Consider the following 115,343-nt stretch of genomic DNA (forward strand, 5'->3'; position numbering starts at 1 on the left):
GCATTGAGCCATCAGTGGGCAGCAAAGGCGACTCCTATGACAACGCCCTGGCCGAGACGATCAACGGCCTCTACAAGGCCGAGCTGATCCATCGCCGGGCGCCGTGGAAGACCAAGGAGTCGGTGGAGTTCGCGACGCTCGAATGGGTGGCCTGGTTCAACCACCATCGCCTGCTCGAACCCATCGGCTACATCCCGCCTGCAGAAGCTGAGGCAAACTATTACCGGCAACTCGCCAGTCAGTCCGCCAAGACGGCGGCATGACTTAAACCAACTGGCCTCCATGGAAGCCGGGGCGATTCATTGAGCGTCGCGAGGCATACCAAGAGTTTCTTATCGAAGCTCAGGATAAGTTGATGATCCAAGTTAACAAGGTCATGGCACTAGCCCGAGGCGACGTTCAGCTTGACGGCGATTTTTCGCGACTGGAGAAGCAGAGCCACGAAATGTCCGCACGGGCGCGTGCAGCCATTGTCAGCATGCGCACAGAGTACGAAGAACAAATGGAGCTTGCTCGGCTCATCTAGCAATCGAGGATGGAGGGGACATATGAGTGCCTGGGACTTTCCCTACGAGATGAACGAGCGCGTCTACAGCGCGGAAGACATAGCAGACGCGGCTGCCTGAAGCGCCTGCGCGCTCGCAAGCACGGCGCTTACCCCGCGTGAGAGGAGCCAAGCTCCGTATGCAATTGCTCGAAAATCTGATCGGCCCCCCATGCCTGCGCGGCCGTGAACGCGATCTGCCGCTGCTGCAAGGTGGAAAGAGGCTCGCTCGGCTTATAGGCTAGATCGTGCTCCGCCTCGCTCCAGGCGTGCTGAAAGAGCGTCTTTACCTGCAGCTCGAAGAACTCAGGCATCTTTGCACGGTCCGCGTCGTCGTCGATCACGTCTTCAGGCATCGCCAAGATGAAGTGCCTGCCGACGTAGCCAAATTGGTTCACGGCGTCGGGCACCAAATCCTTGCCCTCGATGCGGCGAAAGTAGCGGTCGACCGCCGCGCTCACAGCGTCCACATCTTGCTTGTAAAAGACGATCGCCCTCGCGCCAACGAGATCCTGAATCTGTTCGAAGGGGTGCTCGTATTTCAGCGCGCCGTCGTCCTTGCGCTTCATCGCTTTACCCAGAAATCGATCAGGGCTCTTCGCGCGGGCGGACACCCGGTCGATGCGCGGGATGCCGGTCAGCGTTTCCTGAATGTGCGCTTGCAACTTGCTCGCGAGCGGCGCCAGGATGGTCCCGTGACGCGCGCTGTATTCGGAAAGCAACTCGTCTTTCGTCATTTCGTGCTCTTAAGCTTTTCATCGACGATGTGCCCAGCAGCGACAAAGACAGCTTTGTCCTTGTGGTGTTCGGTTTTGAAGCACTCGTCGAACTTCTCAGCCGGCGCGGTCATCATGGCGCCCGTGTCCAACTCCACTTGCTTGTATGCCAAGTGGCGCGAAAACTCCGTGACGTCGAAGCGAAACTTCTCGTGGACCAGCCGCGGCGGATCGACCTTGGCGATGATGGCTTGCTTCGCAGCGTCGGACATGTGGAAGCTGTCGCAGAACTCCGAGATCGTCATGGACTTCTTCGAAATGTTGGCGGCCAATTGCACCGCCGACGTGAGCTGCGTTTTGATCGCGATGTCGGTCGTCGCCTGAAGGGCTCCCTTGATCGCTTTCGCCAACCGCTTCGTCCCCTGCGCCGCGGTAGTGGAGAACTCGGAGCGCAGAAAATCGACGATCCAGTAATCGGCGACAGCTTTGCTACCGTGGTTTACCTGCTTGTCGACGACGTGTCCCTTCCAGAGCTGGGTTGGCGTGCCGTCCCAAAGATACGTTGCCGCCTTATAGGAATAGGCGCTTTTCATGAAGACCTGCTCGACGAAGCTGACGGTAAGCCTCTCGCTCTTCTTCTCGGCCACGATGCCTTCGTCCGCCGGAAAGCGGGAGATCACTACGCGCGTATCGCTCTCGCCGTCCTTGCCGATGCAGATGAACAACAATCCCATCCCGGATACTCCCCCCGTCGAAGCCTGCAACCGTTTCGCCAGTGGGGTAGAGGCGGACACCGACGGCTTCTGCAGCAACGCGAGCAGCTCGGTTCTCACGGCGTTTTCCTGATTCTCGCCGTCGGAGACGAACATGACAGGCACATTGCAGTCTTTGCCCGCGTTGTCGTAAATGTCGGTGAGCATCTTGCAAAGCTTTCCGTTATCCAGCGGGATCTGCGTCCCACTGACGACCGCTACTTCCGGCTGATTCTTTTTCGGATAGGTCAGGAAACTAAAAATCTTCTCCACTGGCATTCGTCGTCTCCGAAGTTTTGGTTCGAGCCGATGATGGGACTTTGACACCAAGATAGTGTCCACGTATTCACCGTGAGTTGTGGTGGACACGAGGCGCTTATGAGGCTAAGGGCCGATCAGGTTGGGGCGCCCCGCCACTTCCAGTGGTGACAGACTTTCGAGCTGAACGGCTGCTTGGCGCCAGTCGGCGTGAGTACGTCTGCGGGCGGTATAGGTCGGCAATTGCTGCGAAGCGGGTTCAGGCTCGAAACGCCAGATCTCAAATCGAGCGTTGCTATTGAGATAGCTTAGATTTTTTCGGGGCTCGTCAGTGGCAGTGGGAGCCCCCATTCTTGTTGTCGCGATGACAGCCATTTTTGTCAGTACCTCCTGAGTGCGCGAGTACTCCACAGCTCAAGCAAAGCGCGGCGATCAGTATTGCAACCTTCTTCATGACATCTCCTCGTTCCAATGAGCGCTGGAGTGTGTACCCCCGCTTCTGTGATCGGGCAGGGGTTTACGAGCGTTCTCCCATGAACATGGGATGAAAGCGGGGCATCGAGCATCGAATGTGACGATGATCGGTGGCTGAGGCCGTTGAATTGAAAGTCTGATTCAGGCGGCGTAGCCGCCATTAGGTAGCAACGGCTTTAGTTCAAATGTTCCCAGGCGTATTCAAACCCTCCTGAGTGGCACTAGCCACCAACACCCCGTTCAAGTCGCGCACCGCCGCAATGGACGACTCCTCCCCCGCTCCGCACCTCGAAGCAAAGCCGCCCATCCGCACTGAACGGACGATGAACCTAGATCGCATGGTTCCGGCTCGCCACATGCGGCCGCTCCCCATCGCGGTCCCGCTGCGCGCACACGAATGCCCATGGCCGCAAAGTTGAGCCACAAGTCCGACAGGTACGCGAACGCAGCCGCGTGCAGCGCGGCGACAGCGGCAAAGAACCGCAGGGCTCCAATGCCGTTCCTCACCCCAAAACATCCTTCCCCTGCTCGTTGAACTCCGTCTGGCTGAGGGCCGTGCCGATCTCCCGCGGCAGCGCGTCGCGCACCGAGAACACGCCGAGAATCTTCGTTCCCGACACCAGCGGCAGATGGCGAAAGCCCCGTTCGAGCATCAACACCACGGCGTCGGACACCCGCATGTCGGGTGGCACGCAGATCGGGTTGGGCGTCATCACCTCGCGCACCACCGTGCGATCGGCGTCGAGCCCGCGGGCCAGCACCCGGGTCATCAGGTCGCGCTCGGTCAGGATGCCCAGCAGGGTGTCGGGCAGCTCCATGACGAGCACGCTGCCGCAGTTGGCACGCGTCATCACGCAGGCGGCATCGCGCACGCTGGCCTGCGGGCCCAGGCTGACGACATGCGTGCGCGAGATGGACTGAAAAACAGTGCGCTCGGCCATGGTGCGACCTCCGGAAGTGGCGTGATGGTGCGCCCGGCCGCCGCTCAGCGCAAGGAGGCGTTGAGCCGCTCCAGCGCCTGGGCGCCGGGGCAGAGCTGGGCCGGGCCCAGCGCGTTGAGCGGCCGGTCGCTGGTGTTGAGCGCCGTGTGCAGGTCGGTGGCCAGCGGGTCGACGTAGAGCAGGCCCGTCACCACCTCGCCCATCTCGTGGTGCCGCTGCATGTAGGCCATGGCGGCGTAGCGGTCGCCGGGGTTGTAGTCGGGGTGCAGGCTGCGCAGGCGCAGCAGCGTGCCGTCGTGCTGGCGCACGTCCAGCACTTCGCCCGGCCCCATGTCGACGGTGATTTCTTCCCGCCCGCTGATGAAGTCGATGCGGCTCACCGCCTCGTTGTGCTCGCGCACGTAGTCGTAGCTCTTGGTGCTGCCAGGGTGGTTGTTGAAGGCAACGCAGGGGCTGAGCACGTCGATGAAGGCAGACCCGCCGTGGCTGATGGCCCCCTTGATCAGCGGCACCAGCTGCGCCTTGTTGCCCGAGAAGCCCCGCCCCACGTAGCTGGCGCCCAGCTGCAGCGCCATGGCCACCAGGTCCACCGGGTTGTCGGTGTTGACGACGCCCTTCTTGCTCTTGGAGCCCTGGTCGGCGGTGGCCGAGAACTGGCCCTTGGTCAGCCCATAGACCCCGTTGTTCTCCACGATGTAGGCCATGCGCACGCCGCGCCGCATGGCGTGGGCGAACTGGCCCAGGCCGATGGAGGCCGAGTCGCCGTCGCCCGACACGCCCAGGTACAGCAGGTCGCGGTTGGCGAGGTTGGCGCCGGTCAGCACGCTGGGCATGCGGCCGTGCACGGTGTTGAAGCCGTGCGACGCGCCCAGAAAATAGTCGGGCGTCTTGGAACTGCAGCCGATGCCCGAGAGCTTGGCCACGCGGTGCGGCTCGATGTCCAGCTCCCAGCAGGCCTCGATGATGGCGGCGGAAATGGAGTCGTGGCCGCAACCGGCGCACAGCGTGGAGATCTTGCCCTCGTAGTCGCGCCGCGTGTAGCCGACCTTGTTGGTGGCCAGCGTCGGGTGGCGCAGGCGTGGCTTGGCAAGGTAGGTCATGCGGATTCCTTCCATTCCTTCGTGGGGGTGACGCGGGACGCGTGCGCCTGTGCCTGCGTCTGCTGCAGGTGCGTGCCGATCGCCTCGACGATGAAACGCGCCGTGATGGGCGTGCCGTCGAAATGCAGCACCCGCACCAGCCGGGCCGGGTCGGCGTCCAGCTCGTTGACCAGCAGGCTGCGCATCTGCGCGTCGCGGTTCTGCTCGACCACGAACACCTGCCTGTGCTGCGCCAGGAACTGCACCACGCTCTGGGGGAAGGGAAAGGCGCGCAGCCGCAGCGCGTTCAGGTGGATGCCCTGCGCCTCCAGCGCGTCCAGCGCCTCGTGCATCGACGGGCTGGTCGAACCGAAATAGATCACGCCCAGCTCGGTGGCTTGCGCGGCCGGCCGCGGCACCGGCTGCGGCACCAGCGTGGCCGCGGTCGCAAACTTCTTCAGCAGCCGCTCCATGTTGTAGATGTAGTCGGGCCCGCGCTCCGAATACCGAGCGTAGGCGTCGCGCGTGGTGCCGCGCGTGAAGTAGCTGCCCTTGGTCGGGTGCGTGCCCGGCAGCGTGCGCCAGGGAATGCCGTCGCCGTCCACGTCCTTGTAGCGGCCGAAGTCGCGGCCCGCCTCCAGCTCTTCGGCGGTCATGACCTTGCCGCGGTCGTAGGCCTTGGCGTCGTCCCAGGCAAAGGGCTCGCACAGGCGCTGGTTCATGCCGATGTCCAGGTCGGTCATCAGGAACACGGGCGTCTGCAGCCGGTCGGCCAGGTCCAGCGCGGAGGCCGCGTGCTCGAAGCACTCGTGCGGGTCTTCGGGAAACAGCAGCACGTGCTTGGTGTCGCCATGCGACGCATACGCGCACGAAAGAATGTCGGCCTGCTGCGTGCGCGTGGGCATGCCGGTGGAAGGGCCGCCGCGCTGCACGTTGATGAGCGTGACGGGAATCTCCGCAAAGTAGGCCAGGCCGATGAACTCGGTCATCAGCGAAATGCCCGGCCCCGAGGTGGGCGTGAAGGCGCGCGCGCCGTTCCAGCCGGCGCCCACCACCATGCCGATGGAGGCGAGCTCGTCTTCGGCCTGCACGATGGCAAAGCGGTGCTGGCCGGTGGCCGGATCGACGCGGAACTTGGTGCAGTATTTCTGGAAGGCCTCGGCCACCGAAGACGACGGCGTGATCGGATACCAGGCCGCCACGGTGGCGCCGCCGTACACGCAGCCCAGTGCCGCGGCGCTGTTGCCGTCCACGAAGATGCGGTTGCCCACCCGGTCGGCACGCCGCACCTTCAGGCCCACGGGTTCGCGCAGGTTTTCCCTGGCGAAGTCGCAGCCCAGGTGCAGCGCCTGCACGTTGGAGGCCAGCAGCTTCTCCTTGCCCTTGTACTGCTCGCCGAACAGCTTTTCCACCACCTCGGGCTCGATGCCGAGCAGGATGGCCAGCGCGCCCACGTACACGATGTTCTTGAACAGCTGGCGCTGGCGCGGGTCTTGATAAACGGCGTTGCAGATCTCGGTGAGCGGCATGCCGATCACGCGGATGTCGCTGCGGAACTTCGACGGCGGCAGCGGGCGCGTGCTGTCGTAGAAAAGATAGCCGCCGGGCTCCAGTTCGGCCACGTCGGCGTCCCAGGTCTGGGGGTTCATCGCCACCATCATGTCGGTGCCGCCGCGCCGCCCCAGGTGGCCCTCTTCGGTCACGCGCACCTCGTACCAGGTCGGCAGGCCCTGGATGTTGCTCGGGAAGATGTTGCGCGGGCTCACCGGCACGCCCATGCGCAGGATGGCCTTGGCGAACAGCTCGTTGGCCGAGGCCGAACCCGAGCCGTTGACGTTGGCGAACTTGATGACGAAGTCGTTGATGCCTTCGATCTGTGGAATGGCGCTCATGCCGCCACCCCCTGCCCTGCGGGCGTCATCTTCAGCAGGAACTTCTGCATGTCCCAGGCGCCCGTGGGGCAGCGCTCGGCGCACAGGCCGCAGTGCAGGCAGACGTCTTCGTCCTTGACCATCACGCGGCCCGTCTTGAGCCCGCCGGACACGTACAGGTCTTGCGCCAAGTTGAGCGCCGGCGCCTTCAGCCGTGGCCGCAGCTCGGCTTCGTCCGCGTTGTCGATGAAGCTGATGCAGTCCATCGGGCAGATGTCCACGCAGGCATCGCATTCGATGCAAGCGGGCTCGGTGAACACGGTCTGCACATCGCAGTTCAGGCAGCGCTCGGCCTCCTTGAAGGCGGTGGCTGCGTCGAAGCCCAGCTCCACCTCCACGCGAATGTTCGCCAGCGCCGTCTCGGCCTTGGCCCAGGGCACCTTGTAGCGCAGGTCGTTGGAGGTGTCGTTGTCGTAGCTCCACTCGTGGATGCCCATCTTCTGCGACACCAGGTTGGTCATGGGCGCGGGGCGCACGTACACCGGCTCGGCGCGCAGCAGCTTGTCGATCGACACCGCGGCCTCGTGGCCGTGGGCCACGGCGGTGATGATGTTCTTGGGGCCGAAGGCCGCGTCGCCGCCGAAGAACACGTGGGGCACCGTCGACTGGAAGGTGTTCTTGTCGAGCGTCGGCAGGCCCGACTTGTCGAAGCCAACGCCGCAGTCGCGCTCGATCCAGGGGAACGCGTTTTCCTGTCCCACGGCGACCAGCACTTCGTCGCATTCGAAGTAGGCGTCGGGCTCGCCTGTTGGCACCAGCGTGCGGCGGCCCCGGTCGTCGTATTCGGCACGGACGATCTCGAAGCGCATGCCCAGCAACTTGCCTTCCTCGTGCACGAAGGCCTTGGGCACGTGGAAGTCGATGATCGGAATGCCTTCGTGCTGGGCGTCTTCCTTTTCCCAGGGCGAAGCCTTCATTTCGTCGAAGCCGCTGCGCACGACGACCTTCACGTCGGTGCCGCCCAGGCGGCGCGCCGAGCGGCAGCAGTCCATGGCCGTGTTGCCGCCGCCCAGCACGATCACGCGCAGCCCGATGCTGCTGACGTGGCCGAACGAAACCGAGTTGAGCCAGTCGATGCCGATGTGGATGCTCGCCGCTGCTTCCTGGCGGCCGGGCACGTCGAGGTCGCGGCCGCGCGGCGCGCCGCAGCCGACGAAGATCGCGTCCCAGCCCTGCGCCATCAAGGCTTTCATCGAGCCGATGCGCTCGCCGCCGCGGAACTCGACGCCCAGGTCGAGGATGTAGCCCGTCTCTTCGTCGATCACCGACTCCGGCAGGCGAAAGCGCGGGATCTGCGTGCGGATGAAGCCGCCGGCCTTGGCCTCGGCGTCGAACACCGTCACCTCGTAGCCCAGCGGTGCCAGGTCGCGCGCGACGGTGAGCGAGGCCGGGCCGGCGCCGACACAGGCAATGCGCTTGCCGTTCTTCGGCGCGGGCTTGGGCATGCGCGCGCGCACGTCGTCCTTCATGTCGGCGGCCACGCGCTTGAGCCGGCAGATCGCCACCGGTTCGGGGGCCTGGGCGTTGCTTTCCTCCACGCGCCCGCGCCTGCAGGCAGGCTCGCAGGGCCGGTCGCAGGTGCGCCCCAGGATGCCGGGAAAGACGTTGGACACCCAATTGATCATGTAGGCGTCGCCATAGCGGCGCTGCGCGATCATGCGGATGTATTCGGGGACGGGCGTGTGCGCCGGACAGGCGTACTGGCAATCGACCACCTTGTGAAAGTAGGCCGGGTTGGCTATGTCGGTTCGCTGCAAAGCGTTGTCTCCTGACGGTCGCCCGGGAGCCCGAAGGGGCCGGCGCGCGGCTCTGCGGCGAGTATGCGCCGCACTGGCGGCTCGCAAGACTTGGTGGAATCCCGCAGAAACACGAGCCCTCGGGAGCCGAGCTTGCGCACGCTCCGTGCGCAACGCGACCACCCGGCACTGCACCGTCGGCCGACTGCTGGCAGCGCCTATGCTTGGCGGTCAAGAACAAGGCCCCTCCCCGGCCACTGGTGCAAGACAAACCTCCCATGCAATCGACCGGAACCCTGCGCGGCATCGCTGCGATGCTGTTGGCCTGCGCCTTCTTTGCGTGCATGGACGCGCTGCTCAAGAACCTGGCCGGGCACTACCCGCCGGTGCAGGTGATGGCGCTGCGCGGCCTCACCGCGCTGCCCCTGGTGTGCCTGTACATCGCATGGCGGCGCGAGGCCGGCGGCGTCTTCAACCGCCGGCTGCGTTGGCGGCTGCACCTGCTGCGCACCGTGCTGAACATGGCGATGCTCGTGCTCTTCGTGCATGGCCTGAAGACTCTCGGCCTGGCCGAGGCCTACACGCTCACCTTCATCGCCCCGCTGTTGATGGTGCTCATCGCGGTGCCGATGCTGGGCGAGTCGGTGCAGCCCCGGCACTGGATCGCCATCGGGCTGGGCTTCATCGGCGTGGTGATCGCACTGCGGCCCGAGCAGGGCGCCTTTCTCTCGATGGGTGCGCTGGCGGTGCTGGTCGCTGCGGTCTTCTATGCGCTGTCGAACATGCTGGGCCGGCTCATCAGCCGCACGGAACCCAGCGCCGCATTGGTCTTCTGGACGACCGCCGGCATGGCGGTGGGAGGCACCTTGCTGGCGGTGCCGCAATGGGTGCCCATTCAGCCCCAGCACATGTGGGTGCTCGCGGGCCTGGCCATCAGCGGCTTCCTGGGCCAGATGGCCATCGCCGAAGCCTTCCGGCACGGCCAGGCCGCTGCCATCGCTCCGTTCGAATACAGCGCCCTTGCGTGGGGGTTGATGCTCGACTGGTGGATATGGAAGGCCGCGCCCGATGCATGGACGCTGGGCGGCGGAGCACTGATCGTTGCAAGCGGACTCTGGCTGGCGCGAAGCGAGGCGCCGAGGTCTGCAGTAAAGAAGCGGCAAGCCGTCTGAGCTTGCCGAGCTGTCCGATCTTCGCCATGTCCCTCGGACGCATGCGAAGGCCACCGCCGGCGTCGCTGTCTCTGCCCATTCAGCTCCATTCTTCGCCCGACATGCCCAGGGGCTCCAGCTGGCTCGCTCGCGCGAACTCGTCGAGTGGCTGCCGCATGTGTCGCGAATCGGCTCCTGTGGACACCATCCACTTCTCCAGGACATAATTGTGGACAGCGTTCACAACAAGGATGGAAGGCCAGCCCCATGAGCAAAGTATTCGTCAACATCGGACTCAGCCTCGATGGCTACATGGCCCCCGAAGGGATGACCATGGACGACCCCGGCTACAAGAACTGGGGCGCCAAGTGGGGGGCAATGATGGGTTGGCTGGTCAAGCTGCAGCACTTTCGCGAGAACGTCCTCAAGCTCGGACCCGGGGGAGAAACCGGCCCGGTCAATGACCTGGTTCGCAGCACCTTCGAGCGCATCGGCGCCAACATCATGGGCAAGCGGATGTTCGACCAGGGCGAGGTCGCCTGGCCCGACGACGCGCCGTTTCACACGCCGGTCTACGTGCTGACCCATGAAAAGCGCGAGCCCTGGGTGCGCCCCGGCGGCACGACCTTCCACTTCATCAATGACGGGCCGGAACGTGCCCTGGCGCTCGCGCGGGAATCCGCCGGCGGGCGTGACATTCGCATCGCCGGCGGCGCGGACGTGATCCAGCAGTACCTGAAACTCGGTGCCATCGACGAATTGGAGATCGCCCTGGCGCCGGTGTTGTTCGGCAGCGGGCGGCGCCTGTTCGAGAACCTGGGCGAGCTTGGGACGCAGTTTCGAATCGACAGCGTTCTGGCGGGTCCAGCCGCCACGCACCTGCGCTATTGCAACGCACGAGCGTGACAGACAAGCAAGACAGTGTGACGCCACGCCGATAGACGGACGCGCGAGCGCGCAAAACCACGAGTCCCGACCGTGCCTCAGCCGGGAGCGTCGTTCTTGTCACCGTGCCCCTTCTGCGGTAAGTTTTGCCCGGCTCGAGGGTCGTCGAACAACGCGTTCGCATCGAATCGGCGGGCGCATTTCGATACAGGCACGCAACCGACGACCGGCGCCGACACTGCGACGACGTGCACGATCAATCACGCCGCCGGGCCGCGCAATCGGAATGGATTTCGGGTCGCACAGCCAAATCAACAACATCAGGGAGGATCCAGAATGACGCTCGTCTATTCGTCTTTCAACGACCACTTGGGCACGCTGCCGCCCGAGCTTTCGCGACACGGCATGGCGTTGCGCGCGCAAGTGCAGCAGCGCATCGGCACCTTGCCGGATTCCGGCCTGTCCGCCTTCCTCTTCCTGCCCGACCAGACCGACCACCCCGACCACGAAGACGCACCGCAGGTTTTCGCGCAGGCCGTCGAGCAGATGTACCTGCCCAAGCCCCACGTGGGCGACGAGATTCCGCTTCTGTTTCTCGGCTATCACGCGATGAATCGGCTCAGCGGCAAGCGAGCGTCGCAGGGGTTTCTGCTGACCGACCAGGCGATGTACGTGCAGGACGATTTCACGGTGCTGCTGGCGGCGCCAATGGCGCAAAGCCACGTGCTGCCCGGGCGCATCGGCGAAGTGCCCTCGTTCGTATCGACGCTGCTCGAACGCTACAAGTCCTGGAAGGACTGGGCCGGCGTGTCGGGCTTGCCCGAGCCGATGCTGCTCGAGCGATGCGGCGCGCTGCTGGCGCCGGTCGTGAGCGCAACCATCGAATACCACGCGCAACATGCCAGCCAGCGGCAGGCACCGCAGCGCACATGGAAGTTGTCCGAACTGGTGGCCGACCACGGCGCGGCCGATACGCTGCTCGACCCGCTCAACCCCAAGCTGTCGAAAAAGCTCGGCAAGGTGGCCGGCAAGTTCCAGGTTCCGGCCAATGAAACGCTGCAGTTTGCGCTGGTGGATTTCCCGCTGTTCGGCGGTCCTTACGGCCTTGCACTGACCACGCAGGCCTTGTACGGCAAGGACCTGATGGAAGCGCCGGTGCGCATCGCGTTGCAGAGCGTGGATGCCAGCGCGCTGCAAATCACGGAAAAGGGCGACGAGCTGCTGACCGGCTCGAACGAGCCCGTCGCGCTGCCCGCGCACATGGAGGCAGCGCTTCGGGAGCCCTTTCTCGCGTTTCTCAAGCAGGAAATCGTGAGCCTCCAGTCGCAAGCCTGAGCGGCGCGCGCGCCTCGCTCAGGCCCCTGAGCCGGCCACGATCGCGATGCCGCGAATCTGGCCTGCCGTCGGCGCGCCTTCGGCCGACGCCGGCTTCGCATAGCGCGACGGCGCAAAGCGGTGCAGCAACTCGGCTTCGCGAACGCGCGCCGACGCGAGGTTGTCCAACTTCACATGCCCGAAGCCGCGCACCGACATCGGCAGCACGGCCACGCGCGCCGCGGTCGACTGGTTGTCGGCGGTGAGCTCGGTGCACATGTCCTGCAGCAGGCCGTCGAAGTGCGCGATCAGCTCGCGCTCGATGCGGCGCTCTTCGGTGTAGCCGAACAGGTCGAAGGCGGTGCCGCGCAGCCGCTTGCCGTGCGCCAGCCACTTCATGGCCGGCAGCATCCAGGCGCCAAGGCGCACCTTGACCGGCGCCTGCCCGTTCGCCGGGCGCGCGAGCAGCGGCGGTGCCATGTGGAACTCGAGCTTCAGATCGCCTTCGAACTGGTCTTTCAGCTTCTGCAGGAAGGCGCCGTCGGTGTAGAGCCGCGCCACTTCGTACTCGTCCTTGTAGCTCATGAGCTTGAGCAGGCTGCGCGCCGCATTGCGCGTGAAAGGCAGGCTGGTGTCGCCGCCCGGCAGCGCGGACTCGGCCTGCTGCAGCGCGCGAATGCGCGTCTCGAAGCGGGCCGCCCACGCGGCGTTCTGGTAGCCGGTGAGATGGCGGCGCGCATCGGCCAGCAGCGCCTCCAGCGGGCGCTCGTCGGCCTGCTGCGCTTGCGCATTCGTCGGCGCCGCGCGCAACTGGTCGAGCGCGGCGGGGTCGCCCGCCGCGAGCCGACCCAGCGAGAAGGCCGACTGGTTGGCCGCCACGGCCACGCCGTTGAGTTCGATCGCATGCATCAGCGCCTCCAGGCTCAGCGGCACCAGGCCGCGCTGCCATGCGTAGCCGGTCGCCACGATGTTGGCGGCCAGCGTGTCGCCCAGGAACTCTTCGGCCAGGCTCTGCGCGTCGAAGGTCTCGACCTGTTCCTCGCCCGCGACGAAGCGCATCTTCTCCAGCAGCAGGTCGACGTGCAGATCGGCGTCGGGGTTGCGCAGCGACTCGGCCACCGGGATCTCGTGGATGTTCGCAAGCACGCGCGTGCGCCCGTGCCGCACGGTCTGCAGCGCATCGGCCGATGCGCCCACCACCACGTCGCACGCCAGGATGGCGTCGGCCTGCTGGGTGTCGATGCGCACCTGGTTGAGCCGCTCGGGCGCGTCCGCCAGGCGCACGAAGCTCAGCACCGAGCCGCCCTTCTGCGCGAAGCCCATGAAGTCGAGCACGCTGGCGGACTTGCCTTCGAGGTGCGCGGCCATGGCGATGACCGCGCCCACGGTCACCACGCCGGTGCCGCCCACGCCGGTCACGAGCAGGTCGTACGGCGCGCTCCATGCGTGCGGCGCGGGGTGCGGCAGCGCGGCCACGCGGTGCAGGAAGGCATCGCGCCCCGCGGCCAGCGCGCCGCTCTTGCGGCGCAGCTTGCCGCCGGTGACGCCCACGAAGCTGGGGCAGAAGCCCTTGGCGCAGGAGTAGTCCTTGTTGCAGCTGGTCTGGTCGATCTTGCGCTTGCGGCCCATCGGCGTTTCCTGCGGCAGCACGGCCACGCAGTTGCTCTGCACGGTGCAGTCGCCGCAGCCTTCGCACACGGCCTCGTTGATGAACAGGCGCTTGGGCGGCTCGGCCAGCTCGCCCTTCTTGCGGCGGCGGCGCTTCTCGGCGGCGCAGGTCTGCTCGTAGATGAGCACGGTCACGCCGGGCATCTCGCGCAGGCGGCGCTGCACCTCGTCGAGCGCGGCGCGGTCGTGGAACTCGGTGCCCGCCGGAAAGCGGTTCCTGATGGCGTCGTAGTTGCCGATGGCATCGCTCACGACCACCACCTTGGTGACGCCTTCGGACTCGACCTGCCGCGCGATGGCGTCCACGCTGATGACGCCGTCGACCGGCTGCCCGCCGGTCATGGCGACCGCGTCGTTGAACAGGATCTTGTAGGTGAGCGTGGCCTTGGCGGCCACGGCCTGGCGGATCGCGAGATAGCCCGAGTGGTAGTAGGTGCCGTCGCCCAGGTTCTGGAAGACGTGCGGCGTCTTGGTGAACATGGCGTGCGAGATCCAGTCGACGCCCTCCCCGCCCATCTGTATGAGCCCCGCCGTGCTGCGGTCCATCCAGTTGGCCATGAAGTGGCAGCCGATGCCCGCGCGCGCGGTGGAGCCTTCGGGCACCTTGGTGCTGGTGTTGTGCGGGCAGCCGGCGCAGAAGTACGGCAGGCGCTTGACCGCGTCGCTCGCGTTGCCCAGCAGCTCGGGCGGCGTGAAGTCGCGCACATGCTGCAGGTGGTCGCCCAGGTCGTGGTTGTCGGGGAAGTGCACGGCCAGCCAGTGCGCCACCAGCTCGATGAGGCGCGAAGGGCGCAGCTCACCCAGGGCCGACACCAGCGGCAGGCCCGCGCGGTCGTGCTTGCCCACGAGCACGGGGCGCGCACCGGCAGGCGCGTTGTAGAAGATGTCGCGCAGCTGCGTCTCGACCACGGCACCCTTTTCTTCCACGACGAGGATCTCGTCGAGCCCCTGCGCAAAGGCCTTCAGGCGCGTCTGCTCCAGCGGAAAGCTCAGGCCCACCTTGTACAGCCGCACGCCGGCGCGCGCGAGCTGCTCGGGCGAGAGCTCGAGCCGGCGCAGCACCTCCATCAGGTCGTGGTGCGCCTTGCCGCAGGTGACGATGCCCACCTTGGCATGCGGGCTCACGATGACGTGGCGGTCGATGCTGTTGCGCTGGGTGAAGGCGGCCACGGCCGCGAGCTTGTCTTCGAGGCGCGACTCGATGCGCAGCGAAGGCAGGTCGGGCCAGCGGTAGTGCAGGCCGTCGGGCGGCGGACGGTGGCCGGTGGCGGCGCGCACGGCGTCGGCGTCTTCCCAGGCGGCGACGCGCGCGTTGACCGCGTCGAGGTCCACCGTGCCTGCGCTCTCGACAATTTCGGACAGCGCCGCCATGCCGACCCAGGCGCCCGAGTAGCGCGACAGCTCGTAGCCGTACAGGCCGAACTCCAGGTACTCGGCCACGCTGGCGGGCTGCATCACCGGCATGCGCCAGGCCATGAAGGCGTGGTCGCTCTGGTGCGGCATCGACGACGACACGCAGCCGTGGTCGTCGCCCGCCACCACCAGCACGCCGCCGTGCGGCGACGAGCCGTAGGCGTTGCCGTGCTTGAGTGCGTCGCCCGCGCGGTCCACGCCCGGGCCCTTGCCGTACCACATGGCGTACACGCCCTCGACGGTGCGCTCGGGGTCGGACTCGACGCGCTGCGTGCCCAGCACCTGCGTGGCGGCCAGCTCTTCGTTGACGGCAGGCACGAAGCGGATGCCGGTCTGCTTGAAGCGCTCGCCGGCCTTCCAGATGGCCTGGTCGACCATGCCCAGCGGCGAGCCGCGGTAGCCGCTGACGAAGCCCTGCGTGTGCAGGCCGCGCGCCGCGTCGCGCCGGCCCTGCATCGCCAGGATGCGGATCAGCGCCTGGGTGCCGGTGAGGAAGACCGAGCCGGCGTCGGCCCAGAGGTTGTCGGAGAGCTGGTAGTCGGGCCGTCTGAGTGCGGTTGCGGTGTGTGGGGCGTTCATGCCCGGAATTGTTCTGCCGCACCCGGAGGAAGTGTTTCTTCAATACACTGGCGCAGACCCTTGTTTGAAGAATAATCCTCTCGAAAATCGCCATGAACGTTGGTTCTGTTTCTCTTGACGAGCATTGCCTCAAGATTCTTTCTGCGCTGCAGCACGACGGGCGGCAGACGGTGCAGCAGATCTCCGAGGCCGTCGGGCTGTCGCCCACGCCCTGCTGGAAGCGCATCAAGGACATGGAAGCGGCCGGCGTGATCCGCGGCTACACGGCCCTGGTCGACCCCGAACTGGTGGGCCTGCATGTGTCGGCCGTGGCCGAGGTGAACCTCGACCGGCACAGCGAGGCGCTGGTGCAGCGCTTCGAGGAAGTGGTGGCCGCGAGCCCGCAGATCATCCGCTGCGTGTCGGCCACCGGGCCGGCGGACTACATCCTCCACGTGACCGTGCCGGACATGAAGCACTACGAGCGCTTCTTGCACGAGGTGCTGTTCAGCCTGCCAGGCGTGACGCATGTGCGTTCGAGCATCGTGCTGCGGGAGATCAAGTCCGAGACGGCGCTGCCGCTGGCGCACCTGCTGGGCACGGCGCCCCGGGCAGCGGGCGCGCGGCGCGGTTGAGCCCGATGCAGCAGGTCCCTCCAGCGGGCAAGCCAACGTCCGCGAGGTCGCAGGGCATGGAGATCGGCCGGTAGGTCCGGCGTAGGAGACCCGCTCACAGCGACACGCGTGCATGGACCACCACGGCCGTACAGGCTTCGCCTCACCGTCGGCACCAGGGACACACAGAGAATTTCAGGGAAAAAAAATGGCTGTCATCACATTCCTCGTCGAGGACAACAAGACGATTCGCGACCAGCTCATCCCCACGCTCGAGGACCTGACCAGAGCCCGTGTGCTGGGAACCGCAGAGACCGAGGCACAGGCCATTCATTGGCTGAAGTCGCACGACGGCGACTGGGACGTGGCTGTCGTCGATCTCTTTCTGAAGGAGGGTTCCGGGCTGGGGGTCTTGCGCGGCTGCGAGCAGCGCGCGCCGCACCAGCTCGTGGTGATCCTGTCGAACTACGCGACGCGCGAGATGCGGGCGCAGTGCCTGGCGCTGGGTGCCGACGCCGTGTTCGACAAGTCGACCGAGCTGGACAACTTTCTTCACTTCGTGCAGCGCATTCCGGGTCAGGCGGACCGCAGCTGAGAGGGCCGTGCCTTGACATTTGCCCGCGCAGTCCCGATCTTCGTGGCTGCAGGCGCATGCCGTCGCGTGCCTGTCCGCCCCCGTGACCCTGAACCCGTTCCACCCCGCCGTCGCCCAGTGGTTCCTTGGAGCCTTTCCCGGCCCCACGTCCGCTCAGGTCGCGGCGTGGCCGGCGATTCGCGCCGGACGCGACACGCTGGTCGCGGCGCCCACCGGCTCCGGCAAGACGCTCACCGCTTTCCTGGCCGCGCTGGACGACCTGGTGCGCCGGGGGCTGGCGGCGGGCGGGCTGCCGGATGAAACCGCCGTCGTCTACGTCTCGCCGCTGAAGGCGCTGTCCAACGACATCCGCCTGAACCTCGACGCGCCGCTCGCGGGCATTCGCGCCGCGCTGGCGGCGCTCGGCCTGCCCGACGTCGACATTCGCACCGCCGTGCGCACCGGCGACACGCCGCAGCGCGAGCGCCAGCAGAGCCTGCGCCGGCCGCCGCACATCCTGGTGACCACGCCGGAGTCGCTCTATGTGCTGCTGGGTTCGGCGTCGGGCCGCAAGATGCTCTCGAACGTGCGCAGCGTGATCGTCGACGAGATCCACGCCATTGCCGCGAGCAAGCGCGGCAGCCACCTTGCGCTGTCGCTGGAACGGTTGCAGGCGCTGTGCGTGGCGCACACAGGCGCGCGGCCGGTGCGCATCGGCCTGTCGGCCACGCAGAAGCCGATCGACGAGGTGGCGCGCTTCCTGGTCGGCGCCGGTGCGCTGCACGCCGACGGCACGGCCAACTGCGCCGTGGTCGACATCGGCTATGCCAAGCAGCGGGACCTGGCGCTCGAGCTGCCGCCGACGCCGCTGGAAGCCGTGATGTCGGGCGACCAGTGGACGCAGGTGTACGCCCGCGTGGCCGAGCTGGTGTGGCTGCACAAGACCACGCTGGTGTTCGTCAACACGCGCCGCATGGCCGAACGCGCGGCGCGGCACCTGGGCGACATCCTCGGCAAGGAGGCCGTGGCCGCGCACCACGGCAGCCTGTCGAAAGAGACGCGCCTGGACGCCGAGCAGCGCCTCAAGCGCGGCGAGCTGAAGGTGCTGGTGGCGACCGCGTCGCTGGAGCTGGGCCTGGACATCGGCGACGTCGACCTGGTGTGCCAGCTCGGCTCGCCGCGCGCCATCGCCACCTTCCTGCAACGTGCGGGGCGCTCGGGCCACGCGGTGGGCGGCGTGCCGAAGGCGCGGCTGTTCCCGCAGTCGCGCGACGAGTTGGTCGAATGCGCCGCCCTGCTCGACTGCATCCGCCGCGGCGAGCTCGACGCGCTGCGCGTGCTGCCGGCGCCGCTGGACGTGCTGGCGCAGCAGATCGTGGCCGAGACCGCCTGCCGCGAATGGCAGGAGGACGATCTCTTCGCGCTGGTGCGCCGCGCGTGGCCCTATGCGACCCTCACGCACGAGCGCTTCATGGACGTGGTGCGCATGGTGTCCGAAGGCTTCACCACGCGGCAGGGGCAGCGCGCGGGCTACGTGCACCGCGACGCGGTGAACCGCCTGCTGCGCGAGCGCAAGGGCGCGCGCATGACCGCGCTCACCTCGGGCGGCACCATTCCGGAGACCGGCGACTACACGGTCATGCTGGAGCCGCAGGCCGACAAGATCGGCACGGTCAACGAGGACTTCGCGGTCGAGAGCCTGGCGGGCGACGTGTTCCAGCTCGGCAACACCAGCTACCGCATCCTGAAGATCGAGCCGGGCCGCGTGCGGGTGGAAGACGCGCACGGCGCGGCGCCCAACATTCCGTTCTGGCTCGGCGAGGCGCCGGGGCGCAGCGACGAGTTGTCGTTCGGCGTGTCGCGGCTGCGCGAAGAAGTGGCGCAGGCGCTGGAAGAGGGCGGACAAGGCGGCCGCGACGGCGCGATGGCACTGCTGACGCAGACCCTCGGCCTGGACGACGAAGCCGCGCGCCAGATCGTGGCGCACCTCGCGCACGCGCTCGACGTGCTCGGCGCGCTGCCGACACAGCGCACGCTCGTCATGGAGCGTTTCTTCGACGCCTCGGGCGGCATGCAGCTGGTGATTCACTCGCCCTTCGGCAGCCGGCTCAACCGCGCGTGGGGGCTGGCGCTGCGCAAGCGCTTTTGCCGCACCTTCAACTTCGAGCTGCAGGCCGCGGCGACCGAAGACGCGATCGTGCTGTCGCTGTCCACCAGCCACAGCTTCGCGCTCGACGAGGTGGCGCGCTACCTGCACTCGGCCTCGGCGCTGCACGTGCTGGTGCAGGCGCTACTCGACGCACCGCTGTTCGGCGTGCGCTGGCGCTGGAACGCGACCACGGCGCTCGCGCTGCCGCGCTTCAGCGGCGGGCGCAAGGTGGCGCCGCAGCTGCAGCGCATGCGCTCCGAAGACCTGCTCGCGGCCGTGTTCCCCGACCAGGTGGCGTGCGCGGAGAACCTCGTGGGCGAGCGCGAGGTGCCCGAGCATCCGCTGGTGGCGCAGACCCTGGACGACTGCCTGCACGACGCGATGGACGCCGAGGGCTGGCTCGCGCTGCTGCGCCGCATGGAGTCGGGCGAGGTGCGCGTGCTGGCGCGCGAACTGCCCGCGCCCTCGCCGCTTGCCATGGAAGCGCTGAACGCGCGCCCCTACGCCTTCCTGGACGACGCGCCGCTGGAAGAACGTCGCACACAGGCCGTGCAGAACCGCCGCTACACCGACCCCGAAAGCGCCGACGACGTCGGCCAGCTCGACGCGGACGCCATCGCCAGTGTGCGCGAAGAGGCCTGGCCGCAACCGCGCAACGCCGACGAGATGCACGAGGCGCTGGGCATGCTCGGCGCGTTGAGCGACGACGAGGTGGCGCACGAAGTGGCGCGAGGTGCCGGCTGGAAGCAATGGCTCGCCGCGCTCGCGAAAGCCGGCCGCGCGACGCGCCTGCTGCGCGAAGGCAAGGGACGCGGTGCGCGCGGCCTGTGGGTGACGGCCGAGCGCCTGCGCCTGCTGCAGGCCGTCGCGCCCGATGCACCCATGCAACCCGCCATCGAAGCGCCCGCCGACGCCGAGCAGCCGGCCGACCGCGACACCGCGCTGCGCGAGTTGCTGCGTTCGCGCCTTGGCGGCCTCGGGCCGGTCACCGTGGCGCAACTGGCCGCGCCGCTGTGCCTGCCGAGCGCCGACGTCGAAGGCGCGCTGCTTGCGCTGCAGGCCGAAGGCAGCGTGCTGCAAGGCCGCTTCACGCCGGGCACGGCAAGCGTCGAATGGTGCGAGCGCCACCTGCTCGCGCGCATCCACCGCTACACGCTCAAGCGCCTGCGCCGCGAGATCGAGCCCGTGGAACCGCGCGATTTCGTGCGCTTTCTCTTCGAATGGCAGCGCATTGGTGCGGCCTCCCGCGTGAGCGGGCCGGAAGCGCTGTCGGGCATCCTGTCGCAGCTCGAAGGCTACGAGGCGCCCGCGCCGCTGTGGGAGGCCGAGCTGCTGCCCGCGCGCGTGAGCGACTACGCCGGCGCGTGGCTCGACGACCTGTGCACGGCCGGACGCGTGCTGTGGACGCGGCTGCGCCCGAGCACCGCGGAAGGCCGCAAGGGAGCAGGCAGCCTGTCGTTGCGCGCCACGCCGGTCGTGCTGTTGCCGCGCCGCAGCGCGGCGCTGTGGACCAGCCTGGCGCCGGCCCCCGTCGACGACGAAACGCTCGGCTCGCGCGCCATGCGCGTGGCCGCGCACCTGGCGCAGCACGGTGCCTGCTTCTTCGACGAGATCGCGTCGGGCACGCGGCTGCTGCCGGTGGAAATCGAGGAGGCGCTGACCGAACTGGTCGCCAAAGGCCGCGCGCGCTGCGACAGCTATGCCGGCCTGCGCGCCTTGCTGGTGCCGGCATCGAAGCGGGCCTCGGCCGACACACGGCGGCGCCGCCGCACGCCGCTGTTCGGCATCGAGGATGCGGGGCGCTGGACCCTGGTGCGGCCGCCCGCCGCGGCCGAGACGATGACGGCAAGCTCCGCGGAGGCGATGGAGCAGGTCGTGCACGTGCTGCTGCGCCGCTACGGTGTGATCTGCTGGCGCCTGCTCGAACGCGAGGCCGCATGGCTGCCGCCCTGGCGCGACCTGGTGCGCGTGTGCCGGCGGCTGGAGGCACGCGGCGAGATTCGCGGTGGCCGTTTCATCGCCGGGGTGTCGGGCGAGCAGTTCGCGCTGCCCGAAGCGGTCGCTTCGATGCGGCAGGTGCGCAGGCAGCCCGGCGACGGCGCGCTGATTGCGCTCGCGGCCAGCGACCCCGCCAACCTGCTGGGCAGCATCGTCCACGGGCCCAAGGTGCCGCGCGTCGCAGGTTCGCGCGTGCTGTACCGCGACGGTGTGCCGATCGCGACCAGCGTGGCCGGGGAGATCGCCTGGCTGGTGACGCTGGACGCGGCGCAGGCGCTGGCCGCACGCCGCGCGCTGTCGCTCGCACCGGCGCTGAGCCTTGTCGACCTCGCCGTGCAGCAGCAGGCCTGAGCGCCGCGCCACGGGTTCGAGCAACGCGCTGCACAAAACGAGAACCTCTGACTACGTGTTCGGGGGGTGCGGTCACCCGAATTGGGTATTGCGGAATATTGACGTTTGTTTACATTCATCCGCACCGTTTCGGGGCCGGCCGGCGCGGCGAAAACAACGATGCCGGGCACAGGGGGATCGAATGCCACTCTTTTGCTTGATGAGGCTCCAGCACGCCCGTTTTCCGCTTCGCGTGGAGAAGCCGGAAGACGTCCGGCGCATTTCCGTCCTGGCGGCCACGGGCCTGGTCGAGGCCGAATTCAACGTGCCGCCGGCAGTCAAGGGGGCCTATGTGGTGCCGCGGATCGTCGTGGTGAAGTGCATCACCGACGACGGCCTGCAGGAGCTCGAACGCTTTGTCGGCGAGCGCGTCGGCACCCGGGGTGCCAGGCATTCGGACGATCGCGGCAACTGAGGCCGACGTCCGCCCAAGCCGGCGGCACCCGCCGCCGGACAGGTCGGCGCGGCTTTCCGACATCACTTCCGCGGCGTTGAGCGCTGCGGGTCGCGTTCGCGCGTCCCGCGCAGGTGATCCTGTGTAATGATGAAATTCGTGGCTTATTTCCTTGTCTTTTTGATGTTCTTCGCGTCGCTGTGCAACGCGCAGACGGCGCCCGTTCAGCGCCTGCGCATCGTCGGCGGCCTGGGCGGGGTCACGCAGTACACGGGGCACGAGGAACAGTTCTGGACCCGCGACCTGGCCGCGCTGTCAGGCGGCCGCTACACCGCGAGCATCGTGCCCTTCGACCGCGCGGGCGTGCCGGGCCAGGAAATGCTCAACCTGATGCAGCTGGGCGTCGTGCCCTTCGGCACCGCGTTGATGAGCCAGATGTCAACGCAGTTTCCGGAATTGGGCGCACCCGACATGGCCGGCCTGAACCCCGACATTCCGACGCTGCGCCGGGTCGTGCGCGCGTTCCGCCCCTACCTGACCGAGACCTTGCGCGAGCGCTACAACGTGGAACTGCTGGCGGTCTACATCTATCCGGCGCAGGAAGTGTTCTGCAGCAAGCCGATGCGGCAGCTGGCCGACCTTGCGGGAAGGCGCACGCGCGTCTCGAGCGCGACGCAGGCCGACTTCGTCTCAGCGCTCGGCGGCACGCCGGTGTACACCGAGTTCGCCCAGATCATCGCGAACATGAAGTCGGGCAACACCGACTGCGCCATCACCGGCACCATGTCGGGGTACACGCTGGGACTGCACGAACTGACCAGCACCCTCTACACCACCCCCCTGAGCTGGGGCGTGGCGGTCTTCGCGGCCAACCGCGAAAGCCTCGCCGCGCTGCCGCCCGACCTGCAGGCCCTGCTGCGCAAGGAGCTGCCGCGCCTGGAGGCCGCGGTGTGGGCCCAGTCGGAACGCGAAACCGGCGAGGGCATCGCCTGCAACACGGGCGCGGCGGGCTGCAGCAAGCCCGTCAAGGGCCGCATGGTGGCCGTGGCGCCGTCGCCGCAGGACGAAGCCCGGCGCCAGGAAATCTTCGCGACCCGCGTGCTGCCGGGCTGGGTGCAACGCTGCGGGCCCGTGTGCGCCAAGGTCTGGAACGAGACGCTGGGACCGGTGGTCGGCCTGCGCGCCTCCGTCGCGCAGTGAGCTTCCGGCCCGCAGTGAGCTCCCACCCCTCAGTGAAGCAGCACTTTCCCCGCCGCGTGACCGCCATCGTCTATGGCGTGGCGATTCTCTTCCTCGCCATGGTGGCGACCGTGGCCAGCGTCGTCGTCTGGGAGGCGCGCCAGAAGACGCTGAGCGACCACGAGAGCCAGGCGGTGCGCTTCGTCGCCGGCTCGGAAGCAGCTCTCAATCGCGCGCTGCTGAGCGTCGACATGCTGCTGGCCGGCGCGAACGAATTGCTGCGCGACTCGACCGCCGGCAGTGCCGGCGTCAACGCGGGCCGCTTCGAAGCGCACCGGCTGCTCGACAACGTCGTGAGGCAGAACCTGCTGGTGCGCCATGTCGCGTTCGTCGATGCCGGCGGCACGGTGATCGCCTCGTCCGACCGGCGCGGCGCCCAGCTGCCGCTGGCGCTGCCCGCCGGCTTCGTGCGCAGCGTGCTGGCGAACCCGGTGTCCACGCTGGCGATCAGCGCGCCGGCCTCCAGCCTCGTCACCTCGCAGAACGTGCTGTTCTTCGCACGCGCCGTGACGCTGGCCGACGGCGCGCGGATGGTGGGCGTGGCCGAGGTGCAGCTGTCGCTGCTGGCCACGATCATGACGCAGGGCGCGGGCATCCGCGGCCTGGAGGTCACGCTGGAGCGCGACGCCGGCCCGCTGCTGGCGAGCCTGCCGCCGCGCGACGACCTCACGGGCAAGCAGATCGAGCCCGCCCTTCACGAGCAGACCAGCGACGGCAAGCCTTCGCGCATGGCGGCGCGCCTGAGCGGGCTGCCGGCCATCGTGGTGGCGCGCCCGACGCTGCATCGCAACATGCTGATCGTCGCGAGCATTCCGTTGACGGCGGCCCTGCGGGACTGGCGCCGCGAGCGCGACCTGATCGCCTGGACCACCGCTGGCATCGCGCTGATGATCCTGGCGGTGGCGCGCTTCACGCACGTCCAGCTGCGCCGCCAATGGCGCGCCAGCAACGAGCTGGTCCGCTCCAAGGCCACGCTGGACCAGGCGCTGGAGTCGATGATCGACGGCTTCATCCTGCTGGACGCCGAGAACCGCGTGCTGAGCTGGAACCGCAGCTTCGTCGCGATGTTTCCCTGGACCGCGCCGATGATCGCGCCGCAGCTGCCCTTTCGCCGCATCATGGACGAGACCGCCAGGCACGTGGTGCACGACCGCGGCGCGGCCGACTGGACGGCCCTGAACATGCCGCAGATGAACCAGGTGCACTCCGAGCAGGAGGCCCTGCTGCAGAGCGGCCAGGTGATCCGCGCCACGCGCAGCCGCACGCCCGACGGGGGCACCGTCTGCGTGTACCAGGACATCACCGAGAAGCGCCGCCACACGGCCGCCATCATCGAGAGCAAGGCGCAGTTGCAGGCCACGCTCGACGCGCTGCCCGACCTGCTGCTGGAAGTGGGCCTGGACGGCCGCTGCCACGGCTACCACGCGCCGCGCGGTCCGCTGCCGGTCACCGACGTCGAAGACCCGGTCGGGCGCATGCTGCCGGAGCTGCTGCCCGCCGAGGCGGTGGCGGAGGTCATGAGTGCCCTGCGCGAGGCCGATGCCACGGGCTATTCCGCAGGCCGCCAGTTCGAGCGGCGCGGTGCGCGCGACAGCGCCTGGTTCGAGATTTCGGTCTCGCGCAAATCGGTGGGCGACGAGGTCGACACCCGCTTCATCGTGATTTTGCGCAACATCACCGAGAGCAAGCTCGCGGCGCACGAGATCGAGCACCTGGCCTTCTACGACACGCTGACCGGCCTGCCCAACCGGCGGCTGCTGCTCGACCGCCTGAAGCAGGCCATCGGCACGGCCGGCTCGCCCGCGCGGCGCTCGCGCCTGTGCGCACTGCTGTTCCTCGACCTCGACAATTTCAAGACCCTGAACGACGCGCTCGGGCACGACATCGGCGACGTGATGCTCAAGCAGGTGGCGCAGCGGCTCAAGGACTGCCTGCGCGAGGGCGACATCGTGGCGCGCCTGGGCGGCGACGAGTTCGTCGTGATGCTGGAAGACCTGAGCGCGCAGGCCGTGGTCGCCACCTCGCAGACCGAGACGATGGGCGAGGCCATCCTGGCGCGGCTCAACCAGCCCTACCAGCTCGGCTCGCAGCAGCATCACAGCACCTGCAGCATCGGTGCGGTGCTGTTCGAAGCGAAGCACGCATCGATGGAAGAGGTGCTCAAGCAGGCCGACATCGCGATGTACTACGCCAAGACCAGCGGCGGCAACGCGCTGCGCTTCTTCGAGGCAGGCATGCAGACCAGCATCACCGCGCGCGCCGCGCTGGAAAACGAGCTGCACACGGCCATCGCGTCGCGCCAGTTCGTGCTGCATTACCAGAGCCAGGTCACGAGCGACAACCATGTGACCGGCGCGGAGGTGCTGGTGCGCTGGCAGCATCCGTTGCGCGGCTTGCTGATGCCGCGGGAATTCATCGACGTGGCGGAAGACACCGGGCTCATCATTCCGCTGGGCCTCTGGGTGCTGGAGACTGCCTGCAGGCAGCTGACGGCCTGGGCCGCCGACCCCGGCCGGGCCCACCTGCAGCTGTCGGTGAACGTGAGCGCGCGGCAGTTCCGCGAAGACGACTTCGTCGACCAGGTCCGCGCGGTGCTGCAACGCACCGGCGCCGACCCCGCCAGGCTCAAGCTGGAACTCACCGAGAGCCTGCTGCACGACAAGGTGATCGACACCATCGAGAAGATGGACACGCTGGCCGCGCTGGGCCTGCAGTTCTCGATGGACGACTTCGGCACCGGCTACTCGTCGCTGTCTTACATGACCCAGTTGCCGCTCAGCCAGGTCAAGGTCGACAAGTTCTTCGTGCACAGCATCGGGTTGAATCCGAAGGTCGAGCTGATCATCCAGACCATCATCGGCATGGCGCGCAACCTGGAGCTGGAGATCGTGGCCGAGGGCGTGGAGACGCAGGCGCAGCGCGACTTCCTGGAGCGCCACGGCTGCCTGCTGTGCCAGGGCTACCTGTTCGGCATGCCCCAGGCACTGGAAGCCTACGAGCACGCGCTCGACGGCGGCACGGCTACCGCCTGATCTGCGGCGCGGGCACGCCCTCGATCATCACGTTCAGGCAGGCCGGCATTCCGCTGGCGAGCGCACGATCGGCCGCCGCCGGCAGCGAGGCCGCATGCGTCACGCACTCCCCGTGCGCGCCGAAGGCCTGCGCGACCATGTCGTAGCGCGTGGGAAGCAGCTCGCAGCCGATCAGGCGCTGCGGGCCGTAGTCGCGCAGCTGGATCTGGTACTCCGCATTCCAGCGCGCGTCGTTGCCGACCACCGCGAGGAAGGCCAGGCCGTAGCGAACCGCGGTGTCGAACTCGGCGATGTGGAAACCGACGGTGCCGTCGCCCATCACCGCGACGACCGGCGCCCCGGGACGGGCGCAGCGCGCGGCCAGTGCATAGGGCAGTCCGGCGCCGATCGCGCCGGCGACGCCGTTGATGACACGGTGCGGCGCCCGCAGGCATGCCGTGGCCCACTGGCCGATTTCGCCGCCGTCGCACACGAGCACCGACTCGGGATGGCTGTCGAGCAGGGCCTGCAGGGGCCGCAGCATCTGCACCGGATGCAGGCGTTCCGGCGATTGCGCGCAGGCGCTGTCCCACGCCGCGGGCCGGTAGCACACCGCGTCGCGCACTTCGCCCCGCCAGGGAGAAGCGGCCACACCATGCGCCGCCTGCGTCAGCGCGCGCAGCGCCGACGCCGCATCGGCCTGCGCGGTGATCTGCAACCGGTCGCCCACGGCACGGCGGCTGCGCGCGATCTCGTCCGGGTCGGCATCGACCTGGTGCACTTGCGTCGCAGCGGGAAAGGCCGCGCCGAACCTGAGCGTGAAGTCGAGCCGCTTGCCCACGAGCAGCAGGCAGTCCACGCGCGGCAACAGTTCGGCGAATGCGCCGAGGCTCGCATCGGCGATGCCGCGCGGGCTCTCCATGCCGATCACCGGGATGCCCGTCGCATGTTCCAGCGCCTCGGTCAGCACGCGACCGGCACGCGTCATGCAGGACGGCCCCACGAGGATCATCGGTTGCGTGGCCTGCGCAAGGCGCTGGATCAACTGCGCCGCGAGGGCCGGATCGAGCGGCATCGGGTCGGGCGAAAACGCACCCAACTCGAACACGCCGGCAGCGGCCGCACCTTCCAGCACGTCGGTCGGCAGGCTCAGGTGCACCGGTCCCGGCCGGCCGGACCGGGCGAGGCGGATGGCCCTGGCGACATCGGCGGCCACGTCTTCAGCACGGGCGCATGTCCAGGCGGCCTTGCAGACAGGTGCGGCCATCTCCGCCTGGCGCATTTCCTGGAACGCACCTTGTCCGAGCTGATCGTTCGGCGCGTGGCCGGACAGCAGCACCACGGGCGCCTCGGCCATTTGCGCGGTGTACAGCGCTGCCACTGCATTCGCATGGCCCGGCCCGCCGGTGACGAGGGCGATGCCCACCTCCCCCGTGATGCGCGACCACGCATCGGCCATGTGCACCGCACTGGCCTCGTGGCGCGTGTGGACGAGCTCGATGCCGGAACCGAAGGCGGCGTCGAACACCGACATGATGTGGTTGCCCGACAGCGTGAAGACGCGCTTCACGCCCGCTGTTCGCAAGGACTGGATCAGCGCGTCGGCGCCTCGGGAGCCGGAGTTTCTTGGCATGGCTTGTGGGGGGTGGAATGTCCGACGATTTTGCCGCCGGATCCGCACGGCCCCCGCTCGCGGGCCAGTGCACCACTCGGGCACATCGCCTACCCCGGCTTGCGGGAGCGGATGACCGAGGCGACATGGCGCCGGTCGAAAAGTGCGGGTTCCACAACAACGCACAACAAGGAGCAGCAATGGCCCAATACGGAGTCAGCGGCGTCGGCAGCGTCAACCCGGCGGTCGCCACCATCGAAGGAAACGGCAGCCACAGCGGCGTGTCGTGGGGCGCTATCTTTGCCGGCGCCGCAGGCGCCGCATCGCTGTCGCTCATCCTCTTGCTGCTCGGCACCGGCCTGGGCATGTCGAGCATCAGCCCCTGGGCCAGCCAGGGCGCGAGCGCGACCGCCGTCGGGGTGGCGGCCATCCTGTGGCTCACGTTCACGCAGATCGCCGCATCGGGCATGGGCGGCTACCTGGCCGGCCGGCTTCGCACCAAGTGGGCAGGCGTCCACACCGACGAGGTCTACTTTCGCGACACGGCCCACGGCTTCCTCGCCTGGGCGGTCGCGACGCTGCTGACGGCCGCGCTGCTGAGCTCGGTCGTGGGTTCGATCCTGGGTGCGGGCGCGCAAGCGGGCGCGACGGTGGTCGGCGGCGCGGCCACAGCAGCCACCGCAGCAGGGGGCGCGGCGGCGTCGCAAGGCGCCTCCGACGCGAGTGCGGGCCCCATGAACTACTTCATCGATTCGCTGTTCCGTCGCGATGCCGGCAGCACTGCACCGGCCTCCACCGACGCAGGCGCCGCGCCCGCGGCCCTGAGCACGACGCCGGACCGCAGCGCGGCCTCGACGAACACCGAGGTCAGCCGCATCTTCCTGAACAGCATCCGCACCGGGGCGCTGCCGCCGGAGGACGCGAAGTACGTGGGCCAGGTGGTCGCGCAGCGCACCGGCCTCAGCCAGCAGGACGCGGAGAAGCGCGTGAACGACACGTATGCGAAGGCGCAGGCGGCCCTCAAGGATGCGCAGGCCAAGGCGAAGGAAGCCGCCGATGCTGCGCGCAAGGCGTCGGCCTACGGTTCGCTCTGGCTGGTGATTTCGATGCTCATCGGCGCCTTCGTCGCGAGCTTCGCGGCAACCTACGGTGGCCGCCGCCGCGACCTTTGAACCCCATCGACCTCAAGGAGAATTTCCATGCGCTCGCTGCTCTTGCTGTTCCTCGGCGTTCCGATTCCCATCATCATTCTGATCGCGCTGTTCTTCCACTGACCGCTGCCCTCTCCCCGGCCCCCGGCACGCTGCGTTTCCCGCCGACCCCATGACCGCGGCGACCTGGGATCTCCTGATCGGCGCGCTGCTGATCCTGATGGCGCTGTCCGGCACGCTGCTCAAGACCTTGCCCATCAGCGCCGCGGCGCTCTACATGGGCCTGGGCTTCATTGCAGGCCCTGGCGGCTTCAACCTGGTGAAGCTGGGCATCAAGGCCGACGCGGGGCTCATCGAAACCATCGCCGAGGTTGCGGTGCTGGTGTCGCTCTTCGCCGTGGGGCTGCGCCTGCGTATCCGCATGCAGGTGTCGAGCTGGGTCCAGCCGGTGCTGCTCGCCACGGCGGGGATGGTCATCACCATCGCGCTGATGACGCTGGCGGGTCTTGCATTGCACCTCACGCTGGCCAGCGCCCTGCTGCTCGCGGCCATCCTCGCGCCGACCGATCCGGTGCTGGCCTCCGACGTGCAGGTGCGGCACGAAAACGACCAGGACGACCTGCGCTTCGGGCTCACGGCCGAAGGCGGCCTGAACGACGGCGCGGCCTTTCCGTTCGTGATGCTGGCGCTCGGCCTGGCAGGCGCGCACGAGCTGGGCACGGGCGGGCTGCGCTGGCTGGGGCTGGATGTGGTGTGGCCCGTGGTGGGCGGCCTTGCGCTGGGCTGGACATGCGGGGCGGCATTCACGCGGCTCGTGCTCTTCCTGCAGAACGAGAAGAAGCAGGCGATGGGCATGGAGAGCTTTCTTGCGCTGGGGCTCATCGCGCTGACCTACGGCATTGCGCTGCATGCTTCGGTGTATGGCTTTCTAGCGGTATTCGTCGCGGGGCTGAGCATGCGCAATGTGGAGCGCGCCGTCGAAGACAAGGCCGACGAAGCGCGCACCGGCGCAGCACCACCTGAGGCCAAGGTGGCCGCAGTCGAACAGGCAAAAACCGCCGGTGCCATGACCAGCGACGTTCTCGCGTTCGCCAAGGAACTCGAGAAGTTCGTGGAACTGGCGGCCATGCTGGTCATCGGATGCCTGCTGCGCACCGAGATGCTGACGTTCAGGAACCTGTTGATTGCGGGCGTCCTCATCGCCGTCGCCCGTCCGGTCGCGGTGTACATCTCGACGCTGGGCGGGCCATGGAGCGCGTCGCAGCGCCGGCTCGGTGCGTGGTTCGGCATTCGCGGCGTGGGCTCCGTCTACTACCTGGCCTACGCATCGACGCACGGCGCGCCGTCGTCCGAGATCGGCGCGGTCGGGGGCGCCGTGCTGGTCACGGTGGCGCTGTCGGTGGTCGTGCATGGCGTCTCGGCCACGCCGCTCATGAACCTCTACCAGGCGGCCAGCAAGCGGCGACGCTGACCGCACCGGTGCCTCATGCGCGTCGCCGCGCCCGCTTGCGGTGTTGTCGCGCCACCCAGGCGCTTGCCACGCTGACGGCCGCCAGGCCGATCACCTGCCGCGTGAGCGTGGCCGTGGCCTTGCGCGTGCGTTGCGCCACCAGCTGTTGCGCGGCTTCGATGCGCGCGATGCCCTGCGCGTCGGGCGGCTGCACGGTGCCGTCGGTCCCCGCATCGGCCTGCCGTGCCGCGTCGCGCGTGGCGGCCTGCGCCTTGGCCGCGGCGACGGAGCCGTGCGCGGTGGCATACACCTTGGTGAACTCGGCACCGAGCAGGAAGATCTGCGCCGCGTAGTACACCCAGGCCAGCAGCACGACCAGCGAGCCGGCCGCGGCGAAGGATTCGTTCACGCCGCTCTTGCCGAGGTACAGGCCGATCAGCACCTTGCCGACCTCGAAGAGAACGGCCGTGACGGCCGCGCCGATCCAGACGTCGCGCCACGCGATGGGCGCGCTCGGCATGAACTTGAAGATCATGGCGAACAGCAAGGTGAGGATGCCCAGCGACACCAGCACGTTGAGCGACTGCAGCAGCAGCTCCCACCCGGGAAACAGGCCCGTGCTCCAAGCCCCGAGCGCCGCCAGGCCGGCGCTGACGATGAGCGAGACCATCAGCAGGAACGCCAGGCCCAGGATCAGGCCGAACGACAGCACCCGCGCGCGCAGGATGCCCCACAGGCCCTTGGGCTTGGCGCGCTCGGGCACGTGCCAGATGCGGTCGAGCGCGCTTTGCAGTTCGGCAAAGACGGTGGTCGCGCCCACGATCAGCACGACGATGCTGATGCCGCCCGCAATGAGCCCGCGCGAGGGTTCGCTCGCGCTCTTGATCAGGCCCTGCACCGCCAGGGCGCCCTCCTGCCCGATCAGGCCCGACAGCTGCCCGGCGATCTGCCCGCGCACGGCTTCCGCGCCGAACAGCGCGCCCGCCACCGCGATGACGATCACGAGCAACGGCGCCAGAGAGAACATGGTGTAGTACGAGATCGCGGCGCCCATGCTGGGAGCGAAGTCGTCGATCCAGGCCATGGCCGCATCCCGGCACAGGCGGTACAGCTGCATGAACTTGGGCTTGAGGGCGGCGGTGGTCAAGGTGTGCTCCGTAAGCGTCGGCCGGACTCGGCAACACGTTGCATGAAGACTCGCCGCTTCCACGGCAACGCGAAGTAGGAAATTCGCGCATCCGTGGGGCAGGTTCAGGCCGGGTTGCCCGCCCGCGCGGGCGGGCGGCGCGCGCCGTCCTTGCCCGCGGTGACGATGCGTGCGCTCTCGACAAAGCCCTGGATCAACCGCAGCCGCGCCGACGCGCGCAGCCACAGGATGCCGAAGCGCCGCGACTCCGACGGCATCGGCAACCGGATCTTCACGACCTTCTGGCCGTCCAGCAACGGCGACGCGATGTCGGGCACCAGCGAGACGCCCAGGCCGCGGTCGACCATCATCGCGATGGCCAGCAGCGAGCTGAGTTCGAAGCGCTCCTGGGGCACGATGCCCGCGGCGCGCAGGTAGCGGTCGGCCTGCTTGCCGCCGCCCAGGCTGCGGTCGTAGCGGATCAGCGGCGAGGTGCGCAGCAGTTCATGCGGATCGCGCCGCGCGAGGCGGCTGGGCGCGAGCAGCACCAGCGGCTCTTCGCGCAGCAGCGACCAGTCGAAGGTCTTGGCGAGCGCGAACGACGGATACAGGCACACGGCGGCGTCGAACTCGCCCTGCTGCACGCCCTTGTAGAGCGTGGCGGTGGTGCCCGACTGCAGGAACACCTTGGCGCCCGGATGCGTCTTGACGAAGCGCGCGAGGATGTCGGGCAGCAGGCTGTGAATGGCCGTGTTGATGGTGCCGATGACCAGTTCGCCGCCGGCCGCCCCGCTGCCCAGCAACGCCTTGATGTCGCTCACCTCGCGCAGCAGCGCGCGGGCACGGTGCACCAGCTGGTGGCCCGCCTCGGTGGGCTGCACCGTGCGGCCGGCGCGCGCGAGCAGCGGCGCGTTGAGTTCGCGCTCGAGCGCGCGGATCTGCTGGGCGACGGCACCGGGTGTCAGGTCGAGCCGGCGCGCGGCCTCGGACATCGAGCCCGACTCCACCACCAGGAGAAAGCTGTGCAGGTAGGCGGTTTCCATGAAGATAGATTTTCTGCGATCTGATCGCAGGAAGCATCGGTTTTTCTTGCGTCATGAACTGCGGACACTGCGGCCATGAGAAGCAAACTCTTCGTGCCCGGCACCCGCCCCGAGCTGTTCGCCAAGGCACTCGCCAGTGCGGCGGACGCCATCTGCCTCGACCTGGAGGACGCGGTGTCCGAACCGCGCAAGGACGAAGCGCGCGAGACCGTGCGCCAGTTGCTGGCCCGCGGCCACGTCGCTTCGTCGCGAAAGACATTGATCGTTCGCGTCAACGCCATGGACACGCCGCACTTCGAGCGCGACGTGGCGGCGGCGGCGCAGCCCGGCGTGCACCTGATCAACCTGCCCAAGCCGCAAAGCCCGGCGCACGTGCGCACGGCCGTCGAAGCCATCGAGCGCGCGGAGCGGGCCCACGGCGTGCAGGCGCCCATTGGGCTGCTGCTGAACATCGAGACGCCCTCTGCGCTGCGCACGGCCTCGGCGCTGGCGCTGGCGCACCCGCGCGTGGCGGGGCTGCAGCTGGGGCTGGGCGACCTGTTCGAGCCGCTGGGCATCGCGCGGCGCGAACCGTCCGCGATCCGCCAGGCGATGTTCGCGGTGCGCATCGCAGCCGGCGAAGCGGGGGTGTATGCCTATGACGGCGCGTTCGCCAACATCGGCGACGCCGAGGGATACCGTGCGGAGGCGATGCTGGCACGCGACCTCGGCTTTCTGGGCAAGACCTGCATCCACCCGAGCCAGGTGGCGATCGCGAACGACGTGTTCCGCCCCACCGACGAGGAGATCGCACACGCCTGCAAGGTGGTCGAGGCGGCGCGCGAGGCCGATGCCCGCGGTGTCGGTGCCTATGTAGTGGACGGGCAAATGATCGACATCCCGTTCGTGATCCGCGCACGCGCGATCGTCGAGAGTGCGCGCACCCTGGGGTTGCTTCCGGGCTGAGCCTGCGGCCGCCACCCCAATGAATTCATAAAAAACCGGAGACAAAAAATGAAGATTCGCTCGCCCTTTCGTCCGCTGGCAGCCGCCGTGCTCGCCGCCGGCGGCCTCCTGTCGGCCGGCGCCTTCGCGCAGGCAACGTACCCCACCAAGAGCATCACGATCGTGGTGCCCTACCCGGCCGGCGGCTCGAACGACACCTTCGCGCGCCAGGTCGCCAAGGAACTCGGCGACGAACTCAAGCAACCCGTGATCATCGACAACCGCCCCGGCGCGAGCGGCAACACCGGCACCGGGCAGGTGGCGCGGGCCGCGCCCGACGGCTACACGCTGGTGGCGGTGTCCTCCAGCATGACGACCAACGCGGCCGTGCAGTCGAAGCTGCCCTTCGACCCCGTGAAGGGCCTCGCGCCGGTGGCCATGTTCGCCAAGGGACCGTTCATCGTCGCGGTGAACAACGAGTTTCCTGCGAAGACGCCGGCCGAGCTCATTGCCGCCATCAAGGCGAAGCCGGGCCAGTACAACTATGCGTCGTCGGGCTCGGGCAGCGTGAACCAGTTCGGCACCGAACTGCTCAAGGCCAAGGTGGGCGACCTGCAGATCGCGCACATCCCGTACAAGGGCATGGGCCCGGCCGTGACCGACCTGATCGGCAACCAGACGCAGCTGCTGATTTCGAGCGGGCCCTCGCTGCTGCCGATGGTGCGCGCGGGCAAGCTGCGCGCCGTGGGCATCACCAGCCTGAAGCCGAGCCCGGTCGCGCCCGAGCTCACGCCGATGTCCGTGGCGGTGCCCGGCTACGAATTCGAACTCTGGTGGGGCCTGCTGGCGCCGGCGGGCACGCCGCCCGAGGTGGTGAGCACGCTCAACCGCGCCGTCAACCAGATCCTGGCCAGGCCGGCCATCGCGGCCAACTTCCTGCGCGAAGGCGCGATCGCCACGCCGCTTTCACCGGCGCAGTTCGCCACCGTGATCGCCGAGGACGTGGAACGCTGGAAGAAGCTGGCCAGGCAACAGAACATCACCGCCGATTGAGGAAAGACCCATGAGCATTCCCGCGTCCGAGCACAGCGCAGACACCGCGCGCCTTCCCGAGCGCAAGGGCCCGAGCGGGCCGTTGAGCGGCCTGCGCGTGCTCGACCTGAGCGCCTACATCGCGGGCCCGTACGGCTGCTCGCTGCTGGCCGACCAGGGCGCGGAAGTCATCAAGATCGAGCCGCCCACCGGCGACAACCTGCGCAAGTACCCGTCGACGCTGGAGGCCGAGAGCCGCGCGTTCATCGGCGTGAACCGCAGCAAGCTCGGCGTGGTGCTCGACCTGAAGGACGCGAGCGACCTGGCGGCGCTGATGGCGCTGGTGCGCACGGCCGACGTGCTGGTGCACAACTTCCGCCCCAGCGTGCCGCCGCGGCTGGGCATTGCGTACGAGCAGCTGAAGGCGCTGAACCCGCGCCTGATCTACTGCGCCGTGACCGGCTACGGGGAGACCGGCCCGCTGCGCGAGAAGGCGGGCTACGACCAGGTGCTGCAGAGCATGACCGGCATGTGCGCGCTGCAGGGCAAGCGCGGCGAGCCGCCCGAGATCATCTACGGCTCGGTGGTCGACTATTACGCGGCCGCGCTGGTGGCCGCGGGCGTGGCGTCGGCGCTGTACGAGCGCGAGAAGAGCGGCGAGGGCCAGTACGTGGGCGTGTCGCTGCTGCGCTCCGCGCTCGCGATGCAGTCGGCCCGCATGGTGTGGGCCGAGGGCGAGCCGAAGGACGTGGGGCGCGACATGCGCTCGGGCGGCATCACGGGCCTTCACCCGACCCGCGAGGGCCACCTCTACATCTCGGCCAACACGCCGCATTTCTGGCAGGCGCTGTGCGCCAAGGTCGGGCTGCCGGAGCTGGCCCGCGACGAGCGCTACGACTCGGTGCGCAAGCGTGCACTGCACTTCGCGCAGATCGTTCCCGTGCTGCGCGAAGCGCTGGCGCAACGCACGGCGCTCGAGTGGGAGGAACTGTTCGGCGAAGAGGTACCCTGTGCGGCGGCCCGCACCGTGGAGGACATGTTCGACAACCCGCAAGTGCTGGCCGAGGAGATGGTGGCGAACTTCGCGCACCCCACGCTGGGCGCCTACCGCGGCTTCACCCGGCCGGTGCAGTTCGGGCGCACGCCGGGGCCCGAGCCCTTCGCCGCGCCCACGCTGGGTCAGCACACGCGCGGTGTGCTGGCGTCGCGAGGCAGCGCGCACCGCTCGGACGACTGAGCGATGCGCAACGACCTGGCCGTGCCGCACAGCAGCGGCACGCACGGCCCCGCCCATACCGCGCCGGACGGCGCGTGCGACGCGCACATGCATGTGTACGACCGCCGCTTCGCGGTGCACGGGCCGCCCGACGCCATGCTCGACCACGCCACCGCCGACCCGGCAGGCTGAGCTTCGCCTCGGCGGGCGGCGGTACCGTTTCGCACCTGGCGGGCGAGGCGCTGAGCGAGCAGGCACAGATCAACCTGATGCACGTGCCGTACAAGGGCGGGGCGCCGGCGCTGACCGACACGCCAACGCTTGTGGAGTCGGGCCTTCCGGGCTACGACGTGGTCGAGTGGAACGGCGTGTTCCTGCCGAAGGGCGCGCCGCCGGAAATCGTGCAGAAGCTGGGCAAGGCGGTGCAGGCGGCGGTGAACGACCCGGCCATCAGGCAGAAGCGGCTGCAGTTCGGGCTGGAGCCGGCCGGCACGACGCCCGAGGCGTTCTCGAAATTCGTGCAGGACGAGAGCCGCCGCGTGAGCGCGCTGGTGAAGGCGCGCAACATCCGCGTCGACTGAGCTACGGTGCGGGTCTGGCCTGGGCCTGGAGCATGGCGCCCATCTTCTCGTGGATGAGGTTCACGGCCTTCAGCGGCCGCAGCATCACCTTGAACTCCGTGATCCTGCCGGCATCGTTCCAGTGGATCATGTCGACGCCGTTGACGGTGATGCCATCGAGTTCGACCACGAACTCGAGCACGGCGTCGCGCTCTGCCTTGAGTTCCCGCACGTAGCGAAAGCTCTCGTTGAAGAACACCTGGAACGCCGCGGCCAGGTACTTCTGCGTGATGGCCTTGCCCACCTGCGGCTTGTGCACCACCGGTGAATGGAAGACCGCCTCGTCGTCGAGCAGGGCATCGAGCCCCGCCGCGTCGTGGCTGTCGACGAGCCGGTGCCAGGTTGCAAGTGTGTCGATGGGCATGGGCGGGTGTCCTTGTGGGGTGGAGCGAGGGAACCGGCGCGCAGTCTATCGAAGGCCGCCGCAGCGGCTGTCGCCTTTGCGCGTGTTAACCGGCAGGCGTGGACAGAAACGAAGCTCGAAAGAAATGAGCAGACTCCACACCCGCAAAAGCCACTAACGGCGTGCGACAGAAAATCCATCACGCAAAACTGCTCGCCGCTGTGAACGGCCACCGCACCCTAGCCGTGGGCGCTGGACCTGCTGCGCATCCACAACGCAACCGCCTCCAGTTCCTCGGCCGTGAACCGTCCGACCAGCTCATGCGCGGTCTGCTCGATCATCGGCGAGGCCACCAGATCGGCATACATCGCCAGCCTGCGCGCCTCGAAATCGGGGGCAGCCAGGGTCAGCGGCGCTTCGGAAGTGAAGCGCCCACCGGCCCTGAGTCGCACGCGCACCTGTTCATGGATGGTTTGCGTGTTGGCCACGTAGATGCTGACCAGGCTTTCGCCGGCGGCCGAGTGAAAGCAGGTTTCCAGCGCGGTTCGGCTGATCCTGACGGGTGTGCGCCTGCTGCCTTCCTTGTGAAAGAAATGCAGCCACTCTTCGGCGTTTTCCGGGTTCGTCCATTCTTCTTCCATGCGTTCGGGTGCTGGTGCAGCAACAAGTGAGTCCGACTGCATCGTTGAATTGACAGTGCAAGGCCAGGAGGAGGCCATTGACGCCCCGGTCTGTAGGCCGATCGCAAAACCGCGGAAAAAGTCACACGCTCGAGCGTGTGGCGTGGTCAGATGCCGGCCACACCGCGCTGAAGCGCGAAGTCGAGCAAAACGCGATCGGAGGGCTCCTCCGGCCAGGTGGTCTGGGCGACCCACTTGTAGAACGTGCTGGCCGCGACCCGGCTGGCGGGGCCGTCGCGCCGCCAGGCGCGGGCGATCGGCAGGGCCAGCTGTTCCAGCCGCTGCGCTTCGAACTGGCCGCGCAGCTCGGCCTGCGAGGGCGGCTGCATTTCCGCAAACATCGCGCGGGCTTGCGCCATGCGGTCGTTTTCCCAGAGCTCGCGGATGCGCTGCATGCGATCGGACGGCGAAAGCGAAATCACCGGATGCGCAACGGAGTTAGTGCCAGCTGACGCCGCTTGCGGCGCGGTGTCGGCCATCGGCAGTGGCTTGGCGGCCGCGTAACCCTTCTTGAGCGCGTCCTTGAAATACGCCGCGGGCGATTTCAGCTCGGGCATGGTCGGGCTGAGCAGGCGCTGATCGACGTGGTCGAGCGTGGCGCGCAACTGGTTCTCGTCGGTGGTGGCGTAGAGATCCTGTGCCTCTTCCTGCTTGATGCCGAGCGCGATGAGCCGGCCCACGAGCGCCAGGTCGAAGACGTTGCGCTCGGCGTTGGGAATGTCGCCCAGGCGTTGCTGCACCTTGGGAACCACGCGGAACTGGATCTCCTCGATCTTGCGGCCGCGCTTGTGCTCGATGAGCTCGATGCTGAAGTCTTCGCAGAGCGCGTCGATTTCGGCCAGCGCCTTGGAGATCACGTCGCGCTTGAGAAAGCGGTAGTCGACCTCCTTGATGTCGCTGCGCCCGGTCAGCACGGCCGCCCACCAGACCACGTCCTCGCGCATCGAGAGGCGCCCGGGCGAGGTGAGGTAGCGCGCGCCGATCTCGTACAGCACGGCGGCGGAATAGCTGCGCATCTGCCCGCTGATCTCCAGCAGCACCCGGGTGTACTGGTGGGGGCGCACCAGGCGCTCCTTGATCTCTTCCGGATAGCGCCAGGTGACCATACAGGGGCGTCCTCTGCCCTGTTCCTCGATGGTGACCGTGCCGAGCAGCTGGGACGACACCCAGCGCTTCAGCGCGGGGCCGCTGGTCGACCACTCGATGGTGGTCGCCTGCATGTCGCGCAGGTGCGCCTTGAGCAATTCGGTGTTGTTGGAGTTGAACCGGGCGTCGCCGATGAGTTCGCTCAGCGCCAGCTTGTAGACGGGTTCGTCGACGCCCTGGCGCTGGGAGTGGTACAGCAGGGCGTTGTAGATGCGGCGCGACAGCAGCGTGAGGCGCCCGCGCTTGGGCCGGATGGCGATGGCTTCATTGGCCTTGGCGACGCTCTGTTCTTCCGCTGTCGGAGGTTGGCGCGGGGCGCTGGGGGGAGCTTCTTCCTCGGCCATGTCTGATGTATCGCAATTGCTTGGGTTCACATCATGCCTTCGTATTGTGAATGGGTCAATTCACAAAGAATCGAGCCGTCTTGTTCTATTTGAAAAGTAACACTTGGAACTTTGAAGAGTTTGGCAAGTGACTTTCTCTTTCTGTGACAAGGACTTGGAACGGTTTCTGTGAGTGATTCTGGGATTCAATGTGAGATCGAATGGGAATTCATGTGAGAACCGTTGGGGTTCTTCGACCGTTGTTGTGTGTATCTATGGGGTTCGGTGTGAGTGGATATGGGGTTCCTGCCACCCGAAGGCGCCCATTTCCGCGGTTCCGCACCGTTATCTGCCCTGAATGGGCCTCGGCGGGGCTCACAGGTGCCCCAGGGCGGGCGCGACACCGCAGAATCCACCTGCACAGGGAGGCGCCAAGGCGGGGTTCCCTATCGGTTCTCACATTAGGCAAGCGTGCAGACACTGGGGAATCGGTATAACTTGTTCATTCGATGGATTCTCGTAGAATTGGCGGATTCTGTCGAATAGGGTCTACCCAATGTCCGTCCCCGTGCCTCCCGTCGGTGGAAACCAGGTTTCCACCGAGTCCCAGACGCCCCCGAGGCAAGTCATCAACATGGAGCGCATCGCAGGCCTTGCCACGCGTGCTGGCTCCATGGTCGAGCAGATACGCGGCATGCTGCTCGCCCCCGAGGCCCGCAAGATTCCGCCTGTCTATTCCACCGCGCAACTCGCTGCGCTTTGCGGCGTCGACAAGGCGCATGTCGCCTACCGCATCACGAAGGACGATCTCCCGGCCGGCCGCCTGACGCCCTCTGGCGGCAAGCGTACCTTCGAGCTCGAGGAGCTCCGCCGCTGGACGCGCACCTACCGCGCTGACAAGATGCGTCCGACCGGGCGCAAGGCCATCACCATTGCGGTCGGTAACTTCAAGGGAGGTGTTGCAAAGACGACCACCGCGATGGTGCTGGCGCAGGGCTTGAGTCTGCGCGGCCACCGTGTGCTGGCGATCGACACCGATCCGCAGGGCTCTCTCACCACGCTGCACGGCTTGTTGCCGGAGGCCGAGGTCACGGAAGACATGACGATCGGCCCGTTGTGCGACGGGACCGAGAGCGACATCCGCTACGCGATTCGCTCCACGTATTGGGATGGCCTCGACCTGGTGGCTGCGGCCCCTTTCCTGTTCTCGGCCGAATTCGCGCTGCCCGCGCGCCAGATGCAGGAGCCAGGCGCAAAGTTCTGGGACGTGCTCAACGTCGGCCTGGAAAGCGTGCGTGATCTGTATGACGTGATCGTCATCGACACGCCGCCGTCCCTTTCTTATGTGACGATCAACGCACTCTGGGCCGCGAACGGCATCGTGGTGCCTGTGCCGCCGTCGGGGCTGGACTTCGCGTCCTCAGCGCAGTTCTGGTCGCTGCTGGCCGACCTTGGTTCCAACCTCGACGGTCAGAGCAAGGACCGCGAGGGCAAGGCCTTCGAATTCCTGCATGTGCTGCTGAGCCGTGTCGACGCGGCCGATCCGGCCATGCCGGCGGTGCGTCAATGGATCCAGGCGACATACGGCGAGTACACCCTGCCGGTGGAGATTCCCAAGACCAGTGTGACGAGCAACAAGGCGGCCGAGTTCGCGACCGTCTATGACGTGCAACGGTACGAAGGCGCAGCGAAGACCTACAAGCGTGCCGTGGACGCGTACGACGCGTTTGTGGAACTGGTCGAGCAATCCGTGGTCGGCGCATGGTCCGCGCAAGGGAGGGCGCGCTGATGGGGGAGAACCACAGTCGAGACCGGCTGCACTTAAGCGCTCGGAAAAGCAGGGTGCCGGGCACCGGCGTGGAAACCTGGTTTCCACACGATGCTTTACATCAGCGGGGCGCGGTCCGGAAGGCCGGACCTTTTGTGAGCCGACTGTGCGCGGCTGTCAACACGGCGAGCCCTTCAGTAGGGCTCGATGCTCGGAGCAACTTCCCAGCCGAGCTCTTGGCTGCTCGGCGGCCCGAGCATGGAAGTCAACGTGGCGCTTGCACTGGGGCACGGCGTGCCCAGGCCGTTGCTGAACGCGCGGCGCTGCCGCTGGGGCGCGTCGCTCACACGGCCGCAGCAGCTGCGGTCATGGCTGTGGAAACCAGGTTTCCACATGCATCGGTTCCTATGTACCAGTTCATCGAATCGACGCGCAGCGCGTGCCCGCACACTGACTGGACGTTGGAAGCGGAGTCTTCCTTTCTCACCAACGGGCGCCATCGCGTTGCGCCCCCACAGCGACGGACACAGCAGCCGTTGCCGCCGATCGGGGCGTCGCGATCCCCGCTTGTGGAAACCCGGTTTCCACGCTTCAGGAGTCCGCACCATGTCTAGTACCCGAAAGCGCCTCGAAGCGCTGACTGCCAACCTGTCGCTTCCCCAGGCGCCTGCACAGCCCGTGGATCTGCCCAAGGCCGCACCCGCTGAAGAGCAGGCGCCGCCCCATGCGGCAACGGGTGTGGAAACCAGGTTTCCACCGGCCGTCGGAGGCAGCCATGCACCGCGCACCGGCCCCGGCCAGATGCTCGCGTTTCGTGGGCAGATCCAGCAGGTCGAAGGAGAGATGGCAACGCTGCGCGAAAAGCTGCGCCAGTACGAAGGCTCCCTGCCGACGCGCAAGATGGACCCCGCCACCATCCGCCCGAGCCGCTGGGCCAACCGCCACGAGGCTTCGTTCAATACCAGCGAGTTTGCAGGGCTCAAGGCCGACATCGAACACGCGGGCGGCAACGTCCAGCCGATTCTCGTTCGGCCGCTGAAGGACGAGCCTGGGCAATTCGAACTGGTTTTCGGCCATCGCCGTCACCGCGCGTCGCTGGAACTCGGCATGCCGGTGCTGGCCTCGATCTGGGTGGACGACCTCGGCGACGCGGCGCTCTTCGCAGCCATGGACCGGGAGAACCGTGAGCGTGCGGATCTTTCTCCGTACGAGCAGGGCGTGATGTACCAGCGCGCCCTGGAAGAACAACTGTTCCCGACGCAGCGACAGCTCGCCGAAGGGCTGGGCGTCAGCCACACCTGGGTTCGCAAGGCACTGATGGTGGCGCAGCTTCCCTCTGCGGTCGTGGAGTGCTTCAGGTCTCCGCTGGAAATCAGCTTTCGCCATGCCGAACAGGTCAACGCCGCCATGGCGCTGGACCGGCGCGGGTTGCTCAAGCGCGTGGAGAAGCTGCGAGGCCAGACCTTGTCTCCGGCGCTTGTGGTGGCTCGCCTTCTGGACGCTCCGCCCGGCTTCGAACGCACCGAGCGCATCGACGTCCAGGCCGACGGTCAGAAGTTCGGCACCCTCGTACGATCGAAGGCAGGGGAGGTCACCATCACCCTGAGCTCCGGCGCTGCAATCGGTGCACCTGTGGAGGTGCTGGAATCGGCGATCTCGGATGCGCTTCGAAGGGCGCGCAGCTTCAGTTGAGCAGGATCAAGGGCGAGGAATCTGCCCTTGATGTGAGATCCATTGGGATTTCAATCCGGTTGCGCAGACGGCCGCGCAACCGGCCTCACGTTCAAGTCACGAGTTTCCGTCAAGAAGTAAGCGCAGACTGCAGGACGATTTGCGTGCCGCGACAACAGGTTGCGTCAAGTATCTAGATCGGGTGGTAGATATACCGTTGGGTTTGCTGTAGGTGGGCTCTGGGAATGCACTTCCTGGTCAAAACCCGGGCATTCCCTCCATCCTCGCTAAACTGCGCAGACGACCGCGATCCGATTAATTCCAATCAGATCAACAACTTAGTTTGAGGTCACGTCGTAGACTCTAGAAATGCATCCAAATATTGCATGAATGATTATTCTGCTAATCATCGAAATAGAATGCCCACTCACTACACAGTTCACCACCTCATAGGAACTCATGACATCAACCAGCCCGTCATCCCCTTTCGCACACTTCGATGACGAGACCCTCGCGGAACTGGCACTGACCTGGCGCGCCCGCGCGCACCGTGGCGAGCGTGAGGCCTTTGGCACCGCGCATGCCCTGGAAGTCGAAGTACGCCGCCGCATGCGCGAGGCTGAAGAATCCGCGCCCACGCCACCTGAAGAAGAAGCTGCGCCGGTTCCCGAGCGCGCCTGGTGGAAGTTCTGGAACTGAGCCGAGACAGCACACCGCGTCCCCCATGACCAAGCACCCGCCCCGCAAACTGCACCGAGGCCACTTCGCCTTCATGCGGGCGTTGGCCCAGGGCATCGACGAGCGCACCAGCTGGGACCGATACCTCCGACTGGAAGGCGAGCACACCGACCTGCGGGTCGTGCGCCGCACCATCGCCTGGATCCGTGACGAGTTCGCCGCGGCGGCGCGCCGGGAGCAGCGGCCCGGCACCGCCCGCCTGATCCTGCTCGATCCCGATCAGTTCTCGCCGAAGGCCGCGTTGCCCAGCCTGAGCGACTTTGCGCAGGCGCAGGGACTGGAAGACTTCTCCGAAGCCGAGCAGATCGAGGCGTACGAAGCCGCCTTCCCGGGGGGCGCACACCAGGGCGGCGGCGCGGGCCGCGCGTCCCGCCGCGCGCGCGTCGTCGAGCGCCAGCTCGAAGCGCTGCGCTGGCTCGAAGGCCACACGGCGCAAGACCCCCGTGCGGCCGACGGGGTCTCGGCCTGGCTCAACCCCGCCGTGGCCGCGCGGCTGGAGCTCGGCGGCCTGCCGACCCTTGCCGCGCTGGTCGCATGCATCAACGAAGCCGGTGCGCGCTGGTGGGTAAGGGTGCCGGGCATCGGAGAACGCAAGGCCGCACGCATCCTCGACTGGCTGCGTGCCAACGAGGAACCGCTGGGCCTTCGCGTGGGCACGCACGCCGCCCACCGGCGCCGCCAGGTGAGCCCGCTCGACCTCGCCGCGGTTGTGCCGGCCGGCACCGCCATGCTTCCGTACGAGAAGTTCGTGGCGCCCCCCGAGCTGGACGGGAGCGCCGGCCGCTACCGTGCCCCGCGAGACCAGTGCCTGCTGGCGGCCCAGACCGACCATGAAGCCATCGGCGCCTGGCTCGCGGCCAAGCGCTCCCAGGACGCGGCCGGCGAACTCTCGCCCACCCAGCGTTCCTACCGCAAGGAAGCCGAGCGGCTGCTGCTGTGGGCGGTGCTCGAGCGCAAGACCGCGCTGTCGTCGCTCGGCGCCGAGGACGCCGTCGCCTACCGCCTGTTCCTCGGCGACCCGCCCGCTGCGTGGTGCGGTCCGCGCCACAACCAGCGCTGGTCCCCGCTGTGGCGGCCGCTCGAAGGGCCCTTGGCACCTGCGGCGCTGCGCCAGGCCATGGCCATCCTGCGCAGCCTGTTCGGCTTCCTGACGCGACAGAACTACCTCACGGGCAATCCGTTCGCAGCCATGACCGAGCGGCTGGAAGCGCCGCGCGCGCTGGGCCTGCACCGCACGCTGAGCCTTGCCCAGTGGGAGCATCTCGATTCGCTGCTTGCCGGACATGCCGCGACAGAAGCCGGCCGCCGCCTGCGCCGCGGCATGCGCTGGGTCTACGCCACGGGCCTGCGGCTGGCCGAGATCACCGGCGCCACGTGCGGCGACCTCCAGCAGGTGGTCTATCGCAGGCCCGACGGCGGCGACGCCGGCGGCTGGCTTTTGTCGGTCAGGGGCAAGGCCGGGCGCCAGCGCGAAGTGCCGGTGCCTGCCGAGCTGGTGACCGACCTCGAGGAAGAACTCGCGCACCACGGCTTCGAACCCCGTGTCGGCGCGCAGGGCAACCGCAACATCCACGTGCTCGCCCGTTTCGACCTGAAGCCCGAGCACCCCAAGCCGTGGTCTGCCTCCGGCTTCTACAGCGCCATCAAGCTGTTCCTGGCGCAGGCCGCCCGCATGCTCGACGATGCGCAAGCCGAGCATCTGCAACGCGCCAGCATCCATTGGCTGCGCCATGCCCACGGCGCGCACGCGCTGCAGGGCGGGGCAGGGCGCGCGCCGGTGCCGATCCAGGTCGTGCAGAACAACCTGGGCCACGTGTCGGTCGGCACGACGGCCGGCTACCTGAGCGCACAGAGCAGGGCGGGCCTGATGGAAATGCAGGGCTTCTGGACACCGGCCACCGAGCTGGCGACCCGCACGCCCAGCTAGCCGCGAACGATCTCGCCGGTCAGCGCGTTTCGGATTTCGCTCGGCTTCGCGAGCCCACCCACGGCGCCGTCGACCAGCACGTCGATGCCCTCCGGAAAATACGACAGCACCTCGCCCGCCGTCCGTGCGGCCGGCAAGCCATGCGGATTGGCGCTGGTCGACACCAGCGCACCGCCGAAGGCGCGGCACAGCGCGGCCGCGCCGGCGTGGGCCGTCACGCGCAGCGCAATGCCCGGATGCCGGCCGGAGATCCATGCCGGCACCTGCGCGCTGCGCGGAAAGATCCAGGTGGAGGGCCCTGGCCAGCTCGCCAGCACCCGGTTGAGCGCCACCCGGGGAACCTGCGTCATGTCGATGTAGGGCGCGACCTGCGCGAAGTCCGCCGCGATCAGCAACACGCCTTGCGCGACCTCGCGCTGCTTGAGCAGGCAGATGCGCGTGACCGCCGCTTCGTTCGACGGATCGCAGCCCAACCCCATGACGGCTTCGGTGGGGTAGGCCGCCACCTCCCCGGCACGCAGCCGCTGCGCCACGCGGTTCGCTTCGGCGGGCACGTCATGGAAGGTCTGCATGGTCGGGGCGGTCGGCGTTGGGATGGATCGCGCCAGTCTACCGACGCGGCAGGCCCGCAGCGTCGCCAAAGTAAACTCGACCGCCACCCGCACGGGCCGTTTGACACCCGCCCGCGCGCGAGGTCGGTACGCAACGTGCGACCGACCCTGGACGCACGCAGCAGCCCGCTGCCCGCGATGTCCGACGACGCGCGCAGGGCCCCGCGAAGCACCGGCTGAGTGCCGACCCATTCAAGGGGAACCGATGCGTGCCATGGCATCTCTGATCCCGCTTACCTGTATTTCCATGACCGACGCTTCCACTGTCTCATCCCTCACCGGCGAAACCATCGACCGGGATCGCCTGAAGCGCCTGCTGTCCGAAGCGCAGTGCGCGCTGCGCTTCGCGCAATGCGACTTCGACGGCACCGACCTGTCGGACCTCGACCTGCGCCGCGCCCAGTTCGACGGCTGCAGCTTCGCCGAGGCCACCTTGCGCAAGACCCTGTTGACCGACACCCGCTGGACGGCGTGCCGCGCGCGCCAGGCCGACTTTCAGATGGCCGACCTGACGGACGCCCGCTTCACGGCCTGCGACCTGAACAACACCGGCTGGCACCGCGCCAAGCTGTCCGCCACGCGCTTCAGCGAGGTCAAGCTCACCGGCGCGCACTTCCACGAAGCGCAAGTGCTTGGCATCGGCTTTCACGACTCGCTGCTCTCGGGCGCCGACCTGCGCGGCATGTCATTTCGCAAGCAGACCATCGAGCGGCTCGACCTGTCCGATGCGGACCTCGCGGGCTGCGACTTTCGCGACGCCGTGTTCGAAGGTGGCAGCCTGCGCGACGCGAACCTCAAGAACGCGCGCTTCGACGGCGCCGACCTGCGCTCGGTCGACCTCGGCGGCCTGCGCATCGCCAACGTGGCGCAGCGCTTCAAGGGCGCGATCATTTCCTACGACCAGGCCGCCACGCTGATCGGCGAGCTCGGCATCCGCGTGCTGTGAGCGAAAGTTATTTCTTTTTCCGATGAATGACGAAATTCGCGACACCGGCGCCGAACTCTCCCGCTTTCGCCGCCGCCTGCTGGTCATCGGCTGCGTGGTGCTCTTCGGCTTCGGCCTGATCGGCGCGCGCCTGGTCCACCTGCAGGTCGTGCGCTACGACGAGCTGGCCGAGCGGGCCGAAAGCAACCGCACCGCCATCGTGCCGATCGTGCCCAACCGCGGGCTGATCCTGGACCGCAACGGCGTGGTGCTGGCTTCCAACTACGCTGCCTACACGCTGGAAATCACGCCGTCCAAAGTCGGTGATGCCGGCGCCGTCGGCACCGCCATCGACGAGCTGGGCACCCTCGTGGAGGTCACGCCCGGCGACCGGCGCCGTTTCCAGCGCCTGCGCGAGGACTCGCGCAGCTTCGACTCCATTCCGATCCGCACCCGCCTGAGCGACGAGGAGGTGGCGCGCTTCGCCGCGCAGCGCTACCGCTTTCCGGGCGTGGAGATCAAGGCGCGCCTGCTGCGCAGCTATCCGTACGGCGAGGTGGCGTCGCACGTCATCGGCTACATCGGGCGCATCAACCAGCGCGAGAAGACCGCGATGGAAGACTGGGAAGAGGGCGACCGCGCCAACTACCGCGGCACCGACCACATCGGCAAGCTCGGTGTCGAGCAGAGCTACGAGACCGTGCTGCACGGCCAGACCGGCGCCGAGCAGATGGAAACCTCGGCCGGCGGCCGCGCGGTGCGCCGCCTCGCGCGCCATGCCGCCGTTCCGGGCCAGACGGTGATGCTGTCGCTGGACATCAAGCTGCAGAAGCTGGTGGAAGACATGTTCGGCGATCGGCGCGGCGCCCTGGTGGCCATCGACCCCAAGAGCGGCGAGGTGCTGGCCTTCGTGAGCAAACCCACCTTCGACCCCAACCTGTTCGTCGAAGGCATCGACACCGAAAGCTGGAAGACGCTCACCGAGTCGCCCGACAACCCGCTGCTGAACCGCGCGCTGCGCGGCACCTACCCGCCCGGCTCCACCTACAAGCCCTTCATGGCGCTGGCCGCGCTGCAGACCGGCAAGCGGGCCGCCGCCACGGTGGAGAACGACCCCGGCTACTACAACTTCGGCGGGCGCACCTTCCTCAGCCACCGGGGCGGGCTGGGCGGCGTCGACATGCACCGGGCCATCCAGCACTCGAGCAACACCTACTTCTATTCGCTTGCCACCGAGATGGGCGTGGACCTGATCCACGACTTCATGGCGCCGCTCGGCTTCGGGCAGCTCACCGGCATCGACCTGATGGGCGAGGTGCGCGGCGTGCTGCCGAGCACCGCGTGGAAGCGCAACGCCTACCGGCGCGCCGACATGAAGCAATGGCACGCGGGCGAGACCATCTCGCTGGGCATCGGCCAGGGCTACAACAGCTTCACCATGCTGCAGCTCGCCTCGGCCAACGCCACGCTGGCCAACGCCGGCGTGCGCTACCATCCCCACCTGGTGCGGGCCATCCGGGACACCGGCAGCGGCCAGGTCGTGCAGCAGGTGCAGCCGCCGGCCCAGGACCTGGGCTATGCGCGAAAGAACGTCGACGTCGTGCGCAACGCCATGGTCGCGGTCACCCAGGGCGGCACGGGCACGCGCGTGTTCGCGGGTGCCGCCTATGCCTCGGCCGGCAAGACGGGCACGGCGCAGGCGGTGGGCCTGAGCCCCAAGGCGCGCGCCAGCGGGAAGGCGCTCGACGCGCGCCAGCGCGACCACGCGCTCTACATGGCCTTCGCGCCGGCCGCGGACCCGACCATCGCGGTGGCGGCCATCGTGGAGAACGCGGGCTTCGGCGCGGCCCATGCGGCGCCGATCGTGCGCCGCGTGTTCGACTACTGGATCGCGGGGCAGTACCCGAACGAGGCCGACATGGCGGCCGTGCGCGCGGGGACCGCGGGTGCGCCGATCGGCAAGCCCTTGCTGGCGAGCGAGGTGCCGACGCTGGAGAGCCGCGCGGAAACCGGCGGCACGCAGGACGACGGGGCCGAGCTGTAGAACCCGCCGGGCTCAGGCCCTGCGCTTGAACATCGCCGAGGCGCCGCTGGCCTGCGCTACGTCCTCGGCCGACAGCAGCAGCGTGGGCCCGAGCTCGAGCATGCGTTCTTCCGTCAGGCGCACCAGCGGCCCGGCGATGGTGATGACGCCGATCACCGCGCCGTTGCCGTTGCGCACCGGCGCGGCCATGGCCGTCATCGCCGGCGCGAACACCTCGTTGATCGTCGCGAAGCCGCGCTTGCGCGCCGCGCGCAGGTAGCTCAGCAAGGCCTTCACGGTGGTCGGGGCCTTCGGGCCGTAGTCTTCGGGCTTGCCGAAGCCCTGCCTGGCGACCAGTTGCAGCGCCTGTTCGTCCGTCATGGTGGAGAGCCACGCGTGGCCGGCCGAACTGCATGACAGGTTCACCGACAGGCCCATGTCGGGGTCGTAGCGCAGGCCGCGGGTGGCGCCTTGTGCCTTGGCGACGAAGGTGAGTTCGTCGCCGTCGACCACGGCGAGCCGCACCAGCTCGCCCGACTCGGCCGCGAGCCTGTCGAGCAGCGGCTGCGCCACGTCGACGATGCCGCTGTTGCTCAGGAAGCTCAGGCCCAGCGACACCAGCTTGATCGTGAGCATGTAGTCGCCGTGGCTCTGGTCCTGGCGCACATAGCCGCAGCGGATCAGTTCGGTCAGCAGGCGGTGGGTGGCGCTGAGCGGCATTTCCAGCTCGCCCGAGAGGGCCGACAGCGCGCGGCCTTCGGGATGGCCGGCCAGGTGTTCGAGGACCTTGAAGCTGCGTTCGAGTATGGCGGTCATGACGTTCGGAAGGTGGGGCAGACGCCACTCTAGCGTTTTTGCCAAGTGTTTTCACTAGTGGAAATACTTTCCACTTCCAACATAAGATCGCGCCGCCCGGTGGCAGGAGGCGGCGACGGATCGCCCCGACGAGCACCCACAACACAGCAGGAGATCAACTTGAGCACGCTTCATCGTTCACTGGCCGCGGCCGGCCTTGCCCTGGCCCTGGCCGGTTCCGCCTTCGCGCAGGATGTGCAGGAGCGCGTCATCCGCTTCGGCCACCTCAACAATGCCGACCACCCGGTGAGCTTCGGCGTGAAGCGTTTCGCCGAGCTGCTCGCGGCCAAGAGCGGCGGCAAGATGAAGGTGCAGGAGTTCCCCGCCTCGCAGCTGGGCAACGAGATGCAGCAGCAGTCGGCGCTGCAGGGCGGCGTGCAGCAGATGTCGGCGCCGGCCACCACCTCGCTGGCGGGCATCGTGAAGGAGTTCGGCCTGGTCGACTTTCCGTTCGCGGTCGGCAACTTTGCGCAGGCCGATGCGCTGCTCGACGGTCCGCTCGGCCAGCAGCTCATTGCGAAGCTGCCCGAGAAAGGCCTGGTCGCACTGGGCTACTGGGACCTGGGCTTTCGCAACGTCACCAACAGCAAGCGCCCGATCACAAAGCCCGAAGACCTCGAAGGCCTGAAGATCCGCGTCATTCCGAATCCGGTGTTCCTTGAAACCTTCAAGGCCTTCAAGTCCAACCCGGTGCCGATGCCCTTCGCCGAGCTGTACGGCGCCCTCGAGGCCAAGGCGGTCGACGGCCAGGAGAACCCCTATGCAGTGATCCTGTCGAACAAGTTCTACGAAGTGCAGAAGTTCGTGAGCGCGACGAACCATGTGTACGCGGCCAACATCGTGCTGGTCAGCAAGAAGTTCTGGGACTCGCTCACACCCACCGAGCAGAAGATGATGCGCGAGGCCGCCGACGAAGCACGCGGCTACCAGCGCCAGGTGAGCCGCGCCGCCGCGCAGAAGGCCGTGGGCGAGCTGCAGGCCAAGGGTGCGCAGTTCAACGAACTCGCGCCGTCCGAGCAGGCGCGCATGCGCCAGATCGCCAAGCCCGTGACCGAGCGCTTCGCCGCGAGCTACGACCCCGCCATCGTCAAGCTCTACAACGACGAACTCGCGCGCATCCGCAAATAAGACATCCACCCTGAATCGCCACACGGATCCGCCATGAAAATCCTCGTCCTGCACGGCCCCAACCTCAACCTGTTCGGCCGCCGCGAACCCCACATCTACGGCAAGACCACGCTCGCGGAAATCAACGCGCAACTGGGCCGGCTCGCGGACGAACTCGGCGTGACGCTGGACATCCTCCAGTCCAACCACGAAGGCGACCTGATCGACTTTCTGCACGCCAACATCGACGACGCGCAGGGCGCGCTGATCAACCCCGCCGGCCTCACGCAGCACGGTGTGCCGCTGCACGACGCGATCAAGGCCATGCCGTTTCCGAGCATCGAGGTGCACATGTCCAACATCGCCGCGCGCGAGGCGTGGCGCGCGCACTCGATCATTTCGCCGGCGGTGAAGGGCACCGTCCAGGGCCTGGGCCCGCAGTCGTACCTGGCCGCACTGCGCGCGCTGGTCGAGATGCAGCGGCAGGCCGCCGCCGCCTGAACCGAGGCCACCCCATGAACCATTGGATCGACAGGTGCTGCGGCGCCATCGAGGCCCTGATCGCGGCCGCGCTCGCGGTCATGGTCGTGCTGGTCTTCGGCAACGTGGTGCTGCGCTACGGCTTCAACTCGGGCATCACGCTGTCGGAGGAGGTGTCGCGCTGGCTCTTCATCTGGATGACCTTCCTGGGCGCGGTCGTCGCGCTGAAGGAGCACGGCCACCTGGGCGTGGACATGGTGGTGCAGAAGCTGCCGCCCATCGGCAAGAAGATCTGCCTGGCCGTGGGGCACGTGGTCATGCTGTACATCGTGTGGCTGCTGTTCCAGGGCAGCATGGCGCAGACGCGCATCAACTGGGACGTCACCGCACCGGTCACCGGCGCGTCGATGGCGGTGGTGTACCTGTCGGGCGTGGTGTTCTCGGTGCTGGCCGCGTTCATCCTCGCGCTCGACCTGCTGCGCCTGCTGACCGGGCGCATCGCCGACAGCGACCTCGTGATGGTGCAGGAGTCCGAAGAGGCCGTGCAGCTGCAGCAGATTCTGGGCGCGCCGGGCGACGCACGGGGAGCCGGCAAATGACCATCGCCGTCTTCGTGGGCTCGCTGCTGCTGGCCATGGCGATGGGCATTCCCATCGCGTTCTCGCTGCTGGCCAGCGGTGTCGCGCTGATGTGGCACCTCGACCTGTTCGACGCGCAGATCCTCGCGCAGAACGTGATCGGCGGGGCCGACAGTTTTCCGCTGCTGGCCGTGCCGTTCTTCATGCTGGCCGGCGAGATCATGAACGTCGGCGGGCTCTCCAAGCGCATCGTCGACTTCGCGCTGGCGCTGGTCGGCCACGTGAAGGGCGGGCTCGGCTACGTGACCATCATGGCCGGCTGCCTGCTCTCGGCGCTCTCGGGTTCGGCCGTGGCCGACGCGGCCGCGCTCACCGCGCTGCTGCTGCCGATGATGGTGAAGGCCGGCCACGACAAGCCGCGCGCGGCCGGGCTCATTGCGGCCACGGGCGTTATCGGCCCGGTCATTCCGCCGAGCATCGGGCTGGTGATCTTCGGCGTGGCGGCCAACGTGTCGATCTCCAAGCTGTTCCTGGCGGCCATCGTGCCGGGGCTGCTCATCGGCGGCGCGCTGTGGGTCACCTGGGCCTGGCTGGTGCGGCGCGAAAAAATCGTGCCGCCGCCACGCAAGCCCGCCGCCGAGATCCTCAGCGCGTTCCGCAAGGCGCTGTGGGCGCTGATGCTGCCGGTCATCATTCTGGTGGGCCTGCGCATGGGCGTGTTCACGCCGACCGAGGCCGCCGTGGTGGCCGCCGTGTATGCGCTTTTCGTGTCGACCGTGATCTACCGCGAGATCACCTGGCGCGACCTGTACGGCATTTTCGTGAGCGCGGCCAAGACCAGCGCCATCGTGATGTTCCTGATTGCCGCGGCCATGGTGAGCGCCTGGCTCATCACGGTGGCCGACCTGCCGGCGAAGGTGGTCGGCCTGCTGCAGCCCTTCATGGGCAACCAGATCCTGCTGATGATCGCGATCATGGTGCTCGTGATGGTGGTGGGCACCGCGATGGACATGACGCCGACCATCCTGATCCTCACGCCGGTGCTCATGCCCATCGTGAAGGCCGCGGGCATCGACCCCGTGTACTTCGGCGTGCTGTTCATCATCAACAACTCGATCGGGCTGGTCACGCCGCCGGTGGGCACGGTGCTCAACGTGGTGGCCGGCGTCGGAAAGATATCGATGGACGACGTCACGCGCGGCGTCGTGCCTTTCATGATCGCGGAGTTCGCCGTCATGTTCCTGATGGTGTTGTTCCCATGGCTGGTGACGGGACCGGCCAAGTTGTTTCACGGTTAGAAAAACGCACAAGGAGACTTCCGCATGAAGAGTTCGACCAGGGTTTCGACCAGGAGAGTGTTCGCGGCGGCCATCGCCGTGCTTGCCACGGTGGCCATGTCCGGCGCCGGTGCGCAGGTGAAGGAGCGCACGCTCAAGTTCGCCTTCCAAAACCAGACCGGCCATCCGCAGGCCCAGGGCGCGCAGAAGTTCGCCGACCTGGTGGCCGCCAAGTCCGGCGGCAAGATGACCGTCAAGCTGTTCGCCGGTGGCGCGCTCGGGGGCGACCTGCAGACCGTGTCGGCGCTGCAGGGCGGCACGGTCGAGCTCACGGTGCTGAATGCCGGCATTCTGTCGGCGCAGGTGAAGGAGTTCGCGGCCTACGACTTTCCGTTTCTGTTCAACAGCGGCAAGGAAGCTGATGCCGTCACCGACGGTCCCTTCGGCCAGAAGCTGATGGCCAAGCTGGAAGACAAGGGCCTGCACGGCCTGGGCTACTGGGACCTGGGCTTTCGCAACCTCACCAACAGCAAGCGGCCCGTCGTGAAGGCGGACGACATCGCGGGGCTGAAGATCCGCGTCATCCAGTCGCCCATCTACATCGACCTGTTCGGCGCGCTGGGTGCCAACGCCACGCCGCTGCCGTTCCCCGAGCTGTACCCGGCGCTCGACCAGAAGGCGGTCGACGGGCAGGAGAACCCCAACACCACCATCCTGTCGTCCAAGTTCGCCGAGGTGCAGAAGTACATCACCCAGACGCGCCACATCTACAACCCGCAGGCGCTGCTCATCAGCAAGAAGACCTGGGACGGCATGAGCGCGGACGAGAAGAAGATCATCACCGAGGCTTCGAACGAGTCGACCGCGTTCCAGCGTGAGGCGTCGCGCGGTGCGGCCGACAGCGCGCTCGACGCGCTGAAGAAGGCGGGCATGACCGTGTCGGAGCTGCCGCCGGAAGAAATGGCCAAGCTGCGCACCAAGGTCAAGCCGGTGATCGACAAGTACGCGGCCTCGGTGGGCGATGCGACGGTGAAGGAGCTGATGGCGGAGATCGACAAGGCGCGCAAGTAGGGCGGCAGAGGCCGCGCCTCGGGCGCGGAATCGATCGTGCGTGGCGCGTAGCCGCAGCACGTCGATGCTCCCTGCTCGCCAATTATTGCCAAACCACGTAACCTGCCGTCCATGAGCACCATGAACGTTTCCCTGCCAGATGCCATGAAGTCCTTCGTGGACGAACAAGTGGCACAACGCGGTTACGGCACCAGCAGCGAATATGTGCGAGAGCTGATTCGCAAGGACCAGGACCGCCTGCAATTGCGCGGCCTGCTCTTGCAGGGGGCCACCTCGATGCCGGCGGCCGCAGCGGACCCCGCCTACTTCCAGTCGTTGCGCGACAGGGCCAGCGCCAAATCCAAGCCACCGACCAAGGCGAACAAGCCGCGCACGCGTGCATGAAGGCGAAGCCGGTCGTCCCGCGGCAGCGGGCGAATCAGGACGTCGAAGGGCCATTGATCATTACGTTGGCGAACACGCAGAACGTGCCGCTATCGGTCTGATCGACGAACCAAAACGGGCCTACACCCACATCGACCGGCATCCAGGCGCTGGCGCTATACGCTACGCCCACGACCTCGGCTTGCCAGGGCTTCGCTCATGGCCTGTGACGCGCTTTCCCTTTCTTGTGTTCTACGTCGAGCAGCCGACCGCATCGACGTCTGGCGTGTTCTGCACAGCCAGCGCGACGTCGCTGCGTGGATGCAGGACCCGGACATCGAACATTGATCCGTTAAGGCGCCTCGACTCACGCACATCAAGCGCTCGGGGCGTCGTTGCAACGCGCCCCGACTCCCAGCTCAGAACCTGTACCGCGCAATCACCTGCGCACTGCGCGGCGCTCCGTACGTCCCCGAGTACCACCAGCCCGACATCGATGCGATGTACTTGCGGTCGAACAGGTTCTGCACATTGAGCGTGACCGACAGCTTGTCGTTGACGTCGTAGCGCGCCATCAGGCTGGCCACCGCATAGGCGCCCTGGCGTGCGGTGACGGTGCGCGCTATCTGCCACGCCTCGCCCGTGTAGCTGATGCCGCCGTTCCACTCCACGCCGCCGCCCAGTGTGAGCCGGCGCCATTCGCCGGGCAACCGGTAGGTCGTCCACAGCCGCGCCATCTGGCGCGGGAAGGTGGTGTTGATGCGCCGGCCGGTCGCGTCCTTGGAACCGCTGTAGTTGTACGAGGCCGTCAGGTTCCAGTCGCGCGCGAGCGCACCGTTGAGTTCCAGGTCGATGCCTTGCGTCTTCGCACCCTTCACCGCACGCGATGCGGTGTTGGTGGTGCCGGGAACGAACTGCCCCTCGTCCGCCTCGGCCAGGTTGTCCTGCCGGATCTGGTAGACGGCGGCGCTGCTGGTCAGGCGGCCGTCCAGGAAGCTGCTCTTGATGCCGGCCTCGTAGGTGTTGCCCTCCTGCGGGTCGAGCATGACGCCGCGGCGGTCCAGCGAGGTCTGCGGGTTGTAGATGGTCGCGAAGCTCGCGTACAGCGTGTGGTGGGGGTTCAGGTCGTACACCAGCCCGGCGTAGGGCGTGAACACGCGCCGCTCGGAAGACGGCGAGCTCGCGTCGTAGCCGGCCGTGGTCTTGGTGATGTAGTCGCTGTCGTAGTTCATCACCTTGCCGCCCACGATGAGCTTGAGCTGGTCGCTCAGCTGGAAGCGGCCCGCACCGTAGATGCTCTTCTGGCGGCGCGTGCTGTCGAAGGTGACGAAGCGCTCGCCGAACACGGGGCTGCCGCTGTTGTCCCAGCGGTAGACGTTGACGGGTGCGCCGTCGATTCCCGAGATGTCGAAGCTGCCGTTGGTCAGGCTGCGGAAGTCGGTGTAGTCGAAGCCGATCACGGCCTCGTGCTGGCGCCCGAACAGGCTGAACGGGCCGCCCAGTTTCACGTCGATGGTCTTGGTGCGCAGGTCGTAGTCGCGGCGCTCGCCGTTCAGGTTGAGGCCGTCGCCGGTGAACTTGTCGAACAGGCTGCTGTTGACCGCCAGGTAGACGGAATCCTCCCGCTGCTTGGAGCGCAGGGAGTTGGCCGAGACCTTGAGCTTCCAGTCGTTGGCGAGCGACTGCTCCAGCGCGAGGAAGCTGCTGGTGGAATTGGTGTTGAAGCGGTTGTTGCGGCTGGCGCCGCTGAAGGACACTGGCAGGTCGGTCTGCTCGCCGCTGCTGTTGAACAGCGGAAAGCCCAGGTACGAGAGCGAGCCGCGCGAGCGGTTCTCCTGGTGATCGATGCCCGCCGTGAGCTTGAGCGAGGCGCTCAGGTCCGCTTCGATGACGCCGTAGAACACGTCCTTCTTCTTGCTGTAGTAGTCGATGTAGCTGTCGCCCTGCTGGTGCAGCGCCACCATGCGGCCGCGCACGCTGCCCGATGCGTTCAACGGCGTCGACAGGTCGAGCACGGCGCGCCGGTCGCCCCACGAGCCGACGCTGGCCTCGACCGAACCCTGGAAGGCGGCCGTGGGTTTCTTGCGCACCAGGTTGATCACCCCCGACGGGTCGCCCGCGCCCGTGGTCAGGCCCGAGGCACCGCGCAGCACCTCGACGCGGTCGTACAGCGCCATGTCGGCAATGCTCTGCGTGGGCAGCGCGTCCAGGCCCAGGAACTCGCTGTGGGTGCTGACACCGTCGAGCTGGTAGTTGGTGATGGCATAGCCGCGCGCGCTGGCGGCGGAGCGTTCCGTGCCGAGCACCGAGGTCGAGATGCCCGGCGTGCGCGCCAGCACCTGGTTGACGCTGGTGAGGTTCTCGTCCTCCATGCGCTGCTGCGTCATCACGCTGATCGACTGCGGCGTGTCCTTCAGGCTCAGGTTCAGCCCGGTGGCCGCGACGCTGGGGCCGCGCGCGGCGTAGCTGCCCGTGCCTTCGGTGGTGCCTGTGCGGTCGGCCAGCGCCGTGACGCGCACTTCGGCCAGCGTAGCTCCCGCGTCGGCTGCCGTTGCTGCCGGTGCGGCCGACGCGGCACCGCTGTCGGTGGCGACCACCGTCAGCGTGCCGCCGGGTGTCTGCGCCAATGCCAGCCCGCTGCCCGCAAGCGCTTGCTGCGCGGCTTGCGCCACGGTGAAGCGCCCCTGCACGGCGTGGGCGCGGCGCCCGGCCACGAGGGCGGGCGCCGCGCTGATGCTGCGACCGCCCTGGCGGGCAATGCGCGCAAGCACGATGCCCAGTTCATCGGCCGGCAGGCTCCACGTCATCGCGCCGTCGGCCACGGCCGGGGAGGCGGAAAGGGTCTGTGCCAACGGCGCGGTGGCGCATGCAAGCAGGGCGGCCAGCGCCAGCGTGGCTTTGCGTGCCGGCATGCGTGCGGCGGCCGGCAGGCGAGCGGGCGGAAGAAGGGGCAGTGTCACGTCGGACATCCTCGAATCGGGTCTGGTTGATCGGAGCGTTCAACCCTGTATGTCCCGCAAGGGTTCGCAAACCCGTCAGCTGATGCGTGTTTCAGGCGCTGCGCACGTCCACGTAGATCACCCAGTCCCCCCAGCGGCGCACGCGCAGTGGCAGTGTGTCCACCAGGGCCTGCAGCACCTCCATCGGCCGGTCCAGCGGGTAGACACCGTAGACGCCGACGCGCGCGGCCGCGGGGCTCGCGCGCAGCACGGCGGGCGTGTAGGGGCGCAGGGCCTCGAGCACGTCCGACAGCGGCTGGTCGTGCACCTCGAGCACGCCGGTGGACCAGGCGCTCGGATCGATGCGCGCGGCGGACACGGGCTCGACGCGGTCGGCCTGCAGCCAGGCGCTGCGCCCTTCGGGCAAGTCGATGCGGGCATCTTCGTGCAGCGGCGTCAGGCGCACGCTGTGTTCCAGCACCGAGACCAGCGTGCGCCCCTCGTCCTGGCGCACCATGAAGCGCGTGCCCAGCGCATGCACGCTGCCCTGTGCGCTTTGCACGACGAAGGGCCGCTGCGCGTCGGCCGCGACCTTGGCGATGAGCGCGCCCGCGCGCAGCCGCACGAGCCGTTGCGTCGCGCTGAAGTGCAGGTCGGCCGCCGAGCGTGCGTTGAGCAGCAGGTCGCTGCCGTCGTCGAGCACGAAGCGCCGGCGCTCGGCGGTGCCGGTGTGCAGGTCGGCCGACCACGCCATCAGCGGCGCGCGCCGGTCGGCCCACAGCGCACCGCCGCCGCCCGCGGCGCCCAACAGCGCCACCGTGGCACTGCCCAGCAAAGCGCGGCGGCGCGCCCGGTGGTCGGGCGGCGTGCTCAGTGCACGCACGCCGGTCGGCGCGTGGCCGCCGGTCTGCAACTGCGTCAACGCCGGAGCGATCCGCTGGCTCAGCCGCTGTTGCAGCGTGGCCCACACTGCGGCATGGGCAGGCGCTGCTGAGAGCCATGCCGAGAAGGCCTGGCGGTCGCTGTCGCTGTCGTGGCCCGAGTCGAGCCGCACCAGCCAGTCGATCGCCTGTTCGGTAACCGCGTCGAGCGGCGGGGCGGTGGCGTGCCCCGGCGCTTCAGGCATCGGGTTGCGCCGGGCAGGTGTACAGGTGCACGATGGCCTGCTTCACGTACCGCTCCACCGAGGTGACCGACACGCCCATGCGCGCCGCGATGTCGCCGTAGGCCAGGCCCTCGAGCCGGCGAAGCAGGAAGGCTTCGCGCACTTTGGGCTGCAGGCCGTCGAGCCACCGGTCCAGCGTTTCGATGGCTTCGCGCACCAGGGCATAGGTCTCGGGCGAAGGCGCCAGCGTTTCCGGTTGTGCGGCGAGCGCATCGAGCCACGCGCGTTCCAGTTCGCGGCGGCGCCAGAAGTTGTAGAGCACGCGCTGCGCCAGCGTGGTCAGGTAAGCGCGCGGCTCGCGGATCGCCTGCGTCTGGCCGCCCAGGATGACGCGCACGAAGGTGTCCTGCGTCAGGTCCGCGGCCGTGTGGCCATCGCCCAGGCGGCGGCGCAGCCAGGCCTGCAACCAGTCGCGGTGCTCGCGGTAGAGCGCGTCGATCGGGGCTGCCGCAGCGGGGGAGGACATGGAACGAAGAATTGGCTAATGAGAATTACTCTCATTCTACCCAGCACTGCGCGGCGGCCGGCGCCTGCGGCGCCACAGGGAACGGATGAAGTGAATCGCGCCGCGCGTTTTGGCAGCGATTCGCAGCGGCTTTGGCAGTAAGCGACGATGGCCCTGGCCATCGCAAATTGCCATTCGCCACGAAGACGTTGAAGACGGGTTCGCGGCGGAGGCGGCAATGACCGTCACCCGCTGGAGCGAGACGCGTGCGGGTCGTGGCGCTCCACCCGAGCGCGGGTCGATGGCGACGCATGCCGCTCGGCCTCTTCGAGTCGAAGGAAGGCCGAGGCTTGGAACGCGATCCCCATCCGTTGCTGGATACGCGCAGTCAGGGCGTCCGTGCGATCTTGCGGATCACTTGGTACGCGCGATCCGACACGAACAGGTTTCCACGGCTGTCCACGGCGATGCCGACAGGCTCACCGAAGGCCGCGACGGTTCCGAGTCCGTCGATGTTTCCCCAACCGTTCGAACCCGCGAGCGTCGTCACGACGCCGGCTGGCGTGATCTTGCGAATCGCGTGGTTGTTGAGGTCCGTGACATAAAGGCTGCCGCCCGTATCCACCGCAAGCTCGTGGGGCAGGTCGAAGGTGGCCGCCGTGCCGGTGCCGTCGAGCGCGCCCGGGGCACCGCTGCCCGCGAACGTCGTCACGACGCCCGCCGGCGTGATCTTGCGGATGGCGTTGTTGCCGAAGTCGCCGACATAGAGGTTGTCGGCGGCGTCGATCGCGAGGCCGGTCGGATATCGGAAGCTGGCGCTCGTGCCGATGCCATTGGCGAATCCCTGGGCGCCCGTGCCCGCGACGGTCGTGACCACACCCGCCGGGGTGATCTTGCGAATCAGGTGGTTGCTCTGGTCCGCGACGAAAAGATTGCCGGTGCTGTCCAGGGCGAGGCCCCACGGGTTGTAGAACCGGGCGGCCACGCCCGCGCCGTCGAGGCTGCCGGAGGTCGTGCTGCCCGCAAGGGTGACCACCACGCCGGCCGGCGTGATCGTGCGGATCATGTGGTTGCCGTAGTCCGCGACATAGGTGGTGCCGTTGGCGCCGACGACGATGCCTCTCGGGTTGTCGAATCGCGCGCCGGTACCGGTGCCGTCCGTCGATCCCGGCGTCGTGCTGCCGGCGAGCGTGGTGACGACGCCGGCCGAACTGACCTTGCGGATCATGTTGTTGTCTCGGTCTGCAACGAAAAGCGTGCCGCTGGCATCGAACGCGAGCCCGTTGAGCGTATTGAACTTAGCCGAAGCACCTGTTCCGTCGGCGTAACCCAGGGTGCTGCCTGCGAACGTGCTGACCGTCGCGGTCGCTGCCGTCCAGTCGGCACACAGGATGGCGATCGACGTGACGTCGGCGCTTGCAGTGCCTGCCTGACCGCTGAGGGAGCAGATCTGGCCGGACGGATAGGTTTCGAGGCCGACGCTGTACGCCGAGCCGAAAGGCAGCGCTGTCGCGAATTTGAAGGCCGTCGCGCCGTTGGCGACGCCGAGGCGATCCGTGCCGTTGTTCGCGAGCACCAGCCCTGAGGCGGTGAGGCCGGAAATGCTGCCGCCGATCGTGACCTTGCTCACCGTCCCGCCAGTGCTTCCACCGCCGTCGGCGCCGCTGCCGCCGCTGCCGTTGCCGTTGCCGTTGCTGCCGTTGCTGCTGCTGCTGCTGCCGTTGCCGCTCGTGCTCGTGCCGACATAGGCGGCGACCGCGCCGCTGCCACCACCACCTCCTCCTCCGCAAGCGGAGAGCAGCAGAAGTACCGCGACGCTCGCGGCTGCGAGGCGGCTGTCAGAAGTCCGAAATTTCACTTGTTTTCCTGTGTTGAGTTGCGAGGGGCTGCCTGCAGAGGCGGCGCTGGCCGAAGCCTCCGAGGTCGAACGCCCAGAAATGCCCGTGGTCGTCGAACGAGTCACGCGTGCCGCCATGCTTCCGGCCTGCATGCGCAAATTCAGGGTCATGAACTCCGGAATCGCGGCAACGCGCACACACGTCTATCGGCAGCAGGGCGAAAAACTTGAATCCTGAAAGGAATCATTGGCCACCCGCCGATGGAACGTGCGCTGCGCTTCCATGCGTTTCCCCCGCCACGACCGCACAATGCGCCCATGACACCGCACCCCGTGAGAGCCGTGGCCCTTCCCGCCGAAAGCGACATCGCCCAGCTGTTCACCGACGCGCACCTGGCCGACGCCTTCGCGATCACGCTGCCGGCGGGCGCGCCGCAAGACACCGAGCTGCTGGCGCGCGCCGTGCTCGGCGACCCCGCGCCGTGGTTTCGCGCGCTGCTGGCCTGCAGGGACGCCATCGTCGGCCCGTTCGGCGTCAAGACTTCGGCGCGGATCCGCCGCGAACTGGGCCGCAGCGGTTCGGCCACGCACATCGACTTTTTTCCGATCGTGTCGCGGCACCCCAAGGAACTGATCGTCGGCGAAGACGACCGGCACCTCGACTTCAAGGCCTCGGTGCTGCAGCGCGCGTCGGCCGACGGGCAGGGGCGCGAGCTGGTCATGACCACGGCCGTGCACTGCCACAACCTGTTCGGGCGCGTGTACCTCTTCGTGATCTCGCCCTTCCACCGCCTGGTGGTGCGCTCGGCCCTGGCACGGGCCGCGGCGCGCGGCTGGCGCGGCGGCTAGCGCCGGTACAGCGCCTGCTGGATCTGCGCGAGGTCGGGCGGCTTGGGAAAGTGCGCATCGAAGCCCGCGTCGAGCGCCTTGCCGCGGTCCGACTCCTGCCCGTAGCCGGTCAGCGCGAGCAGCACCATGCCGCGCCGGCCAGCGTGCGAACGCACATGCCGGGCGAGGTCGTGGCCGCTCATGCCCGGCAGCCCCACGTCGAAGATGCCCGCATCGAAGTCTTGGCCGTCGAGCAGCGGCAGGGCGCTTTCCGCGCTGTCCGCCGTCGTCACCTGGTGCCCTTCAAGCGTGAACCACTCGGCCAGCACGCTCAGCGCGTCACGGTTGTCGTCGACCAGCAGCAGGCGAAGGCGGGGCCGCACCTCGGGGGCCGGCCCGGTCGCGGGCAACTGCGCCGGCGCCTCGGCCGGCGCCAGCGGCAGGCGCACGGTGAAGGTGCTGCCTTGCCCCTGGCCGGCGGAGTGCGCCGTGATCGAACCGCCATGCAACCGGACCAGGCTGCGCGCAATGGCCAGGCCCAGGCCGAGCCCGCCCGCGGCGCGTTGCAGCTGCTGCGCGCCCTGCACGAAGCGCTCGAACACCTGCGCCAGCAGCTCGGGCGCGATGCCGATGCCCGCGTCGGCCACGGTCAGTTCCGCATGGTGGCCGTCCGTGCGCAGCGCGATGTCGATGCGTGCGTCGGGCGCGGTGAACTTCGCGGCGTTGTTCAGCAGGTTGCCCACGATCTGCGCCAGGCGCAGCGGGTCGCCCTGCACGGGCACCGGCGCATCGGGCAGCGACACGCGCGGCATCCCGGCGCGCGCCTGCAGCGCGGGCAGTGTCAGCTCGATGGCCTTGGCGACGGTGTCGCGCAGGTCGACCCGCTCGGGCCGCAGCACGATCTTTCCCGAGACGATGCGCGAGATGTCGAGCAGGTCGTCCACCAGCCGCGACAGGTGCTTGACTTGCCGTTCGATGATCTGCCGCTCGCGCGGAAACGCCTTCTCGTCGCGCCGCTCGATCAGCGCGAGCGCCAGCGAAATGGGCGCGAGCGGGTTGCGCAGCTCGTGGCCCAGCATGGCGAGGAACTCGTCCTTGGCCTTGCTCGAGACTTCGGCCTGGGCCTGCGCGCTGCGCGCCCGCGCCAGCAGGCGCACGTTGTCCAGCGCGAGCGCCGCACGCTGCGCCAGCTCTCCGATGAGCGCGCCGTCCTCCGGCTTGAAGCGGCGCTGCGACGAGCTGTCCTGCAGGATGGCCATGGCGCCGATGGTGCGGCCGCGCGCCACCAGCGGCACCACGCAGCCGGCCGTGATGCCGAGCGTCTGCACGAACTCGCGCAGCTGCGGGTCGAGCCGCTCGACCAGGCCCGGGTCGTCCAGGTTGTGCAGAAAGGTCCGGCCGGTGGCAACGGCCCAGGGAAAGGAGCCCACCGTGTCGGCCGTGGCCTCGCGCGTGCTCACCATGCGCGCGATGTCGGCGCCGCGCGCGGGGTCGGCGTGGTGCGTGAGCTTGCGTTGCAGCACGTCGTGCTCGTCGAGCAGGTCGATGCGGCAAAGGTCCGCCACCTCGGGCACGATCACATCGGCGATGGCGCGCAGCGTCGAGTCTTCCTCGAGCGAGCGCGACAGCGCCGCACTGGCGCTCACCAGCCGCTCCAGCCGCAGCTGCGCGGCCTGGGCCGTGGTGCGGGCGTCACGCTCGGCGCCGAGCAGGCGTTCGCGTTCCGCCTCGTGCTGCAGGCGCTGGCCAGCCGCCGAGGCGAGGGCGCGGCCGACCGCGTCGATCTCGGCAATGCCGGAATGCACCTCGCTCACGGGCTGGCCGAGGCCGAGCGCATCGGCGCTCTTGCGCAGCCGCGCCATGGGCCGGGTGATGGCGCGCGACATCCACCAGGCGGCCAGGCCGCCCACGAGCAGCGAGATCAGCAAGCCGCTGCCGTAGGCAATGAGCGTGCGGCGCAAGGCGTCCTCGGCCACCACGGTCGGGGCGCCGAGCGCCACCGTCCACGGGGCGAAGTCCAGCCGCGACACGGCGGTCTGCACGTGCGTGCCGTCGACGTTGCGGGTGGTGCCCACGAACTCCTGGCGGTCGCGGCGCGAGCCGAGCAGTTCGCGCAGCGTGTCGCTCGGGGCCTGGCCGCGAAAACGCTCGTCGTCGCGCGAGCGCGCCACGCGCAGGTCGTTGGAGTCGAAGATCGAGACGGCCCAGCCCTCGGGCACGCGCTGGCGCGTGAGCACCGCGGAGATGGCCTCGGGCCGCACGATGGCCGTCAGCACGTAGCGCACTTCGTCGTTGCGCACCACCGGCACGCGCACCGCGAAGGCCAGGTTGCCCTTCTTGCCGGGCATCAGCGGGCCGACCGCCGGCTGGCCGGTGCGCACCACCTGCGCCAGGCTCGCGGCTTCGACCACTTCGTTGCTTGCGCCGCCCACGGCGCCCACGGTGCCCTCGGTGCTGAAGACGATCTTGCCGTCGGGCGTCACCAGCAGCACGCCACGCCACTCGAGGTGCGAGGCGCGCAACGCCTTGGCCAGCAGCAGGGCGTCCACCAGGCCCGACGCCTCCGGGGCGCCGAGCGGCTCCGTCAGCGCAAGCGCCTGCAGCGCCGCGACGGTCAGCCGCAGTTCGCTGTCCACGGCGGTGGCCAGCGCCCGGGCGACGCCGAGCGTGGACGCCTGCGTCTGTTCGCGCTGCCCCTGGAGCAGTCCGTGGAGCGCGAAGCCGCAGACGACCGCCAGGGGCAGGAGCGCCGCGGCGGCAACCAGCAACAGGCGGGCCGACAAGGTGGGGGTGCGCATGGGGGGGCGGGCTCTGGTCTCTGTGGGGGACTGGGGGAGCCGACATTGTGGCGCGGGTGCGCCGCCGCGAAGGCCGTCCGGCCAACAAATGAAAGCGCCTTCTGCCTACAGTTTCGTGCGCGCAAAAGCCCGACCGTGCTAGCCATGAAGCTTGCCGTCTACATCGTCGAGGACGACCCGTTGGTCCAGGACAGCCTGAAGGTCGTCATCGAGGCCTACCTGCGTGCCCAGGTGATGGGCTGGGCGCCCTCCGAGGCCGAGGCGCTGGCATGGCTTCGCGCCAACGATGGCCGCTGGCACCTGCTGGTGGTCGACCTCACGCTGGCGCAAGGCTCCGGGCTGGGGGTGCTCGCCGCCGTGGCGCAGATACAAGCCAGCAGGGTCGCCGGGGAGGGGACCGGCAAGGGCGGTGAAAAGGGCGGTGGAAAGGGTGGTGCAAAGGGCATCGGCAAGGGCGTGGTGGTGGCCCTGACCAACGCGGCGTCGCCCGGCAACCGGGCCACCTGCCTGCGGCTGGGCGCCGACGCGGTGTTCGACAAGTCGGAAGAGATCAACCAGTTCCTCGCGTACTGCGAAAAGACCATTCCGGGCGCCGCGCACTGAGCCGCGCGCGCTGTGGCACTTCGCCTGCTGTTCATCGGCACAGGTGGGGTTTGAACGGAGGCCCCGCGCGCCGTCGCGGTGAGAGCATGCCAACGCACCCACCCAGACAGGAACAACCCATGCACCCCCGGATCCCTCACCTCGCGGCGCTGTTCGCGGCCGTCGTGCTCTGCGCCTGCTCGCAAGTCCCGCAGACCTATGCAGAGAAGGCCACCGCCCAAGGCACCGCCAACGCGCAGCCCGGCGCGCGCCGCTCTCCCGCGCAGCTCAGCCCCGCACCCACCAACGAAGTCAGCCCGCAGATGCAGGCGCTGATCGCCGGGCCGTACCCGGCGCATTTCAACGCGAACCCGAAGAACGCGGCCGAGTGGAAGGCGCTGGTCGACAGCCGCGCCGCGCCCGTGATCGCCGCGATTCCCGCGCTCAAGCAGAAGCTCGGCGTGAGCGTGCTGGCCACGAAGATCGCAGGGGTGAACGTGTTCGTCGTCACGCCGGCCAAATTCGCGCCGGGCAACGAGCGGCGGCTGCTGATGCACGTGCACGGCGGCGGCTACGTGTTCGGCCCCGGCGAGGCCGCGCTGCCCGAGGCGATGCTGCTGGCGAGCATCGGCGGCTACAAGGTGGTCTCGGTCGACTACCGCATGCCGCCCGACTACCCGTACCCCGCGGCCATGGACGACGCCATGGCCGTGTGGAAGGAACTGCTCAAGACCAACCGCGCACGCGGCATGGGCGTGTTCGGCACGTCCACCGGCGGCGCGATGACGCTGGCGCTGGTGCTACGCGCCAAGGCCGAGAACGTGCCGCTGCCCGCGGCCATCGCGCCGGGCACGCCGTGGTCGGACATCGCGAAGATCGGCGACACCTACCAGACCAACGAATGGGTCGACAACGTGCTCGTCACCTGGGACGGCTGGCTGGGCCGCGCCGCGCTGCTCTATGCGGGCGGGCGCGACCTGAAGGACCCGCAGCTGTCGCCCATCTACGGCGACTTCAAGGGCTTTCCGCCGGCCATCCTGACCAGCGGCACGCGCGACCTGTTCCTGTCGAACACCGTGCGCACGCACCGCAAGCTGCGCCGCGCGGGGGTGGAGGCGGAGCTGAACGTGTACGAAGGCCAGTCGCACGCGCAGTACGGCATCAACCCCGACGCACCCGAAACCCGCGAAGCCTTCGGCGACATCGCGCGCTTCTTCGACAGGCACCTGGGCCGGTAGGGGAGCGGCTCCTGGCAACTCGCGCATTCAGCGGCCGCGCTGCCGCCACGCTGGGGGCATTGGCTGTCGCCGTGCTCGCCGGCTGTGCATCGGCGCGGGATGCGGCGGGCATGAACGAGGCGGCGAACTTCGGTTGCGCGAACCGCTGAACACGGCAGGCGCAGCCGGCTTTCCACCGCCCCGCCGCGGGGTTGCTGCAACCCGGCGAAACTAGGCCCCCAACCTGCCAGTCATTCCCGGGGAGCCCGCTGCTTGTCATCCAACAAAGTCTTTCGCATCGCACTGTCGGCGTCGGCCGCTGCCATTGGCAGCCTCGCGGCGTACTGGACCCTGCTCGCCACGCGCCAGGGCGACATCCTGTTCAACGCCCGCAAGCTGCCCGTCGTCCACTTGTCCGAGGACTTCTCCACCTACTCCCACACGGTGCCCGGCGGCATGGTGCGTGGCTACGTCTATCACCCGCAGGGCGAAGACGCGCTGCAGGACCTGTTCATCTACTTCGCCGGCCGGGGCGAAGACGTTCGCGCCACGGCGCAGATGCTGCACTGGCTGCCGGAAGGCTTCGGCTTCGCCGCGCTCAACTACCGCGGCGTGGCCGACTCGCAGGGGCGTCCGACGGAGATCGCCTCGGTCGAGGACGCGGGCCAGTTCGCCAACCATCTGCGCCGCGCGTTCCCGCAGGCCCGGCTGCACGTGGTCGGCCGCAGCCTGGGCACGGGCGTGGCCATCCAGCTCGTGGCGCGCCAGCCGTTCGAGAGCCTGCAACTGGTCACGCCCTACGACTCGATGCTCGAGGTGGCGAAGAAGCGCTTTCCCCTGGTGCCGCTGTCGCTGCTGCTGCGCCACCAGTTCAACTCGCTCGAGCACAGCCGCGAGGTCGCGGCGAAGACGCAGGTGCTGCTGGCCGAGCACGACGATGTGGTGCTGCCCGAGCGCTCCGCCAAGCTCATCAACGCATGGCCGACGCCGATCCAGGTGCAGACGGTGCCCGGCTCGGACCATCACAGCATCATGGGCCTGGAGGCCACGTGGCTCTACCTCATCGACTTTGCGCTGACCGCAGTTCTTCCGGAGCCGAAGGTGGCGTGAGGTGCGGCGTGCGCTGCGCCAGAATGCAGGGGCTCGACTTCAACACCCCTGCCTCGAGGAGCCCGCCCCATGTCGCTTGCGCTGCACAGCCTTGTTCTCGCCGGCATCGGCCTTGTCTTCACCGCGGGTGCTTCTGCACAGCCTGACCCATCCGGCCAACCCGGACGACCCGGCGGCGCAGCGCCCGCGGCCCAGGCCGGGCAGGTCTTCACCCGGGCGCGCGTCAGGTCCGTTCATGAAGAGCCGGGCGGCAAGACCTACGTGCGGCTGAAGCTGCTGCCCAGAGCCAAGCTCCCGTTCACCGTGCAGACCTTCCGGGTGCTCGACACCTCGTTGCTGGCCGGCATTTCCGAAGGCGCCTGGGTCAAGTTCACCTCGGCGCGCGTGAACGCGGAGAACACGGTGACGGCGCTCCAGCCGGCCACCGAGTGCGTGCGGTTTCAGCCGTGCGACTGACCCCTGTCCTCTTGACCCGGCCCCTGCGGCCACCTCGATAAAGGCGGTCTCCCGTCCAACCCCGAGGTGATGCCCGTGCCCCCTTCCGCCCGATTCCTGAACCCCGCCGAAGCCGCCAGAAGGCTCGGCGTCTCCGCCAAGGCCTTGCGCCTCTACGAACAGCGCGGCCTGGTCGCCCCGGCGCGCAACGCGGCCGGATGGCGCTCCTACGCCCCCGAGGAAATGGCCCGTGGCGCCGACATCGTGGCCCTGCGCGCGCTCGGCCTCAGCCTGGCCCAGGTGGCGCGCGTGCTGCACGGCGACGCCGCGGGCCTGGAGCCCGCGCTGGCGGCGCACCAGGCCCTGCTCGAAGCCCGTGCGCGGCAGCTCGAGGTCACGCTCGACAAGGTCCGCACGCTGCGCGCGGACCTCGCCGCCGGCCGGACGCCGACGGTCGGCGAGCTGGCGCGCCTGCTGCCGTCGGCGCCAACGCTCGGCGTCGAGTTTGCGCTGCCCTGGCCGTGGGGCGGCGAACGGTTCGAGTGGCGCGACATTCGCTCGCTGAACTACATCGTGGGCCCGCTGGGCAGCGGCAAGACACGGCTGGCCTTGCGCCTGGCCGAGACCCTGCCCGACGCCGCGTTCCTGGGGCTGGAGCGGTTGGAGAACGGCATTGCCGCGTCGCGGATCCACGCCGATCCCGCGCTGCGGTCGCGTGTCGACCGGGCGATGGCCTGGCTGGTCGAGGATGGCGCCACGGTGTGCGACGCGCTGACCGTCTTGCTGGCCGCGCTGGAAGCCGAGGCCCCGGCCGTGCTGGTCGTCGACATGGTGGAGCAGGGGCTCGACCACACGACCCAGCAGGCATTGGCCGCCCACCTGCGCCGGCGCAGGCCCGAGGGCCGGCCCCTGTTCCTGCTCACGCGCTCCTGCGTGATGCTGGACCTGGCGGCCGTCGGCGCGGACGCGTCGATCCTGCTGTGCCCCGCCAATCACAGCCGGCCGATGCGCGTCGCGCCCTGTGCGGGATCGCCCGGGTACGAGGCCGTCGCCACGTGCCTGGCCACGCCCGAAGTGCGCGCGCGAACCCAGGGCCTCGTGGCGTCGTGGGCCAGTGGCACCGCGCAGGGCGCGCCCGGCAGTGCCCCGCTAGGAACCGAAGACCAGCAGCAGGTTGTTCGCGGGCATCGCATGCCGCTCGCGCAACACGAGCCCTGAGCTGCGTGCCTGGGCCTTCACGTCCTCCAGCCGGCGGATGCCCCATGCGGGGTTGCGTGCGCGAAGGCTCTCGTCGAACGCCACGTTGCTCGGCGCCGGCGTGCCGTCTTCGAAGTACGGTCCGTAAGTGATCAGCAAGCCGCCGGGCAGCAGGTGCCGCGCGGCCCCATCCATCAGGGCGGCGCACGTGGCCGGCGGCGAGATGTGCAGCATGTTGGCGCAGTAGACGGCGTCGAAGCGTTCGGCGAACGCATCGTCCGGCGACGGCCATTGCGGGGACATCACGTCCAGCAGCAGCGGTGCCAGCAGGTTGGGCAGCGCGGCCTGCGCAACGCGGCTTGCAAGCGCGGGCAGCATGCGCGCGTCCGCATCGGTCGGCTGCCAGGTCCACCCGCTCATCGCAGCCGCGAACCAGGCGGCGTGCTGGCCGGTGCCCGAGGCAATTTCCAGCGCGGTGCCGCGCGCGCCCAGCGTCTGCATCAACACGTCGAGGATGGGCTGCTTATTGCGGTCGGCTGCGGTGCTGGCGGGAAGGTTGGTCATTCGGAGGGGGTCGGGGTGGGTGGGTTCGAAGGGCTTCGGTGCAAGGCAGGCACGGTCGATCGTATGGCAGGATCAACGCATGAACGAGCCGTCACGCCGTATCCCGTATCGCACCTGGCCCGGCGCACTCGCCGTTCTTCTCGCCATTGCCGCCTATGTGGGCGGCCTCACCTTCTGGGACCGCCGCACGCCCGGCGCCCGGCCGCTGGACCAGGGGGAAACGGTGGGCGTTGGCCAGGCCCGGTTCGTGCCCGCCGACGGATGGCAGATGGACGTCTCGCGCTCCAGGGCCGGCCGGTCGCTGATGCTGTTCAAGGGCGCCCACAAGTTCCGGGTGACCACGGGCCAGTGGGAGGGCGGGCCCGACGGGCCGTTGGTGCGGCAGCAGCGGCTCATGGAGCGCGGCCAGGGCCTGACCATCGACGGCGACGTGTCCGACTTCGTCACGTCCTGGGGCCTGCAGGGCAAGACCTTCGCCTACTACGGCGCAAAGCTGGCCGGGCGCTTCTGGCAGGTGGTCGACCTGCCGCGCAAGTCGCTCGTGCAGATCGACTTCTACGGCGCCAACGACGGCCTGGAGGAAGCGCAGGCCGACGCCCGGCGCATGCTCGACTCGATGGACCTGGAGGCGCAGCCGCAGTGAACACGCCCGTCTTCTCGCATGCGCATGCGCAGGCCCTGGACCAGGGTGTCTGGCCGGTCGGCACCGACTCCTTCTTCCAGCCCCGTCGCGCGGCCTTCTGGGTGCTGGCGGCGCTGATCGTCAACGGCCTGTTCTACACGGTCCACATGTTCTCCATGGGGTTTCGCGTGGTGCCGGTCACCGCCTTCCTGGGGCTGCTGGCGTGGAGCCTGTACACGCTGCTTTTCTTTCTCGCCTTTCGCACGCTGGACCTGCTGGAGCAGCATCCGCCGGAGGGCTACATCCTGGCCTTTGCGTGGGGCGGCATGGGCGCGTTGTACTTCGCGGCGCCGGCCAACATCGCCATCCAGAGCCTGTGCGCCAAGCTGGTGTCGCCGGAGTTCGCGGCGGTGTGGGGCCCGGCCATCGCGGGGCCGATCACGGAAGAGTTCCTGAAGATCGCCGGCGTCATGTTGCTGGTGCTGGTGGCGCGCAACCAGTTCGAGACCTACCTGTCCGTGCTCATCGTCGGCGCCATGGCGGGCCTGGGTTTCCAGGTGATCGAGAACCTGAGCTACACCGTCAACGCCTCGATGCACTTTCCGCTCGAGAACCAGGTGTATCCGGTGCTGCTCAACCTGCTGACGCGCGGCCTGATGAGCGGGCTGTGGAGCCATGCGGCCTACACCACCATCGCCTCCTTCGGCGTCGCCTGGTACCTGCTGCACCCGGAACGCCCGAGGGCGGTGCGCATCGCCGTGGCCTTGCTGTGCTTCGCGCTGGCGTGGGCCATGCACTTCGTCTGGAACTCGCCGTTCCTGGAAGACCTGTTCGACGAAGGCTACGGCGAGATGGCCGTCCTGCTGGCCGTGAAGGGCATTCCCGCGGTGGTGGCGGCCGGCATCTTCTGGCGCGTGGCCGCGCGCGAGAACGGCGCCTACCTGCATGCGCTGGCGGCTTACTTCGTTCCGGAACGCGAGCTGATCCGCGACGACGAGTGGGTGCGCCTGGGCGACCCGCTGGCGCGCTACAAGGTGCGCCGCGAAATGGGCTGGACCTTCGGCCTTCGGGCCCGGCGCCTGAAGGCGCAGCTGCAGCGCGAGCAGATGCGGCTGATCCGCAAGGCCGCGACCTACGGGCGCGGCGCGCAGACGCTGCGCCACGAGGTCGCGGTGCGGCGCCTGCGCGCCCAGCTGGAGCCGCTCATCGCCGCGGCACCCGCGCAGGCCTGAGCCGAACGAACCGCCCGCATGGACTCGCTGATCGCCGCTTCCGCCCGCGCACTGGCCGCGGGCGATGCGCTCGGCGCGCTCAAGCGGATCGCGCTGCGCGACGACCCGCCGGCGCTGGCGTTGCGCGGCATCGCGATGGCCCAGCTCGGCGAACACCCGCGCGCCCGCGCCCTGTTGCGGCGCGCCGCCAGCGGCTTCGGCACGCACGAAGAACTGGCGCGCGCGCGCTGCGTCGTCGCCGAGGCCGAGGTGGCGCTGGCCATGCGCGACCTCGGCGGCTCGCCGCGCGCGCTGGCCGCGGCGGCACACGCGCTCGAGGCGCGCGCCGATCACGCGAATGCGCTGCAGGCACGGCTGATCGCCGCGCGCCGGCTCCTGCTGCTCGGGCGCCTCGACGAGGCATCGGCCGCGCTGGCACTGCTCGACGCGCGCGGCCTGCCGCCTGCGTTGGCCGCGGTGGCCGAACTCAGCGCCGCCGAACTGGCGCTACGCTCGCTGCACATCGACACCGCGCGCACGGCCCTCGCGCGCGCCCACGCCGCGGCCGAGCGCGCACGCGTGCCGGCGCTGCTTGCCGAGGTGGCGGAGGCACGGGCGGTGCTCGAGCGTCCGGCCGCGCGGCGCCTGGTCGACGGCGGCGAGCAGGCGCTGCGGCTCGACGAGGTCGCGGCCCTGCTGGCGTCCGAGGCGCTGGTGGTCGATGCCTGCCGTCGCGGGGTGGGTGCCGATGGCGCCTGGCAGCCGCTTGCACGACGGCCGGTGCTGTTCGCGCTGGCGCGCGCGCTGGCCGCGGCGTGGCCCGGCGATGTCGATCGCGAAACCCTGATCGCCGACGCGTTTCGCACCCGCCGGCCCGACGAAACGCACCGCGCACGGCTGCGCGTCGAGATCGGCCGGCTGCGTGCACTCCTGAAGGCCATGGCGCGGATCGAGGCGACGCCGCGCGGCTTCGTGCTCAAGCCGCAGGGCGAACGCGCCGTGGTCCTGCTGGCGCCGCCCATCGACGGCGAGCAGGCCGCGCTGGTGGCGCTGCTCAGCGATGGCGCGGCCTGGTCGACCTCGGCGCTTGCGCTGGCCCTGGGGGCCAGCCAGCGCACGGTGCAGCGCGCGCTGGCCGAGCTCGAGGCCGAGGGGCGCGTGCGCGCGATCGGGCAGGCGCGGTCACGGCGCTGGCTGGCGCCGCCGCTGGCCGGATTCACGACGATCTTGTTACTCCCCGCCGCGCTGCCGATTGCATAGAGTTGTCTCCAGGGCGTCGATCCACGGCGCACCACCACAAGGAGCCAACGATGACCCGCAATGCAAGCATGGCCGATTCCCGGGGCAGTTCCCGAGCCAAGGCCAGGCCCGACGTGCAGCCCGCCGAGATCGTGCGCGAGTATGGTCCCTTCCCCGGCAGCGACAAGGTGGCCGGCGTGACCCATGACGGCCAGCGCGTCTGGGCCGCGCTGGGGGCGCAGCTGATCGCCTTCGATCCGCACAGCGGCGAGCCCACGCGCACGCTCGACGTCGCCTGCGACGCGGGCACCGCCTTCGACGGCAAGCACCTCTACCAGATCGCCGATTCGCGCATCGACAAGATCGACCCCGCCACGGGCGAAGTGATGGCCTCGATTCCGGCGCCGGGCCACGGCTCCGACTCCGGGCTCACCTGGGCCGAGGGCAGCCTGTGGGTAGGCCAGTACCGCGACCGGAAGATCCGCCAGATCAACCCCGAGACCGGCGCGGTCGTGCGCACCATCGAGTCGAACCGCTTCGTCACCGGCGTGACCTGGGTCGACGGCGAGCTGTGGCACGGCACCTGGGAAGGCGACCAGAGCGACATCCGCCGCATCGATCCGCACAGCGGCGCCGTGCTCGAACGCCTCGAGATGCCGAGCGGCGTGGGCGTGAGCGGGCTGGAGTCCGACGGGGCCGATCTCTTCTATTGCGGCGGCGGGAACAGCGGCAAGGTGCGCGCCGTGCGCCGCCCGAAGGCCGCGCGGGCCTGAACCGATCCGATCCGAGCCGACCCGACCGCGCATTCATTCGTCACAAGGAGCCTTCCATGAACACGACCGTGACCGAAGCAAGCACCGCGAACCACGCCGTGGTGGCTGGCGATCGGTGGCTGACCGAACGCAAGGCGCTGCTCGCGCGCGAAAAGGAGCTGATGCGCCTGCACGACCAGGTGGCCCGCGAGCGCCGTGCGTTGCCGTGGGAGCGCGTCGACAAGCCCTACGTGTTCGACACGCCGCAGGGCCGGCGCACGCTCGCCGAACTGTTCGACGGCCGCCGCCAGCTGCTGGTGCAGCACTTCATGCTGGGGCCGGACTGGGCGCAGGGGTGCCCGAGCTGTTCCTTCATGGCGGACCACGCCGACGGCATGAACGTGCACCTGGCGCAGCGCGACATCAGCTTCGTCGCGATCTCGCGCGCGCCGCTGGCCCAGATCCAGCGCTTTCGCGAACGCATGGGCTGGCGCTTCGACTGGGTCTCGTCGCACGGCAGCGACTTCAACCACGACTTCGGCGTGAGCTTCACGCCCGAAGAATTGGCCTCCGGCCAGGTGGACTACAACTACCGCATGCAGTCCTTCCCGGCGGAAGAGGCGCCCGGCGTCAGCGTGTTCTACAGGGACGACGCGGGCGATGTCTTCCACACCTACTCGACCTACGGCCGCGGCGTGGAAGTGATGATGGGTGCGTACCCGATGATGGACCTCGTGCCCCGGGGCCGCGGCGAGCGCGACGTGCCCCACAAGATGGAGTGGGTGCGCCACCACGACCGCTACGAGCCGGTGCAGGCCACGAAATCGACCGCCGCGGCCGGTTCGTGCTGCAGCGGCGCGCACGCCTGAAGCGCTGCCGGCCCGGACACGCGAGAGCGTCATGGCAAGCCTGTGGACTTGGCTGGCGGTCGCCGGGGCGGGTGCGCTGCACGGGCTCAACCCCGCCACCGGATGGATGTTCGCCGCTGCCTGGGGACTGTGGTCGAGCGACCGGGCGCAGGCGTTGCGGGCGCTGGTGCCCATTGCGCTCGGGCATGCCGCGTCGGTCGCGCTGGTGGCTGCCTCGGTGGCGCTCGGGCAGTCGCTGGACCGCGTGCTGCTGCAGGTTCTGGCGGGCGTGCTGCTTGCCGTCGCGGCGGCGGTGCACCTGGCGGGGCGCAAAGGCAGGCGGCGGGTTTGCGCACCCCGCGTCGGGCCCGTCGGCCATGCCGGACTGGCGCTCTGGTCTTTCATGATGTCTACCGCGCACGGCGCCGGCCTGATGCTCGTGCCGGCATGGGTGCCGCTGTGCATGGGCAGCGCACCGGCGGCACCAGAGTTCGCCGCACCGGGCCCGCTGCTGCTGGCGCTCGCGGCGGTTGGCGTTCACACCGCTGCCATGCTCGCAGTGACGGGCCTGATCGCCACGGGGGTGTGCCGCGGCGTCGGCGCGGGGGCGGGATGGCTGCGTCATTTCAGGCGCAAGGTCTCGTCGGCACCGCCTTCAACTGGGTACTTTTGAACCCATCAAGAAACATTGGTTACTCCTTGATGCATTTCAGGGTAGGCCGCGACCCAGGGCGGTCCGTGAGACGCAGCGCGCGGTCAAAACCGGCATTCCGGTGCACGAGGGGGTACCCGGTTTCAGGCATATCGCCGCTTGGTACGCGTGCTTACATTTTTGACTTGTATTTCGAAATCGACAGCGTGTGGAGGGGGGCAAGCAATTGCTGCTGCTGCATGCGGGCGCCTGCCCGATCAGGTAACGAACAAGTTGAAACCATGAACAAGATCTTTCGGACGCTTTGGAATCCAACGCTCGCTACCTGGGTCGCCGCACCCGAAACCTCGCGCGGCCATGCGCGGTCTTCCCGTTCGGGCACCGGCACGGCGGTGGCCGTGGCGGTCGTGCTCCTGTGTTCCGGGCCGGCACTGGCGGCCGGCGGCGCAGGCGGACAGCCCGTGGGCAACCCGACGCTGAACGCCGGTGCCGGCGGCAGCAACGGCACCGGCGGCAATGGCGGGCTCAACGACACCACGGTCAACGCGAGCGGCGGCGCCGGCGGGTCGTCGACGCCCACGGGCGTCACGGCCGGGTCTGCGGCCAACATCGGCACGTTCGTCGGCGCCACCGCGGGCACGGGTGGGGCGGCGGGCACCACCAGCAACGTCGTCGGCCCGGGCGCGCTGCAGGGCGACAACGGCGGTGCCGGCCAGGCGCAGACCGGCGACGCACTCAACGGCAACGGCTACGGCGGCGGCGGCGGGGGCGGCTTCCAGGGTTCGTCGATCGCCAACAGCGTCACCTCGTCCACCAACAGCTACACCGGCGGCAACGGCGGTGCGGGGGGCAACGGCTACTGGGCCGCCGGCGGCGGCGGCGCCGGCGGGTACGGCTCGATCCTGAGCGCGCCCCTGGGCAGCTACACGGCCACCGGCGCGTCCATCGGCGGCGCGGGCGGCAACGGCGGCGACGCGTTTTCGCAGGCCGGCGGCGGTGGCAGCGGCGGCGGCGGTTTTTACCTGAACACCACAACGCCAGGGCTCACTTTCACCAACACCGGCACCATCGCTGCGGGCACCGGCGGTGCCGGCGGGACCAACCTGCTGCCCAGCCAGCTCAACGCCTCGGGCGGCGGCGGCGGCGCGGGCGGCATCGGTGCCACGCTGGCCGGCAGCGCCGTCACCGTGGTCAACACCGGCCAGATCACGGGCGGCGCAGGGGGTGCCGGCGGTGCGGGCGGCGGTGGCGCGACCGGCACCGGCGCGCCGGGCGCAGGCGGCGATGGCGGCATCGGCCTGTCGTCCACCGGCACCGCGGCCACCATCACCAACACCGGCACCATCGCGGGCGGTGCCGGCGGGGCAGGCGGTGTCAACAACAACGGCGGGCCCAACGGCGCGAACGGCGTGGGGGGCGTGGGCGTGGCGGGCGCCAACCTCGCCCTCGCCAACAGCGGCACCATCACCGGCGGGCTGGGTGGCGACGGCGTGACCCGTGCCTCGGCCGTGGAATTCACCGGCGGCAGCAACAGCCTCACGCTGAACTCCGGCTCGGCGATGTCGGGCGCCATTGCCATCGACACCGGCGCCACCGCCAGCGTGATCGCCGGCGCCGACGGCCTGGTCGTGGGCAATGCCTTGCTGCTGGGCGGCACGGGCACCGTCGACACCAACGGCCGCAGCCTGAGCTGGACAGGCCCCATTTCGGGCACCAGCGGCCTGGTGAAGGCCGGCGCGGGCGTGTTGACGCTGAGCGGCGCCAACACCTATGCCGGCGCCACCAACGTCGCGGCCGGCACCTTGCGCGCCGCCGCGGCCAACACGCTCAGCAGCGCCAGCGCCTTCACGGTGGCCTCGGGCGCCACGCTGGACCTGGCCGGCAACAGTCAGGCCGTGGCGTCCGTCGCCAACAGCGGCGTCGTGTCGCTGGTGGGCAGCGCGCCCGGCACCACCCTCACGGTCAACGGCCCCTGGGCGGGCAACGGCGGCACGCTGCGCCTGGGCACGGCGCTGGGCGGCAGCGCCAGCGCGAGCGACCGGCTCATCCTGAACGGCAGCACCGCGATTGCCAGCGGCACGACCAGCGTGCAGATCGTCAACCTGGGCGGCCTGGGTGCGCTGACCACCGGCAGCGGCATCGAGATCATCAGCGCCCTGAACGGCGCCACCACCACCGCGCAAACCACCAAGAGCGCCTTCAGCCTCGCCGGCGGCCACGTTGATGCGGGCGCCTACCAGTACCGGCTGTACGCCGCCGACGCGAGCGGCGCGGGCGAGAACTGGTACCTGCGCTCCAGCACCACGGCCAACGGCGCGGTCGTGCCCACCTATCGCACCGAAGTGCCCCTGTATGCGGCGCTGCCCGAACAGCTGCGCCAGGCCAACCTGTCGATGCTGGGCAACCTGCACCAGCGCGTGGGCGACGACGGCCCGAACGGCGCCAACACCGCCTCGCCGGAGCAGGGCTACCGCCAGGCGTGGGCCCGCATCATCAGCACCGACCGCACCATCTCGCAGGCCGGCACCGTCAGCCCCACCAGCGACGGGCGCCTCACCGGCTTCCAGGCCGGCACCGACCTGTGGGCCGACCCGAACTGGCGCGTGGGTGTGTACGTCGGCCAGCTCGACGGCGACATGCGCGTGACCGGCTTCGCCAACGGCCTGCAGAACTATGCGAGCGGCTCCAACGACCTGCGCAGCCAGTTCTTCGGCGCGTACGCCACCTGGAAGAACGAGGGCGGCCTGTACGTCGACGGCGTGCTGCAGGCCGGGCGCCACCGCTACACCGTGTCGCCCACGCTGGGCTTCGGCAGCTCGGGCAAGGGCGACAGCCTGCTGGCCTCCGTCGAGGTCGGCCAGGCCTTCGCCATCGCGCCGAACTGGACCATCGAGCCGCAGCTGCAGCTGGTGCACCAGCGCGTGAGCCTGGACGACACCGGCATCGCCGGCGCCCTGGTGCAGCAGAACAGCCACAACGGCTGGCTGGTGCGCGCTGGGGTGCGGGTCAAGGGCGAGATCGCGACGGGCGTTGGCCTGCTGCAGCCCTATGTGCGCTTCAACGTCTATCGCAGCGGCAGCGGCACGGACATCACCCGGTTCGTCGGCCCCGCTGCGTACACCGACATCGCCACGCGCACGGGTGGCACCAGCACCGAACTGGCAGGCGGCGCCACGCTGCAGCTCACCGAAAGCACCAGCGTCTATGCGGAGCTGGGCAAGCTGTGGGCTTCGGGCGGGGACACGCGCACGAAGGGCAGCGTGCAGGCGAGCCTGGGCGTGAAGGTGCGCTGGTGATGGTGAGCATGCGCTGATCGAAGCGCCCCGGCGCTGGCCGCCGGGACCACGTGCTGCCATGCGCGCATGTGCACACATGCCGCGCTTTTCACTGCGCGGGCACCTGGATGAACCGCCCTCCCGCGTACACCAGCAAGCTGCCGGCCTGCTGCCGCGCGCTGACCACCTCGCCGAAGATCACCGTGTGCGAGGCGACGGCCGTGGCCGTCGACACCCGGCAATCGAACGCGGCTGCCCGGTTGCTCAGCACGGGTACGCCCGAATGCAGCGTCGTCCAGCCGTCGTCCCAGAAGCGGTCGGGCACGGCGTTCATGCCGGCGAAATCGCGCGCCATCTGCTCGTCCCCCGCCGACAGCACGCTCACGCCGAAGAACCCCGCGCGAATGACGGCGGCGTGCGTTCGCGATGCCTGGTTGAGGCAGACCAGCAGCGTGGGCGGCTCGGCCGACACCGAGGTGACCGCCGTGGCCGTGCAGCCCAGGAAGCGGCCCTCGTCGACGGTGGTGATCACGCATACACCGGCCGCGAGCCTTCGCATGCCCGCCTTGAAATCGTGGCCGAGTGCTTCGCGCGCCACGGGGGACGCGCGCTCGATCGTCCGGGCGAACAGCGGCCGCGTGGCATGCAGTGCCGAAGGCGGCGTGGCCGCGACCTGCGCTGCGCGGCTCACAGCGCCACCAGGGGAATGCCGCCGTCCGCCCCCAGCAGCAACCGGCCGTAGGCCTCCTTGCCCACTTCGGTCGTGACGTAGGCATGCCGACCGGCGATCTCGCTGTCGCGCCAGAGCTTGTTCATGATGTTCGGTTCCGCGAACGCGCCCGCGCCGTTGGCCGTCATCAGGATGTCGAAGGCCTCTTTCACGAGCGCGAAGATGTGCCCGGTGTCGTTGCGCACGCGCCCGCGCTGCAGCAGCGACATCACCTCGCCGCGCGCCGCCGCGCCGTCGATGTCCGCGCAGGCGCGCTGCATCAGCAGGTAGGCCAGATCGATCTTGGTGTCGGCCGAGGCCACGGCGAGCTGATGCGTGGGCGAGTTCTTCGACTGCGCATAGGTGGTGTACGCCACCGGCTTGTTCGGCAGCCGCTCCAGCGTCAGGTCCATCATGGCCCGCCCCAGGCCGAGTTGCGCGCCCACCAGCACCAGCGCCGCAACCGGCACGAACACCATGTTGGCCAGCGGCTCGGTGTCCTGGTGCGGGGTGGCGAATCTGGCCTCCATCAGGTCGGCGAAGGTCTGGATGCGATGGTCGGGCACGAAGTGATCGACCACCACGATGGTGTTGCTGCCCGAGCCCTTCATGCCGGTGACGAACCAGGTGTCCTCGATCGTCCATGCGGACGCCGGAATGAGGCCCAGCGCCGGCGTGAAGCCGCCTTCGGCACCACCCTCCGGATTTGGCAGGAACATCCCCAGCGTGCCCCAGTCGGCCGCGAACGAACCCGACGCGTAGGCCCACCGGCCGCTGACCATGTAGCCGCCTTCCACGCGCTCGGCCTTGGTCCCCGGCGTGAAGATGCCGCAGCACTTGGCGTTCGGGTTCTCGCCGAAGACCTCGTCCTGGGCGCGCTGAGAGTAGGTGGTGGCGAACCAGGTGCACACGTTGAGCAGCGCGACTGCCCACGACGTGGAACCGTCGCCGCGCCCGACCTCGGCCACCGTTTCCATCATGGTGCGCAGGTTGGTGCCGAGACCGCCATAGCGCTTGGGCACCAGCAGCCTGAATAGGCCCGCCTGCTCGATGGCCTGCATGACGGCGGGCGCGACCTGGCGGTCTTCGGACGTTCTTGCCGCGTGCTCGCGGATCAGCGGCACGAGGCGGGTGGCGCGCTCGATGATTTCGCGGTTCGGTCGCACCCATTCGTCGACGTTGACCGCCGGCTGCTTGCGGGAAACAGAGCTTGCGGCGACAGGGGGCGTGGCAGTGGTGAGCATGTGGATTCCTCGAATGACGTGATGTACCCCGGGGCAAGGCGGCATGCCCTGCCCGGCTTCGTGAAATCGATGCGCATCGATGCGTTGAATCTAGCGCCGGGCCCGCATGCCAGCCACATCCGTTTCCCTACGTGCAAATGACGATTCGTCATCCTGACGGAGTGTCCGATCGGGTGCATGCCGATGGTGCGACAGCACAACCGAACCTATATTCGGCGACCCGGATTCACCCGAAAAAAGAAGCAGGAACGCACCGATGGCGGACACCTTCGATCACCGTCCCGAAGTGGCCGAGAAGCGCCGCGCGCTCATGCGGGCGCGGATTCTCGAGGCGACGGCGCGCACATTCACCGAACGGGTGAGCGCCATTCCGGGCATCGAGGACGTGGCGCGCGAGGCGGGGATTTCGCGCGGCACTTTCTATCGCTACTTCGAGTCGCTGGACGCCGCGGTCGTGGCCGCCGGCATCGCGATGAGCGACGCTCTCATGACCGACATCCTGCCCGTCTACGACTTCCTGAGAGAACCCTGGCAGCGCTTTTCCGTCGGCTTCCGGCTGTACCTCGTGCGCTCGCTGCAGGACCCCAAGCACACCGAGTTCCTGATTCGCATGGACGTGTGGCCGCACGGCTCGCTGGTGGACCGGTACATGTCCGCCGACCTGGCCATGGGGCGCGACCGCGGGCAGTTCGAGGTGGAAAACGTCGAGGCCGCGACAGACTTTCTGAAGGGTGCTTCGGCTGGCACCATCCAGGCGGTGCGACGCGGCGTGGTCGAACCCGAGGGCTACATTGACGCGGCCGTCCACATGGGGCTGCGCAGCCTGGGGTGCGACCTTGCGATGTGCCGCAAGGGGGTGGAATTTTCTCGCGCGCACGTGGCGAGCCTGCCTGTGCGCGAAGGATGAAAGGGCGCGTCGAACCGGCCCTTCATCGCATGGCCGCGAACCCACGCGCCAGGTCGGCCATCAGGTCCACGGGCGCCTCCAGCCCGACATGCAGCCGCACCACCGCCCCGCGCCCGCTCCAGTCCGTCACGCTGCGCGCCGCGCGCATGTGGGTCCAGGCCACCAGGCTTTCGTAGCCGCCCCAGGACGAGCCGCGCCCGAACAGCGTGAGCGCATCGACGAAGCGTTCGACCGCGGCACTCTCGATGCCCGGCTGCAGTTCGATCGACAGCAGCCCGTTGGTGCCGCTGCAATCGCGCTGCCAGATCGCATGCCCCGGATGCTGCGGCAGCGCCGGACAGAACACGGTGGCCACTTCAGGCCGCTGCTCCAGCCAGTGCGCCACCTCCAGCGCGTGGCGCTCGTGCATCTGCAGCCGTGCCGACAGCGTGCGGATGCCGCGCAGCACCAGCCACGCGTCGTCGGGGCTCACCGTCATGCCGAACGCGTCGCAGCGTTCGTTCAGCGGCCGCCATGCGGCCTCTGTCGTGGCCACGGTGCCCATCATCACGTCGGAGTGGCCCGACAGGTACTTGGTCGCGGCCATGGTCGAGATGTCCGCGCCCAGCGCGAGCGGGCGGTACTGCAGGCCCGAACCCCAGGTGTTGTCGGCCGCCAGCAGCGCGCCGCGCGCATGCGCGAGTTCGGCCAGCCGGGGCAGGTCGCACATCTCGTAGACCAGCGAGCCGGGGCACTCGGCATACACCAGCCGCGTGGTCGGTTCGAACAGGTCCTCGATGCCGCTGCCGTCCGCCGCGAAGAAGGTGCTGCGAATGCCGTAGGGCTCCAGGAACGAATGCACCAGGTTGCGCGTGGGCTCGTACACGCTGTCGGACATGAGCACGTGGTCGCCCGGCTTCAGGTACGACAGCAGCACCATGCCGATGGCCGCCAGGCCCGTGGGGAACAGCCGCGTGCGGTGCGCGCCTTCGAGCTCGCTCACCGCGTCCTCGAGCGCGAAGGTGGTCGGCGTGCCGCGCGCGCCGTAGCTGAAGATGCGCTCGTCGTCGCGCCGCGCGCGTGCGTCGCGCATGGCGGCCACGCTGTCGAACAGCACGGTGCTCGCGCGCACCAGCGGCGTGTTGACGGGCGAGCCGCCGGCATACGACGGGCTCTTGCCCGTGCGCGTGAGTCGCGTGCCGGGTGCGAGGTCTGGGGGCGCGTTGTGCGGGTCGGGCGTGGTCATGGGTCGCGTGGGGTGGGTTCGCGGGGAGGGGTCAGGCCGCCATGTTGCTTCAATCCGCGGTCAATCCGCACGGGCACCGGAGAGTTTGACGATGCGCGACCAGCGTTCGATGTCCTGGCGCATCTGCGCGGCAAAGGCTTCCGGCGAATTGGCGACCACCTCGCTGCCGCCGTCCGTCACCAGCTTGGTCACCTCGGGCAGGTGCAGCGTGCGCACGATGGCTTCGTTCAGGTAGGCCACGCGTTCGGGCGGCGTGCCGGCCGGTGCGAAGAAACCGTACCAGTCCTCGAAGCGCGCGCCGGCGTAGCCCAGCTCCTCGAGCGTCGGCACCTTGGCGAACACGCCGATGCGCCGCGGGCTGGTCACGGCCAGCACGCGCAGCTTGCCGTTCTGCACCAGCCCCGACACCGAGGCGGTGGAGGTGACCAGCACGTCGACCTGGCCGCCGAGCAGGTCGGTCAGCGCGGGGCCGGCGCCCTTGTAGGGCACGTGCGTCATCTCCACGCCCTTGTCCTTCGCCAGCACCACGCCGACCAGGTGCGACAGCGTGCCGTTGCCCGGCGTCGCATAGGTCACCTTGCCGGGGCTCGCCTTGGCCTTGGCGGCCAGGTCGGCAAAGCTCTTGAGCGGCGAGTTGGCATCGACCACCAGCGCGAGCGGCGCGGCATTGATCTGCGTGATGGGAATGAAGTTCTTGACCGGGTCGAAGCCGGCCTGCGCATACAGCGTGGGGTTGACGGCCATGATCGACACCTGCGAGGTGAGCAGGGTGTAGCCGTCGGGCTTCGCGTCGGCCACGGCCTTGGCGCCGATGTTGCCGCCCGCGCCGCCCCGGTTGTCGACCACGGCGGCCTGTCCCATGATTTCGGGCAGCCGCGTGGTCACCAGGCGCGCGGTCGCGTCGTTGCCGCCGCCGGGCGGGAAGGGCGAGATGAACTTCACCGTCTGCGACGGGAAGCCGTTGCGGGCGGGCAGCGGCTGCGCGCTGGCGGGCTGCAGGGCGAGTGCGGCCATCCATGCGGCAATTGCTAGACGGGCAAGGCGAACAAGCGGTGAGGTGCGGCTGACAGACGACATGACAGGACTCCTGAAATAGGAACGGACAAGGACGAACAGAAACTGCGGTGCGTTGAACTCGGGTTGCGGGTGCGGCAGCACCCGCGCGCTCATGCGTGCGATGCGCCTGCGGGCAATCGAAACGCGGCCTTCTCCTGCGCATCGAGCTGCGCGACAAGGCCCGTCTCCCATGCCAGGTAGCGGCGCGCGGCTTCCTTGTTGCCGTCGTGCCGGTCGTGCACGAAGAACAGGTAGTCGATGCAGTCGCTGTCGGCGGGCAGCGCGGGCGTGGCCTCGACCGGCAGGCCGGCGGCGCGCCACGCGGCCATGCCGCCCTTCAGCAGCAGCGGCGCAGGGGCGCCGGCCAGCTCGGAGGCCGCCGTCCATGCCGCGAGCGCCGCGTCGTCGGCCACCAGCACCAGCTGGCGCGTCTCGTTCTTCACGTCGGCGGCCAGGCGCGGACGGATCGACCAGCGCGCCTGCGGAATGTGGCCCGCGCGAAACGGCATGCTGCCGCGCAGGTCGACCAGCGCCACGTCGTTCTTCTCCAGGCGCGCGGCCAGTGCCTGCGCGTCGATGGTGGCCAGCGCGGGGGCGGCCGGCGGCGCCGCTGGCGCCAGCGCCAGCCCGCTGGCCAGCCCGCCTTCGAGCACGCTCGCGTCATGGCCCATCTGCCGCAGCCAGCTCGCGATGGTGGGCGCGCGCACACCGTCGTCGTCCAGCAGCACCAGCCGCGCACCGCGCACGCCGAAGTACTGGTCGCCCGCCTGCATCAGCTGCCCGCCCGGCGTGTGCTGCGCCCCCGGCAGGCTGCCGGCCGCGAACTCCTCCGGCGTGCGCACGTCGCACAGGAACAGGCTGCGGCCTGCGTCGGCGGCCCACTGCTGCACCGTCTGCGCATTCACCACCGGCACGCCGAAGCGCGCGGCCAGTGCCTGCGCGGCGGGGCGCAGCTCGGCGTTGCCGCTGTCGTCTGCATAGCGGCGCGTGCCGCCGTGCTCCAGCACGTGGTCGTTCAGGTACCAGCCCTGCGTGCCGTTCTCCAGCGCGTACACCGGGTTGGGCAGCCCCAGGTTGATGAGCGTCTGCGCGCCGATGATGCTGCGCGTGCGCCCCGCGCAATTGATGACGATGGGCGTGGTGGTGTCGGGCACCAGCTGGCGCACGCGGTAGGCCAGCTCGCCGTTGGGGCAGCAGGTGGCGCTCGGGATGTTCATCTTGTGGAACTCGCTCACCGGCCGGCCATCGAGCACGACCACGCGGTCGTTGCGCGCCAGCATCTCGGCGAGCTGGTCGGCGCTGACGCGGGGCGTGTGATAGACCTCCTCGGCCAGTTCGCCGAAGGTCTTCGAGGGCAGGTTCACGCCCGCGAAGAGCACGTAGCCCGCGGCCTGCCAGGCCTGCGCGCCGCCTTGCAGCACATGCACGTCGGTGTAGCCCAGCGCGGCCAGCTGCGCGGCGGCGCGCTGCGCCACGTTGTCTTCCGCGCCTTCGTCGTAAGCCACCACACGCGTGCTGCGTCGCGGCACCAGCCGCGGCGCATCGAGCTCCAGCCGGCTGAAGGGCAGGGGAATGCCGTAGAACAGGTGCGCCTCGCCGTACTGGCCGTGCTCGCGCACGTCGAGCAGCGCAATCTCCGCGCCGTCGTGCAGCCAGGCCTTGAGGGTCTTCGGGTCGATGAAAGAGGTCATGAGAGCGAGTCGGTGGAACGAACGGTGTCCTGCGCGGCCGCGCAGCGCGCGACCCGCATGAAGAAAAAGAACGTGAAAAAGAGAAGCGGACTAGCGGCGCGTCTGCACGCCGATGCCCATGGTCTGGTACGTGCCCGCGGCCATGTCGTATGCGGTGCGCCGGTTCAGCGTTTCGAGCGCACGGCCGTACATGTGCAGGTGGCGAATGACCTGCTCGCCCTGGATCTCGACCGAGTGGATGTCCTCGGGCATCAGCGCAATGCCCGTTCCCGGTGCCACGACGACCAGCGCCGTTTCCTTCAGCGTGCCCACGCCCGGCACGCTGGCGTCGTCGGTGCGCTCGTACACGCGGTTGTGCTCGGTGCCTTCCACGGCCGCGATGCAGGCCCAGGTCGTGTGGTTGTGCGGCACGATCTTCTTGCCCGGGCGCATCACGTTCAGGTAGAGCGCATAGCTCTGGTCCGCGTCTTCGGCAATGAGGTAGCGCGCCTGGTGCTCGCCGGCCTCGGGCGGCGGGAAGTCGGCGGCGCCCCAGTAGGCGGTGTGCGCGGCCAGGCCTTCGAGCGCAGCGAGCACGGTCTTCAGGTGCTCGCGGGTCGCTTCAGCGCCGCCGATGGCTTTCTTCATCTCGCCGATGGATGCCGCGACCGCCTGCTGGCGTTGCTCGGAAGGGGTGCTCATGCGTGTTCTCCAGTGGGGTTGCCTGTTCGGTATGCATTCACTGTAGTGACGGCGGCGTGACGCAACAATCCAAGCAGCGCACGAAACACATCAATAAAATTAATGTATGGCCACCCTTGATCTTGAACTGCTGCGCTCCTTTGCCGCCGTCGTCAGCCACCAGAGCTTTGCGGCGGCGGCCGTGCACCTGGAGCGCACGCAGTCGGCCATCACGCAGCAGATGCAGCGGCTCGAAGAGCAGATCGGCCATCCGCTGTTCGCCAAGCAGGGCCGGCAGAAGCGCCTGACCGAGCACGGCGAACGCCTGCTCACCTATGCGCACCACATGCTCGCGCTGAACGACGAGGCGCTGCGCAGCCTGCGCCAGGGCCAGCTCGAAGGCAACCTGCGCATCGGCGCGCCGCACGACGTGGCCGAGACCATGCTGCCACTGCTGCTGACCGAGGTGGCGCGCACCTCGCCGCTGCTGCAGCTGGACATTCACATCGGCCGCAGCCCCTACCTGATGACCTCGCTCAAGAGCGGCGAGGTCGACATGATCATCTCCAACCGCGCCGACGCGCAGTCGCAGTTCGAAGGCGTGGTGCTGCGCAACTCGCCCACCGTGTGGCTGTGCGCCGCGAGCTACGTGCACGACCCGGCCAAGCCCGTGCCGCTCATCATGGCCGACGGCCCCAGCATCTTCCGGCGCATCGGCCACGAGGCGCTCGACGCGGCGGGCGTGGCCTGGACGCCGCGCTACACCTCGTCGAGCCTGATCGGCATCAAGGCGGCGCTGCGCGCGGGGCTCGGTGTGACCGCGCGCGGCGTGGAGCAGCTCGACGCGGGGCTGCGCGTGCTGGGCGCCGGCGACGGCATGCCGCGGCTGCCCGACCTGGCCTACCACCTGTATGTGCGCAGCCACGTGGTGAACCCGGTCACGCGCCAGGTGTTCGAGACGTTGAAGACGCAGCTCAGGTTGCCGCGCACCGACGTGCTGGCGTAGCGCCTGCGCGCTTGAGCGAGGGGCTTCTGGTTGTCAGCGGGCAGCTATCGCGTCGCGGACGGCGAGCAACGGCGGCCCGGGCCCATTGCTGGCGCTCGCCTCTCCCTCAAGACCCACGACAGCTTGCTGGACCTTCACGCCTAGGCCAGCGAAGCCGGCTCGGAGTCCGCGCCCTTCGTCAGCGGCCCTGGATGCGGCGCCTTCAAGGGAAGCCACAGTCGAAAGCGCGTCCCGCCCTGCGCTGCCTCCCACGTCACCGTCCCTCCAATGGCACGTGCCCGGCGCCGCATGTTCGAGAGTCCGTGTCCGGTGGGGCCCTCGGGCTGCGCAGAGAAGCCACGGCCGTTGTCGAGCAGGACCACCGCCACGCCGTCCGCCTCCCGCGCTGTCGCCACACGCAGCTCGGTCGCGCCGGCGTGCTGCATCACGTTCGAGATCCCCTCCTGCAGGATGCGCAGGATGTGAAGCGCACTGCGCGGATCGAGCCATTCGAGCGGCGGCACGTCGATGACTTCCCAGCGCAGGCTCAGGCTCGAATCGCGCAGCCGCGGCAGCAGCCGGTAACGCAGTGTCGCGAGCAACAGCAGCAGGTCGGCCTCGACGGGTTCGAGCGAATCGACCGTGAGCTTCAGGTCGTCGATGCATTCCCGCAGCACCAGCGCCATCTGCGGCTCGCTGAGCTTGCCGGCCTCGGCCACCTTCAACGCGCTGATCAACTGCGAGCCCATGCCATCGTGGATGTCCTGCATCAGCCGCTGGCGTTCGCGGCTCAGGGTTTCGCGCTGCTGCACTTCGCGCAACTGCGCGTAGTTGACGGCCAGTTCGGCCTCGCGTTCCCGCAGGCGTTCGGCCAGGTGCGCGTTGGCCTGTTCCACGTCGTCGACCGCGCCGACGTAGCGCCGCAGGATGATGTAGATGAACATCAGCAGGCGCGCCGTGGTCGACACCGGCCAGAGGTAGATGTCCTCCGGGCTCACGAAGTAGTTCTGCATCAGCCAGTCGTGGATGGCCACCGGCAGATCGATGATGCCGACGAACGAGGCCAGGATGCCCTCGCGCGAGCCTTGCCGCCAGGCGGCCCACGCAATGAGCAGCACGGCCGGGATGCCCGCCAGGATCGTCAGCAGGTAGGAGAGCGGCGCCAATGCATCCATGCCGGGCAGCACCTGCAGCAGCGGCATCGTCACCGTCCACGACAGCGCCAGCAGCACCAGCAGCGCGCGCCCCACCCAGCGCGGCGCGCGCGGCACCAGTGTCGCGACGAAGAAATACCAGGTCACCAGCAGCGCGTTGACCGAATTGACCGTGATCCACCCGAACCACGCCGACGGAATCGGCAGTGGTTCCAGTCCCGTGTAGTAGTGCAACCCGCGCAGTACCATGAACAGTGTGTACAGCGCGAACAGCAGGTAGATGCTCTCGCGGCGGCGCAGGAGCCAGACGGAAAAAGCGAACAGCCCCAGGCCCATCACCGCGATGCTCATGACCTCGGAGATGCCCGATTGCAGCGCGCGGCGCCATCGAAAGCGCGGCTCCAGGTCAGCCTTCGGGCCGACCCACGCCGTGGAGACCGCGCCGCCGGCGCTCCTGAGGCTGTCGATGCGGATGCGCAAGGTGCGCGGCGCGCCGGTTTCCCGGCCCTCGTCGCCAGCAGCCGGCATCCACAGCGGGAAGTTGAAGCTGTTCCATACCGTGTCGCCGGACGACGTGTAGATCAGCCGGTCGTCCGCATAGACCGCGACGCGCCCGATGGTCTGCCAGCGCGGCAGGTAGAGAAATGCGTCCTGTGCCTGCACGCCGCGCAGGTCGAGTTCGATCCAGGTGCGCAGCCACTCCTGGGCGCTGCTTGCCGGCACGACCGCACGCGGCCAGGTGTAGGGCAAGGTGACCTGCTTCCATTCGCCCGTCGGCGCAGCTGCGTCGGGCTGCCGCGGCAGCGGGTCGGAGGGAGCGTCGATGGGCTGCGTCAGTACGCGCGCCTGGGTGAAGTGCTGTGCGCGCGGCGCGTTCGCGTCCGCCAGCGCAGTGGCGACGGACGGCCCCGCGACAAACGCGGCGGCGGCCAGCAGCAGCAAGCCCGCGAAGGCTGGCCTAAGGGGCGAGAAGACCCTGGCTGCGGGCTTCATGGATGGCTTCGACCTGCGAGCGCACTTCCAGCTTGGCGTAGATGCGCCGCACGAAGCTCAGCACGGTGTTGCGCGTCACGCCCATCAACCCGGCGATCTCTTCGTAGCTGAAGCCCTTGGTGATGTACTCCAGCACTTGCCGCTCGCGTGGCGACAGCTGTGCCTGTTCTGCGGCGGGCACTTCGGCCGCAGGGCTTGCGGGGGGGCGCGCCTGCTTGAAGCGCGTGAGCAGCTGGCGCGCGATGAGCGGGCTGATCGGGCTGCCGCCGGCTTGCGCGGCGCGGATCTCTTCGACGATGTGGCGCGGCGAACTGTCCTTGAGCAAATAGCCCGTGGCGCCGGCCTCCAGGCTCTGCATCACGAGCGCCTCGTCGCCGAAAGACGTGCTGACCACCACGGCGCAGTCGGGCCACGCCACCTGCGCCGCGCGGATCACCTCGACGCCCGAGCCGTCGGGGAGGCCCAGGTCGACCACCAGCACCTGCGCGGCCGACAGGTCCAGCATCGCGCGCGCCTCGCGCACGCTGCGGGCCATGCCGTGCAGTTGCAGGCCGTCGGCGCTGCGAATCGCCGTCGCCAGCGCCTCGGCGATCTCCGGATCGTCTTCGACGAAGGCGACCTGGATCGTTGGCGAGGCGGGGGGATTCGGCATGGCGGGCGGCTTTGGGGGTGCCGGATTGTCACCGAATGTGAATCCTCGCGCTCACCGGAATGACGCGTTCGGCGCAGGCCGCCCGTGCACTTCTACTTGACCGACATCGTCAACGGCGTGTGTGCGACAGACCCGTTCGACTGCGGCACGTTCACGATCACCTGGATGTCGCCCTTGAAGCCCGCAGGCGGCGTGCCCGTGACCATGCCGGTCTTCGCGTCGAAGCTGAGCCACGACGGCAGCGGCTTGCCATCGGTCATGGTGGCCGTGGCGCGCGTGCCCTTGGGCAGCTGGCTCGGCAGCGGCACCTGGGCGGTCACGTTCGCCGCCCCGCTCCGGGTGTTGGAGACGACCGTCATCGCGCCCAGGTTGGTCTGCTGCCTGCTCTTGTCGTTCTGCACGTCGACGTTGAAGGTGCCGGAGCCGTTGCCGCCGGTGAGTTGCTGGTTGGTGATGGTCTTCTCCGTCTCGGGCGGCAGGGGGGCGCCGGCCACGGGGGGCGTCGAGGCCGCCGGTGCGCCGGCGGGCGCGGGTGCCGCAGACGCGGTGCTGGCAGCGGTCGCGGCGGGCTTGGGCGCCGGGACCGGCGTGGTTGCCGGCGTTGTGGCTGGCGTGGTCGGCGTGGTCGGCTTGGTCGTCGTGGCCGTCGTTGTCGTCGTGGTAGCTGGCGTTGCCACCGGTGCTGCCGGTGCCGCCGGTGCTGCCGTACCGCCGTCGGTCTTCGGCCGCGTGCCCTTCTTCTCCGTGTCCTCGCTCGCGCCGGCCGCGGCGAACTGCGCGCCGAAGGCAAAGCCCTTGGTCGTGCTGACCGCGTCCTTCATGACGACATTGCCGCCAGCCTCCACCGACGTCGGTGCCACCCCGCTGGCCTGCGTACCCGTCATCGTGGTGTCGCCGCCCGAGCTGAAGCCGACCTTGCCGCCCTTGCTGTCGAAGGTGGCGCCAGTGGCGGTGTCGCTCTTGGACATCTCCACGCCGCCCGAGGCCGACGCGCCGCCGCCGACGCCCTGGGCGCCGCCGCCGACCGTGGCCGCCACCGACACCTGGACCGCGCTGCTGTCGGTCTTGCCGCTCGCGGCCTGGATGTCCAGGTTGCCGCCGGCCGCCACCTTGATGTCGCCGCCCGCGGTCACCTGCGTGCCGACCAGCGTGGTGTCGCCGCCGGATTTCAGCGTCACGCCCTGGCCGCTGGCGATGGCGGCAACCCGGTCGCGCCGGCCCGAGGTGTTCGACTGCCCGTAGTCGAGGCTGGCGCTCGCGCTGACCTGGTCGGCGCCGGCGGTCGCGGAAGCCGTTGCGCCGGCGGAACGGGTGCCGGTCTCGAAGGTGTCGCGCGCGGCATCGATCTTCAGTGCCCCGCCCGCGGCGATGTTCACCGGTCCCGAGGCCGAGATCGTCGTGCCTTCCATGCGCGTGTCGTTGCGCGTCACGATGTTGACGCCGCCCGTGCCCGCCTGGATGCTGCCTGCCACTGCCGTGTTGGTCTTGGCGCCCGACTGGTTGTAGTTGCCGTAACCGCTCGCGGTGCCGGTCGAGTTCACGAGGTCGACGCTGAACGCGCCGCCGGCGCCGGCGGCCATGCTGTCGTTGCGGGTGGCATTGCTGGCAGCCTTGAAGTCGAGCGAGCCGGCCTCGATGTTCACGCCCTTGCCCGCCTCGATCTTCGTGCCTTCGAACACGGTCTCGTTGTTCGACTTGCTGTTGACGCTGCCGCCGACCTGGATGGTGCCCCGGCGCGCGGTGCTGCTCGACGAAGCGTCGTTCGCCGTGCCCACATCGAGCGTCATCGTGATGCCCGCGCCGGCCATGGCACCCGCGCCCAGTCCGGAATTGCCCTTGCTCACCTGGTTGGCGGAGCCGGTGTCCGACGGCGCTGCGCCCGGCGCCGCCGGCGCGGCGGCGGGGGCGGCCGCGGCTGCGGTGGCGCCGGCGCCGGTTGCGGCGGTCGGCACTGCGCCCGTACCGGCGGTGCCGGCAGTCCCTGCAGTCCCGGTGGTTCCGGCTGTCCCGGCACCCGTACCGGGAACGGTCGTGCCCGGCTTGACCGTGGGTTTGGCCGGCGTATTCGCATCGGGGTCCAGCTTGGTCGTCGCCTGGCCCTTTTGCTCCGCGCGGCCCTGGGCCTGCGCGTTCGCGCTCGACTCGGCGTAGAAGCCGGTCTTGGTCTCGAAGGTCGTGCTGCCGGCGCTGCTGCTGTGCGTGTCCCGGGCGGCGCTGCTCAGGATCTTGTCGGCCGACTGGTTCAGGTCGCCCTTCACCAGGATGTCGGTCCCGACGTCGGCGATGGTGTCGCGCGCGGTGCGCATCAGGTTGCCGCCCGCTTCGATCTTCGACACGCTGGCCCGGGTGTCCGTCGTCGCGCTGTTCGACAGCACGATGTTGGTGTACGAGCCGACCTCGCCGTGCACACCCGCGGCGGCCGTCGATCCCACGGCCGTGCCGGCGCCGGTCGCCGCGCTGGTCTGCGTGTCGGCGCTGCCGCCGGCGCTGGCGTAGAAGCCGCTGGCGGTCTGCATGCTGTCGACCTTCGTCTCGCGCACGTCCTCGGCCGCCCGGGTGATGAGGTTGCCGGCCTTCAGCACCATGTCGCCGCCGGAGGCCACGCGCGAGCCTTCCACCGTCATCGTGTCGTTGACCTTGGCCTGCAGGCCCTTGCCCGCCGTGAGGTTCGAGCCGACGTGCACGACCTCGCGCGTCTTCGTGTCGACGATGGACTGCTCCATGTAGCTCACGCGGTTGTCGGTCGACGCGCCCAGGTTGGCGTCTGTACTCGCGTTGCCGCCCGGCATGCCCTGGCCCGATGCCGAGGCGTTCGCCGTGGCGCCGCCCGAGCCCTGGTTGCCGGTGCTGCTCATGAGCCCGACGTTGCTGGTGTTGACGTTGGTGTGCGAGCTTCGGGTGTCCTGCCCGGCCAGCACGTCGAGCCGGTTCGCGTTGACGACGAGGTTGCCGTCCGACGCCACGTTGGAGCCCTTGAGCGTCACCGTGCCGCTGGCGTCGATCTGCCCGTTGCCGCCGATGTGGATCACCGAGGCGAGGTTGCGCGTGTCGCTGGTGTCCGTGACCTTGATCTCGTGCGAGACCGCCGCCACGCCGGCCGAGGCATTGGCGCCGCCGCCGGCACCCGCACCCGCGTTGGCCTGCGCGGCGCCCTTGCCGGCGCCGGCTGCGGCCACCGTGCCCGCATCGGTGCTGGTGCCGGTCGAAGGCCCGCCGACGCTGCCGCCGGCCTGGTTGGAGCCGACGATCTTGCCGATGCCGGTGGTCACGTCGCGCCGGTGCGATGTATCGCTGTTGGTGCCGGCCAGCACGTTGACGTTGGTGCCCGCCACGTAGCCGTCCTTGGCGATGGCCAGCACCGAGCCCTGCAGCGTCACGTCGCGGCCGGCCACCACAGCGCCGTCGCCGCCGACTTCCATGCTGCCGCCGTTGTTGCGGGTCGAGGTGTTGTTGATGGTCGTCTTCTGCACGCCGAAGGCAGCGCCACCCACGCCGATGCCCGAGCGCTTCCTGCTGATGTCGGTGGTCGTGGTGTTGTCCCGCGAGACGATGTCGACGTTGTTGCCGGCCTGCAGCACGGCATTGCCGGCCACCTTCGCCTGGCTGCCCGCGATCGTGATGTCGCGGCCCGCGGCCATCGCAAGATCGCCGCCCACCTCCAGCTGCGATCCGACCTGCTTCACGGTGGTGACGGTGGTGGTCTTCTTGCTGGAACCGAAGATGCTCGACGAGCGCTTGACCGTGGTGTTGCTGCTCTTGTCCTGGATGGTGTCGAAGGCGATGTTGCCGCCGGCCGCCAGCACCGCGTCGCCGCCGGCCGAGACCTTGGCGCCGGTCACCAGAATGTCGCGCTTGGCGCTCAGCACCAGTGAATCGGTGGCCTCGATGGTGGCGGTCTTGCCGATCTGCGTGCTGCTGTTCTTCGCATTGCCGCTGGTCACCGCCGTGGTGCGGTTGACGATGTTGCCGGCCGTCGAGGCCAGCGCCACGTTCGCGGCCTTGATGGTGCCCGACACGTTCTGGATGTCGCCCACCGCGACCACCTTCAGCGTGTTCGACGCAACGATGGTGCCGCCGGTGTTGGTGAGCGCGGTGAGGTTCAGGTTGGCGTCCTTCACCGAGATCACGCTGCCCTGGAGCACGCTGTTCTTCGTCGCGGCCGACAGGTACACCACGGGCGCGAGCACGACCTTGCCGCTGATCTCGGTCGCCACCATCCACACCATGTCGTGCTTGAGCGATGCCTGCTGCTCCGGCGTGAGGGCCACGCCGTAGGTGAGCTTCAGGTCGGTGCTCTGCTGGGCGGCGCTGTCCATCAGGCCCTGCATCTGGGCGCCGGCGTTCTGGTAGCCGTCGAGCACGTCCTCGCCGGTGCGCGCGATCAGCTGCTGCTTGACCAGGAAGGCCTCGTAGCTCGCGTCGCCCAGGCGCAGCACGGTCTGGTCGGGGCTGAAGCCGAGCAGGCCTGCGAGGTAGTCGGAGCCGAGCGTCGTGGGCGCGACCTGGAACAGCGGGTTGCTCTGCACCAGGTAGCGCGCATCCGGATCCCGCGCGATCACGAAGAAGCCGTTGGGGTTGGTCGGCAGCGTGATGCGGATGCCCCCGAACGAGGTGCCCGAGACACCGTTGGCCGCGTTGGCGGCCAGCGTGCCGGCCGTCACCGGCCGGATGGTGGCGGTGCCGCCGGCGGCCACGGTGCCGGAGGCGGGCGCGCGGCCGCTGGCGGTGCTCGCGCCGCCGGTGGGGGCGGCGGCCTGGCCGGTGGCAACGGTGCCGCCGCTCACCGAGGTGGACGAGCCGGTGCCCACGGCGACCGCGGTCGTCGTGGGCGCCTGCTTGGTGGTCACCGCATTCGCCGGGCCGGCCGTCATCGCCTTCAGGTTCTGCGCGGTCGGCGCGGGCGTGCTCAGGCCGTTGTTGATGAGCTCGAAGCCGCTGCCGGTGAGGGTGTCGGCGTAGACACCGCCGCCCACGGCGATGCCGCTCGGGGGCGTGGCCGGCAGTATCCGGCCGTTGAACATGGCCTCTTCCTTCGTGGCCCAGGCTTTCGTCCCCGGGAAGGCACAAAGCGTCAGGCATCCGGAGAACCATTGTCCGTTGGACTGGTAGTAGTAGGTCGAGCCGTTCGAAGCGGCGGGCAACGCGAGCGCGTCATTGGTGAATGCCGCCGCCGCGCCCTGGCCCGTCAGGCTCAGGTTGTTGGCCGACAGCACCGCCCCGAGGTTGAAGAACTTGTTGAACCGCGCCACGACCGAGCCCGCGGTGATCTGCGCCTTGATGCCCGGCGTCGTCGCATAGCCCGGCGCCGACGACCACACCGTCCGATAGACGGCCGGCAGCACGTTGGGTTGGGAGATGAGCACCTCCTGGCCGTAGGTCAGGTTGGTCTGCCGCGTGTCACCGCCCAGCACCTCGTTGCGGATCGTCGTGGCCGTTAGGCTGACGGTGCCCGGCGTGCTGATGGTGCTGTTGTTGACGATGGTCTTCGCGCTCAGCGCGATGCCGGTGCCCGCGTCCATCGTGCCCAGGTACTGGGTCGTCGTGGCCGCGTTGGTGATCGTGCCGGCGGCGGCCTGGCCGTAGAGCGTGCCGCCCGCATACAGGGCGCCCTGGTTCAGCAGGTTGCCCGTGGTGGCGTTGACGGTCAGGTCGCCCAGCGCCGCGATGCCGCCGGTGCTGGTGTTCGTGATCGAGGTTCCGCTCAGGCTGAAATTGCTGGCCGAGAAGATCAGCCCGATGTTGTTGAAGCCGCCCGGGCCGGTCACGGACAGGCCGCTGTAGTTCAGCGCGCCGGTCTCCAGGCTGCCCATCGAGGCCATGATCCGGCTCGTGCTGTCCGCCTGCGTCAGCGTTTCGGTGCTGATGCCCATCGCGCCGCTGGTCTGCAGCACGGCGCCCTTGCCGAGCGTGAGGCTGTGCAGGCTGAAGTCCATCGCATTGGCGGCCAGTTGCTGGCCGTCGCCGAGCAGGAGGTTCGCGCCGACGAGCTTGAAGGTGCCCGCGGCGTAGAGCTTTCCTTCGGGTGTGTAGTCGAAAAAGTCGCCACCGGCGCGGGTGACGATCGACAGATCGCCCTCGCTCACGATGCTGCCGTTGCCGTGCACGCCGGCGACGCCGACACGCAGCCCCAGGTCGCCGGCCGATTGCAGCGTGCCGCTGTTGTCGATGCGCGCGCCCGAGAGTTCCGCGTAGCCGGAAGGCGCCGTGCCGAATGTGATCGTGCCGGAGTTGGTGATGTTGCCGACCGCGAACACGCTGCCCGATGCCGAACTGCCGTTCTGGATCGTGCCTTCGTTCTGCAGTGTGTTGCGCGACTCGAGATCCAGCCGGTCGCCCAGCATCAGGCTGGCGGCGCCGCTGTTGCGCATGCCGCCCAGCGAGTCGGCCTTGAGCGTGCCGCCGGCCTGCAGGGTGCCGGCATTGACGAAGCTGTCCGCCGCGCCGGTGTCGGCATTGGCGCTGAGGGTCAGGTTGCCGCCCGCGACGATCGTCGCGTTGCCGGCCGGGTCGCCCGCGCGCTGCGCGTTCTCGACCGTGCCCACGCCGAAGGCGGCATGGCCCACGGTCTGGATGTCGCGCGTGTTGGTCAGCGCGCCGGTGAGCGTGACGTAGGAGTACGAGCTCGCGTCCCTGGAGCCGAGCAGCCACACGCCGTCGTTGCGCAGGCTCGCGCCGGTGATCGTGGTGCCCCTGGCCGACTCGATGCGCCCGCCGGCCGCATTGCCCAGCGCCGCGCCCTGCAGGGTCAGGGTGTTGTCGCTGTAGATGGCGCCGCTGTTGTCCAGCGACTCGCTGGCGGTGCCGGCGCGGTCGGCAATGTCGACCAGCTGCTTGCCGTAGATGGTGCCGCTGTTGGCGATGGTGCCGTTCACGCGCAGCGTGACGCCGCCGTCCCGCGCGTTGACGGTGCCCTGGTTGACCAGCCCGTTGGGCTCGAAGGCCGTGCCGCTGGAGCTCAGCGCCACGCTGTTGCCGGCGATCGAGGCGCCCACGCCGTTCCTCAGGCTGCCGCTGCTCGCCAGGCTCAGCGCCTGGCCGGCCTGGATCGTGGCGCCGGCCTGGTTGTCGATCGCGCCGGCGGGTGCGTTGACGCTCAGCTTGCCGACGGCGGAGACCGTGCCGCTGTTCGTCAGGTTGCCGCTCATGCCGAGGTTGCGCTCGCTCTGCAGCGTGCCGCTGTTGTTCGTGTTCGCGCCGATGGCCAGCGCGTCGTCGACGGCGCCTGCCTGTGTGGACAGCAGCCAGGTGCCGGCGTTGTCGACGAAGTTGCCTGTCACCGTGCTGCCGTCGGTGGCCTGGATCCAGGCCTTGCCGGCATTGGTCACGCTGTTGCTGGCAATCGTCATGCGGCCGCCGGCCAGCAGGCTGCCGGTGCCAGCGTTCAGGAGCTGGTTCGCCGCGCCCGCGCCTGAACCGGCGATGGCGAGGTCTTGCGCAGCGCTGACCGTGCCTTCGTTCTGCACGGTGTTCTGGCTGCGCAGCGTGACGTTTCCTGTGTTGGCCGCGAGGGTGCCGCCGTTGTAGAGCGTGTCCCGGGTCTCGAGCGCGACGGCGCCCTGGTCGCTCACGATGTTGCCCCGGTTGGTGAGCGCGCGCGCCTGCGCGCCCAGGTCCTGCTGCGCCGCGAGGTCGCCGTTGTTGACAAGCGTGTCGCCCGCGTCGAGCGAGAGCCGGCCCGCGCGCGCCGCGACCACGCCGTCGTTGGCAAGCGTGCCGGTGCTGGCCAGCGCCACGTTGCCGTTCGTGCTGACGAGGTTGCCGCTCGCCGTGTTGGCGATGCTGCCCGCCCGCGCGCCCAGATTCAGCGCGGCCGTGACGAAGCTGTTGTTGGTCAGCGCGCCGGTCGCATCGAGCTGCACCGCGCCGTTGGTGGCGACGATCTCGCCGTCGTTGGCGAGCGCGCCGGTCGAGCCGAGGGCGACGGTGCCGCTGTCGCTGACCACATAGCCGGTGGCGGTGTTGACCAGGCCGCCGGCCTGCACCGTCAACGCCTGCTTCGCGGCAAGGTTGCCGCTGTTGGTGAGCAGGCCGCCGGCCGTGAGCGTCGCGCCGCCCGTCTCGGCCAGCACGGTGCCGGCGTTGTCGAGCGTCTTGGCGGTGGTGAGGATCACCGCGCCCTGGCCGCTGCCGATGTCGGCGCCGGCCCGGTTCGCGATGCTGTCGGCCTGGACACGGGCGGTCTGCGCGGCGCCCACGTAGCCGCTGTTGTCGAGCGTGCCGGCGAGCGTCATGCCCAGCGACCCGGCCACGGCATAGATTGCACCCGCGCCGCGGTTCGTCACGTCCGTCGCGGCGACGCTGTTGTCGCCCGCCGTGGCCTGCAGGTAGCCGCTGTTGTCGATGCTGCCTGCCTGAATGCCGAGGCCGGCGCCCCCGATGACCTTGGCGCTGTTGTCCAGCAGGCCGACGGCCAGGGTCTGCGTGCCGCCGGACTGCATCACGTTGCTGTTGGTCAGCGTCGACGCCTGCGCATTCAGCGCCTGGCCGGCGAGCATGAGGCCGGTGTTGTCGACGCTCTGGCTTGCGCCGCCCGAGGCATCGGCCAGCGAGAGATCGCGGCCGGCATGGAGCGTGCCGCTGTTGGTGAGGGCGATGCCGGCGCGCACCGCGAGGCTGCCCGCGTCGGCGGTGACGATGCCCGCGTTGTCGAGGACCCGGCCCGCGTTGATGGCGATGTCGCCGCTGATGCTTTCCACGCCGCCATTGCTGCTGGCCGCGATCCGCGTCGCGCCGGCGCTGTCGAGCCGGATGCCGTTGGTGGCCACGATGGCGGCAGTGCCCAGGCCGAGGTCGCCCACCGTCGCGCGCGCGGCCAGCGCGTTGCCGGCCTGCAGCACCACGCCGTCGCCCAGCGCGACGGTGCCCGCGCCCGCGTCGAGGTTGTTGCCGGCCTGGACACTGCTGCGCGTGAGCAGCGCGTTGCCCAGTCCGCCGGAGACGATCGCATCGCGCGTCGCGCCGAATCGGCTGTCGCTGAGCGCCAGCGTGAGCGCGCGCGGGTCGGTGGCCGCGGTGGTCACGCGCAGGTCCTGGCCGGCGACGAGCTGGCTGCTGTCGATGGCGATCGCCCCTTGCTCGGCCGCGACCGCAATGTCGCGGTTGGCCGTGAGGCTGCCACCCGACAGCGCGATCGTCGACGCGGCCGCCCCGGTGGCGGCGATCGCGATGTCGCGCTGCGCCGAGATGCGATTCACCAGTTCGATGCGGCCCGCCGCCGTGAGCGTGAAGTCGTCGGCCGTGGCCGCCGCTTCGCCCAGCATGCGCACGCCGACACCGGCTTCGGTGGCGTCGATGCGGATGCGGTTGGCGTACATGCCGCCCAGCGCGGTGCTGTCGATGGCGTAGCTGCCGGCGCCGCCCGCAGCGCCCGCGTTGCCGGTGACGGCACGGCTGGCGTAGTCCCATTGGTTGGTGCCGGCAGTGATGCCCAGGTCGCCGGTGCGCACCGCGCCATCGATGCGCACCGTGCGTGCCACCAGGTCGAGGATCTGCTGCGCCGTCGCGTTGAGCCCGCCTCCGTTGACGAGGATGTCGCCTTGCTGGACCGAGAAGCCGCGCAGGCTGCCGTCCGCGTTGAGCGTCGGCAGCCCGGTGGTGAGCGTCACGCGGTCGGTGTTGAGGAAGCCGCAGCCCGAGCAGGTGATGCCGTAGGGATTGGCCAGCACCACGTCGGCGCGGCCGCCGAGCACTTCGGTGAAGCCGGCGAGCGTGCTGCGGTTGTTCGAGGTCACCTCGTTGAGGATGATGCGCGCCGCCGCGCCGAGGTTCGGGTTGGCCGCCACCTGCCCGTTGGCCAGCACCGAGGCCCAGGCAGCCTGCGCCGCGTTGCCGTTGTTGAGCACCAGGCCGGCGGCGTTGACGTTGAAGCTCTGGTACTGGTTGTGCGAGAGCCCGGCCGCATTGGCCGCGTTGATGTTGACCACGGTCGCGCCGTTGGGCGCGAGAAAGGCGCGCAATGCGCCGCCCGCGGGCACGGCCGAGGGCTGCGCCTGTGCGTGGGCGAGCGCCGGCAGCAGCAGGCCGGCGGCGGCGGCGCTCAGCATCGCGGTGCTCGCGCTCTTTCCCTTGCCGCGGGCAGTCTCGCAGGCCGCTGTCCACAGGCCCAGGCCTGCATTCCAGACAACGCGATAGATGTGATTCATGGCAAGCACCTCAGAGGGAATAGGAAAGACGCAAGCCGACTTGCGTGGACTCGCGGCGCATGCCGGTGGGCAACCGGATGGCGCGCGAGACGAACAGGTCCACGCTCGCGCCCGCCGCCTGCAACGACACACCGACGGTCGCGCCCGACATCGAGCCCGAGGGCACGCCCGCGGCGCGATTGCTCACGCGCCCCACGTCCAGGCCGATGTAGCCGCGTCCCACCACCGGCACGTCGCCGACTTTCTGCGCGAAGGGCACGCCGAGTTCGTTGCGCCACAGCACGCCGTTGTCGCCGCTCAGCGTGTTGACGAGCGAACCGCGCACGCTGCCCGGACCGCCGATCAGGAATTGCTGCGAGCCATAGAGCGTGTCGAAAGCCCGCTGGGCGCTGAACTGGCTGGACCAGGCGAAGGTGGTATCGGCCAGCTTGAAGCGGCGGTCGAAGCCCAGGTCGACATTGAGCTTGTCGAACTGCGCATGCGGCTGGTCGCGCGCCAGGCCCGCGGGGTCGTGCAGTGCGCCCAGGCCCTTCAGGCCATGCGCCCAGGCCAGGCGGCCATTCAGCACGCCGCCGCCCAGCGCGACAAAGCCGCTCAGGCTCAGGTCCGACATGGCGAGCTTGCGGCTGGCGACTCCCAACAGCTCGCCGCCGACGTAGCTGGTCGTGTCCTGTGTGCCGATGCGCGCGCTCGCACTGAGGCGGCTGCCGGCATTGCGCAACAGCACCCTGTCGACCGTCAGGCCGACAGTGTCGGTGCGGCCCTCGGCGAGCAGGGTGTTGCCGCTGGCTTGCGTGATGCGGTTGCCGTAGCTGGTGCGACTCAGGTCGGCGCCGACGTTCCAGTAGCCCCACGGCACCGACAGCAGCAGGGCCGTGGCCCTGGAGCGGTGGTCCGCGTCGTGAGGCACCGAGTTGCGCTGCGTGATCGCAATGAGTTCGTTCAGGCCGAGCAGGCTGTCCAGGCTCAACGTGCCCGTCAGGCTGTCGCGGCCGGTGGCCGGCGTGCCCAGGTTGTCAGCCGACAGGAACAGTCGAGCCGGCAAACGCGAGGGGTTGCGCACGACGACGACGCTTTCGCCAGGCTGCTGGCCGGGGCGCACATCGAGCGTGGCGCTGTTCGAGCCGAGGCGGTTGAGTTGATCGGTGCCCTGTTCGAGATCGCGAAGGTTCAGCAGTTCGCCGGGCGCCGCCGGAAAGGCGCCGGACAGCGAAACGCCGCCCGGACGCGTGGCGTCCAGCTCGTATTTCTCGATCCGCCCCTCCACCACGCGGATCGTCAGCGTCCCTGTGCGCAGGTCCTGCGCCGGCAGGTACGCGCGGCTGGTGATCAGGCCCTGGTCGATGTAGCTCTTGGTGATGAGGGCGAGAATGTTCTCGAGCTTCTTGGAGTCGAGACACTGGCCGGCATGGTCGGTGTCGATCTGCTGGCGCAGCGCCGCGGGAAGTTGCGTTGCACCTTCGATCGCGATGCGCTGAATGTCGCGGCAGCCGCCGAGATCGGGCACGGTGGTGCGCGGCGCCTCGGTCTGCGGCTCTGTGTTCGGACGCGCCGGCACGGCATTGCGGGCCCGGTCCTGTTCTTCGCGCAGACGGTCCTCGAGCTGGCGTTGCACGGTGTCGTTCTGCCGGAGCACTGCGGGTGGGACGCCCTGCGCCAAGGCTGCGGGCGCGGTCAGCGTGCAGACCAGTGCGGCAAGGCCGATGGCAGATGCGCGGGGGAACCCCGTCGCCGATGGCTGCGGCTTCTTCATGAGCGTCTCACAGATGAATCGAGAGCCCACTTGCAAAGGCGGACAACCAGCGCACGGGCGTGCGGGGTCGGTGGACTGCTTAGCGATAAGTTCTAAATTGTGAGAATTTGTTGACAGCGTGTATGTCGCTATCCATAGCTACACCGGACGGCAGGCATTTGCGTCGTCCGCCGTCCGCGAGCGTTCGGCCGTGGACGTTCCTGGCGTTATCAGATCTGCCGCCGCTTTGGGGCTCCCTGAATGCCTTTCAGGCGCCGGGCGTCAGGGGAAAACCTGCCTGCTTGCTAGCCGCCCCGATTCATGGCAAAAGCTGACGTTTGACGTCAATCAAATAAGGTAAACCCATCGTGTGTGATCTGAACGACCAGGAAGAGCTCAAGAAGTACACCCGCCGCGACTTCGGTGCCTTGGCCGCATCCGCCGGCCTGCTGACCGCGTTGCCCAGCGTGGCCAACGCGGTGGCCGTGGCCGAGCGCGAGGTGATCATCACCACCGCAGATGGCAGCTGCGACGCATACTTTGTCGCGCCCACATCGGGCCCGGCACCCGGCGTGCTGGTATGGCCCGACATCTTCGGCCTTCGCCCTGCTTTCAGGCAGATGGGTCGGCGGCTGGCCGAGTCGGGGTACAGCGTGCTGGTGGTGAACCCCTTCTACAGGCAGAAGAAAGCGCCCACCGCGGCGCAGGGCGGCCAGACGCCCATCGCCGAGGTGATGCCGCTGATGCAGGCCCTCACGCCGGCCATGCACCTGAGCGACGGCAAAGCCTTCGTGGCCTGGCTCGATGCCCAACGCGAGGTGGACAAGGCGCGCAAGCTGGGCACGACCGGCTATTGCATGGGCGGCCCGATCGCGGTGCGCACTGCCTCCGTGGCGCCCGGCCGCGTGGGCGCGGTCGGAACCTTCCACGGCGCCGCCATGGTGACCGCGGCGCCCGACAGCCCCCATCGCCTGGTGGCCCAGACGCAGGCGCGCTACCTGATTGCAGTGGCCGAGAACGACGACACCAAAGACCCCGAAGCCAAGGTCACGCTTCGCGCGGCGTTCGACGCCGCGAAGCTGCCAGCCGAGGTGGAGGTGTACCCGGCGGCCCACGGCTGGTGCCCGCCCGACACACAGGTCTACAACGCGGCCCAATCCGAACGCGCCTGGACGCGCCTGCTGGCCACATTCGGCACGGCGCTGGCCTGATCGCGGCAAGCCCACCCACAAGGTGGGCTTGACGACCTCGACGTGACTACTTCGGCGTGAGCCGATACAAGCCGCCCTCGTGGTCGTCCTCGATCAACCACAGCGCGCCGTCCGGCGCCTGCTCGACGTCGCGAACGCGAAAGCCCACCGTCCAGTGCTCTGCCGGCGTCGCGGTCGCGCCGCGCACCTCGATCCGGTGCAGGGCACGGCTGGCGAGACCGGGCGCGAACGCCGAGCCCTTCCACTGCGGAAACATCGCGCCGCTGTAGAACATCAGGTTGCCGGGCGCGAGGACAGGCGTCCAGTAGATTGCCGGCTTGGCCAGGTCGGGGCGCGTGTCGGGGCTTGCAATGGGCACGCCGTCGTAGTTCACCGCATAGGAGACGAGCGGCCAACCGTAGTTCTTGCCCGGCTCGATCAGGTTGAGTTCGTCGCCGCCGCGCGGCCCATGCTCGAGCTCCCAAAGGCGGCCATCGGGCGCGAACGCGAGGCCGTAGGGCGTGCGATGGCCCGAGGTCCACGTTTCGGACGGCGTCAGGTTCGGGCCGTCGAAAACATGGGTGCGCACCACAGGCGCGGTTTTGGCGGCCTCCGTGTCTCTTGGCGGATCGATCACCGGCACTGACCGTGCGCCGGTCTTGCCCTCCATCGGGTTGCCGGGTGCGGGCTTGCCGTCCAGGGTCAGCCGCAGGATCTTGCCGGCCGGTTGGTTCGGGTCTTGGGCGGGGCTGAAGCGCTGCCGGTCGCCGGCCGTGAGGAAGAGAAATTTCTGGTCCGGCGAAAAGGCCACGGCCGCGCCGACCTGGCCCCCCTTGCCCTTGATCGGGTCGTGCCAGACGACCTTCAGGTCCTCGAGCGAGGCGGTGCCGGCGCCAATCCTGAGCGTCGCGCGGGCGAGCGCCAGGCTCGAGGTGCCCGGGTCCTGCCCGGGCTCCGAATAGGTCAGGTAGATCGCCCCGTCGCTCGAATAGGAGGGGGCCAGGTACACGCCGAGCAGGCCGTTCTGGCCTTGGGACAGCACCGGCGGCACGCCAGCGACTTCGAGCTTCTGCCCGGACGGGGTCGTGAGGTGGAGCCTGCCGGTCTTCTCGGTGACGAGCATGCGTCCGTCCGGCAGGAAGGCGATGCGCCATGGCAGATCGAACTGCGCGACCTTCGTGAGCTTGAACGGCGGCGATGGGGTGGGGGGCAGCGCGCCGGCGTTGATCTGCGCAACCACGGGCGCTGCACCGAGGAGCAGCCCAGGGATGAGTCCGAATTTCGGGAATTGCATGCTTCGCTCGTCAGTGGAGATAGTCCGAGGAGTATCTGGCGACCTGGAAAGCAGTGCCGAGCACCGGGCCATCGCTCAGGAGGGGCAAATCCCGAGCGGGCCCGGGCGCAGCGGATGTAGATTGGTTGGCAAACACAACCAAGGAGACATCGTCGATGAACGCCACCAGCCCTTCTGCCCCTTCTGCCCCTTCTGTCCCTTCTGCCCCGTTTTCCACACTGGTTTCCGGCTACAGCTATTTCGAGGCGCCCCGTTGGCATGAAGGCCGGCTGTGGGTGTCCGACTTCTACACGCACCAGGTCATCGCCGTCGGCCTGGACGGCCAGGTCGAGAAAATCGCCGACGTGCCGCAACAGCCCTCGGGCCTGGGCTGGCTGCCCGACGGACGCCTGCTGATCGTGTCCATGCGCGATCGCAAGCTGCTGCGACGCGAGGCCGACGGCAGGCTGGCCGTTCACGCCGACCTGTCGGAGGTCGCGGGCGGCCACGTCAACGACATGGCGGTGGACGCGCAAGGCCGCGCCTACGTCGGCAACTTCGGCTTCGACCTGATGGGCGGTGCGCCGGTGCAGACGGCGCAGCTGGCCCGCGTCGACCCCGACGGCCGCGTGACCGTGGTCGCCAAGGACATGCACTTCGCCAACGGCGCGATGTGCACGCCGGACGGCAAGACGCTGCTCGTGAACGAAACCTTCGGCAACAGGATTTCGGCCTTCGACATCCAGCCCGACGGCATGCTGGGGCCGCGCCGCGACTGGGCCACGTTCGGCGCCCTGCCGGACGGGCACGACCTCGAATCGATCATCCCGCAGCTGAAGGTGGCACCCGACGGCGCCGCGCTCGATGCGCAGGGTGCCGCCTGGATCGCCGACGCGGTGGGCCACCGCGTGCTGCGCGTGGCCGAAGGCGGGCGTGTGCTGCAGGAAATATCGACCGGCGAGATGGGCGTCTTTGCCTGCGCGCTGGGCGGTGCGGAGGGCAGGACGCTGTTCCTGTGCGTGGCGCCCGACTTCCTGGAGCACATGAGAAAAGACGCCCGCGAGGCCGCCATCTGGCACACGCAGGTCAGCGTGCCGGGCGCCTAATGCCCGCCGCCCAGGTAGGCGGCCTTGACGGCCGGGTCGCTGCGCAGCTTCTCGGCCGGTCCATGCAGTGAGATGCGCCCGTTCTCCAGCACATAGCCGTAGTCGGCCACGCCGAGCGCGGCGGCGGCGAACTGTTCCACCAGCAGCATCGTCACGCCCTCGCTCTTGAGCCGCTCGATGATGCGGAACACCTCGGCCACCAGGATCGGCGCCAGGCCCATCGACGGTTCGTCGAGCAGCACCACCTCGGGGTTCAGCATCACGGCGCGCGCCATGGCGAGCATCTGCTGCTCGCCGCCCGACAGCGTTCCGGCCAACTGCGTGCGGCGCTCCTTCAGGCGCGGAAAGAGTTCGAGCGCGCGCTCCAGGTCGCCCGCCACGTCGCCGCGCGGGCGGCTGCCGGTCAGGCGCGGGAAGGCGCCCAGCGTGAGGTTGTCGGTGACGGTCATGGTCGCGAACACGCGCCGTCCCTCGGGCGAATGCGCCAGGCCCAGCTTGGCGATGTGGTACGACTCCAGGCCCTCGATGCGCTTGCCGTTGAGCGTGATCTCGCCGGCGGTGGGCGCGATCATTCCGGAGACGGCCCGCATGGTGGTGGTCTTGCCGGCGCCGTTGGAGCCTATGAGCGTCACGACCTTGCCCTTGGGCACGTCGATCGAGATGCCGTGCAGCACCTGCACCTTGCCGTAGCCCGCAAAGAGATTCTGAATGCTCAGCATGATGGGTTTCCTGCGCTTGCGCTTGCTGCACGTGTGATTTCGGCGCGTGTCATGCGGTGCCGCCCAGGTAGGCCTCGATCACCTTCTCGTCGGCCTGCACGCGGGCTGGCTCCCCCTCGGCGATCTTCTGCCCGAAGTCGAGCACCGAGACGGTGTCGCACATGCTCATCACCACGTCCATGTGGTGCTCGATCAGGATCACGGTCACGCCGTGCTCGCGGATCTTGCGGATGATGGCGAGCAGCTCCTTGATGTCGGGCGCGGTCAGCCCGGCGGCCGGCTCGTCGAGCAGCAGCAGCTGCGGATCGAGCGCCAGCGCACGCGCGATCTCCAGCAGGCGCTGCTTGCCGTAGGGCAGGTTGCGCGCCTCCTCGGTGGCGAGCGCCTCGAGGCCGACGAACTTCAGAAGCCCCAGCCCGCGCTGCACAGCGGCCGCGCTCTCGCGCCGGTAGCGCGGCGTGTGCACCGCCACGTCGAGCAGGTTGCTCGCAAAGCTGTGGTGCAGGCCGACCTGCACGTTCTGCAGCGCGGTCATTTCGCCGAACAGCTGCACGTTCTGGAAGGTGCGCGCAATGCCCGACAGCGCGATGTCGGCCGAGGTGCGCCCGACCAGCGAACGGCCGCCGAAGGAGATGGCGCCGGCCGTGGGCACGTAGATGCCGGTCAGCACGTTCATCATGGTGCTCTTGCCGGAGCCGTTGGGTCCGATCAGGCCGTGGATGGTGCCGCGCTTGATGCGCAGGTCGACGTTGTTGAGCGCTTTCAGGCCGCCGAACTGCATCAGCACGCCGGAGGCCTCGAGCACGTCTTCGGTGCCGCCGGCATGGGCGGCGATGGACACCGCGTCGGCCGGTGCCGCAACGACGTCGGCTGCCGCGAGCGATGCCACCGGCCGGCGCATGTTGAAGGCCTTGCGCACGAAGCCGACGATGCCGTCCTGCAGGTAGTACACGACGAACAGCATGATCACGCCGAAGATCGACAGCCGCCAGTCGGTCATGGCGTCGAGCCAGAAGGCCAGGCCCGCCAGCGCGATGCTGCCGACCACGGGAATGGCCATCTGCACGGGGGAGGCGCGCTGCCGCCGGACCGCGACCACCGCGGAGACCAGCACCAGCACGGCCAGCGCCACCGACACGTAGCGAAACAGCACCACGTCGTCCAGCAGCTTGGGCAGCAGCACGATGATGGTGGCGCCGAGCATGGCCCCGATGCGGCTCTTGCGTCCCCCCATGATCACCGCCAGCAGGAACAGCACGGTGAGCTCGAAGTTGTAGGAGTTGGGCGAGATGTACTGCTCGGAGTAGGCATAGAGGCAGCCCGCGAGCCCGGCGAAGCCGGCGCTGATGACGAAGGCGTAGACCTTGTAGCGATAGACCGACACGCCCATGCAGTCGGAGGCCACCGGGCTGCCGCGCAGCGCCTCGAAGGCACGCCCCAGGTGCGAACGCAGGATGCGGTGCACCACCACCAGCGCCAGCACCATCAGCACCGCCACCACCCAGTAGTACTCGCGGTCGTCGAGCTTGTGGCCGAACAGCGCGGGCTTCTCGAGCTTGATGCCCATCGGGCCGTTGGTCAGGAAATCCATCTCGTTGATGAGGATCTGGATGATGGTGCCGAAGGCCAGCGTGACCATGGCGAGGTAAGGCCCCGACACGCGCAGCGCCGGCAAGGCCAGCAGCGCGCCGAAGCCGGCCGTGACGAGGATGGCCACCGGCACCGTGATCCAGAACGGCATCGCAAGCTTGAACACGAGCACGCCGGCGGCATAGGCGCCCAGGCCGAACAGCCCGGCATGCCCCAGCGAGACCTGGCCGGTGTAGCCCACCACGATGTCGAGCCCGAACAGCAGGATCGCGTAGATCATGATGGTCTCGAGCAGGTGGATGTAGTACGGGTTGTCGATGCCGATCGGGAACAGCAGCAGCGCAGCCACGCCGGTGACCGCAAGAAGCAGATGGCTGGTTTTCATTTTTTCGGAATTCATGGCGAGGCGCTTGTGTTGCTCAGACCTTCTTGATGGCGGCCTTGCCGAACAGCCCCGAGGGGCGCACGGCGAGCACGATCAGCAGCAGCACCAGCCCGGGCACGTCCTTGTAGCCGGTGCTCAGGTAGAAGCCGGTGGTGGTCTCGGCAATGCCGAGAATGATCCCGCCCACCACGATGCCCATGCCGCTGGTGAGCCCGCCGATGATGGCGACCGCGAAGGCCTTCAGGCCGAGCACCGCGCCCATCGAGGCGCCGGTCAGGGTGAGCGGCGCGATCAGCACGCCGGCGAAGGCCGCCGTCATGGACGACAACGCATACGAGAAGGTGATGACCAGGCCGGTGTTGATGCCCATGAGCTTGGCGGCGTCGCGGTCGTTGAAGGTCGCGACCACGGCCTTGCCGTAGATCGAGCGGCGGTTGAACAGCTCCACCGCCAGCATCATGAGCAGCGCGCCGATGACCACCAGGATTTCCATCGGCAGCACGTTGGCGCCCAGGAAGTGCAGCGGCGACTCGGGCAGCGGCGACGGAAACTTCAGGTCGTCGCGCCCCCACACGTTCTCCGCCACGTTGGTGAAGATGATGCCCAGCGCGATGGTGGACATGATCCAGCCGAACTCGGACTTGATCTTGATGGCCGGGCGCACCGCGATGCGCTCCACCACCGTGCCCTGGAAGGCGCCGAACAGGCACACCAGCGGAATCATCAGCCAGTAGTTCAGCCCCATGTTCACCAGCGTGAGGCCGACCATGGCCCCGAGCATCAGGGCGTTGCCCTGGCCGAAGTTCAGGGTGTCCGACGTGGCGAAGGTGAGCTGGTAGCCGAACGCGATGACGGCATAGATCATGCCCAGCGCAATGCCGCTGAAGATGAGTTGGGTGAGGATTTGCATGGCGGCTCGAGGAAAGCGATGGACCAAAAAATGCGCCGCCGCGGGAACAGGCCCCGGGGCGGCGCCGGCGCTCGCGCCGGTGCTTACTTCTTCAGCAGGGCGTCGTTGGCCGCCACGTCCTTCATGCGCACGGTGCCGGCGCTCTTCTGGTCGTCGGCGCTGGCAAAGACCACGCGGCCGCCCTTGACCTCGCCGAACACTGGAATGTTGGCGGTGATGGCGTCGTGATCGGTCTTGGTGAAGGGCTTGTTGTAGGTGGTCACCACGCCTTCGACCGGCGCCTGCAGGTCTTCGAGCGCCGCCTTGATCTTCGGGCCGTCGGTGCTGCCGGCCTGCTTGATCGCGGCGGCCAGCAGGTAGATGGAGTCGTAGCCCTGCGCCGCCGACACCGGCGAATCCATGCGGTTGTTCTTGGGCTTGAACTTGGCAAGGAAGGCTTCGATGAAGGCCTTGCGCTTGGGCGTGGTCGGCTCCTGGATGAAGGTCTGCGGCATGCGCGCACCGTCGCCGCCGGGGCCGGCGTTGTCGATGAAGTTGGCCATGGCCAGCGTCCAGCTGCCGATGATCGGCACCTTCCAGCCCAGCTTGGTCATGCCGTTGGCGATCTGGGCCAGCTCGGGGCCGATGCCGTAGGTGAGCACGGCCTCGGCGCCGGCTTCCTTCGACTTGAGCAGCTGGGCAGTCATGTCGACGTCCTTGATGTTGAACTTCTCGACCGCCACGGGCGTGATGCCCTTGTTCTTGAGCGCGCGCTCCAGATCTTCGCGGCCGAGCTGGCCGTAGTTGGTGGAGTCGGCCAGGATCGCGACCTTCTTGTAGCCGCGGCGCACGATGGCTTCTTCCACGATCATCGGCGCCTGGATGCTGTCGTGCGCGGCGTTGCGAAAGACGTAGTTCTCGGGGTCCTTGTCGAACTGGTGCGTGATGACCGAGCCGGTGGCCACGTTGTTGAGCACCGGAATCTTCGCGTCCTGGAAGAAGCGCTGCGAGGCCAGCGCCACGCCGGTGTTGATGTAGCCCACGGCCGCCACCACCTTTTCCTTGTTGACGAATTCCTGGGCGATCTGCACGCCGCGTTCGTTCTTGGCTTCGTCGTCGCGTTCGATCAGCTGGATCTGGCGGCCCAGCACACCGCCGGCCTTGTTGATTTCCTCCGCGGCCAGGCGCACGCCGTCGCGCATGCTCACGCCCATCGAGGACGAGCCGCCGGTGTAGGGGCCGTCCACGCCGATCTTGATCGGATCGGCCGCGAAGGCGGCGGCCGAAAGGGCGAGAGCGCTGCTCAGGGCCAGCAGCTTGAATCGGAATTGCATGGAAAGGTCTCCAACGGTGTTGTGAAAGTCTGGGTCGGAACGACAGGGACGACGCGCAAGCACGAAGCCTGCAAAACATAGTCGATAACCCTTCAGCGCCAGAGAGTGACAACCCTAGCCGGGCCCACCACATCCGTCCGGCGGTTCCCCGCGTAAGCGCTGTACCCGCCCCGCGCGGCACCCCGACAAACGCAGGAGACACCCGCCCCATGAACCTTCCGTCCCGCACGGCCACGCGGCCCTGGCTGCTCGGCGCCCTGTTCGGCAGCGCCGCCGCCTGCGCCCAGCAGAATCATTTGCCCGAGATCCAGGTCGTCGGCCCGCGCGACACCGCCATCGGCACGGCCGACAGCGCCAGCGAAGGGGCGGTGGAGCGCGAGTCGTACCAGTCGCGGCCCAAGCTGCGGCCCGGCGACATCGTCGAGGCCGTGCCCGGCGTGGTGGCCACGCAGCACTCGGGCGACGGCAAGGCCAACCAGTACTTCCTGCGCGGCTTCAACCTCGACCACGGCACCGACTTCGCGGTGACGGTGGACGGCATGCCGGTCAACATGCCCTCGCACGGCCACGGGCAGGGCTATGCCGACCTCAACTTCCTGATGCCCGAGCTGGTGTCGGGCGTGCGCTACCGCAAGGGCCCGTACTTTGCGCAAAGCGGCGACTTCTCCCTGGCGGGCAGCGCGTCGCTCGACTACTTCAGCGCGCTGGAGGCGCCCTTTGCCGAGCTCACGGTGGGCTCGCACGACTTCAAGCGGCTGCTGGCCGCGGGCTCGCGCACGGTGGACGACCAGACCTGGCTCGGCGCCGTCGAGCTCGAAGGCAACAACGGCCCGTGGAACGTGCCCGAGAACCTGAAGAAGGCCAACGCCGTGCTGCGCTACTCGCAGGGCTCGCCCACGCGCGGCTTCAGCCTCACAGGCATGGCCTACAAGAGCAGCTGGACCTCGACCGACCAGGTGCCCGAGCGGCTCGTCGACAGTGGCGCGCTGCCGCGCTTCGGCAGCCTGAACCCCACCGACGGCGGCAAGACGCAACGCATCAGCCTGTCGGGCAAATGGTTCGACAAGGGACCCGACGGCGACACCGAGTTCAGCGCCTTCGCCATCGACTACCGCTTCGACCTGTTCTCCGACTTCACCTACTTCCTGAACAACCCCGTCAACGGCGACCAGTTCGAGCAGACCGACCGCCGCCGCATCTTCGGCGCGCAGGGCTCGCATTCGATGGGCAACAAGATCGCGGGGCTCGACGGCCTGCTGAGCTTCGGCGCGCAGTGGCGCGGCGACCGCATCGCCGAGGTGGGGCTCTACGACACCGAGGCGCGCCAGCGCCTGGGCACGGTGCGCAACGACAGGGTGTCGCAGGACCTGTTCTCGGTGTACGGCCAGCAGCTGGTGAACTTCAGCGAGCGCTGGCGCGCCTACGTGGGCCTGCGCGGCGACGCGCTGCGCTACGACGTGCAGGGCCGAGAGCCGGTGTATGGGCCGCTCAACAGCGGCAAGGGGCACGACGCGCAGCTGAGCCCCAAGTTCGGCCTGGCCTTCGCGCCCACGCCGGCGCACGAGTTCTATTTCAACGCGGGCGTGGGTTTTCACAGCAACGACGTGCGCGGCGCCACCATCACCACCGACCCGCGCAGCGGCCTGCCGGCCGACCGCGTGCCCGCACTGGTGAAGGGGCGCGGCGCCGAAGTCGGCTGGCGCTTCCAGCCGAACGAAGACCTCACGGCCACGGTGGCGCTGTGGCAGCTCGGCCTGGCTTCCGAGCTGGTCTACGTCGGCGACGCCGGCACCACCGAGCCCGGCCGCGCCAGCACGCGGCGCGGCATCGAGGCCACGCTGCGCTGGAAGTTCGACCGCGCCTGGCGGCTCGAGGTGGACGGCGCGCTGTCGCGTGCGCGCTTCAAGGGCGCGGCACCGCAGGGTGAAGGCAACCACGTGGACAACGCTGTCGAGCGCGTGGTCGCGGCCGGCATCACCTACATCGAGGGCCCGCTGACCGCGTCGCTGCGGCTGCGCTACATGGGGCCGCGTGCGCTGGACACGCTCGACACGGTGCGCTCGCGCGCCACCACGCTGCTGAACTTCGGCGCACGCTATGCGGTGAACCGTCAGCTCACGCTGGGCCTGGACGTGTTCAACCTGGCGGGCCGCAAGGGCAACGACATCGAGTACTACTACGCCTCGTGCACGGCCGGCGAGGTGGCCGGTGGCAGCTGCAACGGCGGCGTGAACGACCGCCATGTGCACCCCATGGAGCCACGCACGGTGCGGGTGAGCGCGCGCTACACCTTCTGAACGGCGAGCGCCTCGCGTGAGGCCCCGAGCCGGCGCGACCACAGAAAGATCGCGCCCATCGCCAGCACCAGGAAGCCGCCGAAGCCCGCGAGCGTGGGCAGCAGCGGGGCGTCGAGCCAGACCAGCGCGCCGTACACGGCGAGCATGGCCAGCGAGGCGGTGCTCTCGTTGGCGTTCTGCACCGCGATCGACTGGCCCGGATGCATGCGCAGCAGCCCGCGGCTTTGCAGCAAGGCGTTCATCGGCACCAGCAGCAGGCCGGCCAGCGCACCGATCACCACCAGCATCACGGAGGCCAGCACGGTTTGCGTGACCAGCGTCATCGCCATGACCACGGCGCCCAGCGCCACGCCCAGCGGCAGCGCGCGCATGGCGCGCTGCAACGGGAACCAGCGCGCCGCGCCCATGGCGCCGGCCACCATGCCCACCGCCACCGCAATCTGCAGCAGCGCGCCTTGCGACAGCGTGAGCCCCAGGCGCTCGGCGCCCCATCGCAGCACCAGGAACTGCAGCGTGGCCGAAGCCGCCCAGAACAGGCTGGTCACGGCCAGCGAAATGCGTGCATCGGCATCGCGCCACAGCAGCCGCAGCGAGTGCCCGAAATCGCGCACCAGCTCGCCCGGATGCGCCAGCGCCGCGCGGTTGCGCGCCGGGCTGTGCGGAATGGAGAGCGTGCACAGGGCCGCGAGCAGGTACACCGCGCCAATGGCCGGCAGTGCATGGCCCTTGTTCGCCAGCGCGCCGCCCAGTGCCACGCCGAACAGGATCGACACCACCGTGCTCGCCTCGACCCAGCCGTTGGCCCGGACCAGTTCGTCCTGCGGCAGCAGCTCCGGAAGGATGCCGTACTTGGCCGGCGAATAGGCCGCCGCGCCCAGGCCGACCAGGGCATAGGCCACCAGCGGCTGCACATGCCACACCAGCAGCGCGCAGCCGCCCAGCTTCACCAGGTTGGAGACCATCAGCACGCGGCCCTTGGGCGCGGCGTCGGCCACCGCGCCCGCGAAGGCGGCCAGCAGCACATAGGAAAGATAGAAGAACACGCGCAGGGCCGGGGTCATCCAGCCCGGCGCGTGGCGTTGCATGAGCAGGCCGATGGCAACGATCAGCAGCGCGTTGTCCCCCAGCGAGCTGAAGAACTGCGCCGCCACCACCGAGCGCAGCGCGCGCCGCGAGCGCGCCGACGCCTGCACCGGTTGCACGGGTTCGGTCACGCGGCCACGCCGAAGAAGTGCTGCCGGTAGCGCGGCGACAGCTCGCCGATGCGCAGCATCAGCGGCAGGTCGGCGGTGTTGAACGCGACGTCGAGCGCGGGCGGGCCGAGCAGCCGGGCGCCGCAGCGCAGATAGCCCTTGATGAGCGGCGGTGGTGCGGGGGGCGCGGTGTCGCCGTGGTCGTCGGGGTGAGCCTCGGCGTCCAGCGGCAGCGCGATGCGGGGCTCGACGCGCCAGCGCTCCTCGACCAGGTGCGTGCGGCACAGCCGGTGCCACAGCCGCGCCGCGCTCAGGCCCTGTTCGTCCAGGCCGATGCTGGCGCAGCCGATCATGGTGTCGAGCCGGTGCTCGACCATGTACTGCCCCAGCGCGGTCCACAGCGCCATGATCACGCTGCCCGTGCGCCACTGCGCGTCCACGCACGAGCGGCCCAGTTCCAGCGCGCGGCCGCGCAGCGGCGCGAGCGGGGACAGGTCGAACTCGGTGTCGGTGTAGAAGCCGCCCGCGCGCCGCGCCGCCTCGGGTGTCAGCACGCGGTAGGTGCCGATGAGCGGACCGGGGCCATGCACCGGGTCCACCGCGCGCACCAGCAGGTGGTCGCAGAAGGCATCGAAGCGGTCGGCATCGAGCCCGCTCGGCGTGCCCTCGGGCGGCGTCAGGCGGGCGCCCATCTCCTGCGCGAACACGCGGTAGCGCAGGCGTTGCGCGTCGCGCACGTCGTCTTCGCAAGCGGCCCAGCGGGTTTCCAGCACGGGCGTGGCAGAGGTGTCCGTGTGCATGCGGCAACTCAGTTGGAGGGCGGGTAGCGCTCGACCAGGCGGTTCTGCCGCCGGTTGAGCCGCGCGAGCGCCATCAGGCCGATGGGCCGCACGCCGGCCTTGCGCTGCGCGGCGCCGATGGCGAACAGCAGCCGCTGCTTGGCGAAGACCATGCGAAAGCCCTGCAGCACGCCGGTGTCGGGGTCCCAGGCCTCGATGGCCTCGGAGCCCGCGCCGTTGATTTCCATGATGGTGAAGCCGCGCCCTGCACCCAGTTCGCGCAGGCTGTCGTAGCGCACGTCGAAGCGCCCGAAATGAAAGTCGGGCATGTCGCGCGCGACCGCATCGATGGCGCGCACCAGCTCGGGGGTGATCAGCGCCGCGCCGTCCCGGTACAGCCCGCCGACGCGGGTCGAGCCGATGGTGGCGAGCCGCACCTGCTGCCCGGCGGCGGGCACGCTGTGGTGCGGCACGCTGCACTCGTGGCGCGGCGAGCGCGCGATGCGGCGCGCCCGCGCGTCGGCCGCCACCAGCTGGGCCACGGTGCTGCGGCCGTCGCCCGTCACCCGCGGAAAGTAGCGCAGCGCCAGGCCGATGATGCGGCCCTGGCACGTGACAGGGTCGCGTGCGTAGAAGATGCCGGCCTCGCCTTCCTGCGGCAGGTAGCGTTGCAGCACCACCGTTTCACGGAGGGGGAACGCGGCCAGGTAGGCCTGCAGCGCCGCCATGTCCTGCACCAGGCGCACGCCGTAGCCGCACAGGCCGAGGTCGGGCTTGGCGACCACGGGAAAGGCGAGGCCGCTGCGTTCCATCGCCTGCTGCAGCGCCTGCGCCGTGGCCGCGCCGTCGTTGAACACCGCGCAGTGCGCGGCCGTGACCGAGCGCGCCAGCGGTCCCATGCCGCGAAAGTACTCCAGCTTGCCTTCGCCCACCAGCCCGCCCGAGGTCAGGTGCGGGTTGGCCGCCGACGGCACCGTCGGCCCGCCGTAGCGCAGCGACAGCCACAGCCACTGCACGACCAGCGGCACGCAGATGAGCCACTTGGGCATGCGCTCCAGCACGCTGCAGTCGCGCACCGTGGCCAGGCTTGCGCCGTCCAGCGTGTCCGCACCGAGGTCGAGGTCAAGGTCGAGCCTGGCCGCCATCACGCGCGCTCCTGCGGCCGCGTCACGACCAGCCCGACAGCCGCGATGCGGTCGATGTGCGCGTACACCGAGCGTTCCAGCTCTTCGCCGAACACGTCGGGGTCGATCTCCGCATATGACCACTCGCAGCCCGAGCCTTCCAGCAGGGGCCGCATCTCGGCCAGGAACGGGTCTTCGCCGTCGACCATCGCCACGCCGGTGTACAGCAGCAGCTGCCCGCCCGGTGCCAGCCGCTTGAGCGATTCGGTCGCGATGCGCGCGCTGAGCGCCCGCCCGAGCCGGGTGCCTCCGTGGCGGTAGGCGCGCTGCGCGGCGTCGTCGAGGTAGGGCGGGTTCGACACGATGAGGTCGAAGTCGCCGTCCACGGCCGAGAGCGCGTCGCCCTGCGCCAGCGTCACCGGCACGCCGGCCGCCTCGGCGTTGACCGCCGCGTACTGCAGCGCCAGCGGGTTGATGTCGTTCATGACCACGAGCGCCGGCGTGCCCGTGGCGGCCAGCGCCCGCGCCACCGCCACGCCGCCCGCGCCGCTGCCGCAGCCCACGTCCAGCACGCGTGCGCGCTGCTGCGCCTTGCGCTCGGCGAGCGCCTGAAGAATGAAGCGCGCAAAGCGGCTGGTGTCGGGCCCGAAGAACACCGCGTTCTCTTCCACCGTCGGGTAGGCCGAATGAAAGAACAGGTCGTTGCCCAGGCTGGCGATGCGCACCGTGCTGCGCAGCAGCGTGCCCGT

89 protein-coding genes (1 of these 89 running past the window's edge) are annotated in these 115,343 nt (G+C 68.9%); 47 read left to right on the forward strand and 42 right to left on the reverse strand.

Features of this window, described 5'->3' with window-relative positions:
* A partial coding sequence (locus AC1DJH_RS23490; RefSeq protein WP_478187360.1) for an integrase core domain-containing protein occupies positions 1 to 263 on the forward strand: 263 nt, incomplete at its 5' end.
* A 391-nt stretch (positions 264 to 654) separates the two neighbouring features.
* Here AC1DJH_RS23490 and AC1DJH_RS23495 read toward each other — a convergent pair.
* The 7 genes from AC1DJH_RS23495 to AC1DJH_RS23525 form a co-directional block, all read right to left on the reverse strand.
* Positions 655 to 1,281, reverse strand: coding sequence for a GTP pyrophosphokinase (locus tag AC1DJH_RS23495; protein WP_472118436.1), 627 nt, complete (start codon positions 1,279 to 1,281; stop codon positions 655 to 657).
* Complete coding sequence (locus tag AC1DJH_RS23500) at positions 1,278 to 2,291, reverse strand: hypothetical protein (RefSeq protein ID WP_472118439.1); 1,014 nt, start codon at positions 2,289 to 2,291, stop codon at positions 1,278 to 1,280. Before AC1DJH_RS23500 ends, AC1DJH_RS23495 begins: the two co-directional genes overlap by 4 nt.
* Before the next feature lie 307 nt (positions 2,292 to 2,598).
* On the reverse strand, positions 2,599 to 2,724 hold the full coding sequence (locus AC1DJH_RS23505) for a YHYH domain-containing protein (protein ID WP_472118442.1): 126 nt from the start codon (positions 2,722 to 2,724) through the stop codon (positions 2,599 to 2,601).
* 523 nt (positions 2,725 to 3,247) lie between these two features.
* Complete coding sequence (locus AC1DJH_RS23510; RefSeq protein ID WP_478187361.1) at positions 3,248 to 3,685, reverse strand: CBS domain-containing protein; 438 nt, start codon at positions 3,683 to 3,685, stop codon at positions 3,248 to 3,250.
* Positions 3,686 to 3,729: 44 nt separating this feature from the next.
* On the reverse strand, positions 3,730 to 4,785 hold the full coding sequence (locus AC1DJH_RS23515) for a 2-oxoacid:ferredoxin oxidoreductase subunit beta (RefSeq protein ID WP_478187362.1): 1,056 nt from the start codon (positions 4,783 to 4,785) through the stop codon (positions 3,730 to 3,732).
* Positions 4,782 to 6,656 (reverse strand): 2-oxoacid:acceptor oxidoreductase subunit alpha, encoded by a 1,875-nt coding sequence (locus AC1DJH_RS23520; RefSeq protein WP_478187363.1) that lies wholly within the window; start codon positions 6,654 to 6,656, stop codon positions 4,782 to 4,784. Before AC1DJH_RS23520 ends, AC1DJH_RS23515 begins: the two co-directional genes overlap by 4 nt.
* Complete coding sequence (locus AC1DJH_RS23525) at positions 6,653 to 8,452, reverse strand: FAD-dependent oxidoreductase (protein ID WP_478187364.1); 1,800 nt, start codon at positions 8,450 to 8,452, stop codon at positions 6,653 to 6,655. Before AC1DJH_RS23525 ends, AC1DJH_RS23520 begins: the two co-directional genes overlap by 4 nt.
* Positions 8,453 to 8,709: 257 nt before the next feature.
* On the opposite strand from AC1DJH_RS23525, the gene AC1DJH_RS23530 reads away from it, so the two are divergent.
* The 3 genes from AC1DJH_RS23530 (at position 8,710) to AC1DJH_RS23540 (ending at position 11,802) form a co-directional block, all read left to right on the forward strand.
* On the forward strand, positions 8,710 to 9,603 hold the full coding sequence (locus AC1DJH_RS23530) for a DMT family transporter (protein WP_472118453.1): 894 nt from the start codon (positions 8,710 to 8,712) through the stop codon (positions 9,601 to 9,603).
* A gap of 246 nt (positions 9,604 to 9,849) precedes the next feature.
* The gene (locus AC1DJH_RS23535) at positions 9,850 to 10,488 is read left to right on the forward strand and encodes a dihydrofolate reductase family protein (protein WP_472118456.1); all 639 of its coding nucleotides are present in this window, start codon (positions 9,850 to 9,852) and stop codon (positions 10,486 to 10,488) included.
* A gap of 315 nt (positions 10,489 to 10,803) precedes the next feature.
* A complete protein-coding gene (locus AC1DJH_RS23540; protein ID WP_472118459.1) occupies positions 10,804 to 11,802 on the forward strand; it encodes a hypothetical protein in 999 nt (332 codons plus the stop codon).
* Between the two features lie 18 nt (positions 11,803 to 11,820).
* Here AC1DJH_RS23540 and AC1DJH_RS23545 read toward each other — a convergent pair whose 3' ends face one another.
* Positions 11,821 to 15,441, reverse strand: a complete 3,621-nt coding sequence (locus tag AC1DJH_RS23545; protein ID WP_472118461.1) for an indolepyruvate ferredoxin oxidoreductase family protein — start codon at positions 15,439 to 15,441, stop codon at positions 11,821 to 11,823.
* A 92-nt stretch (positions 15,442 to 15,533) separates the two neighbouring features.
* On the opposite strand from AC1DJH_RS23545, the gene AC1DJH_RS23550 reads away from it, so the two are divergent.
* From AC1DJH_RS23550 to AC1DJH_RS23575, 6 genes are all read left to right on the forward strand, one after another.
* Positions 15,534 to 16,055 carry an Lrp/AsnC family transcriptional regulator gene (locus AC1DJH_RS23550; protein WP_472118463.1) on the forward strand — a complete coding sequence of 174 codons (522 nt, stop codon included), beginning with the start codon at positions 15,534 to 15,536 and terminating at the stop codon, positions 16,053 to 16,055.
* 187 nt (positions 16,056 to 16,242) lie between these two features.
* Positions 16,243 to 16,629, forward strand: a complete 387-nt coding sequence (locus AC1DJH_RS23555; protein WP_435485880.1) for a response regulator — start codon at positions 16,243 to 16,245, stop codon at positions 16,627 to 16,629.
* An 82-nt stretch (positions 16,630 to 16,711) separates the two neighbouring features.
* Complete coding sequence (locus tag AC1DJH_RS23560) at positions 16,712 to 21,106, forward strand: DEAD/DEAH box helicase (protein WP_478187365.1); 4,395 nt, start codon at positions 16,712 to 16,714, stop codon at positions 21,104 to 21,106.
* A 232-nt stretch (positions 21,107 to 21,338) separates the two neighbouring features.
* Positions 21,339 to 21,560, forward strand: coding sequence for a hypothetical protein (locus AC1DJH_RS23565; RefSeq protein WP_472118469.1), 222 nt, complete (start codon positions 21,339 to 21,341; stop codon positions 21,558 to 21,560).
* A gap of 138 nt (positions 21,561 to 21,698) precedes the next feature.
* A complete protein-coding gene (locus tag AC1DJH_RS23570) occupies positions 21,699 to 22,739 on the forward strand; it encodes a TRAP transporter substrate-binding protein (protein ID WP_472118472.1) in 1,041 nt (346 codons plus the stop codon).
* 56 nt (positions 22,740 to 22,795) lie between these two features.
* Complete coding sequence (locus AC1DJH_RS23575; protein WP_472118475.1) at positions 22,796 to 25,810, forward strand: bifunctional diguanylate cyclase/phosphodiesterase; 3,015 nt, start codon at positions 22,796 to 22,798, stop codon at positions 25,808 to 25,810.
* On the opposite strand, the gene AC1DJH_RS23580 is transcribed toward AC1DJH_RS23575, so the two are convergent.
* Positions 25,800 to 27,422, reverse strand: coding sequence for a thiamine pyrophosphate-binding protein (locus AC1DJH_RS23580; protein WP_478187366.1), 1,623 nt, complete (start codon positions 27,420 to 27,422; stop codon positions 25,800 to 25,802). The genes AC1DJH_RS23575 and AC1DJH_RS23580 overlap by 11 nt on opposite strands.
* Positions 27,423 to 27,601: 179 nt before the next feature.
* Between AC1DJH_RS23580 and AC1DJH_RS23585 the strand changes: the two genes are divergently transcribed.
* Together AC1DJH_RS23585 and AC1DJH_RS23590 are read left to right on the forward strand one after the other, a co-directional pair.
* Positions 27,602 to 28,573, forward strand: coding sequence for a hypothetical protein (locus AC1DJH_RS23585; RefSeq protein WP_478187367.1), 972 nt, complete (start codon positions 27,602 to 27,604; stop codon positions 28,571 to 28,573).
* 151 nt (positions 28,574 to 28,724) lie between these two features.
* Positions 28,725 to 30,023: a cation:proton antiporter gene (locus AC1DJH_RS23590; protein ID WP_472118483.1), complete on the forward strand. Its 1,299-nt coding sequence runs from the start codon at positions 28,725 to 28,727 to the stop codon at positions 30,021 to 30,023.
* A gap of 13 nt (positions 30,024 to 30,036) precedes the next feature.
* Here the strand turns inward: AC1DJH_RS23590 and AC1DJH_RS23595 are convergent, their stop codons facing one another.
* Positions 30,037 to 31,149 (reverse strand): YihY/virulence factor BrkB family protein, encoded by a 1,113-nt coding sequence (locus AC1DJH_RS23595; RefSeq protein ID WP_472118485.1) that lies wholly within the window; start codon positions 31,147 to 31,149, stop codon positions 30,037 to 30,039.
* Positions 31,150 to 31,253: 104 nt separating this feature from the next.
* Positions 31,254 to 32,171, reverse strand: coding sequence for a LysR family transcriptional regulator (locus tag AC1DJH_RS23600; RefSeq protein ID WP_472118488.1), 918 nt, complete (start codon positions 32,169 to 32,171; stop codon positions 31,254 to 31,256).
* 75 nt (positions 32,172 to 32,246) lie between these two features.
* On the opposite strand from AC1DJH_RS23600, the gene AC1DJH_RS23605 reads away from it, so the two are divergent.
* Genes AC1DJH_RS23605 through AC1DJH_RS23625 form a run of 5 tightly spaced genes read left to right on the forward strand, consistent with a single transcriptional unit; the run spans position 32,247 to position 35,924 of the window.
* Entirely contained in the window at positions 32,247 to 33,116 is an 870-nt protein-coding gene (locus AC1DJH_RS23605; protein WP_472118491.1) for an HpcH/HpaI aldolase/citrate lyase family protein, read from the forward strand.
* Between the two features lie 48 nt (positions 33,117 to 33,164).
* Entirely contained in the window at positions 33,165 to 34,148 is a 984-nt protein-coding gene (locus AC1DJH_RS23610; protein WP_478187368.1) for a tripartite tricarboxylate transporter substrate binding protein, read from the forward strand.
* Positions 34,149 to 34,158: 10 nt separating this feature from the next.
* Positions 34,159 to 35,364, forward strand: coding sequence for a CaiB/BaiF CoA transferase family protein (locus tag AC1DJH_RS23615; RefSeq protein WP_478187369.1), 1,206 nt, complete (start codon positions 34,159 to 34,161; stop codon positions 35,362 to 35,364).
* Between the two features lie 3 nt (positions 35,365 to 35,367).
* Positions 35,368 to 35,535: a hypothetical protein gene (locus AC1DJH_RS23620; protein WP_472118497.1), complete on the forward strand. Its 168-nt coding sequence runs from the start codon at positions 35,368 to 35,370 to the stop codon at positions 35,533 to 35,535.
* 35 nt (positions 35,536 to 35,570) lie between these two features.
* Positions 35,571 to 35,924 (forward strand): tripartite tricarboxylate transporter substrate-binding protein, encoded by a 354-nt coding sequence (locus tag AC1DJH_RS23625; protein WP_472118572.1) that lies wholly within the window; start codon positions 35,571 to 35,573, stop codon positions 35,922 to 35,924.
* A gap of 1 nt (position 35,925) precedes the next feature.
* Here the strand turns inward: AC1DJH_RS23625 and AC1DJH_RS23630 are convergent, their stop codons facing one another.
* The 3 genes from AC1DJH_RS23630 to AC1DJH_RS23640 all read right to left on the reverse strand — a co-directional run bounded on the left by AC1DJH_RS23630 (position 35,926) and on the right by AC1DJH_RS23640 (position 38,476).
* On the reverse strand, positions 35,926 to 36,327 hold the full coding sequence (locus tag AC1DJH_RS23630; protein WP_478187370.1) for a nuclear transport factor 2 family protein: 402 nt from the start codon (positions 36,325 to 36,327) through the stop codon (positions 35,926 to 35,928).
* Between the two features lie 218 nt (positions 36,328 to 36,545).
* Positions 36,546 to 36,947 carry a hypothetical protein gene (locus AC1DJH_RS23635; RefSeq protein WP_472118500.1) on the reverse strand — a complete coding sequence of 134 codons (402 nt, stop codon included), beginning with the start codon at positions 36,945 to 36,947 and terminating at the stop codon, positions 36,546 to 36,548.
* A 146-nt stretch (positions 36,948 to 37,093) separates the two neighbouring features.
* Positions 37,094 to 38,476 carry a RepB family plasmid replication initiator protein gene (locus tag AC1DJH_RS23640; RefSeq protein ID WP_478187371.1) on the reverse strand — a complete coding sequence of 461 codons (1,383 nt, stop codon included), beginning with the start codon at positions 38,474 to 38,476 and terminating at the stop codon, positions 37,094 to 37,096.
* A 613-nt stretch (positions 38,477 to 39,089) separates the two neighbouring features.
* Here AC1DJH_RS23640 and AC1DJH_RS23645 point away from each other — a divergent pair.
* Positions 39,090 to 40,244, forward strand: a complete 1,155-nt coding sequence (locus tag AC1DJH_RS23645) for an AAA family ATPase (protein WP_435440492.1) — start codon at positions 39,090 to 39,092, stop codon at positions 40,242 to 40,244.
* Between the two features lie 173 nt (positions 40,245 to 40,417).
* Here the strand turns inward: AC1DJH_RS23645 and AC1DJH_RS23650 are convergent, their stop codons facing one another.
* A complete protein-coding gene (locus tag AC1DJH_RS23650) occupies positions 40,418 to 40,618 on the reverse strand; it encodes a hypothetical protein (RefSeq protein ID WP_472118506.1) in 201 nt (66 codons plus the stop codon).
* Between the two features lie 211 nt (positions 40,619 to 40,829).
* Between AC1DJH_RS23650 and AC1DJH_RS23655 the strand changes: the two genes are divergently transcribed.
* The 3 genes from AC1DJH_RS23655 (at position 40,830) to AC1DJH_RS23665 (ending at position 44,559) form a co-directional block, all read left to right on the forward strand.
* The gene (locus tag AC1DJH_RS23655; RefSeq protein WP_472118509.1) at positions 40,830 to 41,915 is read left to right on the forward strand and encodes a ParB/RepB/Spo0J family partition protein; all 1,086 of its coding nucleotides are present in this window, start codon (positions 40,830 to 40,832) and stop codon (positions 41,913 to 41,915) included.
* Between the two features lie 438 nt (positions 41,916 to 42,353).
* Positions 42,354 to 42,593 carry a hypothetical protein gene (locus tag AC1DJH_RS23660; protein WP_478187372.1) on the forward strand — a complete coding sequence of 80 codons (240 nt, stop codon included), beginning with the start codon at positions 42,354 to 42,356 and terminating at the stop codon, positions 42,591 to 42,593.
* A gap of 25 nt (positions 42,594 to 42,618) precedes the next feature.
* The gene (locus AC1DJH_RS23665; RefSeq protein ID WP_472118514.1) at positions 42,619 to 44,559 is read left to right on the forward strand and encodes a phage integrase family protein; all 1,941 of its coding nucleotides are present in this window, start codon (positions 42,619 to 42,621) and stop codon (positions 44,557 to 44,559) included.
* Here the strand turns inward: AC1DJH_RS23665 and tsaC are convergent.
* A complete protein-coding gene (gene tsaC, locus AC1DJH_RS23670; RefSeq protein WP_472118517.1) occupies positions 44,556 to 45,131 on the reverse strand; it encodes an L-threonylcarbamoyladenylate synthase type 1 TsaC in 576 nt (191 codons plus the stop codon). The two genes, AC1DJH_RS23665 and tsaC, sit on opposite strands and share 4 nt — an antisense overlap.
* A gap of 286 nt (positions 45,132 to 45,417) precedes the next feature.
* Between tsaC and AC1DJH_RS23675 the strand changes: the two genes are divergently transcribed.
* Together AC1DJH_RS23675 and mrdA are read left to right on the forward strand one after the other, a co-directional pair.
* A complete protein-coding gene (locus AC1DJH_RS23675; RefSeq protein ID WP_472118520.1) occupies positions 45,418 to 46,116 on the forward strand; it encodes a pentapeptide repeat-containing protein in 699 nt (232 codons plus the stop codon).
* 22 nt (positions 46,117 to 46,138) lie between these two features.
* Entirely contained in the window at positions 46,139 to 48,139 is a 2,001-nt protein-coding gene (mrdA, locus tag AC1DJH_RS23680; protein ID WP_472118523.1) for a penicillin-binding protein 2, read from the forward strand.
* Positions 48,140 to 48,151: 12 nt separating this feature from the next.
* Here mrdA and AC1DJH_RS23685 read toward each other — a convergent pair whose 3' ends face one another.
* On the reverse strand, positions 48,152 to 48,934 hold the full coding sequence (locus AC1DJH_RS23685) for an IclR family transcriptional regulator (RefSeq protein WP_435485907.1): 783 nt from the start codon (positions 48,932 to 48,934) through the stop codon (positions 48,152 to 48,154).
* 159 nt (positions 48,935 to 49,093) lie between these two features.
* Between AC1DJH_RS23685 and AC1DJH_RS23690 the strand changes: the two genes are divergently transcribed.
* From AC1DJH_RS23690 to AC1DJH_RS23715, 6 genes are all read left to right on the forward strand, one after another.
* Positions 49,094 to 50,101 carry a TRAP transporter substrate-binding protein gene (locus tag AC1DJH_RS23690; RefSeq protein WP_472118526.1) on the forward strand — a complete coding sequence of 336 codons (1,008 nt, stop codon included), beginning with the start codon at positions 49,094 to 49,096 and terminating at the stop codon, positions 50,099 to 50,101.
* A gap of 33 nt (positions 50,102 to 50,134) precedes the next feature.
* Entirely contained in the window at positions 50,135 to 50,581 is a 447-nt protein-coding gene (locus AC1DJH_RS23695) for a type II 3-dehydroquinate dehydratase (RefSeq protein ID WP_478187373.1), read from the forward strand.
* A gap of 14 nt (positions 50,582 to 50,595) precedes the next feature.
* Positions 50,596 to 51,159 carry a TRAP transporter small permease gene (locus AC1DJH_RS23700; protein ID WP_472118531.1) on the forward strand — a complete coding sequence of 188 codons (564 nt, stop codon included), beginning with the start codon at positions 50,596 to 50,598 and terminating at the stop codon, positions 51,157 to 51,159.
* Complete coding sequence (locus AC1DJH_RS23705; RefSeq protein ID WP_472118534.1) at positions 51,156 to 52,436, forward strand: TRAP transporter large permease; 1,281 nt, start codon at positions 51,156 to 51,158, stop codon at positions 52,434 to 52,436. The genes AC1DJH_RS23700 and AC1DJH_RS23705 overlap by 4 nt, the downstream gene beginning before the upstream one ends.
* A 24-nt stretch (positions 52,437 to 52,460) precedes the next feature.
* Positions 52,461 to 53,486 (forward strand): TRAP transporter substrate-binding protein, encoded by a 1,026-nt coding sequence (locus tag AC1DJH_RS23710; RefSeq protein WP_472118537.1) that lies wholly within the window; start codon positions 52,461 to 52,463, stop codon positions 53,484 to 53,486.
* A 111-nt stretch (positions 53,487 to 53,597) separates the two neighbouring features.
* Complete coding sequence (locus AC1DJH_RS23715) at positions 53,598 to 53,870, forward strand: ribbon-helix-helix domain-containing protein (RefSeq protein WP_472118540.1); 273 nt, start codon at positions 53,598 to 53,600, stop codon at positions 53,868 to 53,870.
* A gap of 398 nt (positions 53,871 to 54,268) precedes the next feature.
* Here AC1DJH_RS23715 and AC1DJH_RS23720 read toward each other — a convergent pair whose 3' ends face one another.
* The 4 genes from AC1DJH_RS23720 to AC1DJH_RS23735 all read right to left on the reverse strand — a co-directional run bounded on the left by AC1DJH_RS23720 (position 54,269) and on the right by AC1DJH_RS23735 (position 60,406).
* Positions 54,269 to 56,809 (reverse strand): TonB-dependent siderophore receptor, encoded by a 2,541-nt coding sequence (locus AC1DJH_RS23720; protein WP_478187374.1) that lies wholly within the window; start codon positions 56,807 to 56,809, stop codon positions 54,269 to 54,271.
* 91 nt (positions 56,810 to 56,900) lie between these two features.
* Positions 56,901 to 57,914: a FecR family protein gene (locus AC1DJH_RS23725; RefSeq protein ID WP_472118546.1), complete on the reverse strand. Its 1,014-nt coding sequence runs from the start codon at positions 57,912 to 57,914 to the stop codon at positions 56,901 to 56,903.
* Complete coding sequence (locus tag AC1DJH_RS23730) at positions 57,907 to 58,419, reverse strand: sigma-70 family RNA polymerase sigma factor (protein WP_472118549.1); 513 nt, start codon at positions 58,417 to 58,419, stop codon at positions 57,907 to 57,909. The genes AC1DJH_RS23725 and AC1DJH_RS23730 overlap by 8 nt, the downstream gene beginning before the upstream one ends.
* 367 nt (positions 58,420 to 58,786) lie before the next feature.
* The gene (locus AC1DJH_RS23735; RefSeq protein WP_478187375.1) at positions 58,787 to 60,406 is read right to left on the reverse strand and encodes an NHL repeat-containing protein; all 1,620 of its coding nucleotides are present in this window, start codon (positions 60,404 to 60,406) and stop codon (positions 58,787 to 58,789) included.
* 147 nt (positions 60,407 to 60,553) lie between these two features.
* Between AC1DJH_RS23735 and AC1DJH_RS23740 the strand changes: the two genes are divergently transcribed.
* Positions 60,554 to 61,084, forward strand: coding sequence for a DUF2867 domain-containing protein (locus AC1DJH_RS23740; protein WP_472118555.1), 531 nt, complete (start codon positions 60,554 to 60,556; stop codon positions 61,082 to 61,084).
* Here AC1DJH_RS23740 and AC1DJH_RS23745 read toward each other — a convergent pair.
* Entirely contained in the window at positions 61,081 to 63,861 is a 2,781-nt protein-coding gene (locus AC1DJH_RS23745; RefSeq protein ID WP_478187376.1) for an ATP-binding protein, read from the reverse strand. The genes AC1DJH_RS23740 and AC1DJH_RS23745 overlap by 4 nt on opposite strands.
* A gap of 144 nt (positions 63,862 to 64,005) precedes the next feature.
* Here AC1DJH_RS23745 and AC1DJH_RS23750 point away from each other — a divergent pair, with 144 nt between their 5' ends.
* The 5 genes from AC1DJH_RS23750 (at position 64,006) to AC1DJH_RS23770 (ending at position 68,423) form a co-directional block, all read left to right on the forward strand.
* Positions 64,006 to 64,464, forward strand: coding sequence for a hypothetical protein (locus AC1DJH_RS23750; protein ID WP_472126921.1), 459 nt, complete (start codon positions 64,006 to 64,008; stop codon positions 64,462 to 64,464).
* Positions 64,465 to 64,583: 119 nt separating this feature from the next.
* Positions 64,584 to 65,681, forward strand: a complete 1,098-nt coding sequence (locus tag AC1DJH_RS23755) for an alpha/beta hydrolase (RefSeq protein ID WP_472126924.1) — start codon at positions 64,584 to 64,586, stop codon at positions 65,679 to 65,681.
* A 252-nt stretch (positions 65,682 to 65,933) separates the two neighbouring features.
* Positions 65,934 to 66,770, forward strand: a complete 837-nt coding sequence (locus AC1DJH_RS23760; protein ID WP_478187377.1) for an alpha/beta hydrolase — start codon at positions 65,934 to 65,936, stop codon at positions 66,768 to 66,770.
* A gap of 69 nt (positions 66,771 to 66,839) precedes the next feature.
* The gene (locus AC1DJH_RS23765; RefSeq protein WP_478187378.1) at positions 66,840 to 67,226 is read left to right on the forward strand and encodes a hypothetical protein; all 387 of its coding nucleotides are present in this window, start codon (positions 66,840 to 66,842) and stop codon (positions 67,224 to 67,226) included.
* Positions 67,227 to 67,301: 75 nt separating this feature from the next.
* Positions 67,302 to 68,423 carry a MerR family transcriptional regulator gene (locus AC1DJH_RS23770; RefSeq protein WP_478187379.1) on the forward strand — a complete coding sequence of 374 codons (1,122 nt, stop codon included), beginning with the start codon at positions 67,302 to 67,304 and terminating at the stop codon, positions 68,421 to 68,423.
* On the opposite strand, the gene AC1DJH_RS23775 is transcribed toward AC1DJH_RS23770, so the two are convergent.
* Complete coding sequence (locus tag AC1DJH_RS23775; protein ID WP_478187380.1) at positions 68,355 to 68,966, reverse strand: DUF938 domain-containing protein; 612 nt, start codon at positions 68,964 to 68,966, stop codon at positions 68,355 to 68,357. The genes AC1DJH_RS23770 and AC1DJH_RS23775 overlap by 69 nt on opposite strands.
* Positions 68,967 to 69,045: 79 nt before the next feature.
* Between AC1DJH_RS23775 and AC1DJH_RS23780 the strand changes: the two genes are divergently transcribed.
* From AC1DJH_RS23780 to AC1DJH_RS23810, 7 genes are all read left to right on the forward strand, one after another.
* Positions 69,046 to 69,609, forward strand: a complete 564-nt coding sequence (locus AC1DJH_RS23780; RefSeq protein WP_478187381.1) for a hypothetical protein — start codon at positions 69,046 to 69,048, stop codon at positions 69,607 to 69,609.
* Positions 69,606 to 70,820, forward strand: coding sequence for a PrsW family intramembrane metalloprotease (locus tag AC1DJH_RS23785; RefSeq protein WP_478187382.1), 1,215 nt, complete (start codon positions 69,606 to 69,608; stop codon positions 70,818 to 70,820). Before AC1DJH_RS23780 ends, AC1DJH_RS23785 begins: the two co-directional genes overlap by 4 nt.
* 18 nt (positions 70,821 to 70,838) lie before the next feature.
* Entirely contained in the window at positions 70,839 to 72,059 is a 1,221-nt protein-coding gene (locus AC1DJH_RS23790) for a helix-turn-helix domain-containing protein (protein WP_478187383.1), read from the forward strand.
* Positions 72,060 to 72,127: 68 nt separating this feature from the next.
* The gene (locus AC1DJH_RS23795) at positions 72,128 to 72,811 is read left to right on the forward strand and encodes a Vgb family protein (protein WP_478187411.1); all 684 of its coding nucleotides are present in this window, start codon (positions 72,128 to 72,130) and stop codon (positions 72,809 to 72,811) included.
* Positions 72,812 to 72,867: 56 nt separating this feature from the next.
* Entirely contained in the window at positions 72,868 to 73,659 is a 792-nt protein-coding gene (locus AC1DJH_RS23800) for a DUF899 domain-containing protein (protein WP_478187384.1), read from the forward strand.
* A 31-nt stretch (positions 73,660 to 73,690) separates the two neighbouring features.
* Positions 73,691 to 74,311 (forward strand): hypothetical protein, encoded by a 621-nt coding sequence (locus AC1DJH_RS23805; protein WP_478187385.1) that lies wholly within the window; start codon positions 73,691 to 73,693, stop codon positions 74,309 to 74,311.
* 260 nt (positions 74,312 to 74,571) lie between these two features.
* Positions 74,572 to 77,586 carry an autotransporter outer membrane beta-barrel domain-containing protein gene (locus AC1DJH_RS23810; RefSeq protein WP_478187386.1) on the forward strand — a complete coding sequence of 1,005 codons (3,015 nt, stop codon included), beginning with the start codon at positions 74,572 to 74,574 and terminating at the stop codon, positions 77,584 to 77,586.
* A gap of 88 nt (positions 77,587 to 77,674) precedes the next feature.
* On the opposite strand, the gene AC1DJH_RS23815 is transcribed toward AC1DJH_RS23810, so the two are convergent.
* Both AC1DJH_RS23815 and AC1DJH_RS23820 read right to left on the reverse strand, forming a co-directional pair.
* Positions 77,675 to 78,256, reverse strand: coding sequence for a flavin reductase family protein (locus AC1DJH_RS23815; RefSeq protein ID WP_472125738.1), 582 nt, complete (start codon positions 78,254 to 78,256; stop codon positions 77,675 to 77,677).
* Entirely contained in the window at positions 78,253 to 79,518 is a 1,266-nt protein-coding gene (locus AC1DJH_RS23820) for an acyl-CoA dehydrogenase family protein (RefSeq protein ID WP_472125741.1), read from the reverse strand. The genes AC1DJH_RS23815 and AC1DJH_RS23820 overlap by 4 nt, the downstream gene beginning before the upstream one ends.
* Before the next feature lie 256 nt (positions 79,519 to 79,774).
* Here AC1DJH_RS23820 and AC1DJH_RS23825 point away from each other — a divergent pair, with 256 nt between their 5' ends.
* Positions 79,775 to 80,425, forward strand: a complete 651-nt coding sequence (locus AC1DJH_RS23825) for a TetR/AcrR family transcriptional regulator (RefSeq protein ID WP_472125744.1) — start codon at positions 79,775 to 79,777, stop codon at positions 80,423 to 80,425.
* Positions 80,426 to 80,447: 22 nt separating this feature from the next.
* Here AC1DJH_RS23825 and metC read toward each other — a convergent pair whose 3' ends face one another.
* The 4 genes from metC to AC1DJH_RS23845 form a co-directional block, all read right to left on the reverse strand.
* A complete protein-coding gene (gene metC / locus AC1DJH_RS23830; RefSeq protein WP_472125747.1) occupies positions 80,448 to 81,650 on the reverse strand; it encodes a cystathionine beta-lyase in 1,203 nt (400 codons plus the stop codon).
* Between the two features lie 60 nt (positions 81,651 to 81,710).
* The gene (locus tag AC1DJH_RS23835) at positions 81,711 to 82,664 is read right to left on the reverse strand and encodes a Bug family tripartite tricarboxylate transporter substrate binding protein (protein ID WP_472125750.1); all 954 of its coding nucleotides are present in this window, start codon (positions 82,662 to 82,664) and stop codon (positions 81,711 to 81,713) included.
* Between the two features lie 152 nt (positions 82,665 to 82,816).
* Entirely contained in the window at positions 82,817 to 84,397 is a 1,581-nt protein-coding gene (locus tag AC1DJH_RS23840; protein WP_472125752.1) for a rhodanese-like domain-containing protein, read from the reverse strand.
* A 90-nt stretch (positions 84,398 to 84,487) separates the two neighbouring features.
* A complete protein-coding gene (locus tag AC1DJH_RS23845; protein ID WP_472125755.1) occupies positions 84,488 to 85,078 on the reverse strand; it encodes a cysteine dioxygenase family protein in 591 nt (196 codons plus the stop codon).
* A 106-nt stretch (positions 85,079 to 85,184) separates the two neighbouring features.
* Here AC1DJH_RS23845 and AC1DJH_RS23850 point away from each other — a divergent pair, with 106 nt between their 5' ends.
* The gene (locus tag AC1DJH_RS23850; protein WP_472125758.1) at positions 85,185 to 86,063 is read left to right on the forward strand and encodes a LysR substrate-binding domain-containing protein; all 879 of its coding nucleotides are present in this window, start codon (positions 85,185 to 85,187) and stop codon (positions 86,061 to 86,063) included.
* A 140-nt stretch (positions 86,064 to 86,203) separates the two neighbouring features.
* On the opposite strand, the gene AC1DJH_RS23855 is transcribed toward AC1DJH_RS23850, so the two are convergent.
* The 4 genes from AC1DJH_RS23855 to AC1DJH_RS23870 form a co-directional block, all read right to left on the reverse strand.
* Entirely contained in the window at positions 86,204 to 88,189 is a 1,986-nt protein-coding gene (locus AC1DJH_RS23855) for a sensor histidine kinase (protein ID WP_478187387.1), read from the reverse strand.
* On the reverse strand, positions 88,155 to 88,841 hold the full coding sequence (locus tag AC1DJH_RS23860) for a response regulator (protein WP_472125764.1): 687 nt from the start codon (positions 88,839 to 88,841) through the stop codon (positions 88,155 to 88,157). Before AC1DJH_RS23860 ends, AC1DJH_RS23855 begins: the two co-directional genes overlap by 35 nt.
* Positions 88,842 to 88,933: 92 nt before the next feature.
* Positions 88,934 to 98,983, reverse strand: a complete 10,050-nt coding sequence (locus AC1DJH_RS23865) for a two-partner secretion domain-containing protein (protein WP_478187388.1) — start codon at positions 98,981 to 98,983, stop codon at positions 88,934 to 88,936.
* 10 nt (positions 98,984 to 98,993) lie between these two features.
* Positions 98,994 to 100,736, reverse strand: a complete 1,743-nt coding sequence (locus AC1DJH_RS23870) for a ShlB/FhaC/HecB family hemolysin secretion/activation protein (RefSeq protein ID WP_472125768.1) — start codon at positions 100,734 to 100,736, stop codon at positions 98,994 to 98,996.
* Between the two features lie 347 nt (positions 100,737 to 101,083).
* Between AC1DJH_RS23870 and AC1DJH_RS23875 the strand changes: the two genes are divergently transcribed.
* A complete protein-coding gene (locus AC1DJH_RS23875) occupies positions 101,084 to 101,926 on the forward strand; it encodes a dienelactone hydrolase family protein (RefSeq protein ID WP_472125771.1) in 843 nt (280 codons plus the stop codon).
* A gap of 46 nt (positions 101,927 to 101,972) precedes the next feature.
* Here AC1DJH_RS23875 and AC1DJH_RS23880 read toward each other — a convergent pair whose 3' ends face one another.
* Positions 101,973 to 103,199: a PQQ-dependent sugar dehydrogenase gene (locus tag AC1DJH_RS23880; protein WP_478187389.1), complete on the reverse strand. Its 1,227-nt coding sequence runs from the start codon at positions 103,197 to 103,199 to the stop codon at positions 101,973 to 101,975.
* 155 nt (positions 103,200 to 103,354) lie between these two features.
* Between AC1DJH_RS23880 and AC1DJH_RS23885 the strand changes: the two genes are divergently transcribed.
* Entirely contained in the window at positions 103,355 to 104,284 is a 930-nt protein-coding gene (locus AC1DJH_RS23885) for an SMP-30/gluconolactonase/LRE family protein (RefSeq protein ID WP_478187390.1), read from the forward strand.
* Here AC1DJH_RS23885 and AC1DJH_RS23890 read toward each other — a convergent pair.
* The 4 genes from AC1DJH_RS23890 to AC1DJH_RS23905 all read right to left on the reverse strand — a co-directional run bounded on the left by AC1DJH_RS23890 (position 104,281) and on the right by AC1DJH_RS23905 (position 109,201).
* Entirely contained in the window at positions 104,281 to 105,003 is a 723-nt protein-coding gene (locus tag AC1DJH_RS23890; protein WP_435440441.1) for an ABC transporter ATP-binding protein, read from the reverse strand. The genes AC1DJH_RS23885 and AC1DJH_RS23890 overlap by 4 nt on opposite strands.
* 49 nt (positions 105,004 to 105,052) lie before the next feature.
* A complete protein-coding gene (locus tag AC1DJH_RS23895) occupies positions 105,053 to 106,978 on the reverse strand; it encodes a branched-chain amino acid ABC transporter ATP-binding protein/permease (RefSeq protein ID WP_472125779.1) in 1,926 nt (641 codons plus the stop codon).
* Between the two features lie 34 nt (positions 106,979 to 107,012).
* Positions 107,013 to 107,888: a branched-chain amino acid ABC transporter permease gene (locus AC1DJH_RS23900; RefSeq protein WP_435440440.1), complete on the reverse strand. Its 876-nt coding sequence runs from the start codon at positions 107,886 to 107,888 to the stop codon at positions 107,013 to 107,015.
* Positions 107,889 to 107,971: 83 nt separating this feature from the next.
* Positions 107,972 to 109,201: an ABC transporter substrate-binding protein gene (locus tag AC1DJH_RS23905; protein WP_472125782.1), complete on the reverse strand. Its 1,230-nt coding sequence runs from the start codon at positions 109,199 to 109,201 to the stop codon at positions 107,972 to 107,974.
* 209 nt (positions 109,202 to 109,410) lie between these two features.
* On the opposite strand from AC1DJH_RS23905, the gene AC1DJH_RS23910 reads away from it, so the two are divergent.
* Positions 109,411 to 111,498 carry a TonB-dependent receptor gene (locus AC1DJH_RS23910; RefSeq protein WP_478187391.1) on the forward strand — a complete coding sequence of 696 codons (2,088 nt, stop codon included), beginning with the start codon at positions 109,411 to 109,413 and terminating at the stop codon, positions 111,496 to 111,498.
* On the opposite strand, the gene lplT is transcribed toward AC1DJH_RS23910, so the two are convergent.
* The 4 genes in view from lplT to AC1DJH_RS23930 are tightly spaced (at most 8 nt apart) and all read right to left on the reverse strand, a layout consistent with a single transcriptional unit that may run on beyond the window.
* On the reverse strand, positions 111,486 to 112,712 hold the full coding sequence (gene lplT / locus AC1DJH_RS23915) for a lysophospholipid transporter LplT (protein WP_472125786.1): 1,227 nt from the start codon (positions 112,710 to 112,712) through the stop codon (positions 111,486 to 111,488). The two genes, AC1DJH_RS23910 and lplT, sit on opposite strands and share 13 nt — an antisense overlap.
* Positions 112,709 to 113,491 (reverse strand): GNAT family N-acetyltransferase, encoded by a 783-nt coding sequence (locus AC1DJH_RS23920; RefSeq protein ID WP_472125788.1) that lies wholly within the window; start codon positions 113,489 to 113,491, stop codon positions 112,709 to 112,711. The genes lplT and AC1DJH_RS23920 overlap by 4 nt, the downstream gene beginning before the upstream one ends.
* An 8-nt stretch (positions 113,492 to 113,499) precedes the next feature.
* A complete protein-coding gene (locus AC1DJH_RS23925; RefSeq protein WP_472125791.1) occupies positions 113,500 to 114,615 on the reverse strand; it encodes a hypothetical protein in 1,116 nt (371 codons plus the stop codon).
* On the reverse strand, positions 114,615 to 115,343 hold the 3' portion of the coding sequence (locus AC1DJH_RS23930; protein WP_472125793.1) for a methyltransferase. 216 nt of this gene lie beyond the right edge of the window; only the last 729 of its 945 coding nucleotides appear in the window; its start codon lies off the right edge, out of view; the stop codon is at positions 114,615 to 114,617. Before AC1DJH_RS23930 ends, AC1DJH_RS23925 begins: the two co-directional genes overlap by 1 nt.

The sequence above is a fragment of the Variovorax sp. 10N412 genome (assembly GCF_056394985.1).

Bases quoted from the DNA above. Each gene is read 5' to 3' on its own strand.
- AC1DJH_RS23495 (WP_472118436.1), bottom strand. From the start codon at position 1,281: ATGACGAAAGACGAGTTGCTTTCCGAATACAGCGCGCGTCACGGGACC.
- AC1DJH_RS23500 (WP_472118439.1), bottom strand. From the start codon at position 2,291: ATGCCAGTGGAGAAGATTTTTAGTTTCCTGACCTATCCGAAAAAGAAT.
- AC1DJH_RS23505 (WP_472118442.1), bottom strand. From the start codon at position 2,724: ATGAAGAAGGTTGCAATACTGATCGCCGCGCTTTGCTTGAGCTGTGGA.
- AC1DJH_RS23510 (WP_478187361.1), bottom strand. From the start codon at position 3,685: ATGGCCGAGCGCACTGTTTTTCAGTCCATCTCGCGCACGCATGTCGTC.
- AC1DJH_RS23515 (WP_478187362.1), bottom strand. From the start codon at position 4,785: ATGACCTACCTTGCCAAGCCACGCCTGCGCCACCCGACGCTGGCCACC.
- AC1DJH_RS23520 (WP_478187363.1), bottom strand. From the start codon at position 6,656: ATGAGCGCCATTCCACAGATCGAAGGCATCAACGACTTCGTCATCAAG.
- AC1DJH_RS23530 (WP_472118453.1), top strand. From the start codon at position 8,710: ATGCAATCGACCGGAACCCTGCGCGGCATCGCTGCGATGCTGTTGGCC.
- AC1DJH_RS23535 (WP_472118456.1), top strand. From the start codon at position 9,850: ATGAGCAAAGTATTCGTCAACATCGGACTCAGCCTCGATGGCTACATG.
- AC1DJH_RS23540 (WP_472118459.1), top strand. From the start codon at position 10,804: ATGACGCTCGTCTATTCGTCTTTCAACGACCACTTGGGCACGCTGCCG.
- AC1DJH_RS23545 (WP_472118461.1), bottom strand. From the start codon at position 15,441: ATGAACGCCCCACACACCGCAACCGCACTCAGACGGCCCGACTACCAG.
- AC1DJH_RS23550 (WP_472118463.1), top strand. From the start codon at position 15,534: ATGAACGTTGGTTCTGTTTCTCTTGACGAGCATTGCCTCAAGATTCTT.
- AC1DJH_RS23555 (WP_435485880.1), top strand. From the start codon at position 16,243: ATGGCTGTCATCACATTCCTCGTCGAGGACAACAAGACGATTCGCGAC.
- AC1DJH_RS23580 (WP_478187366.1), bottom strand. From the start codon at position 27,422: ATGCCAAGAAACTCCGGCTCCCGAGGCGCCGACGCGCTGATCCAGTCC.
- AC1DJH_RS23585 (WP_478187367.1), top strand. From the start codon at position 27,602: ATGGCCCAATACGGAGTCAGCGGCGTCGGCAGCGTCAACCCGGCGGTC.
- AC1DJH_RS23590 (WP_472118483.1), top strand. From the start codon at position 28,725: ATGACCGCGGCGACCTGGGATCTCCTGATCGGCGCGCTGCTGATCCTG.
- AC1DJH_RS23600 (WP_472118488.1), bottom strand. From the start codon at position 32,171: ATGGAAACCGCCTACCTGCACAGCTTTCTCCTGGTGGTGGAGTCGGGC.
- AC1DJH_RS23605 (WP_472118491.1), top strand. From the start codon at position 32,247: ATGAGAAGCAAACTCTTCGTGCCCGGCACCCGCCCCGAGCTGTTCGCC.
- AC1DJH_RS23610 (WP_478187368.1), top strand. From the start codon at position 33,165: ATGAAGATTCGCTCGCCCTTTCGTCCGCTGGCAGCCGCCGTGCTCGCC.
- AC1DJH_RS23615 (WP_478187369.1), top strand. From the start codon at position 34,159: ATGAGCATTCCCGCGTCCGAGCACAGCGCAGACACCGCGCGCCTTCCC.
- AC1DJH_RS23620 (WP_472118497.1), top strand. From the start codon at position 35,368: ATGCGCAACGACCTGGCCGTGCCGCACAGCAGCGGCACGCACGGCCCC.
- AC1DJH_RS23630 (WP_478187370.1), bottom strand. From the start codon at position 36,327: ATGCCCATCGACACACTTGCAACCTGGCACCGGCTCGTCGACAGCCAC.
- AC1DJH_RS23635 (WP_472118500.1), bottom strand. From the start codon at position 36,947: ATGGAAGAAGAATGGACGAACCCGGAAAACGCCGAAGAGTGGCTGCAT.
- AC1DJH_RS23640 (WP_478187371.1), bottom strand. From the start codon at position 38,476: ATGGCCGAGGAAGAAGCTCCCCCCAGCGCCCCGCGCCAACCTCCGACA.
- AC1DJH_RS23645 (WP_435440492.1), top strand. From the start codon at position 39,090: ATGGAGCGCATCGCAGGCCTTGCCACGCGTGCTGGCTCCATGGTCGAG.
- AC1DJH_RS23650 (WP_472118506.1), bottom strand. From the start codon at position 40,618: ATGTGGAAACCTGGTTTCCACAGCCATGACCGCAGCTGCTGCGGCCGT.
- AC1DJH_RS23655 (WP_472118509.1), top strand. From the start codon at position 40,830: ATGTCTAGTACCCGAAAGCGCCTCGAAGCGCTGACTGCCAACCTGTCG.
- AC1DJH_RS23660 (WP_478187372.1), top strand. From the start codon at position 42,354: ATGACATCAACCAGCCCGTCATCCCCTTTCGCACACTTCGATGACGAG.
- AC1DJH_RS23665 (WP_472118514.1), top strand. From the start codon at position 42,619: ATGACCAAGCACCCGCCCCGCAAACTGCACCGAGGCCACTTCGCCTTC.
- tsaC (WP_472118517.1), bottom strand. From the start codon at position 45,131: ATGCAGACCTTCCATGACGTGCCCGCCGAAGCGAACCGCGTGGCGCAG.
- AC1DJH_RS23675 (WP_472118520.1), top strand. From the start codon at position 45,418: ATGACCGACGCTTCCACTGTCTCATCCCTCACCGGCGAAACCATCGAC.
- mrdA (WP_472118523.1), top strand. From the start codon at position 46,139: ATGAATGACGAAATTCGCGACACCGGCGCCGAACTCTCCCGCTTTCGC.
- AC1DJH_RS23685 (WP_435485907.1), bottom strand. From the start codon at position 48,934: ATGACCGCCATACTCGAACGCAGCTTCAAGGTCCTCGAACACCTGGCC.
- AC1DJH_RS23695 (WP_478187373.1), top strand. From the start codon at position 50,135: ATGAAAATCCTCGTCCTGCACGGCCCCAACCTCAACCTGTTCGGCCGC.
- AC1DJH_RS23700 (WP_472118531.1), top strand. From the start codon at position 50,596: ATGAACCATTGGATCGACAGGTGCTGCGGCGCCATCGAGGCCCTGATC.
- AC1DJH_RS23705 (WP_472118534.1), top strand. From the start codon at position 51,156: ATGACCATCGCCGTCTTCGTGGGCTCGCTGCTGCTGGCCATGGCGATG.
- AC1DJH_RS23710 (WP_472118537.1), top strand. From the start codon at position 52,461: ATGAAGAGTTCGACCAGGGTTTCGACCAGGAGAGTGTTCGCGGCGGCC.
- AC1DJH_RS23715 (WP_472118540.1), top strand. From the start codon at position 53,598: ATGAGCACCATGAACGTTTCCCTGCCAGATGCCATGAAGTCCTTCGTG.
- AC1DJH_RS23725 (WP_472118546.1), bottom strand. From the start codon at position 57,914: ATGCCTGAAGCGCCGGGGCACGCCACCGCCCCGCCGCTCGACGCGGTT.
- AC1DJH_RS23730 (WP_472118549.1), bottom strand. From the start codon at position 58,419: ATGTCCTCCCCCGCTGCGGCAGCCCCGATCGACGCGCTCTACCGCGAG.
- AC1DJH_RS23735 (WP_478187375.1), bottom strand. From the start codon at position 60,406: ATGACCCTGAATTTGCGCATGCAGGCCGGAAGCATGGCGGCACGCGTG.
- AC1DJH_RS23740 (WP_472118555.1), top strand. From the start codon at position 60,554: ATGACACCGCACCCCGTGAGAGCCGTGGCCCTTCCCGCCGAAAGCGAC.
- AC1DJH_RS23745 (WP_478187376.1), bottom strand. From the start codon at position 63,861: ATGCGCACCCCCACCTTGTCGGCCCGCCTGTTGCTGGTTGCCGCCGCG.
- AC1DJH_RS23750 (WP_472126921.1), top strand. From the start codon at position 64,006: ATGAAGCTTGCCGTCTACATCGTCGAGGACGACCCGTTGGTCCAGGAC.
- AC1DJH_RS23755 (WP_472126924.1), top strand. From the start codon at position 64,584: ATGCACCCCCGGATCCCTCACCTCGCGGCGCTGTTCGCGGCCGTCGTG.
- AC1DJH_RS23765 (WP_478187378.1), top strand. From the start codon at position 66,840: ATGTCGCTTGCGCTGCACAGCCTTGTTCTCGCCGGCATCGGCCTTGTC.
- AC1DJH_RS23775 (WP_478187380.1), bottom strand. From the start codon at position 68,966: ATGACCAACCTTCCCGCCAGCACCGCAGCCGACCGCAATAAGCAGCCC.
- AC1DJH_RS23780 (WP_478187381.1), top strand. From the start codon at position 69,046: ATGAACGAGCCGTCACGCCGTATCCCGTATCGCACCTGGCCCGGCGCA.
- AC1DJH_RS23790 (WP_478187383.1), top strand. From the start codon at position 70,839: ATGGACTCGCTGATCGCCGCTTCCGCCCGCGCACTGGCCGCGGGCGAT.
- AC1DJH_RS23795 (WP_478187411.1), top strand. From the start codon at position 72,128: ATGGCCGATTCCCGGGGCAGTTCCCGAGCCAAGGCCAGGCCCGACGTG.
- AC1DJH_RS23800 (WP_478187384.1), top strand. From the start codon at position 72,868: ATGAACACGACCGTGACCGAAGCAAGCACCGCGAACCACGCCGTGGTG.
- AC1DJH_RS23805 (WP_478187385.1), top strand. From the start codon at position 73,691: ATGGCAAGCCTGTGGACTTGGCTGGCGGTCGCCGGGGCGGGTGCGCTG.
- AC1DJH_RS23810 (WP_478187386.1), top strand. From the start codon at position 74,572: ATGAACAAGATCTTTCGGACGCTTTGGAATCCAACGCTCGCTACCTGG.
- AC1DJH_RS23820 (WP_472125741.1), bottom strand. From the start codon at position 79,518: ATGCTCACCACTGCCACGCCCCCTGTCGCCGCAAGCTCTGTTTCCCGC.
- AC1DJH_RS23825 (WP_472125744.1), top strand. From the start codon at position 79,775: ATGGCGGACACCTTCGATCACCGTCCCGAAGTGGCCGAGAAGCGCCGC.
- metC (WP_472125747.1), bottom strand. From the start codon at position 81,650: ATGACCACGCCCGACCCGCACAACGCGCCCCCAGACCTCGCACCCGGC.
- AC1DJH_RS23835 (WP_472125750.1), bottom strand. From the start codon at position 82,664: ATGGCCGCACTCGCCCTGCAGCCCGCCAGCGCGCAGCCGCTGCCCGCC.
- AC1DJH_RS23840 (WP_472125752.1), bottom strand. From the start codon at position 84,397: ATGACCTCTTTCATCGACCCGAAGACCCTCAAGGCCTGGCTGCACGAC.
- AC1DJH_RS23845 (WP_472125755.1), bottom strand. From the start codon at position 85,078: ATGAGCACCCCTTCCGAGCAACGCCAGCAGGCGGTCGCGGCATCCATC.
- AC1DJH_RS23850 (WP_472125758.1), top strand. From the start codon at position 85,185: ATGGCCACCCTTGATCTTGAACTGCTGCGCTCCTTTGCCGCCGTCGTC.
- AC1DJH_RS23855 (WP_478187387.1), bottom strand. From the start codon at position 88,189: ATGAAGCCCGCAGCCAGGGTCTTCTCGCCCCTTAGGCCAGCCTTCGCG.
- AC1DJH_RS23860 (WP_472125764.1), bottom strand. From the start codon at position 88,841: ATGCCGAATCCCCCCGCCTCGCCAACGATCCAGGTCGCCTTCGTCGAA.
- AC1DJH_RS23865 (WP_478187388.1), bottom strand. From the start codon at position 98,983: ATGAATCACATCTATCGCGTTGTCTGGAATGCAGGCCTGGGCCTGTGG.
- AC1DJH_RS23870 (WP_472125768.1), bottom strand. From the start codon at position 100,736: ATGAAGAAGCCGCAGCCATCGGCGACGGGGTTCCCCCGCGCATCTGCC.
- AC1DJH_RS23880 (WP_478187389.1), bottom strand. From the start codon at position 103,199: ATGCAATTCCCGAAATTCGGACTCATCCCTGGGCTGCTCCTCGGTGCA.
- AC1DJH_RS23885 (WP_478187390.1), top strand. From the start codon at position 103,355: ATGAACGCCACCAGCCCTTCTGCCCCTTCTGCCCCTTCTGTCCCTTCT.
- AC1DJH_RS23890 (WP_435440441.1), bottom strand. From the start codon at position 105,003: ATGCTGAGCATTCAGAATCTCTTTGCGGGCTACGGCAAGGTGCAGGTG.
- AC1DJH_RS23895 (WP_472125779.1), bottom strand. From the start codon at position 106,978: ATGAAAACCAGCCATCTGCTTCTTGCGGTCACCGGCGTGGCTGCGCTG.
- AC1DJH_RS23900 (WP_435440440.1), bottom strand. From the start codon at position 107,888: ATGCAAATCCTCACCCAACTCATCTTCAGCGGCATTGCGCTGGGCATG.
- AC1DJH_RS23905 (WP_472125782.1), bottom strand. From the start codon at position 109,201: ATGCAATTCCGATTCAAGCTGCTGGCCCTGAGCAGCGCTCTCGCCCTT.
- AC1DJH_RS23910 (WP_478187391.1), top strand. From the start codon at position 109,411: ATGAACCTTCCGTCCCGCACGGCCACGCGGCCCTGGCTGCTCGGCGCC.
- AC1DJH_RS23920 (WP_472125788.1), bottom strand. From the start codon at position 113,491: ATGCACACGGACACCTCTGCCACGCCCGTGCTGGAAACCCGCTGGGCC.
- AC1DJH_RS23925 (WP_472125791.1), bottom strand. From the start codon at position 114,615: ATGGCGGCCAGGCTCGACCTTGACCTCGACCTCGGTGCGGACACGCTG.